The organism is Marinobacterium sp. YM272 (assembly GCF_050908845.1).
In the GTDB taxonomy this organism is placed as follows: Bacteria; Pseudomonadota; Gammaproteobacteria; order Pseudomonadales; family Balneatricaceae; genus Marinobacterium_D.
In genome coordinates this window covers 3,632,359-3,747,701 of sequence record NZ_CP194171.1, presented here as the reverse complement: position 1 = coordinate 3,747,701, position 115,343 = coordinate 3,632,359, and the positions used below count along the sequence as shown (strand labels likewise).

The following is a 115,343-nucleotide window of genomic DNA, read 5'->3' as shown; positions in this document are numbered from 1 at the left end:
ATGCCTGCGACGCTTTCCCCAATGACCCGGCTAACGATGCTGATGGCGACGGGGTTGGCGGTGATGTCGACAACTGCCCGCTGGATGCCAACGCAGATCAAATCGACACCGACGGCGATGGCCTCGGCGACGCCTGCGACCCCTATCCCAATGACCCGGCCAACGGCGACCAGGACCAGGACGGCGTGCTTGACGGGGCCGATAACTGCCCGGCCATTGCGAACCCGACCCAGGTCGACAACGACGGCGATGGCTTGGGTGATGCCTGCGATCCCTTCCCGAACGACCCGACCAATAACGATAGTGATGGCGATGGTATCGAGAATGGTATTGATAACTGCCCGTTGGTTCCTAACCCAGACCAGGCCGACTCAGATGGAAATGGCATTGGTGATCTGTGCGACATCAAGGGTAAGACCGATGTGGACGGCGACGGAGTTTCGGACAGCAAGGACAATTGCCCGATAGTTGTAAATCCAGACCAGGTCGATACAGATGTCGATGGGATAGGCGATGCCTGTGATGACACGCCAAATCAAGCGGATGCCGATGGTGATGGGGTGCCTGATTCAATCGATAACTGTCCTAATGTACCTAACGCCGATCAGTCGGATAGCGATGGTAATGGTTTAGGCGATGCCTGTGAAAAGTTAACCGGCAACGGTGATATGGATGGTGATGGTGTTGTCGATAATAAAGACAACTGCCCATTTGATCTAAACGCTGACCAGAGTGATCTGGATGGAGATGGTGTCGGTGATGTCTGCGACGAGCCACCATCACCCGATAGTGATGTGGACAGTGATGGCGTCGTCGACGTCGATGACAATTGTCCGTTAATTGCAAATTCCGATCAAAATGACTTTGATGGTGATGGTATTGGTAACGTTTGCGATGATGACATCGACGGTGATGGCGTGCCGAACAACCGTGATAAATGCCCGCTGGAGGGTGAACCTGACTTCGTTGATCGCAAAGGCTGCCCGATCAACTAATCAGATAAAAGAAAATGAGTCCCGGGGCTGCAGCCCCGGGACTCATAGATTTGAACATCGTTACGTTTCGTCCAATACATGCCCGAAGTTAAGAGTTAATTCGTTACTACCAATAATGGTAGTAACGAAGGTCTTGGTTCGTACCTATTCTTTTAAACAGTAACGATTTCCCACAATCAACAAATAGCTGAAAAGGAAAAATGACAATGAACCAGTCATCTTTGTTTTCAGCTCGTACCCGTCAATCGGTAGTCGAACTGAAAAGGTACGTTACAGCGAAGTGTGTTTGCGTGCTTGCTGCTGTGACGCTCACGTTTGGGTTAACAGCAACGCTCCAGGCCGACGAGTGGAGTGATGTGTTCAAGGGATTCGCGAAGGATATGCTCGAACAGGGCGTCGAGAATATGAAGCAGGGTAACGACGATTCTGCGCAGGAGGCGCAAGCTACGCCGCCACCCCCACCACCGGAACCCGCCTACCAACAACCGAAAGCCCAAAAAGTCGCACCGCGCTATAGCACTGACTACTCGCGAGAGGAGGTGACCGATATTCAGCTGAGGCTCGAAATACTCGGTTACAACCCCGGCCCTCCCGATGGTGTTTTTGGTGGAAAAACCTCCCGGGCGATTGCGCGTTTCGAAATCGATAACGGCATGAGAGTCACTGGTCAGCCCAGTCCGGCGTTGTTGGTCGCGTTAGAGACAATGACTGCCACAGCGGCCGGAATGAGTACGATTGAAAAGGCACCTCAACCGCCTGCACCGCATTACCCACGAAACCAACTGGAGACTCATAGTGCCCAGCAGGAGCACTCTTCGGTACAGGGCGCGTACGCGCTGGCGAAAACGGAAGATGACTGCTGGAGCATCTACTCGAACGATCAGAACACCGAGCAGTACATGGCGTGTATGAAGCGGGTCAAGCAGCCGGCCTCCGTTAGCGATACGGATATCGTGGCTGAGGCGCGCGATTATGAAGCGTCATGCCGACAGTCGTCGGTGCAGAGTCAGCTGTATGACTGCCAGTGCATGGTGCAACGTTATATCGGTGAGCGCTTTGATGATCGCTCCTCCGCTAAGGAGGAGGTACAGGCCCGGGTTGCGGAGCAGTGCGTGAATCCGGATGGGGCATTTGGTTATGTCTACGATCAGTGCGCCGCGTTAATCAGCACGGATATGTCCCTCTGGACACCGGAGCAGGACACGCCGGATAAGCGGCGTGCGTTGTGCGAGTGTTTTGCGAGTAGCTTTGCCGACCGCTATTCCGCGGAGCCCGGCATGGACTCGGGTTACATTCAGCGCGTCAGACTCGAATCCCAGGTGTCCTGTTATTAACCGGGGGCAAGGGGGCTCAAGTGCCTAATTTGAATGAACTGGAGAGCTGCATAGAACTGATCCACTCTGCCAGGGATCCTGGGGAGGCGTTCCGTTATTTTTGCCAGATTGTGGAATCCAGCGGATATGACCGTGTCGTTTATAGCCTGCTGACTGACCATCCTTCACTGGGGCTTCCGAAGCTGCATGGACTTGCCTCCAGCTACCCTGAAGACTGGATGACGTATTACGCGGAAAAGAGCTACCTGGAGATTGATCCGGTGGTGCATACCGTATACCGCTTGGGACGGCCCTGTTTCTGGGACGATGTGGTGGCGAATTCTGATCTGTCTGACGACGCTCAGCGCCTGATGCATGAGGGGGGGGAAGCAGGGCTCTGCTCCGGTATCTCATTTCCAATGCTGGGCCTTGCGGGGGAGGTTGCCGGTTTTGCCATCGCGCGTGACAAGAAGACAACAGAGCGAAACGATTACGAGCTGATGGCGCGGCTTTACCTGCTGGGAACCTTCTTCCACGAAACCTACCGGACGATGTATCTACAACAGTCGCGGCTACAACGGCCCGATCTAACGGAGCGAGAGCATGATGTACTGCTTTGGGCTGCCGAAGGTAAAACGGATCAGGAGATCGGCCTCATTCTTTCTATTTCCTTCCACACCGTCCGTTTTCATTGGCGACAAATCTTTCGCAAGCTTGATGTGACGGGGCGCAACCATGCTGTCACCAAAGCGATCCGCCTGGACCTGATGACACCCGAAATTATCAGAACACCCCGCCTGCTGAGAGGTTAGCGACGAGGGGGAGGTTGATATGGTTTGGCTATCTAATGAACTCCGCTCGATAAAAAGCCGGTTGTTTGGATGCGCTTTTGCTTTGGCTGCGGTGCTCGCAGTTTTGACTTATCCGGCGTACGCGGGGAACTACCTGGTAGAAAAACAGAGTGCCGTGGGCTCGAGTACCCTGTTGCTGGCGTATGCCGGAAAATCTCAGCCGCCCAGTATCGTGCGAGAAGCTCAGAGCTATCTTCAGCAACTGGGCTACTACAAGGGTAAGCGAGATGGCGTTATGGACCGTGATACCAGCCTGGCGTTAATGAAATTCAAACGCGCGGCAAAGATTCGTCCTGGAGGAGGGCTAACGGATGAGGTGATGGCAGCGCTTCGTGCGCAGGCGAAAGAACCGTCAAGGTCAGTCGCACAAAAGCCTTCTTTGCCGCCAAAATCGAAGCCAGTCAGAGAGCCTGCACGGACAGTACTCGCTTCAGCGCCTTGTGTCGGTACCGATCCGACTGATTTCGATCAGGTGTTCGCCTGTATGTCGTCGGCCCGCTGGAGCCGGGGTATGAGCGCGGGGCGCAACCGTTTCGAGGGTAATATCGCCACATCCAGCTGTAGTACCATCGCCCGCACCTATGCAGCAGTGCTGAATGAAAAAGCTGGTATCACACGGGCTCAGGCGAAGCAGCAGATGCCGGGCTGCGATATTTTTGCGCGGGCGACGCGGGAGATCAGTGGTAAGGAGGCGTACTGGGAGGCGTGTATTGGATATGGTCGTCAATCAGCAGAAGCGCATCTGAGCCGATGTCTTCAGGGATATGTGAAAGGGTATTTTGGATCTGAAAACGCGCTGACGGAAAAGGTCACCGGCTGTGCCAGCGCCCTGTCATATTACGAGCGCGGGGTGCGTGCGGCGTCCGCCGACGGTCAGCTTCCGCCGGGATACCAGCGCCCCGACTGTCAGTTGGTATTTGCCAGCCTTGGTGGCAAAAATGAGGTTGCGCGGGTGGTGCAGGGCTGTGCCGGTTACTCTCCGGAGACAATGGCTGAGCATGTAAACCGGTGTATCGGGCCCGAGATACCGCTGGCAAGGCTACACACCTGTGCAGAGGTGCGCCGTGTTTATGAAGGGCTGCTCGTGGAAGCCCACGGTGGTTTACCCGCAAACTACATCATGATGCCCTGTTCGGCAGCGGCGCCGGTTCTGGCACGGGCCGATGCAGAGCGCGAGCAGATAGCAGAGCGTCAACGCAAAGCCGCTATAGCGGAACAGAAGCGACGGGCTGAGATTGAAGCGGCGCGCAACAGATCCCTGAAGGAGTTTGCCGAGCGCGCCGAAGCGCGTAATCGACAGGCGTTCGGTGCGGGAACAGGGACGTTGGTTTCGCCGGAGGTTAAGACCAAGGTGCCGGCCCCCGCGCAGGCTAGCAGCGGACGAACTGAAGAAACCTCACAGACGTCGTCCATAGACTTTACACGCTTTGAGCAACCCAAACTGCTGGCAGCTCTTTACTCTGGTCAGTTTGACGCACTTCAGGGTAATCGCTTTGGTGTCGTCGTGTATATCAGCCACATGCACCATACGCTGTCGGACGACCTGATGGAGGTTGATCACAATTGTACGCTGCTCACTGATACCGAGATGGATCGAGGGCTGACGAATGTGGCCATGGAGGTTGGTGGTCTTGGTACGCTGGACCGGCCTGCGAGTCGGGACGAGATTGTCGAAGCGGGTGCGGAGCAGCTGATGGGCATGTTGATGATGTTTCGTAACGGACCGCAACAGATGATGCGTCAGGGCGCGGAGGTGGAACGACTTAAAGAACAGGGCAGAAAGGATGCGATCCGGATGGCGTCCAAGTGGGGCTGCGAAAGTGCGGTGACCGAAAAGATATACGAAAACGCCAAGCGTTATGTGCTGCGACGTCCGCCTGCCTGAGATGCTCCGAAGGGCAGAGCTCAAAAAACAGAAAGGATTGAGGTTCAACAGGGGTGACCTTTCTTCATCTAGTGCGCTTATTGCTGTGATGGCAGTCTCATCGAGCCTGTTTTTCGAATTGCAATGATTTCATTCTATTAAATCCAAGGCCCTCTAATTTTCGGATATATAAACAATATGATTAGGGGTTATAAGTAATTAACCCAAGGCTCTAGAGCATGATTCCTGTTCGCTTTTATCCTGTGTGATCAGTCGTCAGCACAAGCGTTCCAAATTTTCATCTATTAAAAAACTAAGAAAAATTCTTATAGATACAGGGGGCTTAACTGCCTAGGGTTATAACGTGTTTGAAAAAGGCACGATCAGTTCACAGCCGGTCACGCAAAGCCACGGGCTCCTGCACGGGGTCGCCGGGCTACCAGGCACATCAGGCGGTATTAACTCCGTTTGAGGCCGACCGTGACGAGAACTATTTCCCACCACTCTCGTGCTCTCTTCCCCGTTAATATCGTCGGCATTTCATACACAGGAGCAGTGTTCAAAGGAGTACGTTTACGATGGCTTGCAGTCAACCCTGTGGGGATCTGTGAGTGAACGGGAGGCTGTCGTGCACGATATAAACGAACTGGAGTTGTGTATTGAGTTGATCCAATCTGCGGTAACGCCAGAAGAGGCCTTTAAGTATTTTTGCGCCGTCCTGTCACAGAGCGGTTATGACCGTATCACCTACAGCCTGGTCACGGACCATCCATCACTAGGGCTTCCCAAACAGCATGGTTTGGCAACCAGTTATCCGCAGGACTGGATGCGTTTCTATGAAGAGCACCACTACATGGCGTTGGATCCGGTCGTTCGTCAGGTGTTGTCGGGGCCCGGCCCATTTTTCTGGTGCGACTTACTGAATGACCCCAAACTTCCGAAAGCAGCTCGTGAAATGATGCAGCAAGCGGCGGATGCGGGCCTGAATTCGGGGATTGGCATTTCACTGCCCGGTGAGGCAGGGGAGGTCGCGGGTGTCGGGCTGGCGCGCACGGATCCTTATCAAGACCGAAAGGACTACGACTTCCTGGCCAAAGCCTACCTTCTAAGCACGGTCTTTCACGTCTGCTATCGGGATATGATTCAGAACGGCGCGCATTCGCTGCCGGCTCTTACGGAACGTGAGCGTGATGTGCTGTATTGGGCGGCGGAAGGCAAAACCGACCAGGAGATCGCCTTGATACTGGGAATCACCTTTCACACCATCCGTTTTCACTGGCGGCAGATTTTCAACAAACTGGATGTGCATGGGCGCAGTTTTGCGATTGCCAAGTCGATCCGGTTCGGTCTGGTGTTGCCGGAGATCGTTCGCACACCGCGTATTGAAAAGTATTCGCCGGGGTGATCGGACTCCCTTGATTCGTCAGCAGCCGGCACCGGCGTTGCAGAGGCGGAGCGCAGAGCGCAGAGCCAAATAACCCCAAAATCTCTCATGAGGATTTCTCCGACTATTTTGGTAGACTTCGCGCTCTCAACGAAACGCCCGTAAGATTGTACGAGGAAATTGAATGCGTCTGGTGATCCGACTCTTTTTCCGGCTGCTGCGCCGGTTGCTGATGCCTTTCATGCTGATCTACGCAGCGCTCTCCAAGCCCAAGCCGATTTCTCGTGATGAGAAGGCGCAGGCGCAGGTGAATGATGACTGCCGCAACCTGACGCTGTACCAGTTTGCGACCTGTCCGTTCTGCATCAAGGTGAAGAAAGAGGTTCATCGTCTGGCGCTGCCGATAGGCATGGCCAATGTGCAGAAGGATGCCGATGCGCGTCAGGCGCTGGAGCAGGGCGGTGGCCGTGTGAAGGTTCCCTGTCTGAAGATCGAGCATGAAGACGGTCGTACCGAATGGATGTACGAGTCCAAAGAGATCAACAGCTACCTGCAGCAGCGCTTCGCGCCCTGAGTACTGGCTGCCTATGAGCTTTCTACGCATCTTCAGCTGGCTGCTGCTCACCTTTGGTGTGGTGGGCTTTGCTGCTGTTGTGCTGGGGCTGGTGCCGGATATCGGCGCCAAAGGCCCGGCGCTGGCGCTGCTGGCTACCCAGATCGTCTTTGCCGGTGTTGTCGTTTATGGCTTTCGCCTGGTGGCACAGGAGCGCCTGAGCCCGCGGATTCTGTTCTGGGGTGGCTGGGTGCTGATTATCACTTTCGTGATCACCGGCCAGATCTGGATTAACCGCTTCCAGATTAATCTTTAACACCACCCAGATAGCTCTGTGGCTCCCCAAACAAAAAGCCCCCTCCTGACAGATCCGGGAGGGGGCTTTTGTTTTAACCTCTAGCTATTAGCTAGCTGGTTTAAGTACGCCGGCAAAGAAGTTGCTCAGGCCTTCGTAGTCATTCAGCGGCAGTACCTCGGCGACATACTGGTCCGGACGAACGATAACGATGCAGCCCTGTTCGCGGTTGATACCGCGCATGGCGTAGATATCCTTGCCGCCGCCGGATGATTCCGGACGGTTGTCGGCGCAGAATACCTTCTCGTAGTCACGTAGGCCCAGCGTGCCCTTGAGCGGTGCCAATACCGGGTGGATGGTTGAGGTTTCCACCGACTGGTGATGCTGCTGGAACACCGCGCGCAGATCGATCACGGAATCAGCCTCGGCGCCGGCCGGGGTGTAGAGCTTCAGCGGTGACTTGGCGTCTTCGGCCAGGAAGTCACACAGGGCTTTCACGCCGCAGCTATCGGACATCGGCTCATCGCTGCCACCGAAGGCGTATACACGATACGCGCCGTTGGCGGTGTGGCAATGACCGAGCTGCATCGGCTTGGCATCGCCCTGGCGAACCACCGGTGCAGAGTGGAAACGCTTGCCGACGGTAAGGCCGGTAGCCAGTTCCTGGTGCACGCCTTCGCTGACCATAATGGACGGACGGTACTGGATGGAGACGCCGGCGGTGTACTCGCCGAACAGCTGGAAGTAGCGCTGGAACTCGGCGGGGTCGACACCGTCCGGGTTCTCGGCGGACTTCGGCTTGGCGCTGAACATGGCGGAGAACTTACGGTCGAAGTCGATTAGTGCCTGACCATATTCGCGACGCTCGTCGGAGTAGGTCTTGAGCAGGCTTTCGTCGGCCAGGCCGTTCAGCACGTGAGCCATTTTCCAGCCCAGGTTCCAGGTATCCATCACCGAGGTGTTCAGACCCTGACCCGCTTTCGGGCTGTGGGTGTGGCAGGCATCACCGGCCAGGAATACACGAGCCGCGCGGTCTTCGGTGGAGTCGTCGAAGGCCGTGGTAATACGCTGGCCGATTTCGTACACGCTCCACCAGGCAACCTGCTTCACGTCGACCGTGTACGGCGCCAGGATACGGTTGGCCGCAGCGATCAGCACGTCGGCGGTCATCTGGTCACGGGCAACACGCTCGTTCTCTTTCAGCTTGTCCAGTTCGACGTACATACGCACCATGAAACCACCCTCGCGCGGGATGATCAGCATGTTGCCTTCGTTGTTGGAGTGAATCAGTGACTTCAGGCGGATATCCGGGAAGTCGGTGTTCAGCAGCACATCCATCACGCCCCAGGCCTGGTTCAGCGGGTCGCCGACCAGCTCCTTGCCGATGGCAGTACGCACCGCAGAGCGTGCACCGTCACAGCCAACGACATACTTGGCCTTAACCGTTTCCACTTCCTGGGTGTACTGGGAGAAGTTGACCATGCGCTCCAGCTGAACGGTCACGGGATAGTCGCCACCGTTCGGATCCACTTCCAGACCCAGCAGCTTGCGCTGGTAGTGCGGTTCCAGCTTGAGTGCAGACTGTTGCATCACTTTCAGGAACTCGTCGTGTACACGGGCCTGGTTGATGATCAGGTGAGGCATTTCGGATAGATCGTCGGCCACGTCCGGGACCTTGCCTGAACGGGAAATTTCCTGCGGCTTGTCAGCATCCGGCTTCCAGAAGGCGGCTTCGTTGACCTGGTAGCCTTCCTGAATGATCTGGTCGGCAAAGCCGTAGGCCTGGAACATTTCGATGGTACGGCAGGCGATACCGTCAGCCTGTCCCACCAGCAGGCGGTCATCTTTCTGGTCGACGATAGCGACGGAGATATTGCCGAACTGAGACAGTTGCGCGGCCAGGTTGAGGCCGGCAGGGCCGCAGCCTACGATCAATACGTCTACCTGCTCGGGTAGAGGGCGCTTGATGGGCGGGGCTACAACAGCGTCCTGCGGATCGGAAAAGCGCGGATCGCCGGGGTGAAAACCATTCTGATGAAACTGCATGGGGTGCGTCCTCTTACTTATTATGTATTTCGGGAGCCACTTTAAATCTATTCAGATATCAGGAAAAATAGGTTTTTATCTCTAGACTAAAAGAAAATGAATAAATGAATCCTAACCTGCTGAAACAGTTGGCTATTGTCGTGAAGCAGGGCTCGTTAAGCCGTGCCTGTGAACAGCTGTACATCACGCAGCCAACGCTGACTCGAAGTATAAAACAGCTGGAGATGAAGGTTGGGGCGCCGGTACTTAAACGTTCCCGTCATGGCGTGATCCCCACCGAGATCGGCGCCCGGCTGGCACAGATCGGCGAACGGATCCTGGCGGATACCGATCACGGCGAAGAGGTGATCCGCCAGTGGCACAGCGGCTACCACAATGAATTTACCCTCGGTATCGATCCACTCTGGGAGTTTGCCACCTTCCGTGAGATGAGCGATCACTTCCTGCGGGAAAAGCGCTATGTCTTCCACCTGAGGACCGGTTCCGCCGCAGTGCAGATCGGCCTGATGCAGGCGGGCGAACTGGACTTTCTGCTGGCGCCGGCGCACCTGACTGTGGCTCAGGAAAGTCTGCAGCGTGATCTGCTGTTTCGCGACCGCTCCGGCGTTTTTGCCGGTAAAAAGTCGCCGCTTATACGAAGAAAGGGGGCTGTCTCTCTGGAGGAGCTGGCGCGCCAAAGCTGGATGATCGCCGGTGCCAGTGCCGGCTTTCTGGATGGTCAGGGGGAATTGGCGGGCCCCAACGCGGCGCGAATGGCCTTTACCGGCAGTATCCGCTCGGTGCTGCATCTGCTGAACACCACCGACATGCTGGTGCGCCTGCCGGCGCGGCTGGCGCTGATGACCGGGGAGATCGTGCCGGAGCAGCTGATTGAGGTCGAGGGCAAGCCGGGGCCGCGCCGCGATATTGCGCTTTGGTCCCGTACCGAGGAGGGCGAACGCCCGGAGATTCTGAAAGTCCGTGAACTGGTTACTGAGCTGGTCACGACACTGGATCGCGAGACGCCAACCTTTGGTCTGGATCTTTAATTACGCCTCGTCACCATACACCCGCTGGGCCAGCTCGCGGGTGGAGCGGCGCGCGTGATCAAGAAACGCCTGCATCACCGGCGTCGGGTATTTGCTCGACGGATAGACCACGCACCAGGAGCGGCGCAGCGGAAACCCCTCCAGTTCCGGGATGGTAACCTGGCCCAGCTGGATCTCCGCCGTGACGCTGAGCCGCGGCAGGACGCCGACACCCAAACCCGCCAGAATCCCGTGTTTTATCGCCACGTTCGATCCCAGTTCCAGGCGCGGTACCAGTTTCAGCCGGTTTTGTGCACACCAGACCTCCAGCGCGTGGCGGGTGCCGGAGCCGGACTCACGCATCAGCAGGCGGGCATTGAAAAAGTCCTGGGTGCTGAGGTTTTTCTTCTGCAGCAGGGGGTCGTCTGAGCGCACCACCGGCACCATGATGTTATCCAGGAACGGCAGGGTGTTCAGGCTGCGCGATTCCGGCACCATCCCCATAATCACCAGGTGGTCCTGGTTGGTGTTCAGCCGCTCCACCGCCTGGGCGCGGTTGACGATGGTCAGGCTCACATCCACCTGCGGGTAGGCCTCGAGGAAGGATTCCAGCAGGTAGGGCACGGAATACTGCGCCGTACTCACGGCCGCAAGGCGCAGCTCGCCGCGCACCTGGCCATCCAGTTCGGCCAGCTGCATCTGCAGCCGTTCCAGGTCGGTAAACATGGTGTCCACGGTTCTCGACAGCTGCTCGCCGGCGGCGGTTACGTACAGCTTTTTACCCACATATTCGAACACCGGCTGGCCCAGCGCCTGCTCCAGTTGGCGTACCTGAGCGCTGACCGCGGGTTGGGTCAGGCCGAGCTCTTCGGCGGCGCGGCTGTAATTAAGGTGATGAGCCACGGCTTTGAACACCTGTAACTGGCGAAAAGAGAGCCGGTTCAAGAGCTGGTTCAGCGAGTAGGGCATGGGCGAAGTCCAGTGATAATGGGCTGTCGGCTTAGGTTTGAAAGTAAGCTATAAGGTATTTCTTATGATACTCAGAAGAAATATCAATTTATACATTTAAACCGACTCGTTTAGGGTGTTTCGCATTGATCGACACACTCTCTTGGAGACGGTCCATGCTGAAAAAGATCCTGATCGCCAACCGCGGCGAAATCGCCGTCCGCATCGTGCGGGCCTGTGCGGAGATGAATATCCGCTCGGTGGCGATCTATACCGAAGCCGACCGCTATGCGCTGCACGTCAAGCGTGCGGACGAAGCACACAGCCTCGGTGAAGATCCGCTGGCGGGCTATCTCGATGCGCGACGTATCGTGAACCTGGCGGTGGAAACCGGCTGCGATGCGATCCATCCCGGCTACGGCTTCCTGTCCGAGAACAGCGAGTTCGCCCGGATCTGTGCCGAGCGTGGTATCACCTTTATCGGCCCGAAATCCGATGTGATCGCCAAAATGGGCGACAAGACCGCTGCCCGTGCCAGCATGATCGCCGCCGGCGTACCAGTGACCCCCGGTTCTGAAGGCAATCTGGCGGACCTGGATGAGGCGATCAAAGTCGCCGGTGAGATCGGTTACCCGGTGATGCTCAAGGCGACCTCCGGTGGCGGTGGCCGCGGTATCCGTCGCTGTGACAGCGAAGCGGAACTGAAATCCCAGTATCCCCGCGTTATCTCAGAGGCGACCAAGGCGTTCGGTTCTGCCGAGGTGTTTCTCGAGAAGTGCATCGTCGATCCCAAGCATATCGAAGTGCAGATCCTGGCGGACAGCCTGGGCGATGCGATCCATCTGTATGAGCGCGACTGCTCCATCCAGCGGCGTAACCAGAAACTGATCGAGATTGCGCCGAGCCCCCAGCTGACGCCGGAACAGCGCAACTACGTGGGCGAACTCGCCGTGCGTGCCGCCAAGGCGGTGGGTTACGAGAACGCCGGTACGGTGGAGTTCCTGGTCACCGGCAACGAGATCTACTTCATGGAGATGAACACCCGTGTGCAGGTTGAGCACACCATCTCCGAGCAGATTACCGGCGTGGATATCGTCCGTGAGCAGATCCGCATCGCATCCGGTTTGCCCCTGGCCTACCGTCAGGAGGATATCTCCTATCGCGGTTATGCCCTGCAGTTCCGCATCAACGCCGAGGATCCGAAGAACAACTTCCTGCCGAGCTTCGGTCGCATCACCCGTTACTACGCCCCGGGCGGCCCCGGTGTGCGTACCGATACGGCGATCTATACCGGCTACACCATTCCGCCGTACTTCGACTCCATGTGCCTGAAGCTGATCGTCTGGGCGCTGAACTGGGAAGAGGCGCTGGATCGTGGTGCAAGGGCCCTGTCGGATATGCGTCTCCAGGGTGTGAAGACTACCGCGCGCTACTACCAGGAGATCCTGCAGAACCCGGATTTCCGCAGTGGCGAATTCAACACCAGCTTCGTGCCGAACCATCCGGAGCTACAGAACTACTCGGACAAGCGCGATCCCAGCGAACTTGCGCTGGCCATCGCAACAGCTATCGCGGCATACGCCGGCGTTTAACGGGCTGCGAAAAGGAGAGAATTGATGAGCAAAGTTAACGTTACCGACGTAATCCTGCGTGACGCGCACCAGTCCCTGATCGCTACCCGTATGCGTACCGAGGACATGCTGCCGATCTGTGACAAGCTCGACAAGGTCGGCTTCTGGTCATTGGAAGTCTGGGGCGGCGCTACCTTCGACGCCTGTGTCCGTTTTCTGAAAGAGGATCCTTGGGAGCGTCTGCGCGACCTGCGCAAGGCACTGCCGAACACCCGCCTGCAGATGCTGCTGCGCGGCCAGAACCTGCTCGGTTACCGCCACTATGCCGACGATGTGGTCGAGGCGTTTGTTGCGAAAGCGGCCGAGAACGGCATCGACGTGTTCCGTGTGTTTGACGCACTGAATGACCTGCGCAACCTGGAAACCGCCATTAAGGCGGTTAAAAAGGCCGGCAAGCATGCCCAGGGCACCATCTGCTACACCACGAGCCCTGTGCATACCGAAGCGCTGTTCGTTAAGCAGGCCAAAGAGCTCAAGGCGATGGGTGCCGACTCTATCGCGATCAAGGATATGGCCGGTCTGCTGACCCCTTATGCGACCTACGATCTGGTGAAGGCGATCAAGGGCGGGGTTGATCTGCCGGTGTTTATCCACAGCCATGCTACCGCAGGCCTTGCGGCCCAGTGTCAGTTGAAGGCGGTGGAAGCCGGTGCCGAGCATATCGATACCGCGATCTCCTCGTTTGCCTCCGGCACCAGCCACCCGGCCACCGAATCCCAGGTTGCCGCGCTGCGCGGTACCCAGTGGGACACCGGCCTGGATCTGGAACTGCTGGGCGAGATCGCCGACTACTTCCGCGACGTGCGCAAGAAGTACCACCAGTTTGAATCCGAATTCACCCGCGAGGACGTATCGGTACAGATCAACCAGGTGCCGGGCGGCATGATGTCCAACCTGGCCAACCAGCTGAAAGAGCAGAACGCCCTGGGCCGTATTCGCGAAGTGTTCGCCGAGATTCCGGCAGTGCGCAAGGATCTGGGTTACCCGCCGCTGGTCACGCCGACCTCGCAGATTGTCGGTACCCAGGCGGTGCTGAACGTACTGTCCGGCGAGCGCTACAAGACCATCACCAACGAAGTGAAGCGTTACCTCCAGGGTGGTTACGGCCATCCGCCGGCGCAGATCGACGCCCTGCTGCTGACTAAGGCGATCGGTAACGAAGAGTTGATCGATGGCCGCCCGGCGGATCTTCTGAGCCCGGAAATGGCGCGCCTGACCAAAGAGATCGGCGACCTGGCCAAGTCCGAAGAGGATGTACTGACCTTCGCCATGTTCCAGGATATCGGTCGCCAGTTCCTCGAACAGCGTGAAGCCGGCACCCTGGAACCGGAGCCGCTGCTGCCGGCCAGCGAAGGTGGCCGCGCCATGGATGAAGGTGTGGCGACCGAGTTCAAGATCGACGTGCATGGTGAAACCTACCAGGTGGCGATCACCGGTGTGGGCGGCAAGGACAGTGGCAAGCGCCATGTCTACCTGAGCATCGATGGATTGCCGGAAGAGGTGATGTTTGAACCGCTCAACAGCTACGTGGGTGGCACTACCGCCAGCGGCCGTCAACAAGCCAGCGCACCGGGTCATGTCACTACCGGTATGCCGGGCAACATTGTTGACGTGCTTGTTGCCGTCGGCGATGAGGTTACAGCCGGCCAGGCGGTGCTGATCACCGAAGCGATGAAGATGGAAACCGAAATTCAGGCACCGATCGCCGGCAAGGTGGCGGGCGTGCATGTCGCCAAGGGCGACCGCGTCACCCCGGGCGAGGTGCTGATCGAAATCGAGGGGTAAGAAAGCCCGGGGCTTTCTTTACCTGAGATACGACTCGTTACGAGTTGCAATGGAGCTTGGCCCTCATCAGGAAACTGGTGAGGGCCTTTTTTATGTGCAAACAGTGACCGGATTGACCGCGGTGGAGCGGTGGCTCCTGGCAAAAACCAATCCGGTGCCAACTGCCGTTTATGACCGTCCCAGTGTCGAAACCAGACAACGCCAGCCTGGGTAATGGTCCCATAATGCGTCTTCTTTACTTCGACGCTTATGGAGCTGACATGTCCGATTTTATTACTGTTATGCGTGAAACCTGCCCGACGCCTGTTGTTGATGCGACCAAATGGACCCGTATCGGCGGTGAGCCGCACACAGTGAACCTGAATGCCTACACCTCTGCCGATGGCAGCAAGATCATGGGCACCTGGATCTGCACTCCGGGCAAGTTCGAAGTGAACTACGACAAGTGGGAGTTCTGCCACTTCCTCGACGGCTACTGCATCATCACCCCGGAAGGGGAAGAGCCGAAGCACCTGAAAGCCGGCGATGTGTTTGTGATCGAGCCGGGCATGAAAGGCACCTGGGAAGTGGTCGAAACCGTACGCAAGTACTTCGTCTTCGCTTAATCGAAGCGGTGCATGTAGAAACCGGCCTTGGAGCCGGTTTTTTTGTGGCTGCAGTGACGAGGCTGTAGGAGGGGACTGCGTGTAGGAGGTGAGCCCCCGCGCCGGTTGGGCATGGCACGGCGGTGATTCAAGGCAAAGGCGGATGCTCGGGCAGGTGGCGCCCTGGGTCAGCTACCGAAATCCAGAGCCAGCTGGCGCAGGCTGCTTTCTTCCGCCAGGGCCACGCTGATACCGACCAGGCGCACCCGGCGTCCGGCGGCGCGTTCAAACGCGGTGTGCAGGATCGAGCGCAGCACATCCTCGCTGAGCCGGTCGGACTGGCCGGCGGCGGTGGTCTGCTGGAAGTCGTGGAATTTAAGCTTGATGGTGATTCCCTTGAAGCTGCGCCCCCTGAGCCGTTGTTTCAGCTCCGGCAGCAGACTGAGCAGGATCTTCTCGCACTGGGCTTCGGTGCGCAGGTCGTGAGACAGGGTGGTTTCCACCCCCACCGATTTGCGGATACGTGAGGGCTGCACCGGGCGCTCGTCGATACCGCGGGCGCGCTGGTAGAGGCTGTGGCCGAATTTGCCGAAGCGCTCCGTTAGCGCCTCCAGCGACCAGTCGAGCAGGTCGCGGCCGTGGGTCAGGCCGAGCTGCTCCAGCTTTTCCGCCGTGCGCGGCCCGACACCGGGAATCTTGCGCAGCGGCAGGGCGGCGACAAACTCGGCCACCCGGTCCGGTGTGACCACGCACTGGCCGTTGGGTTTGTTCTCATCCGAAGCGATCTTGGCGATGAACTTGTTGGGCGCCACACCGGCGGAGGCGGTCAGTCCGGTTTCCTTGAGAATCTCGGCACGGATCTGCTGGGCGATCAGCGTGGCGCTGCCCTGGCAGGCGGAACATTCGCTCACATCCAGGTAAGCCTCATCCAGCGAGAGCGGCTCGATCAGCTCGGTATAGCGGGCGAAGATTTTGCGGATCTGGGCGGAAACACTCTTGTAGACCGACATGCGCCCGGGGATCAGGATCAGCTCCGGACAGAGGCGTTTTGCTTCGGCACTGGGCATCGCCGAGTGGATGCCGTACTTGCGTGCCTCGTAGCTGCAGGTCGAGATGACGCCGCGGGATTCCGCCTTGCCGCCGACGGCGATCGGCTTGCCTCTGAGGCTCGGGTTGTCGCGGATCTCTACCGAGGCGTAGAAGGCATCCATGTCGATATGGATGATTTTACGTTGCATCCGGCGGCGTCAGCTGTCGACCCAGACCTCACGCAGCGGCTCGCCGAAATCATCGTAGATGATCTTCTTGCGCGGCTTCTGACGGGGGGCTGGTTTGGTTTTCTGTTTCGATTGCTTGCGCCGTGCATCGATCGTTGCCAGTACGTCCAGTGCTGGCGTGCGTGTCTGCACCGGTCGGCCATCACTGAAAGGGGGCTGGAACGCGGCGCCGTCCTCGACTCCGCTTTCGCCTTGGCGTACATGTTGGATCTCGCCGCCATCGCGCACATAGTCCTGAATCTGACGTTCCAGTTCTTTACGGATGTCGGCTTTGCTGCGGCGTTTACTCATCCCCTGATTATGCATTATCTGGCTTTTTCAGCCAGTACTCTGGCGTAGATCCGGGCGATAAAGCCCGGCTCTGTTCCCCGGGAAATTAGCGTGTCGCGAATGCCTGGGCCATGGACTCGAGCGATGTCGATAGCTGCTGCAGCTTGGCACAGGCATCGGAGGTCTGCTTCGAGGTTTCGCGGATATTGCCGGCCTGAGCGTTCAGACTCTCGATATTCTGCTGTACCTCGCCGACCACGGCGGAATGCTCCTCGGTGGCGGCGGTGGCACCGGCTAAGCCAGTTTGTCCAGCGTGGCCAGGTGGCCGGCTTTCTCCTCTTCAGACAGAAAGCTCGCTGTGAAGCTGTTGCGTGCCAGCTGAATCGCCTGGGCTTTGGTCATGCCCAGCGCATCGCGCACGGCCAGATAGTTATCCAGCAGGTAGCCACCGAAGTAGGCCGGATCATCCGAGTTGATGGTGACGCACAGCCCCTGCTCCAGCAGTTGCATGATGTTGTGCTCGGACATATCGGTAAACACTTTCAGCCGGGTATTGGACAGCGGGCAGACCGTCAGTGGCATCTGGGTATCGTTCAACCGTTGCACCAGTGCCGGGTCTTCGGTGCAGCGGACACCGTGATCGACCCGTTGAACCTTGAGCAGGTTAAGGGCCTGCCAGATGTAGTCTGCCGGACCCTCCTCCCCGGCATGGGCAACGATCTTCAGGCCCAGTTTGTGCACCTCATCAAACACCCGCTGAAACTTTGCCGGCGGGTTACCCTTTTCGCCGCTATCCAGGCCGACGGCGAAAAAATGCTCTCGCCAGGGCAGTGCCTGTTGCAGCGTGGTAAAGGCATCCTCTTCGCTGAGGTGGCGCAGGAAACAGAGGATCAGCCTGCTGCTGATACCCAGTTTCTCCTGACCATCATTCAGCGCGCGGGTGATGCCGCGAAACTGCACCGACATGGGGATTGACCGGGCGGTGTGGGTCTGGGGGTCAAAGAAGGGCTCCACGTGGACCACGCCATCGGCCGCGCAGCGCTCCAGGTAGGCCCAGGTCAGATCATAGAAGTCCTGTTCGGTTTGAAGGACCCCGGCGCCCTGGTAATACAGATCGAGAAAATCCTGCAGATTGCCGAACTCGTAGGCGTCGCGAAGTGCCTCAACATCGCTGTAGGGCAGGGTTATATCGTTGCGTTCGGCGAGCTGGAACATAAGCTCCGGTTCCAGTGTGCCTTCCAGGTGGAGGTGGAGTTCAGCCTTGGGCAGGCTGCGCAAAAAACCGGTATCGACATCGCTCATACGGGGTACTCCGAAAAGTGCGGTTAAATATCAGTTTAGATCAGCTGCCTGAAACAGATGCAGAGGTGTGACGGATCAGGCTTTTAACCGTTGGGCAATTTATATACAGTGCCTAAACAATAAGTTACATGGATCAGTGTGACTTTACGACAGGGCTTGGGACGCTAGGAACAAGTTCGTATACGCAGGTGTGCTTTTGGCCAATACCCAAGAGCGCTATTTCCTGTAAAGCTCGCTGTGTCTATGAATACTTCAGGCCGTGCTGAGACGCTATCGACTTGCCGGTAGCTGCCTGAGCCTAAGGAGCTGTGTGCAGATCGCTTTCTACAGAGTTACCGGACAGATACTGGGACTGGCGCTGGTTTATCTGGCAACCGCGTTTCTCGCATCCGGGGTGGGGCTGCATCAACAAATCATGCCATTCTGGGTGCCCGCAGGCGTTGCCTTGGGGGCAGTGTTGCATTTTGGTCAGCGCATCCTGCCCGGCGTTCTGCTCGGTAACCTGAGCTTCAATCTTCTTATCTCCCTGAGCTGGAAAGCGAGTATCGACCTGCCCAACCTGGCCACCGCGCTGTTGGCGGGGTCCGGGGCGATGCTGCAGGCAGCCGTAGCGGCGCACTTTATCAAACGTTTTGAGGCGCACCCGCTGGCACCCAAAAGTGCCCGTAGTCTGGTCTGGTATGTGCTGATCGCGGGGCCGCTCAGTTGCCTGATCAATGCAACCATCGGCAGCAGTGCGGTGTTTTATGTCAGCGATGCCGCGGGTAGCGCTGGCTATTGGCAGGACTGGCTGACCTGGTGGATTGCCGACAGCTTCGGCGCCATCGTTGTCACGCCGCTGGTGCTCGTCCTGCTGGCCGCCGGGCAGTTGAAGCAGCGCAGTCGCTGGAGTCTGGCACTGAGGTTCTGCGGTGTGCTTGCCGCGGCACTGGTCGTCAACAGTGTGTTTCTGGACCGGCTGAGTAACCAGCTGCAACGGGATTTCGTGCGTGACACCCAGTTGATACAGGCTCGGCTGTTTTCGGCGGTACAGAAGAACCTGGCGGATCTGGCCTATCTCGGACGTCGTTTTGCAGACCCCGGCGGGTATTCAGCGGATCAGTTTGCCGAGAAGGTGGCGCAGCTCCAGGTTGAAAACCCCGAGGTCCGCGCTTACTCCTGGGACCCTATCGTGCCGCGCAGTGAGCGTGAGGCGTTCGAACAGAACACCGCACGGCTTATTGGCGAGCCGGACTATGCGATCTATGGCGAGTCGCTCCTTCCCGGAGATCCACTTATCCCGGTGCAACTGGTCGAGCCGAGAGCGTTGAACCGCGCTGCGCTCGGGTTCAATCTGCTGTCCCTGGAGGACCGGCGTACCTGGGTGCTGGAAGCACAGAAGACCGGTCAGCCAGTGGTAACCGAAATTCTCAATCTCACCCAGGCTCCGGATCAGGCCGGATTCCTTATTCTGCAACCGGTTTACCGGCTCAGTGATGACAGCATGATTTTGGCCGGGCAGCGCAGGCTGATCGGCTTTATGGTCGGTGTTTTCACGGTGCAGCAACTGCTGGAAGGTACGCTGAATGAAAAGAACCTCGCCAATATCCGTTTCAGGCTGACCGAAGCGGGCAGCAGCGAACCCTTCTATTCCAGTTTTCCCAACTTTGGGGGGCAGGGGCTGGCCAGTTCGTTTGAGCTGAAAGTGGCGCAGGGCAGCTGGCAGGTGGAAACAGCGCCGAGCGCTGACTACATGGCGGCGCATCCTTCCAGCAATGCACTGGACCTGCAGGCGTTGCTGGCACTGGCCGCTATTTTCGGCACGATGCTGATCCTCTCTACCCATGACCGCGAACGTATCCTGCTGGCGGAAGTGCGGCGTCAAACCCACAGCCTGGCGTACCAGGCAAAACACGATGACCTGACCGGACTGCCAAACCGCAGTCACCTGCTGGAAATGGTCCGCCAGCGCCTGCAGCAGAAAGAGCGTGTGCCGTTCGCTCTGCTGTTTATCGATCTGGATCGCTTCAAACTGATCAATGACAGCCTCGGGCACCAGGTCGGCGACAGGATGCTGGTGCAGCTTGCCCGGGTATTGGAGAGCCGCCTGCCGCCAGATGCGCGGCTTTTCCGTATGGGCGGGGACGAGTTCATCCTGATGGTCGATGGCGGCCGTCAGCGAGCCTGCGTTGAAGCCGACCGGATGCTGATCAGCGCAGGGCTGCCGCTGGATGTGGATGATATCCGCCTGCAGGTGACTGCGAGCATCGGTATCAGCCTTTTCCCGGATCACGGCGAAGACCTGGTCACACTGATCAAGTATGCGGATACGGCGATGTACAGGGCCAAGGCCCAGGGCAAAAACCGCCATGTGGTGTACAGCGAGGAGTTCAGCGATCAGGCGTTCCAGTCATTCTCGCTGGAGCAGGATCTGCGTGTGGCACTGGAGCAGCGCCAGCTGGTGCTGCATTACCAGCCCCAGTTCGATCTGGAAAACGGTACTCTCGTGGGTACCGAGGCGCTGGTGCGCTGGCAGCATCCCGAACGCGGTCTGCTGGCGCCGGGGCACTTTATCGAGTTGGCGGAAGAGACGCAGCTTATTATCCCGCTGGGCTGGCAGGTGATCGAGCTTGCCTGTGAACAGATGGTGAGCTGGAGTAAGCAGGGGCGGGAGATGCCCTGTGTGGCGATCAATATTTCGCCCCAGCAGCTGCTGCAGGTGGATTTTGTCGACAAACTTAATGAACTGATCGACAGCCAGGGGTTGGAACGCCACCGCTTTGAACTGGAGATAACCGAGCTGATGATCATGCAGGATCCTGACCTCGCGATGATGCAGCTGCACCGGTTGAGGGAGTCCGGCTACCGCATCGCCCTGGACGATTTCGGTACCGGCTATTCCTCCATGGATCGTCTCAAGCATCTGCCGCTGGATCGCCTCAAGATCGACCAGGCGTTTACCCGGGATATCGGTAAGAATCCCAAGGACGAGGCGGTGATCCTGGCGATTATCGCGCTTGGCAGCGCACTGGGCATCGAGGTGCTGGCCGAAGGGGTCGAAACCGACGAGCAGATGTCATTCCTGGCCGAGAACGCCTGCGACAGTGTTCAGGGTTATCTGCTGGGACGTCCGGTGGCGGCAGAATTTTTGTTGCTGGTGATCTCTTCCTGAGTGTTCATCCGGCGGTACTCCCGCGGTGAACAGCCGGTTTGGCGGCGAAAAAAGCGGGTGAAGTACGCCGGATCGGAAAAGCCCAGCTGGTAGGCGATTTCACTGACCCTCAGTGCCGTGTAGATCAGGTTGCGCCGGGCCTCGATAATCAACCGCTCGTGTATGATCTGCAGCGCATGTCGCCCCGTCAGTTCGCGGCAGAGTTGGTTCAGATAGGGTGCGGTAATACTGAGCTCCTCGGCATAGCTTTCCACGCTGCGCTGCTGCACGTAGTCCCGGTTAACCTCGTCGAGAAAGCGTTTCAGATGCTGCTGTCCGCGGTGCTGGCGCTCGCTGTCGTGCAGTCGTTCATGCTCCAGTCGTTCCACTCTTAAGCTGAGCAGGTTGACGTATGCCTGCAGCGCGCCATCCCGGGCCGCATCCGGTGCGCGGCGATACTCCTTGAGTAACATCTCAAACAGCTGATCAAGCTCCCTGTCCTGGCCCGCCAGCCGTACCAGTGAGGTCGATGACAGGGGTAAGGGGGCGTCCTCGGAGCGGCGTGCGCGCTCCAGGCGGGCGGTGGCGATTGATAGTACTGTACCGGAGACATCGTCGGACCAGGCAAAGTCATGCACGCTCATCGGTGATATCAGGATCAAAGAGGGCGCTTTCACTTCCAGCTTCTGACCGTCGATCTTGGCCTGGCCGTGGCCGCGGCGCAGATGAAACACCTGGGTGATACCCGGATGGCGATGGGGACGGATCTTGAACTGGTGCTCCCGGGAGCGGGTGATCAGCGGTTCACAGTGCAGGTAATCGGACGTCTGTTGCCAGACCTCGTCGCCGTAAAGCTGCACCGTAAGGATGTTCTGCGGCATATCGCCCCCCTGTTTTTAGCCTCTGTAAGCCAATCGCTTATCTTCGAAATGTACAAGTTTTTCCGCTAAATGTCCCTTCTGATTACGAGGATAAAACGCGAATATAGATCTCGTTCGATAGCGTGTATCCACTTACCGAGATACCCGATAACCGTTTCCAATAACAAGAGAGGAGATTCATCATGGCGTGGCGTCAACACGATTACGATGAGATTCCCGGTACCTATGTCTTTGATGGCAAGCGTTCCCACTCAGGTTATGCCCTGAACCGCATGGCGTTTTCGTTTAACTCCGAAGCGAACCGCCAGGAATTCGCCGCCGACATGGATGCTTACTGTCGCAAATATGGACTGAGCGATGAACAGCGGGAAGCTGTACTCAATGGTGAATTTCTGAAGCTGCTGCAGATGGGTGGCAATATTTATTACCTGGCCAAGATCGCTGTCTTCCACGGTCTGACCGTGCAGGATGCGGGTGCCGCTTTCCACGGTATCAGCACCGACGAGTTCAAGCAGATTCTGCTGAACAATGCATCCGGGTTTGAAGAACGACTGAAGCAGGAAGGAGGATTCTGGCATGGCTAAAATTATCGGTGGCATGACCACATCCCATATCCCGGCTATCGGCAACGCTATGCACGACAAGCTGGAGCAGGAGCCTTACTGGAAGCGTTTCTTCGACGGCTATGAGCCGGTCAAAGAGTGGCTCGACGAGGTACAGCCGGATCTGGCGATCGTGGTTTACAACGACCACGGCCTGAACTTCTTCCTGAACCAGGTACCGACCTTTGCCCTGGGTTGCGCCGACAGCTACCAGAACGACGATGAAGGCTGGGGTATTCCGGCTAGCGCCGACGTCAAAGGCGATGCCGAGCTGTCCTGGCACATCGCTGAAACGATGATCCGTGATGAATTCGATATCACCACCTGTCAGGAGATGAAGGTGGACCACGGTTTCATGGTGCCGATGAACCTGTTCTGGCGCGACAAGCCGATGGCGCAGTGGCCCAAGGCGATACCGCTGGCGGTTAACACCGTGCAGCATCCGCTGACCAGCGCCAAGCGCTGCTACGATCTGGGTAAGTCGCTGCGTAAGGCGGTCGATTCCTACCCGGAAGACATGAAGGTCGTAGTGATCGGTACCGGTGGTCTGTCGCACCAGCTGCAGGGCGAACGGGCCGGCATCATCGATGTGGACTTTGACCTGGAGTGCATGGACAAGATCATCAACGATCCGAGCTGGATGACTGGCCTCAGCAATGACTACATCATGGAGAAAGCCGGCACCGAAGGGATCGAAGTGATCATGTGGATGGTGATGCGCGGTGCCCTGAACGACAAGGTCGAGGTGCTGCACAAGCACTACCACGCACCGATCTCCAACACCGGCGCAGGCGTGCTGCTGCTGACCGACGCCGAATAATCAAATTCGCCGACAACAACAAAAGCCCGGAGTCTAAGCTCCGGGCTTTTTGCGTTCTATGTTGTTTTGTTATTTGGCAGGGGTGTTATATCAGGGCTCGATTTCGCCTGAACTCTCTCAGTGCGAAAATCTTTCCCCTTTGACGCAGCCGAGCATCGCAGCCTGAAAGAGAAATAAGGGACGGGCTGTTTGAGCCGCGAAGCGGTGACTTAGTTTTAAAGAAAGCCCGTCCCGCTCTTTCAGGCGAGAAGCGCAGGGAAGTCCGCGAAGCGGACCAAACTGTCGGGGCGGTTTGGGGTTATCAGGGGTCTTGGCCGTCCAAGACCCCTGATTCGCCAGCAGGAGAAAGCTGCTATTAGAAAGAGCGGCGAGTTTAAATTAGCTGCGAGGTTAAATAGGCCCCGAGTCGGCCTAAGCCTCAGCCATCGCCGCCACATCAACCGATACTTCCAGCTTCTGCGGGCCGCCGCCATCGAAAATCACGCCACGCAGCGGCGTAACATCGCCGTAATCGCGGCCGAGGGCCGTGGTGATGTGCTGTTCGGACGGGATATTATCGTTGGTTGGGTCGAACTCGAACCAGCCTTCGCCCGGAGAGTAGACCGCGAACCAGGCGTGGGAGGCATCGGAGCCGATCAGCTTTTCCTGCCCCGGTGGTGGCAGGGTTTCCAGGTAGCCGCTGACATAGCGGGCGGCGTAGCCGAGGGATCTCAGGCAGGCGATCGCCAGGTGAGCGAAATCCTGACAGACACCGCGCTTGTGCTTGAGCACTTCATGGAGAGGCGTGGCCACGGTGCTGAAGCCCGGGTCGTATTTGAAGTCCTGGAAGATACGGCTGGTCAGTTCGCGCACCGCCGACAGCAGTGGCCGCTCCGGTGTGAACAGTGGCGCGGCGTATTCCCGCACCTGCTCGCTGGCCCGGATCATCGGCGAGTCGAGGCAGAACTCCCGTGCCAGCAGTGTCTCTTCATCGACCGCCATCCGGGTGAGCTCCAGCGCCCGGGCACAGCTGTTCCCCAGGTCCAGGTCGAAGCTCAGCGTGGGCTGCAGCGTCTTTATCTGGCTGGTGACATCGATCTCCAGGGATTTGTGCGCTTCCTGTATCGAAAAGTAGTAATACAGGTTCGAGTAAAAGTCGTGGCGACGGACGCTGTAAACCGGTGTCGGTGAAATTCTGATCTGGGTGCTCAGGCACTGCTGTCGCTGGGTATCGCGCGGCAGCAGGTGAGCCCGGTTGAAACAGAGCGAAACCGGCTGGGCATATTCGTAGTGGGTGACGTGGCGGATCCGGTAGATCATGGTTCTTCGCTCCAGCCGGTCTGAACAAGTTGCTGCGGGCCGCTGCGATGATCGAAGTAGCGGTCGGAGATCGCGGTAGCCACGCTGCTCAGCAGTGTCTGCACACGGGCAAGGCGCTTGTTCAGTGCGTCCCTGACGCCGCTGTCTTCGCTATCGACCGCCAGCTCGGCGGGTCGGCTCAGCTGTACCAGGGTCAGCGCTTCCAGAATGCAGCGGTGCTCTTCGGTCAAGACCGGTGAGCTTTCACGGCTCTGTAACTGCTCGATATGCTGGCGCAGCAGATCCACCTGGTAGTGCAGGGAGCGCGGGTTGGTCTTGTCGAGCATGATCAGCGTCAGGCCGTGGTCCAGCTGCGGACGGGTACGGTAGCGGCGGCGGTAGGTGATCAGGACTTCGGTGGTCAGCAGCACGGTTTCGATCACCTGCTCCTGTTCTGAATCTTCCAGCACCGGCACCAGCATGGCGCGCAGCAGGGCGGTGCTCTGCAGCGTACGTTCCAGGCGTCGGCCCAGTTCGAGGAAACGCCAGCCGAAGCCGCGGATCATGCTCTCCTGGGTCAGGCCCGACAGTGCCAGCAGTGAGGTGACCAGCGGATCCAGTGCTTCCTCGGGGGCAACCGACAGTCCGTTGCCCAGTAGCTGCGGCAGCTGTGCCAGCTCGTCGCGCAGATCGTTGATCACCCGGTGGGTATCCGCTGACAGCATCTCCTTGGTTTCCTCGCTGCAGTTAAGCATGGCGTGGAGGTTGGCGGTGATGCTGCCGGGGCGTCTGCGATCGAGAATCACCGACATCAGCTCTTTCTCAGGCTGAGCCAGCATCTCGGGAAGGTTCTGGGTGAAACCGGGGTAGGTGGTGGTGACCTGGGTGATCGCCTTGAGCATCAGGTCGTGCACCGAGAGGGGCAGATGACTCAGGCTGTTCAGCTGGATCAGCACCGTGCGCAACAGGCGCATACCGGCTTCGGCACGTTCGCTGTAGCGTCCGAGCCAGAACAGATTCTCCACCACGCGGCTGGGCAGATCGCTGGTCTGGTCTTCGGTGTAGCCGGCGGCGCGCTCCTCTATGTAGCTGACCTGGCGCTGCGGCTCGGAGGCGAGCACCCAGGTATCCTTACTGGTGGCGCCCAGCTGGTTGGATACGATCCACTGTTCGTCACTGCTGGCGACACGGGTCAGGCCGCCCGGCATGACGCAGTAGGCGCTCTGGTCTGCCACAGCAAAGCTGCGCAGTACCGTTGCCCTGGGCTTGAGTTCACCCCGTTGCCAGGAGGGCGACGAGCCGGGAAGGTTCGCCTGCTGGGCGATGTAGTTCAGCGGATCGTCACTGATCCGGCGTTTCAGCTGATTGAAATCCTCTTCGGACAGGTTGGCGCAGTAGATACTGTGTTCGCCGCTGCGTCTGGCCGTGGGCTTGATAATCAGCTGTCTGAGGTTGGCAAGTATGTAGTCGCGGTCTTCCTGATCGCCCATCCACCAGGTGCGGGTCGAGGGCAGCTGAAGTTCGTGACCGAGGAAGAACTCGGCGATCTTCGGCATGAACTTGTGCAGTGCCGGATTTTCCAGCACGCCGCTGCCAAGCGGGTTGGTGATCACCACGTTACCGGCGCGGGCCACTTCCAGCAGGCCTGGTACACCCAGGTGAGAGTCGGCACGCAGTTCCACCGGGTCACACCAGGTGTCGTCGACGCGACGCATGATGATATCGACGCGGTGCAGACCATCCAGAGATTTCATCCAGACGTAGCCGTTGCGTACCGTCAGGTCGCCACCCTGAACCAGGGCGTAGCCCAGGTAGTTGGCCAGGTACGTGTGTTCGAAATAGGTTTCGCTATAGGCACCGGGCGTCAGGATGACAACCCTTGGCGAGTCGCCATTGGGCGAGAGCGACGCCATCTTGCGGCGCAGTGCCTGGAAATAGAGTGAAAGCCGGTGAACCTGGCTGTCGCGGAACAGGCTGGGCAGAACGCGGGACATGACCGTGCGGTTTTCAAGCGCATAGCCAACGCCGCTGGGCGCCTGGGTGCGATCGCCAATGACCACCATGTTGCCATCTTCACCGCGAACCATGTCGACGGCATGATAGATCAGCTGTTTGTCGCCAGGTTGCTTGATGCCCTGACAGGCGCGTAGAAAACCATGATGCGAGTAGATCAGTTCGGGCGGGATAACGCGGTGCCGGATCAGGTCACGCGGACCATAAAGGTCCTTCAGGACCAGATCGAGCAGCTCTGCGCGCTCGATCAGTCCCATTTCGATACGGCTCCACTCCTCGCTGCCGATCAGCAGTGGAACCGGGTCCAGGCCCCAGCTCCGGTCGCTCTCGGTGTCGGAGGAGATGTTATAGGTAGCGCCATCGTCCCTGAGGATGCGCTCAGCCTTGCGCTGCCGTTCCTGAAGACCGGCCTCACCTATGCTGCCCAGACCTTCGAGCAGGTAGCGCCAATGCTCCTGGGGCTGACCATCCGGCCCGAACACCTCATCGTAGAAGGTGTTGGGCCGGTCATAGTTCAGTGCGCTTGAAGCCTGAGACATTGTCTGTTGCATCGCCACGTGATCTGTTCAGCTCTTATAGTGTCCACAAGGTCCGACATCATAGGCGATTTGCCGACATCAGGCTAATCCACGGCGCAGGTCCAGGGTGTACGGATACTCGCCGGTGGGCTCTTCCGGAGGCGGTGCCATGGGGCGTGGCCCCTCGCCGTGCGGGAAGAACTCGCGCAGTGCCTCGTGGAAAGGCGGCGGGGTTACCGCGCCCGGTGTGTGACCGTGATCCCAGTAACGGTTGACCCGGCGAGACTCCGCCTCGAAGGCGTTGATTGGCTGGGTATCGTAGCTGCGGCCACCCGGATGGGTGACGTGATAGGTGCAGCCGCCGATGGAGTGGCCGTTCCAGGTATCGATCAGATCGAATACCAGTGGCGCGTGAACACCGATGGTCGGGTGCAGGGCTGACGGCGGATTCCAGGCGCGGTAGCGCACACCACCGACATATTCGCCATGGCGACCGGTGTTGTTCAGCGGTACGCGGCGGCCGTTACAGGCCAGCACGTAGCGGCTGTCGGTCAGACCGTTGACCTTCACCTGCAGGCGTTCCACGGAGGAATCCACGTAACGGGCGGTGCCGAAGCTGGAGATCTCTTCGCCCAGCACGTTCCAGGGCTCGATCGCCCAGCGCAGTTCGATCTGGATATCGTCGATCTGCACACGGCCGTAGTGCGGGAAGCGGAACTCCTCGAACGGCGCCAGCCAATCCAGCTGGAACGGCAGACCGTGGGCCTGAAGATCGTTGACCACATCGCGCAGGTCGGACCAGACGTAGTGCGGCAGCATGAAGCGGTCGTGGAGCTCGGTGCCCCAGCGTACCAGCGGCTGCTTGTACGGCTCTTTCCAGAAGCGCGCCACCAGCGCACGCAGCAGCAGTACCTGTACCAGCGACATCTGCGGGTGCGGCGGCATTTCGAAGCCGCGGAACTCCAGAATACCCTGGCGGCCGGAGGCGGTACCCGGCGCATAGAGCTTGTCGATACAGAACTCGGAGCGATGGGTGTTACCGGTGATATCCACCAGCAGGTTGCGCATCAGGCGGTCCACCAGCCAGGGCTTGTCGATCAGCCCTTCCGGCATCTGCTGGAAGGCGATCTCCAGCTCGTAAAGAGACTCATGGCGACCCTCGTCCACGCGCGGTGCCTGGCTGGTCGGGCCGATAAACATGCCCGAGAACAGGTAGGACAGTGACGGGTGGTGCTGCCAGTAGGTTACCAGTGAGCGCAGCAGGTCAGGGCGACGCAGCAGCGGGCTGTCGGCCGGTGTGACGCCGCCGAGGGTGACATGGTTACCACCACCGGTGCCGCCGTGGCGGCCGTCGATCATGAATTTCTCGGTACCCAGACGTGACAGGCGCGCTTCGTCATAAAGGACGTTGGTGTTATCCACCAGCTCTTTCCAGCTGCCTGCCGGGTGAATGTTGACCTCGATAACGCCGGGGTCTGGCGTCACCAGCAGTTTCTGCAGACGCGAGTCCTTGGGCGGCTCGTAGCCTTCGATCACCACCGGCAACTTCAGCTCGGCAGCGGTGTGTTCGATGGCGTTGATCAGGTGAACATAGTGCTCCAGGTAGTGCAGCGGCGGCAGGAACAGGTAGAGACGGCCGTTGCGCGGCTCGATGGCGAGAGCGGTTTTGCAGACGTTGACCCAGCGACCTTCGCCGGCGGGCTGTTCATCGTCTGCGGAGTCCATCATCTGACGCAGATCGGCGGTGTTGGCTGGCTCCGCCGGCGGCACCATGTCGGCAAACGGACGGTAGTTCGGCAGCGGCTCCTGCTCGGCGAACGGGTCGCGCTCGGGATCGATATCCTGCTTCTCGCGGGCGACCCAGGGCAGGGTGTTCAGCGGCAGGCGGAAGCCTAGCGGAGAGTCACCGGGGATCAGCGTCAGCTCGTCGCGACGCAGCTCCCAGGGAGATGAGCGCCAACCCTGTTTGCCGTAATCCCAGGCCAGCGGCAGGACATAACCCGTAGGTGTGTCCAGGCCGCGGTCCAGCAGTTTTGCCAGACGCTTGCGTTCCAGATCGTCCTTCAGGTTGACCTTTTTCGGGTCCACGTTGACCGGTAGCTGCTGCTCCTGCCAAAGGTAATACAGCGCGTCTTCATGGGCGTCGATCAGGTATTTGTGATCCAGCTCCAGGCGCTGACACAGGGTTTTCATGAACCACTGTGCTTCGGCCAGACCGTGGCCGTAATCCTTGTCGACCCGGGCCAGCAGGTTCGGGTCGTGCCACATTGGCTCGCCGTCTGTGCGCCAGTAGCAGCCCAGCGCCCAGCGCGGTACTTCCTCGCCGGGATACCATTTGCCCTGGCCGTAGTGCAGCAGGCCCTTGGGTGCGAAACGCTGGCGCAGGCGCAGCAGCAGATCCTTGGCCAGTTTCAGCTTGTCATCGCCCAGCGCTTCGATATTCCACTGCGCCGATTCCATATCGTCGATGGAGACAAAGGTCGGCTCGCCGCCCATGGTCAGGCGCACATCGCCTTCGGTGAGTTCCTCGTCGATCGCCTTACCGAGCGCATCGATGCAGGCCCACTGCTCCTCGGTATAGGGCTTGGTGACACGCGGATCCTCGTGGATGCGGTACACCTCGTTGACGTAGGCGAACTCCACCTCGCACTTGTCGGTGAAACCACTGACCGGCGCGGCTGACGCGGGGGAGGGGGTGCACGCCAGCGGGATATGACCCTCGCCGGCAAAAAGACCGGAGGTGGGGTCGAGGCCGACCCAGCCGGCGCCCGGAATGTAGACCTCGCACCAGGCGTGCAGATCGGTAAAGTCCTCAGCGGCACCGGAAGGACCGTCCAGGGCTTCCTGGTCCTGTTTCAGCTGTACCAGGTAACCGGAAACAAAGCGGGCAGCCAGGCCAAGTTTGCGCAGAGCCTGTACCAGCAGCCAGCCGGTGTCGCGGCAGGAACCCTTGGCCAGCGTCAGTGTTTCTTCGCAGGTCTGAACCCCGGGCTCCATGCGGATGCCATAGTCGATCTCCTGTTCCAGTCGCTGGTTGATCTCGACCAGGAAATCGATGATGCGCTTCTCGTCACGCGGCACGCTGGCAACCCAGGCGTCGAGCTTTTCGCTCTCTTCCATCACTTCCAGGTAGGGTTCCAGCTCTTTGTTTAGTGACTCGTCGTAGGTGAACGGGTAGTTCTCGGCGTACTCCTCAACGAAGAAGTCGAACGGGTTGATCACCGTCATATCGGCGATCACTTCCACATCGAACTTGAACTTGCGGGTCTTCTCCGGGAAAACCAGGCGTGCCTGGTAGTTGCCGAACGGGTCCTGCTGCCAGTTGATGAAGTGTTCTTCCGGTTCGATTTTCAGGCTGTAGCCATGAATGTGGGTACGTGAATGCGCAGCTGGTCGCAGGCGCAGCACATGAGGAGACAGGGACACGGCCCGGTCGAAACTGTATTCGGTCGAGTGGCGAATCGCGATACGGATAGTCACGGCTCAAATCCTTCAGGATACGGGAAACCAGGTTTCGGCGACCGCTTCATGCAGCTCGCCAAGTTGAACCTGGAGATCGTTAAGGTGGTCGTGGAACGATTGTCCCAGATCGGTATCTTGTTCGATTTTCAGGGCGTCGGGCTTGATCGCTTTGATCACCTTACGCACCGCATCATTCTTGGGCAGCTTGGCCGCGGCTACATCGATCTGCAGCAGGCAGAAATTGAACGCCCGCGGGAAATGCGGATCCTCCAGCATGAAGTTGGCGACATCCGGGCCGTAGACCGCGGCTTTCACGGTGCGGCGATAGCTCATGTAGGCACTGGCGGAGCGCAGTACGTTACCCCAGACGATCTGGCGCAGGTTGACGCTGGCATCACCATTGGCCTGTAGCAGGCCGAAGGCGCCGGCATCAAGGAGTCGGGTGGTCATGTCCGCCCGCTCCAGGTCGCGGCCGATCTTCATGAACTGCCAGCCGGCATCATGGTTCATGGTGCCGTAGAGCAGGCCGGAGAGCATCTGGCAGCCTTTGATCACCTCGGAGAGATAATCGTGGCGACGGCTGCGGTTGATGCCCAGCTGGATATTGTTCTTGGCGTAGAGGTAAACCTCGTTGATCAGCTCCCAGGTTTCAACGGGCACCACATCGCGGGAGGTACGGATATTCTCGCGTACCATCTTCAGGGCGGAGAGCATGGAGCTCGGGTTGGTATCGTCAGAGAGCATGAACTTGACGACGTTCCGCTCGTCCTGGTTTTTGTAGCGGTCCTCGAACAGGTCGGTGGCGCTGTTCAGGATCACCAGGTTGTACCAGCCGATGTTGATATCCTTCGGCAGGTCGAACAGCAGCTTGTCATAAACGCTGACAAGGCGGGCGGTGTTTTCTACACGTTCGATGTAACGCGCCGTCCAGTAGAGGCGCTCAGCAACTTTAGACAGCATGATCAGGCCTCCCCTGTTTCGACAATCCAGGTGTCTTTACTGCCACCTCCCTGTGAGGAGTTGACCACCAGTGATCCTTTGCGCATCGCCACCCGGGTTAACCCGCCGGTGGTGACATAGATATCCTTGCCCTGCAGGATGAACGGGCGCAGGTCCAGGTGGCGCGGTTCCAGGCCATCCTTTTCGATGATGGTCGGGGCCGTCGATAGCTTGAGGGTGGGCTGTGCAATGTAGTTGCGCGGGTTTTCCTTGATCAGCTTGGCGAAGGTGGCCTGATCCTTCTTGGTGGAGTGCGGGCCTACCAGCATGCCGTAGCCACCGGACTCGTTGGCCGGTTTGACCACCAGTTTGTCCAGGTTATCAAGTACATACTGGCGTTGATCCGGATCTTCGCAGAGGAAAGTTTCCACGTTTTTGATGATCGGTTCCTCGTTGAGGTAGTAGCGGATGATGTCCGGTACATAGGCGTAAACGACCTTGTCGTCGGCAACCCCGGCACCCGGCGCATTGGCCAGGCCCACGTTGCCTTTCTGCCAGGCGCGCATCAGGCCGGGAACACCCAGCACCGAGTCCTTGCGGAACACTTCCGGGTCGAGGAACAGGTCGTCAATGCGGCGATAGATAACGTCAACCCGCTCCAGACCGCTGATGGTGCGCATGTAGACGCAGTCATCATCGTTGACCACCAGGTCTGAACCTTCGACCAGTTCCACACCCATCTGTTGCGCCAGGAAGGCATGCTCGAAGTAGGCGGAGTTAAAGATCCCCGGCGTCAGTACCGCGATCACCGGTTTCTTGATCTTACGTGGGGATAATGACACCAGCGTGTCGAACAGGTTGGCGCAGTAATCATCCACTGGCAGGATGCGGTCGTTTTCAAACAGCTCCGGCAGCACGCGTTTGGTGATGGCGCGGTTTTCCAGCATGTAGGAAACGCCGGAAGGAACCCTCAGGTTATCTTCGAGGACATAGAACTCGCCGTCGCCGTCACGCACCAAATCGGTGCCGCAGATGTGAGCCCACACCCCAAAAGGGGGCGAAACCCCGACGCACTCGGGACGGAAGTTCTTGGAATTCTTGATCAGATGTTCCGGCACTATGCCGTCTTTGATGATCTTCTGGTCGTGGTAGAGGTCGTCGATAAACAGGTTCAGCGCCTTGAGCCGTTGCTTCAGGCCAGCGGCCGTTTTGGCCCACTGCTTGGCTGAAATGGTGCGCGGTATGATATCGAAGGGCCAGGCGCGGTCGATATTGCCCTCTTCGGTGTAGACCGTGAAACTAACGCCCATCTCCTGAATAGTGGCTTCTGCCATCTGCCGACGGCTTTCTACTTCGTCTTCGCTGAGTGAACCCAGATAAGAAATCAATCGCTTGGCTGGAAGCCGGGGATTGCCCGCGGGGGTAACAAGTTCATCGAAAAAGTCCTGAGGTTCGTATCTCTTCCAATCCATACTCATGCCTGAGCCTTTAATCTGCTGGTGGCCGTTGTGTGGTCCGACAGGGGGCCGAACCCTTTTATCTATGTGTGTTGGCCGACCGGGGATGCTGCTGCCCGGTACGGGGGACGCTCAAAACACTTCTGTACTCGCCGTTAACACAGAGTCCATACGTGCAATATACAAGCCAGACATGCTGTGGCTACGGGTATCGCTGGTCTGCACCTAAGGGGCGAGCTGACAACTAAGTGTCCCCTGCTAGCACCCTAAAATGGCAGGTATAACACTTTTATGTATAGCAGTGTGTCGGGCGTGGCGGAAGCATTTATACGCGCATGAATTGGATTCATAAGGGATAGGGGCCGGGGATCTATACTCAGATATATGTTTTTTGAGGCCCAGGCTATGAATACTCGCTGGCTGCAGTCGATGCTGCTTGTCATCGGTTGTCTGTTCATCACCTCACCCGGCCTTGCCGAGACCGGGCAGGCTCCGCAGGGCGCCGTGTGGCAACTGACGCTGGATGGTGTGGTCGGACCGGCTACCGCGGACTACCTGGTGCGCGGTATGGACGATGCCGTGCAGGGCGGCGCCCGGGCCATAGTGCTGAGAATCGATACGCCAGGGGGGCTCGACGGCTCCATGCGGGAAATGATCTCGGCGGTGCTCGCCTCGCCGATCCCTGTGATCTGCTACGTATCGCCCGGCGGCGCCCGGGCGGCCAGCGCTGGTACCTTTCTGCTTTATGCCTGTCATGTGGCGGCGATGGCGCCCGCCACGAATCTGGGGGCGGCAACACCGGTATCGATCGGTACACCGATGACGCCCAGCCCGGATCCCGGTGGCGGCACGCCACAGGGCGACGAGGGCGGATCCTCTGCTCCCCAGCCGACGAGCGCCATGGAGCGCAAGGTGACCAACGATGCGGTGGCCTATATTCGTGGCCTTGCTGAGCTGCGCGGGCGTAATGCGGACTGGGCCGAAAAGGCGGTACGGGAAGGCGCCAGCCTGACCGCCAGCCGTGCCCTGGAACTGGGGGTGATTGATCTGATCGCCGCTGATCGCGATGCGCTTTTTGCGGCGCTCGCCGGGCGTTCTGCGCTGATCAACGGCCAGCAGATCGAGCTGGATTTCATCGCTGCTGCGCCCCTGTATCAGCTCGATCCCGACTGGCGCAGTGAATTTCTTGCCGTGATCACCAACCCCAACGTGGCCTATATGCTGATGCTGATCGGCCTCTACGGGCTGATCTTCGAGTTCACCAACCCCGGCTTTGGGTTGCCCGGCGTGCTCGGTGCCATCTGTCTGCTGATAGCGCTGTACGCCTTCCAGGTACTGCCGGTCAGTTATGCCGGGCTGGGGCTGATTCTGCTCGGTATCGGTCTGATCGCCGCCGAGGTGATGATGCCGAGCTTCGGTGTGCTTGGCGTCGGTGGCCTGATCGCGTTCGTGATCGGCTCGATCATTCTGATGGATACCGATATTCCCGCATTCCAGATAGCGGTGCCGGTGGTGGCTGCGCTGGCGGTTACCACCGGCGTACTGCTGTTTGCGGTGCTGGGGATGGCGCTCAGAGCGCACCAGCGGCCTGCGGTGCTGGGGCCGACGGCATTGAAAGAACGGGAAGCGGTTGTCGAGCAGGTGTACGAGGGACAGACACTGGTGCGCTTCGAGGGTGAGCTATGGGAGGTTCGATCGGCCGAGCCGCTGGCGGTGGGTGACCGGGTGCGAATCCATGAAATTGACGGACTAACGCTTGTAGTCGACAAGCTGGAGGCTTGAAATGATCGGTTTTCCCTATTTTGTGACCACCATTGTGGTGTTGGTAATACTGCTGTTGCTGTCGATGTTCCGCATTCTGCGGGAGTACGAGCGCGGTGTTATCTTCCTGCTGGGGCGTTTTTACAAGGTGAAAGGGCCGGGCCTGATCATCGTTGTGCCGGTGATACAGCAGATGGTACGCGTGGACCTGCGTACCCTGGTGATGGATGTGCCGACTCAGGATGTGATCTCCATGGATAACGTCTCGGTGAAGGTGAATGCGGTGATCTACTTCCGGGTGATCGATCCCGAAAAGGCGATTATCCATGTGGAAAACTACCTGGAGGCCACCAGCCAGCTGTCGCAGACCACCCTGCGTTCGGTGCTGGGCCAGCATGAACTGGACGATATGCTCTCCGGGCGTGACCAGCTAAACGCCGATATCCAGAAGATCCTCGACAAGCAGACCGACGCCTGGGGGATCAAGGTCGCCAATGTGGAGATCAAGCACGTGGACCTGGATGAGAGCATGGTACGCGCCATCGCCAAGCAGGCGGAGGCGGAGCGTGCCCGTCGTGCCAAGGTGATCCACGCCAGCGGTGAGTTGGAGGCGTCGGAAAAGCTGCTGGGGGCCGCACAACGGCTGGCGGAAGAGCCGCAGGCAATACAGCTGCGTTACATGCAGACGCTCACCGAGATCGCCAGCGGGCAGAACAGCCACACCATCGTATTCCCGCTACCGATCGACATGATCAGTAACTGGAGTGACGCGGTCCGGGTGAAGTCAAAGAGCGAGAAGCCTGAGTAACTCAGGCCTGCTCAAGTGCCTCCAGGGCGGCGCGGGCGCAAAGGCCGTCCTCTTCCTCCGAACCACCGGACACACCGATGGCGCCGACCCGCTGACCCTCGATCGTGATCGGTTCTCCGCCACCGAAGAGGGCTACGTCGGGGTGCTGCGCAAGGCCTGTCATCGTTACCGGCTTGGGTTCCAGGCGCTGTTTCCAGCTGTGGGTCGGAATGCCAAACGCGAGCGCGGTGTAAGCTTTTTTGCGGGCATACTCCTGCGATGGCAGTGGCGCACCCGGCATGCGCAGGGTGACCAGCGGATGACCCGAGGTATCAACCACCGCAACACACATGTTTCGGCCCAGTTCCTGTGCGCGCTCGATGGCGCGGCCGGCGGCCAGCTGCGCCGCGGCCAGTGTCAGATTGAGCATAGGTTCGGTCTTGTTCATGAACTCCTCGCGGGACTAATGTAGGTTTTTTATTGGGTGTTTCAGTGCCTGATCCGGTAGCCGGTACGGAAGATCCACCAGACAATAGTCAGGCAGATCAGCAGGAACAGGAAGGTCATGCCCAGGCTCACCGCCACGTTGACATCCGAGATGCCGTAAAACGCCCAGCGGAAGCCGCTGATCAGGTATACCACCGGGTTGAACAGTGTCAGTGACTGCCAGGGTTCCGGCAGCATGTTGATGGAGTAGAACGCGCCGCCGAGGAAGGTCAGCGGGGTGATCACCATCAGCGGTATCACCTGCAGTTTCTGGAAGTCATCCGCCCAGATACCGATGATAAAACCGAACATGCTGAAGGTCAGCGCCGTCAGCAGCAGGAAGCCGAGCATCCAGACCGGATGTTCAATCTGGTAATCGACGAACAGCCGCGCCGTAAGCAGTATCAGGATCCCTATAATCAGCGATTTGGTGGCGGCGGCGCCCACGTAGCCGGCAACAATCTCAAACGGCGATACCGGTGCCGACAGGACTTCATAGATGGTGCCGGAAAACTTGGGGAAGAAGATTCCGAACGAGGCGTTGGAGATGCTTTCGCTGAGCAGCGACAGCATCAACAGGCCCGGAATGATAAAGGCGCCGTAACTGACGCCGTCGATGGCGCCCATGCGGGAGCCGATGGCGGTGCCGAACACGATAAAGTACAGCGACGTGGAGAGTACCGGTGAGGCGATGCTCTGCATCAGCGTGCGCCGGGTGCGCGACATTTCGAACTTGTAGATGGCCAGTACACCATTGAGGTTCATCTTTACTCCTTACCAGGGTGTTGAAAAACTATCTGCGTTGCCGAATGCTGCGTTAAAAACAGGCTCACAGGCTTTGCCTGAACGCACTTTAGTGCGACCCCAGAGGGGCGAGCGGAGCGAGTAATATGCTCATTTAGTTTACTAAACTGCGCTTTTTCGCCTGTTTTTGCCCGGGCGGCGCTCCGCTTGCCTCGGCTGCCTCGAAAACGATTTTCAACATCCTGTTATGCGTCTTTGCCGTGAACCAGGCTGACGAAAATCTCTTCCAGGGAACTCTGCTTTGACTGCAGGTCCTTAAGGTCCATACCCAGCTGACTCAGGCTGCGCATCAAACGGGCGATGCCGGTGGTGTCCTGATGAGCGTCGAAGGTGTAGGTCAGCAGGCTGCCGTCCTCGGCGAGGTCCAGGTTAAACTCGGCGAGCTCTTCAGGCAGTGAGCTGATTGGAGACTGCAGATGCAGGTGCAGCTGCTTCTGCCCGAGCTTCTGCATCAGCTCGGTCTTCTCCTCGACCAGTACCAGATCGCCCTTGTTGATCACGCCGATCCGGTCCGCCATCTCCTCGGCTTCCTCGATATAGTGGGTGGTCAGGATGATGGTGACGCCGTTTTCGCGCAGTCCACGGACGATCTCCCACATATCGCGACGCAGCTCCACATCGACACCCGCTGTCGGTTCGTCGAGAAACAGGATGCTGGGCTCGTGGGAGAGCGCCTTGGCGATCATCACGCGGCGTTTCATGCCGCCGGAGAGCTCCAGCATCTTGGCGTTACGCTTCTCCCAGAGCGAGAGCTGGCGCAGGATCTTTTCAAGGTATTCGGGGTTGGCCGGTTTGCCGAACAGGCCGCGACTAAAGGCCACCGTATGCAACACGGTCTCGAAGGAGTCGGTGGTCAGCTCCTGGGGTACCAGGCCTATCTGGCTGCGCGCCTGGCGGTAGTCGCGGGCGATGTCGTAACCATCGGCGATCACCTGGCCGGAGGTGGCGTTAACGATGCCGCAGATGATACTGATCAGCGTGGTTTTGCCGGCCCCGTTGGGACCAAGCAGCGCAAAAATCTCGCCGCGCTGAATATCCAGGTCGATCGACTTCAGTGCGGTAAAACCGGATGCATAGCTTTTGCCGACGCCCTTGATGGAAATAATCGGTTGCACGGGCTCTCCTTGTCACAGGTGGTGCAGTCAGGCTTAGGGAAGCTATGATTGTAGCGCGACTGAAGTGACAAGGGCGATCTGCTGTCAGGGAGGGTCTGTTTGCGGCTAGCGGATCTCTATATCAGGAAGCCAGCGGCTCTCCAGCTTGAAGTCGCTGATGTCGTACTGGCCAATGGGCGGTAGCCTAAGATCGTCCGGTGGTGAGGCGATCAGGTTCAGGTCGAGCGCACGAGCTTCGCCACGTATCGCACCATCCTCACTCACGTCGAGGGAGTAGTAGATACCATTCCACAATCGGGCGCCGAAGGTATCAGCCTCCTTGAACAGAAACAGCAGGTCGTGTTCGAGCCACTGCAGATCATCAGCGGCAATACGTCTGGGGTTGTCATAGGGGTAGGGGACATAACACCAGAGTTCCGGTCCCTCCAGGCACTTCATCTCTTTCATTGAGAGAAAGTGGTCTTTAAACCGGCTGAGGTCCAGGTCGATACGGTAGTGATAACTGGCGCCATCCGCTTCGATGCTTATCGATCCTATTGCCTGCTCCATGCCCTGGCGATCGATCAGGTAGATCTGGCGCTCTCCTGCCAGTTCAGCAGCGGCGTGAGTATGCAGGACTAACGCCAGAGGTAACATCAAGCCAGCAAGGCGCGAAGACATAAGCCAACCCCATCAACTGAATGTAGCTTCAGTCTAGAAGCGCCTTGCCGCTTAACAATGCTACTTGTGTACTGTTTTCAAGCAGGCGATGGTGCCTGAAGAGTCTCAGCCGGCGAAAGCGTAACTGCTGTGTTTGCTGGTTTTTAGCCCAGCCTTCACCAGGGCTTCCAGCATTAACAGGCCAACCCGGACGCCATCGACTACAGGGACGCCCAGCGCTTTTTGCAGCTCTTGCTGAAGAAAGGTGAGCCCGGCACAGCCCAGCACCAGTACCTCTGACTCGTCTGCTGCCAGAACACTCTCGGCCCGCTGGACCAGCGTTGAGAAGAGGGCTGGTTCACCGCATTGCTCCAGGTCCAGTACCGGCATTTTCATCGCATGTACTCCCAGGCAGTGATCGCCGAAGCCGTACTCGCGGGCGTTGCGCTCGAGTATGCGTACCGACTTCTGCTGCGCCGTGAGGATCGAAAAGCCGCAACCGAGCATACTGGCGGCGTGAACGCCCGCCTCGCCGATGCCAAGTACCGGTCCGTTGGCCAGTTCGCGGGCGGCGTGCAGTGCCGTGTCATCGGCGCAGGCGATGAGGTAGGCATCGCAACCGGCCTGTTCGCCGAGGCGAATCTGCTCCAGCACCCCGGGGGCTGCGAGCGCACCGTCGTAGAAACCTTCGATACTATCGATCCCGGCACCGGCACAGACCACTTCAACGCTGGTACCTGGAGCGGCGACCTCGTTGCAGCTTGTTGCGATCGTCTGCCGCATCGCTTCACTGTCATTAGGGTTGATAACACGCAGTTTCATTATCTCAGACTCCGGTTGGTGCCTTGCGCGCCCGGCTTTTGCGGACTGCCCAGATGGCAATCAGAGCGGCGGAGATCAGGGTGAAGGAGAACAGGGTTGTCAGGGTACCCAGTGCATAAAGGACCGGCGTGGTCACGTTGGTGGTCATGCCGTAGATCTCCAGCGGCAGGGTATTAAAGGTGCCGGCTGTCATCAGAGTGCGGGCAAACTCATCGTAGGAGAGTGTAAAACCGAACAGGCAGACACCGATCAGGCTCGGCAGAATCAGCGGGAATACCACCAGGCGAAAAGTCTGCCAGGCGGTTGCGCCCATATCGATGGCGGCGGCCTCATAGCTTTTGTTGAAGCGGTTGAAAACCGCAAACATGATCAGCAGGCCGAACGGCAGGGTCCAGGTCAGGTGCGCGCCAAAAGCTGAGCTGTACCAGGCGGGGGAAAAACCAATACGGTCGAACATGATGCCGATACCCAGGCTGATCAGGATCGACGGCAGGATCAGGCTTACCAGTGTCAGGTAGAACAGCACGTTGCCGCCCTTGAAGCTGCGCCGGTAAGCAAGGCCTGCCAGTAGCGAAAACACCGCGGTGCAGAGCATCACAGCGATACCCAGCAGGATCGAGCGGGTCAGCGAACCGCCAAAGTCGCCTACCTGTTGCTCTTCAAACAGCTGGCGGAACCAGTGCAGCGAAACGCCGTTCATCGGGAAAGTCAGGCCGCCCTCCGGCCCCTGAAATGAGAGGATGGCGATGGTTGCCGTGGGGCCGTAAAGAAAGATGATAAACAGCACGAAAATGATGGTCAGGGGAATGAACCCCGCCTTGCGCTTTGTTTTGCCAAGGGCTGCCATGGTTACAGCTCCTTCTTGATATTGATGAAACGGAACATGATGCTAAGCATGATCAGTACGGTGATCAGCAGTACCACGGCGCCTGCCGCCGCTGCCGGGTATTGCAGCAGTGAGATCTCGTTACGGATCAGTACGCCGACTGAAGCGCTTAAGCCCCCACTCATCAGGCTGACGGTAATGAAGTCGCCCATCACCAGGGTGACGACGAAGATTGAACCGATGGCGATACCTGATTTACACAGCGGCACTACCACCTGAAAGATGGTCTGGAAGGCGTTGGCACCGGCATCGATGGAGGCTTCGATCAGGTTACGGTCGATACGCATCATCGAGTTGAAGATCGGCACCACCATGAACAGGGTGTAGAGGTGCACGAAGGCAAGCACCACGGCGAAATCGCTGTAGAGCAGCCATTCGATCGGTGCATCAATCAGGTTGATCTCCTGCAACGTTGAGTTGACCAGGCCGTTGCGTCCCAGCAGCGGGATCCAGGAGATCATGCGGATGATGTTTGAAGTCAGGAAAGGCACCGTGCAGAGCACAAACAGCACGCCCTGTAGCAGCGGACTGCGGATATAGAACGCCAGATAATAGGCGACGGTAAAACCCAGCGTCAGGGTGATCACCCAGGTGCTGATGGCGAAGAAGAATGTCTTCAGGTAGGCGCTCAGCGTGACGCTCGATGTGAGCAGAAACTCGTAGTTTTCAAAGATGAAATCGGGCAGTAGCTGATAGGCGTTATAGTCCCAGAAGCTGACAATCACGATGGTCGCGACGGGGAACAGCAGAAACAGCAGGATGACCAGCGCCAGGGGCGTGACCTGCAGATAGCTGGGGTTGGCGGTCAGAAAACGCATCTAACTTTTTCTCCGAACTACGGGCTCTCTGAAAAAACGGCTCTGAGAAAACGGCCTCAGGCAAAAGGCGGGGGCGAGTGCTCGCCCCCTGAATCACGGCGAGATCAGGAAGCGATGAACTCGTTCCACTTGCGAACCATGTACTTGTTCTCGTCCATGACCGAGTTCCAGCAGGCGACGGCGCCCATGCGATCCCAGTAGGAGCCGCCGTCACGCACGGCACCGGCGGTTTCCATCACCTTGCCGTCCGGACTCAGGATGTCGCCCTGGGCCGGTTTACCCTCGATCCAGTAGCCCCATTCGTCGGCGCTCATGTGCTCCTTGGAGGTTGACGGTGCGGCGGAGTAGTAACCCTGACGGTTCAGGTAAGCGCCAACCCAGCCGGACAGGTACCAGTCGATATATTCATAGGCCGCATCCAGCTCCAGGCCGGACAGGTGCTTGGCCAGGCCGATACCGCCGCCCCAGGCGCGGTAACCCTCTTCCAGCGGCTGGTATTTGCATTCGATACCCTTGGCGCGCACAGCGGCTACTGCCGGTGACCACATGGACTGGATCACCACCTCACCGGAGGACATCAGGTTCACCGACTCGTCGAAGCTCTTCCAGAAGGCGCGGAACTGACCTTCGGACTTGGCAGCCTTGAGAATTTCGATGGTGGCATCGATCTCTTCGCGGGTCATGTTGCCCTTGTTGGCGTACTGAATTTCGCCCATGGACTCGCAGATCATCGCCGCATCCATGATGCCGATGGAAGGGATGTTCAGGATGGAGGTCTTGCCTTTGAACGCCGGGTCCATGATGTCGCGCCAGTTGGTGATCGGGCGACCCACCAGGTCCGGGCGGATACCCAGGGTGTCAGCGTTGTAGATGGTCGGGATCAGTGTCATCCAGTCGGTCGGTTCTGCTGCGAACTGAACAGAATCCTTACCTTCGACAAAGCCTACTGTATGCGGTGCTGTACCCTGAGCGATCTCCGAGTCCTCGTTCAGCTTGCCAGTGATAAACAGCTGGGAGATCTTGTCGAAGTTCTTCAGGCGCGAGGTGTTCATCGGCTGCATGGTGCCGGCCGGGAAGGTCTTCTTGCAGATCCAGTACTCGATATCGGCAATATCGAAAGAACGCGGCTGGGTAACCACTCGCTGAGCGACTGCATCGGAGTCCAGCGCGGTGAGCTCCAGGTTGATACCCAGATCCTCTTTCGCCTTCTGCGAGATGGCATTGAGGTTGGATACGCCGGTACCGAACTGGCGCAGGGTGATGTCCTTGATGTTCTGTGCCCAGATCATCGGGAAACCGGTGATCGCACCGGAGCCCAGAGCGGCGCCGCCCGCGACGCCGGCGGCCTTGATGAATCCGCGACGGCTCAGGCCGCTGCGTTCTTCCTTCGGTTCAGTACTGGCGCTCAGAGTATCCTTCAGGTCTTTCTTGTCATCGAAGCTCATTATCGATCTCCAGTTTTACTATCGGATTAAAGGTCGGATTCAAGGTTGGATTCAAAGGCCGGAAAAGGCGTCGCCGCCGGGCCGCAGGGGATTAAGATCGGTATGGCGCCAGCCAACAAAGGCACGGTCGCCGGCATGCAGAGGCGAGGCGAGGTAGTCCGCATCACTCTGGAATACGGAGAGCCCAAATCCGTCACTGAACTGGCCTCTCAGGTGAACGTAGCTGCCCTGGTATTCCACCGACTCCACCTGCAGTGGGTCGGGCTGGGCTGTATCGAAAGGCTCAGGGCTGATCTGGATGCGGTCGCAGCGCAGGGACACGCTGGCGCGGTTATCGGCATCGCTTTCCAGTGCCGAGGGCAGCTGGATGACGCGCTGTTCCCCGATACTCAGGCCAGACTCGGCCAGCGTGCCCTCGATAATGTTGTGCCCGCCGATAAAGCTGGCGACAAAGCCGGTACTCGGGCGGCTGAATATGCTGATCGGCTCGTCAACCTGTTCGATGTAGCCGTTGTTCATCACCACCACCTGATCCGCCAATGCAAAGGCTTCTTCCTGGGAATGGGTGACGTGGATAAAGGTGATGCCCAACTGCTGCTGAATGTTTTTCAGCTCCGCACGCATGCGCGTGCGCAGGAAGGGGTCCAGTGCTGAAAGAGGCTCATCAAGCAGAATAACTTCCGGCTGGTTAATCAGCGCACGGGCGAGGGCTACTCGCTGTTGCTGCCCACCAGAGAGTTGTTCGGGGAAGGCTTCGAAAAAGCTCTCCATGTTCACCAGCCTGAGCATATCCATGGCGCGGGCGTGGCGTTCCTGCCTGCTCATGCCCGCGATCTTAAGGCTGAAGGCCACGTTGTCCAGACTATTGAGGTGCGGAAACAGGGCGTAGTTCTGGAACATCAGAGCGGTGCCGCGTTTTCGGGGCGGAAGTGTGGTGACATTTCGGTTATTCATAAGAATGTCGCCTTCGGTGACACTCTCATGTCCCGCGATCATTCGCAGCGTTGTGGATTTTCCACAGCCGCTCGGACCGAGCAGGCAGCAGTAGGAACCGCCCTCAATGCGGAGGTCGATATTCCTGACAGCGGTGCTTTCGCCGTAACGTTTCACGACGCCTACCAGTTCAACAGAGCCTTTCTTCATAACTGTTAGCAATCCAGAATTGTTAGCAATTTACTGGTAATGGTTTGCGAGGGCTGTGCCATGTTGGGCTGAGATCGGATAAGCCGTTATTTTTGATAGATAAAAAAAACAGATTTTGACTTTTCTGTCTTTTTGGTCAGGAAATATTAATAGAAATTAATAAGTTAGATGCTTTATCTGTGCACTCGAAAAGCGCTTCTTGCAACAATCTGGTGCATGGTTGGTCGACTTTTAACCGGTCTAACGGACTGTTATCTACCGGCGGTGCACGGTAAAATTGCTAACAATTTATTTTATCGGGAGAGCTTATGGGGACTCGTGCCCAGCTTGAAATAAAGCGGATTGTGGACCGGCTGGCCAGCGCGATAGTGGAGCACCGTTTGCCGCCGGGCGCTCGGCTTACCGAGGCTAAACTGGTCGAGGTGCTCGGTGCCAACCGCAACCATGTACGCTCTGCACTGCAGAAGCTGGCCTCGGAATACAAGGTGGTCACGATTGTCCCCAACCGAGGTGCCTGTGTTGCCCAGCCAACGATCAAGGAAGCGAAGGATGTATTCGCGGCTCGTATAGTTATCGAACGCTCAATTGTTGAACTGGCAATTGAGAACCTGACAGCTAAAAACCGTAATCGGCTGCTGAAACAGTTGGAAAAAGAAGACGGGGCGATAAAGCGGGGCGAGCGCCAGGAGATGATCCGGGAGTCGGGCAATTTTCACCGGGTGCTGGCGCAGATTGCCGGCAATGAGGTGCTGGATGAGCTACTGGCGGGGTTGATTACACGGACATCGCTGATCATCGCACTCTACCAGGAAACACCAAACGTACAGTGTTCTATCGAAGAGCATCAGGCTCTGGTCGATGCAATTCTGGCCAGGGATTGTGCTCAGGCGCGGTACCTGATGGACGAGCATATGAAGACCATTCAGCGATACCTGCTGCTCGATGACCGGCCGGGCGAAGTGGATCTCCAGTCGGCTCTCGAGGAGTCTTAGGTCATCCTTTCCGCCCGCTGTTGCGGGTTCAGGCAAGGCTGCTCTTCATGGGGGACACCCTGTGCCAGGATACCTTCCAGGTAGTCGGTCAGGGCTTTGAGTGGGGCGCGTTCAGCAGTGGTGACCAGGTCTGTGCCGCGTTCTGCCAGGCGGCCAATAACGCCGTCTCCCGCTGAACCTGCAATGGCAGTATCGACAGCATGAAGCGGGTGTCGCTCCGGCGAGTTGCTCACATGCCACTCGTGCAGGCAGCCGGTGTCGGTCAGGCGTATCTCCCAGGCCAGTTCAGGATGAGAGTCGCCCGGCGAGACCCTGTAAACATGCCATAGCTGGGCGCGACCGGCGTGAGGGGCGACCTGTCCGCTGTCGTCCGTTGCGATAGCCACGAGTTGTGCTTCCATATGATCCCTCCAGGTCAGGAAAACCGATAAGGGTTCAGTCTAGCGAATCCTGGCACAAGTGTGTTGATGCTGCGCAAGCTGACGACGTTAGTAAAGTCGGCAGCTAGTGTTATGCTTTCTGTGCGGCAGTTAGGAAATGGACGCCCGAAGGAATGATTGCATGCGCCTGACTTTAAAGCCCCTCTCCGTGATAATTGCATTGTCGCTGGCTTGGCTGGCCGGGAGCCCGGTTGCCTTTGCTCAGCAGCAGGTGCGTGTTGGTGTCTATGAAAACCCACCGAAACTGCGTTTGGCCGACGGCAAGCCCAGCGGCATTTTTGGCGATATTCTAAGCAGTATCGCCGAGCGCGAAGACTGGCAGCTGACCGCCGTGCCCTGTGCGTGGGAGCAGTGCCTGAATATGCTGCGCAAAGGGCAGATCGAGCTGATGCCCGACGTGGCGGCCACCCCGGAGCGGCGCCATCTTTTCTCTTTTCATCAAACCCCCGCGCTACTGGCCTGGTCGCAAATCTTCACGCGTGCCGGTATCAACGTGCAGTCGCCGATGGATCTGGAAGGGCTGGCCATTGCGGTTCTGGCCAATTCGGTACAGCAGGCCTACCTGCGTAACCTGACCTCCGGTTTCGCTGTCGATGTCCGCTTCGTTGAGGTGAACAGTCTTGAAGAGGCGTTTAATGCGGTACAGGAAGGCCGGGCGGATGTGGCCGTGGCCAACCAGCTCTATGGCGATTTTAATGGTCCCAGGTTTGGTCTTGCGCCGGCGGCCCTGGTGTTCCAGCCGGTGGAGCTGTTTTACGCCACGCCATTAAACCAGCAACAGCAGCTGCGTGATCGCATCGACCACTGGCTGAATAAATGGAAGGGGCAACCGGACTCGCCCTACTTTGAGGCCCTGAGCCGCTGGGGTGGGGGAGAGCAGGACAGCAAGGTGGACAATGTGCTGGTCTGGTCGCTGGTCGGGATGGCCCTGGCATTGCTGGTTGCGATCTCTATCGTGGCACTGCTGCGGCGTCAGGTCGCCGAGAAAGCGGGTAGCCTGAAAGAGAGCGAAACCTACCTGAGTGTGCTGCTGAGTAATGTGGATTCCCTTATCTACGTCAAAGGCACCGACTTCCGTTACCGCTATATCAATCAGCGGGTCATCGAGTTTCTCGGTCGCGATAAGGACGAGATTATCGGCCGGCGGGATGAAGATCTGCTGAGCGAAGAGTCCCTGTTGGGCGTGCGCGATACCGATCGTCGTGTGATCGAAAATGGCGAACGTATCATGGAAGAGGAGGTTGGCATCGGTACGCTGAACGATGGTTCCGAACCGCGAACCTTCCTCACCGTAAAACAGCCGTTAAAAGATGATGACGGTGCGGTTATCGGCCTTGTTGGCGTATCCACCGATATCACCGAGAAGTTGAAAAGTGAGCAGCGAATCCATCGCCTGGCCTTTTATGACTCGCTGACGGGTCTGCCCAACCAGCGTCTGCTGCTTGAACGTTTGCAAGAAGCCGCCGACCGGGTGGTGCGCAATGAGTCCCAGGGCGCGGTGCTGTTTATCGACCTGGACAACTTCCGCGACCTCAACGATATCCTCGGCCATAAAGCCGGAGACCGGCTGTTAGAACAGGTGGCCGAGCGAATGCAGCTCAGGGTGCGGGAGGAGGATACCCTGGCACGCTTCGGCGGTGACGAGTTTGTGTTGGTGGTGGAGGGGCTGGAGTGGGATCAAGAAAGCGCTCGCGAGCAGGTCGAGCAGCTCGCCAGCGATCTGCGTAACCTGATCAAGGTGCCGTTCCATTACGACGACCATGTGTTTGAACCCACCGCCAGTATCGGCGCGGCACTGTTTTCCGATGCCAGTGAGTATCCGGGGGATCTGATCAAATGGGCGGAGCTGGCGATGTACCAGGCCAAGGTCAGTGGACGCAACAGCAGCTGCTTCTACGAGCCGTCGATGCAGGCCGAGGTCCACTCACGGGCACGACTGGAAACCGGCATCCGGCAAGGGTTGGAATATGAGGAGTTCGAGCTGTACTACCAGCCCCAGTTTGACGCCGACGTCGGCCTGATGGGGCTGGAAGCGCTGGTGCGCTGGTGCCCACCCTCGGGCGAGATGATCTCTCCCGCCGACTTTATTCCTGTGGCGGAGAGTACCGGCCTGATTCGTCCCCTCGGGCGCTGGATCCTGCAGGAGGCGTGCGAGCAGCTGGTGCGCTGGTCGGATCATCCGCTGCTGTCAGGTGTACGGGTGTCGGTTAATATCAGTGCTCAACAGCTGCACGAATCCGGCTTTGTGACCGAAGTGCTTTCGGTGCTGGAGCAGACCGGTGCAGACCCCAAGCTACTCAAACTTGAATTGACCGAGACGCTTCTGGTACGCAATGTCGAGGAAACCATCGACAAAATGACCCGACTGCGCGAGCGAGGCGTCAGCTTCTCACTGGACGATTTCGGTACCGGTTACTCCTCTCTGACTTACCTGAAGCGTCTGCCGCTGCACCAGCTGAAGATCGACCAGAGCTTTGTCCGCGACCTGCTTAGTGATGAAAACGATGCGGCGATCATCAGGACGGTGGTGGCTCTGGGTGAAAGCCTGGAACTGTCGGTCATTGCCGAAGGGGTGGAAACCCAGGAGCAGCGTGAAGTGCTGCTCAGTTTTGGCTGTCACCAGTTCCAGGGCTACCTGTTTGGCCGACCCATGCCGGCCGATGCGCTGGAAGCAAGCCTGGCGGAAACGTCCAGATCTACGGACTTATCCTGACCGAACGGTTAAGCTATCCAGCTGTCCGGCTGCCATCGCCAGGGTGGCAGCCTTAGATCAACTCTCAGTGACAACATTTACATGGATAGAAGTGTGCACGGCCTGCCCGAGGCCATCTGTAAAATGCTGTTCCGCCAGATCAGTGACTCGGTTTACCTTATCGATCCGGAGACCTCCAATATCCTCGAGGCCAACCCGGCAGGGTACCGCTCACTGGGCATGACGCGGGAAGAGGTTGTCGATCACAGCGTACTCAGTCTTAACAAGGATGTGATCGGGCTGGATCAGTGGCGGGAGATCTCCGGCGAGATTCAGGCAAACGGCGCCTATACCTTTATCGGCAGACACCGGCGCAAAGACGGCAGCGACTTTCCGGTCGAGGTGGTCACTGACTGCATTGAACACGCGGGGCGCAAGCTGCTGGTCTCAGTGGCACGGGACCTGACCGGTTACCAGCGCCACCGCGACTACCTGCTGGAGAACGAGCATCTCCACACCCTGTTCCTGAATGAATCCAGCGATGGTCTGTGGGACTGGAACCTGGAAGACGACTCACTGTTTCTCAGTCCGCAGTGGTTCAGAATTATGGGTTATGGGCCCCACGAGATTGAACATCCCACGCTTAACACCTGGAGCGATGCGCTCCATCCCGACGATAGGGAAGGGGTGATGGCATCGCTGCAGAGCCACCTGCGGGGCGAGACCGCCCGCTACGAGGCGAAGTACCGGCTGCGCAACCGGAACGGCCAATATATCTGGCTGCATGACCGTGGTCTGATCGCCAAGCGGGGGGAGCAGGGCGAACCGCTGCGAATGGTCGGGCTGGTGATAGATATCACCGAATCCCGGCAGCATGAGGAGGAGCTTCTGCAACGCTCCCGCATGGATGAACTCACCGGGCTGTACAATCGGCGGGCCGGTTATGAGATGTTCGAGCGCTACCTCATTAAGAGCCAGCACAGCAGCCAACCATTACAGGTGGCGATGCTCGACCTGGACAGGTTCAAGCAGCTCAACGACACCTATGGCCATCTTGATGGCGACCGGGCGATTCAGCATTTCGCCAGTACCCTCAAGAGCCATCTGCGCGCCGGGGATAACCTGTTTCGCTGGGGAGGAGAGGAGTTTCTGCTGCTCTGTCCGGGTGTTTCATCTGCAGAGGCTGCAGCGTTAATGACTCGGTTGATCGCCCAGGTCGCGGCCGCGCCCTTTATGACCAGTAGCGGTGAAAGGCTGACTATCACCTGCAGTGCGGGGCTGGCCGGCTATCCGCAGGATGGACAATCGATACGCGAGCTGGTCAGCAAAGCGGACCAGTCGATGTATGCGGCCAAGCAGGCGGGGCGTAACCGGGTCGTCTGATACTCAGGCACCGGCACGCCCGTTTCCGTTTACTTCTCAAACAGGAAGTTGGCGATCAGCTCCTTGCCGCCTTCCGTCGCGAACGACTCGGGGTGGAACTGAATCCCCTGGATCGGATGTTCGCGATGGCGCACGCCCATGATCTCGAATGCACCGCCCTGATGGATCCGCTCCAGATCGGAGAACTCTGATTCGGTCAGGTCGCCTACCACTGCGGTCACTTCCAGGCATTCCGGCAGGGATTCCGATTCGGCGATCAGCGAGTGATAACGCATGATCTCCAGCTGATCCGGAGTGTTGGCGAACACGCCGCGGCCGTTATGGCTGATCGGGCTGATCTTGCCATGCATCGGCAGCGGCGCCTTGATCACCTTGCCGCCAAATACATGCACGATCCCCTGCATTCCCAGGCAGACCCCCAGCAGTGGGATCTGCGGGCCCAGTTCGCGGATCACATCGGCGCAGACGCCGAAGTACTCCGGGTCATCGGGAGAGCCCGGTCCCGGTGAGATGATCAGCCGGTCCGGTTTGGCAGCCTTGATCTGTTCCAGGCTCACCTGGTCGTTCCGCTTGACGACGATATCGAAGTCGTCGATCTGGCCGGTCAGCTTGGCGCTGGAGAGTATCTCGCCGATAAACTGGTACAGGTTGTAGGTGAAGGAGTCGTAGTTGTCGATGATATAGACCTTCATTCGGCGGCCTCCTTCATAAAGGTATCCAGAACTTTCTTGGTGCCGGCGAACTTGCGGTTGATCTCTTCGTATTCATCGGCCGGGTTGGAGTCGTAGACGTTGCCGCCGCAGGTCTGCACGTAGGCTTCCTCGCCGTTGGCGAAGACCGTACGGATCGGAATCGCGAAGGTGCAGTCGCCGTTGAAGGAGAAGTGGCCCACCGCACCGCCATAGGGGCCGCGACCGTCGGATTCCAGGTCGTCGATGATCTTCATCGCCTCAATTTTCGGTGCGCCGGTGAGCGTGCCGGCCGGGAAGTTGCTCGCCAGTGCCGAGAACATATCCTCGGTTTCGGCGATGATGCCGACAATCTCGCTGGAGATATGCTGCACATGGCTGAAGCGCTTGATATCCATCAGGCTGCGCACCTTCACGGTGCCGAAGCGCGCCACGCGGCCGATATCGTTGCGGTGCAGATCGACGATCATGTTGTGCTCGGCGATCTCCTTCGGATCGTTCAGCAGGGCGCGGGCGTACTGGGTGTCTTCCACCTCATCCTTGCCGCGCTTGGTGGTGCCGGCCAGCGGGAAGGTTTCCATTTCGCCCTGGCGCAGGCGGAACAGCAGCTCGGGGCTGGCGCCGATCAGCTTCTGCTCGCCGAACTTCACGTAGTACATCTGCGGTGAAGGGTTCACCTCACGCAGCTGCTCGTAGATGGCGATGGTGTCGCCCTCCAGCTTGAAGCGCTTCTTGAAGCCCACCTCGCACTGGAAAACCTTGCCGTCGATGATGTCCTGCTTCACCTTCATCACCGCGTCGGCGTGCTCCTCCCGACTCATGGTCTCGCCCATGGGCGTGATCGCCAGTTCGCCGTTTTCCACGGCGGGCTCCGCCAGGATCGACTCGATCAGTTCCATGCGGCTGTCGGTGTAGTAAAAGTAGATAACCTCGCCGGTCATCTTGTCGAGAATCAGGCCATCCTTGAACACTCCGAAGCGGAACACATCGAACATCTCGCTGTGCTGCAGTTTCAGCGTCGGCTCGAAGTAGTTCATGCAGTCGTAGCCGATATAGCCGGTCAGACCGCCGGCGTACTTACGCGAAATGATGTTCTGCGGCACGATCTCGCGCAGCAGGTAGTAAGGGTTCTCGCTGGGCCAGGTCTCGGTACTGCCATCACGCTGCTGAATATGCAGCGCGCCTTCGGTGGCATAGAGCACCTGTTCCGGATCGAAACCGATAATGGAGTAGCGGGAGATAAAGCTCTCCTCGCCCAGCGATTCGAGCATAAAGCAGTTATCGAAGCGCTTTTCGATCTTCTTGAACAGGCCGAAGAAGTCAGTGTCCGCGGTCAGCGTGACATAGTGAGGCTTGCGCGGCAGTTCGATTCTGGCGGGCTTATTCATAAAACTGGACAGTTCCGTTCAGGAGGTTTCCGATTTTCGGGCGCGTGACCCGCGAGTCACAGTAGCAATACCAACCCCGAGCCGACGAGCAATCTCGCGCTGGGGCACACCCTCATCAAGCAGGCGAAGAATCTGCAGCCGCTTGCACACCTCGGTCAACTCCGAAGGTGTCAGCAGCTCCTCAAGTGCCTGCTCCAGGCTGGCCCGATCCCGCTGTTCCAGCAGATGATCGAGCAGTTCTTCTATGTAGGGTGTATTCACGTACTAGTATGCTGTTACATGGTTTGAGGCGAGTGTAACCGGGCAGAGAGGGGGCGTCCAGTACGATTGTGTTGTGATGTTCAGTTTCAAATGGAACTGGTTTCACGAAACTGAACATTTGGGTTCTGGGGTGGCGGGTGTTTGTCCGCAGTCGACCCGAAGCGGGCGTCAGCGCGTAGTGCTCCGGGCTAGCTATCGGCATAGAGCAGCTATTAAGCGACCCACCCAACGGGGCCGATCAGCGCACTAAGCACTCTTTGAGCATGGGTTGGCGGTCTGCGCTTGAGTTATAGATGTGTCTAGCCGAGTAGGGGCGATTCACACTCAACTCCAACTTCTTCTAATACAACTCAGGACCACTCAAAATGGCCTGCGAGAGGATCGCAGGCCATAGACCTTAATTATCATCACCTAAGTAGTCGTCGTTATTGGGATTATGAGCATCGGCCCAATCATCCATATCGGCGTCATTATTGGGGTTGTTTATGTCAGACCACAGATCAAGTTCGGCGTCTGACATAGTAGATGTATCAGGCATGATCTGCTCCTTATTTGACATTAGCCGCATTTTTATCTGCGGCAGATTGTGTTCTTGCTGCGAAAGAGTCTTTAGGTGTACGCCCGCCATTCTTTTTTGAAGTTGATTTCTGAATGCGCGATGCATCCGCTTTGGAGATAGGTGATTTAGCTTTACTCATGACGTGTCCTCTGCTCTATTTGATGGAATTGAGAGGCTAGGATCTCACTGGAACCAAAGTACAAATAGGGACATTTGACTGAAATGCGTCATCTACATCGAAGACTATCTCAAGCGTCTGTAGGGGTCATCTTTCCGAACATCGCCCATGCTCTCCAAGATGGGAAAATCTTTGACTCGCTCGCTGAGATGACACTGAGGATCGAACGATCATCACTTCCAGAAGGCGATAGGCATAAGATAACCTCGGATGCGGCACGATTTAGGCGGTTAAGGGGCTACGAGAATCATCTTGCCGATACTTCAACGGATCCTGGCGTTCTTAGAGATCAGATACTTACTCTTTTCAATGACTGGCGAGGGAGGATTGGCCCAGATATTAAGTTACGAATTAGCGATATAAAGTATTTGGGTTGCTGGACCCCGTTTTACACAGTGGCGAAGTCTCACCTGGCTCGTGAATCAGATAGTGATCGAGCTTTCGGTTCCTACGTTTCCGAGCTATGTGAGATTGATAAGGATTTTATTCGTAATCGTAGAGTTAATAAAAAGGTAGTGATTGATGATGTTTGTGAGGTGTGGCGAGATGTTCTTATGGTTCCAGATGACGTCTTGAATAAAGCAATTCCATATCTAAAGTCGGATGAACCTGTAAGTTTAAAAGACAGTAAGGAGTTAATGGACTTATCTGTATCAATATTGGTGAGGCAATATTTACACGTTGCAGTTTTATTAGAACAAAATTTAAAGTTAGTCTATAAGGGTGATGTAGAAAATAACGAATTTATTAGCCAGTTCCTACCATCACTTGATGAAAAAGGTCGTTATTTATCGGCTGTTCAGTCAATGTTCATAGGTATTAAGAAAAACGCTAATACCTCAAGCTGGAATAAGCTTTATGAACTTCTTGCCGAAAAGAACAAAGTGGATGTTACGACAATAAGACAAAGAATAAGACGTTGGCGATCCCCTAATTCAAATTTAGATGCAGAACGGTTAGATACGCTTCTGACCAAGGCCGGTTTTCTGATGCCAACAGAGTTGATTTATACAGCAAAGATAGCAGATGTTATCGCTACTGAGTGCTTCAAATATAACTTCACAGAATCGTGGCTGATTGAACAATGCTCCGAGATAAAAAAATTCAGGGAACGTCTCGATCTGCGACTAGGTGGTTTCTAGTCAACATCCAGGTATTCACGGGCTAGCGAGGTCTAGGCCCATCGTCTTAGACTTGGGCTCTACAGAGAATCTTAGAATGGCACTTGGAGAATTTAGTCCAGAAGGCATGCCAAGCAGCTCTCAACGTGCTAATGCCTCAAAGCAGAGCATTGCCGCTAGCGCCCCTAATTCACGCCTAGTATGGGTTACTCGGTAACGAGTTTATGATTAAGATAACTTTTAAGTCAAAGCCTAACAAATCAAAGCATGCTGACGCAGCAGAGCTGCGCCGGTGTTCGACGCGTTAGCGAAAAAAGGAATAACAATGGGCTACAAGATTTCGTCACTAAAAAGCTTGCCTGTAATTCCTAGTATTGACCTATATGTTTTCATCCTAGGGCAGCACAAATGGGCTGGTGGCTATTCAGAGGTAATAGAGGATAATTTCTCAAGGCTGGCTCAGCACCTAGGGGAAAGGGGGGCCATAGTGGCAGGCCATGATGGAATCAGTCTTACCAGAGAGCTTTCGCGTGAGCTATCAAATGCTGCCCTCTCCAATAGGACAATCCACGATTTCGTAGCAAAAGGCGAATCCCTAGGGCTTTCTGTTTTGCTTGTTGGCACACATCCTAGCCATCTTACAGATGATGACTTGTTCCTATTAGCTCCTATTGAACAAATCGAGAGCCGCTTCGGCTCACTCGATCTATTCTTTTCCGAATTGTGTGAGTTCTCGGAAAATCGAGATACGTCTTTCTTGGAAAAATTTGAAGAAAGGGAGAAGACAGGTTGTGACGTAAGTGATTTCTTTGAACTCAAGCCCAATATGTTTGGAATAGGAATAAATATAAATGCAATTATCAATCGCTGGCGTCAGCGCTAACAAGTGCATCACTCGCGGCCTGCGGCCGCTGGGACGTCAACTCGCTGCGCGTCTTGCCGCCCGTTTGCTTAGCGTTAGCTTTTACGAGAGATAATAGCCGTGTGGAAATTTTCTGGGATAATTGAATATACGTGTGACAGTTGCGGTGATCGTGGTGATATACCGGTTGAAGATTTTGTCATCGACTGTGTTGGTGGAAGTGAGCGCGGTATGGGGCCAGAAAGTTTGTACGATATAACGTATGAATTTGAATGCATTAACTGCGATTCTGATATATCACTTGCTTTTCAAGTAAGTGAGTATCCTGTAGAAGTGTTTAATTTATTTATAAATAACTCTGCTGGGGCGCAAACTGAAGGTGAGCCTAAGTTCGAATATTTGATAGAGATATATAGCGCAAGAGATTTATTCGAGTTACATGAGTCAGTAAGTGAGCTTATAATTGCCCTGAAGGCCGATATGTCTCTTCTCGGAGAACTAACTCCAAGACAGTTTGAAGAGATCGTTGCGGAGGTTTTCAAGAAAAAAGGCTTCTCCGTTGACCTCACGAAACGTACGCGAGATGGAGGCAAAGACATTATTGCAGTCCATAAAGACTCTATGGGCATAGAGAATAAATATTTTATCGAGTGTAAGTATTATTCAGAGAGTAATAAGATTAGCGTCGATATCGTTCGCGCTCTCTATGGGGTAAAAAACACGAAAGACGGCCCGAATAAAGCAATTCTCGTAACAACCTCAACTTTCACGCAGGATGCAAGGAAGTTTGTTGAAAATGAGGCGCAAAGTAGTTGGGATTTGGCATTGGTAGATCGCGATAAACTACTTGAGTGGCTAAATGAATATGAAAGCTAACAAAGTGCTGCTAGGGACAAACCTACGCTGCGCTCCAGTTTGCCCCACGGCACGGCGTTAAGGTCCGGTATGGGACAATTGCTGGCTTTGGCCGTTATGAGAGCTACAGCGAATAAGCAGACATAATTTTCATTCATTTCCCATTGAATCAATTCTATTTTCAATAGATATTAATTTATATATTTCTGATATTAGATCGATTATATCTTTTTGAATTTCTAAAAAAATATCTTCAAATAAATATTCTTTATTATATGTTATATTTTCTGGCATAGATTGAGGGTTATCTGGAAGATATATTTTATGTTCAGAAGGTAAGTGAAAGTCACTAATTGAACCTGGAATTTCTAGTTTAAATGTTGATTTTCTGACAATAGGGATACTATATCTGTGTTGCAGGCAATTACGGAGCCTACAAAGATACTTATAGCTAAATTTATTTTTAAAACAACAGCATAATTCATGGATACCATCAGCTATGCCAATAGTCCATTTATTACTTATCAGGTTGTTAAATGATATATCTCTAGGATTAACTTTAAACCCTGAAAGCATAACCATTTCATGAGAAAAAACGTCGAGAATTGATATTAGAGAATTTGATATTATAAAAGCTGACTCTTCAGCTATTATCTTTCCGGTAGGGTGAATATCATTTTCACTAGTATAAATTTCCCAACCTGAAAAACCGTTATCATCTATTTCTTTTATTACTCTTCGTACAATATTAATTCTGGTGTTTATTCCGCCATGCACTTGTGAGAAATAATATTTTCTTTCGTCGCTTATTTTTGCTAATGCATATTTTAAATACTTTTTTTCATAATCAAAGTTTCCAGATGGTACTGGATTACACCTTTGTTGTGCTGAATTGATTTCTAAATCTCTAACAAAGAAATTACTTTTAAGGGAGGAACCACACTCTTCACATAAAAATTCTTTTCCCTTTCTGTATGCATCCCATTTATAATGGTTTAATGTGTACTGCTCTTCACATTCTGAACAAATAACTAGAATATAAAAATCACCACAATAAGTGCATTGATGACCTGCCCCATTATTTTTACTAATAAGTCTCTGCCGTTCAGAATTAAATTCAATGCCGTTATCACACCTTTCGCATTTTAAATAAAGCTTAACATCGTCTTCGACTTTAGCAGAAATTTCAGGAATAATTAGTCTAGCCATTAATAATACACTTAAATATAAATTGAGATTTGGTTTAAGAATAGCACTTTAGAACTGATGTGCATGTCGACTTTAGGGCGATGAGTAAAGTTAGCTCCATATCTTTCTAATGACCGCAATGTGCCCGTTGTTGACTTCCCTGGCCCTCTGGCGAGAGAGGTCGCCCCTTTCAGACATTACTTAACTGTGTTCATATCTGAGGCATTAATCCCTTTGATTTGATAAGAACATGACTCGACCGGCGAAATACAAGTACCTTTTGCTACCCGTATTGCTGGCTTACTCCGCTGACCGAGCTGCGGCTCAGGATATCTCGGTCAGCATGGCGGAGTGTTCAGCGATATACGATGTTCTGGCCGAGTCAGCGGGTTACCGAGGTAAGCCGGAGAATCAGATCCAGCAGATGCTAGCAGCATCGTCTGAGTTTAAGGCCCATGCCGTTCTTCGTGCCGAATCGGAGGGCAGAGCGAACCCTGAACAGTTCATAGCGCATACCTATGCGGATAAGCGGCTGTATTGGGCTGAGCGTTGGTTCGATTCGTCCGATTTCAGTTTTCTGGCTAATTTCAGTGAGAATATGGAATGGACCAAGTACTGTGCCAGCATGGGGAAGCACTTCGGTGTTTTGCCACTAAAGTGAACAAGTGCGATCCCAAAGGAGCGTTGTGCGTGGATTCATTTAGCGTCGATCGATTGAGCCCGCAGCCGTTAGCACTCAGAGACAGCGAAGCTGGTGCCTCGGCGAAGTCATAATACCGGCGTTGGGCAGGTTACCCTGAGTTCAAGAAGACGGCAGCTACACGTCAGTCCGTATCGACATAGCGGAAAGTCATACCGCCCGCGTGTTTAGCACTGTACATCGCCTTGTCCGCCAGGCTAATCAGCTTTTCGCTGCTGTCTGCATCGTCAGGGAAAAAGGCGATACCCACAGAGGCGCCGACCTCGATCTTGTGCTCCTCAATCTGGAAGGGCAGAGAGAGCTGTTCGATCAGCTTCTGGGCGACGATGCCTGCGTCCTCGCGTACATGCGGACCTTTCAGCAGCACCAGAAATTCGTCGCCGCCGAGTCGGCCAATCAGATCATTTTTACGCACTGAGTTGGCAATACGCCCTGCGACGGCTTTGAGAACTTCATCGCCGATGTGGTGGCCCAGGGTGTCATTGACAGGTTTGAACTTATCCAGATCCAGAAACAGTGCGGCCAGAGGCGCGTTTTTCGCTTTAGCTTCGAGCAGTGCGGCGCTGGTGCTCTGGAGTAACGTGCTTCGGTTGGCGAGGCCGGTCAGTGAGTCGTATTCGGCCAGTCGCTTAATACGCCGTTCGCTGGCCTTATGTTCGGAGATGTCGTTAAAAATATGGATCAGGCTCACGATGAGCGCCGATTCATCGCGTACAGCGCTGATGGTCTGTAATGCGGGAACCTTGATATTGTCGGGGCGTTGGTACCAGACCTCGCCCTGCCAGGCATTGTCTCGTGCCAGGTGTTCGGATAACGCCTCTAACGTATGTTGGTCGCGATATTCAGGCTCAAACAACGCACTCAGGCTCTTACCCGTTACTTCGTCCGGGCCGTAACCGAGAATGTCAGAGAATGCCTTGTTGATGCGCAGGATATTCAAGTCGCGATCGGTCAGTACGATCGCTTCCTGAGTATTCTCGAAGACGCTGGCGGCCATCCGCAGTTCGGCGTTGGATTCCTCCAGTGCCTTCGACTGGGTAATGATTCGGCCCATAAGAGGCTTCAGTGCATGGCGGGTCAGCAGTGCCGCTATCAGCATCATCAGCAGGGTGAGCAGGCCGATGGCAAACAGGTCTTTCAGTGCAGGGGCGTAGAGTACTCTTTCCGGCAGCGCCAGTATCAGCGCACCATCGAACGTTGTCAGAGGGCGATAAAACACGACTTGGGAACCCTGCTCGCCCTGGTAGTACAGCCGTTTGGCTTTGCCTCCGGCATTGTCGGCAAGCTTCTGAGCCAGCGCGTCCGGCAATCCCCTGGCGTGTAAAAAATCGCCATCGGATGCGAGCAGTTGATCGCTTCTGCGGTCCAGCAGGTAGAGCTGGGCTTCTGTGCCAAACTGGTGAGACAGGCTGAGCTGATGGTTTAGCCCTGAAGCAGCGAAATACAGTACATCTGATCCTATCGTCTGCTGGCCGTCGGGGGTAGAGATGCTTGTGCGAGCCTGCAGCAGCCAGTGGCTTGTCTCGGCGAGGCCGTCGGGGGAGGGCAAAAGCTGCAACGGGTTTCCCTGCCGGGGCTGGATAGGTGTATCCGGGCGGGTCGAAAAAATCACTTCCTGTGCGGGGCCAAGGCGGAGAGCGGCGACCAGGTCTGGTAGCTTGCGAAAGGCTTCGCCCAGGCGAGGACTGCTGTAATCGGTTACCGCCGCGTAATCCAGCGCGCCGTTTGCATACAGTTCCAGACGTTTGCGAATTTCACTGCGGCTGGCCGTCTGCCGGGCGATGTCGAGGTAACGCGACATCTGGCTGTCCACAGTACCGGCGATAGACTCCACATGCATCGCATTGAACTGTGCCAGCTTCCGCTTGGAAGAGAAATAGTTCGGTAGGGCGCTGGCCAGGCCGATCAGCGTACCGGTGACAAAGATGCCGATGACGGAGACGGTGATGACTCGCGTCCGGCTCTGCTCAATGTGACCCACTCTCAACCGAAGCCACTCCTTGAATGACGTTTAATCATCTCGGGTCCGACCGGGTCGAACGATTAGTACATTATAGGATGCGAATATAACACAGGGGCGTTGGTGAACCAGTTACCGCACTCTTTATTTCGGTATTCGACATAATGCGACTGCGCCCCTGTTGATTGGATGGGTCGGTCGGCTGGAGAGGCTAAACCGAAACAACCACCGCTATGGCGCCCAGGTGCAGCGGATACCAGGAGAGGCGCAGCCAGCGCGGCAGGCCTGGTTGCGGCAGGTTGTCCAGGCTGAGCCTGGATACGGAAAAAATTGCGCAGCCGGTGGCAAAGCTGATCGCAATGGACAGCTCAAGCCTGTTAATCAGTGCGCAGAAGACCAGGGCGGGTAGCAGGCTGACAAAGTGCTCTGGATAACGAAAGCCCAGTACAAAGGCAGGAACGAGCAGCAGACCCCAAAGCCCGTATTCAAGGTAGGGTTCAACCAGCATGGCCAGCGCCAGCAGAGCCGCCGCGCCGATTCCCTTGATGCTCTGTTTCTCCAGCCTGTCGAAGGCAACCACCGCGAGCAGCCCCAGCGCCAGGGTAAAACAGACATTGAGCTTCCCGGTTGTAACGATCAGGCCGTAAGGGACCTGACTGACCGCCCCGATCAGCAATACCCGCAGTCCATAGGTGAAGGGCTGGCGGCTGTTATGCACAAGGTGCCAGGCCATGATGGCCGCAAAGAGCGGGAAGGCGGTACGCCCCGCCGACTGCGCCCAGGGCGTGAAGGCGGAATCGGGCCAGACGAAGCGAAAACTATGCTCAAGCGTCATGGTGAGGATCGCCAGCCACTGGCCATAGCTAACCCAGGTGTTGAGCAAGTGTGTCGTTACCAGTCGATCAGTGTGCATGGATAGTTCGAACGTCGCCGCGCTGGTGGATTTAAAGAGGCGGTTGCTCTGTTAGCCGTTGGCCTGGCCAGCAAAGGTTAGCTCCCGAAAAGTATCCACAATATCGAGATATGTCGTTGGGCCAAAGGGTTTTAATGACGCGAAGAGGGAGTTTTCGGTCAGGGAGTTCGGAGGCAGTGTAAGAATTCAGAAAATTGGAGCGGCCGGTACCTTTGGCAGGTAGCTGGCCGCTGCTACTTACTAGCGCGCGGTAAAGCCGCCATCCACGGTGACTTCCGAGCCGGTCATAAAGCGCGATGCATCAGAGGCCAGGAAGGCGATCACATCACCCAGCTCATCCGGCTGACCAAACCGGCCCATGGGCGTCTGCCCGACGGTTCTTGCTACATAGGGATCGATCACTTCCGCGGGTGTGGCCGCCGCGGCATTCATCACCATCGGGGTTTCAATAAAGCCGGGATGGATGGAGTTGACCCGTACGCCGTTGCCGCGATCGGCGCAGTCCAGCGCCAGCGACTTGGTCAGCGTCCGCACCGCACCCTTGGAGGCGGAGTAGGCCAGCGTGAGCTGGTCCGATACGATGCCGAAGATGGAGCTTACGTTGATGACCGACCCGCCACCGGAACGCTCCATCAGCGGAATCCCGTACTTGCACCCCAGGAATACGCCATTCACGTTGACCGCCATCACCCGGTTGAAGGCCTTCAGTGTCGTCGACGCCAGCGTACCGCCTTCACCCAGGCCGGCATTGTTGACCAGCACATCCAGGCGTCCGAGGTCTTTCTCGACGCTGTCGATGGCGGCGCGCCAGGCGTCCTCATTGCTGACATCCAGGGTAACCGCCGATGCCGACAGCTGTTCCGAGCGTAACTGTCCCACCGCTGCTTCCGCGGCAGCGGTTTGAATATCGGCGATGACCACATGAAATCCGGCGTGGGCCAGTGCTTTCGCGGCGGCCAGTCCGATCCCGGACGCGCCGCCAGTGATCAGTGCGACTTGTTGGCTCATCTTCTTTACCTCCCTGTCAGCCCAGTGCCATACCGCCGTCGACGCTCATGCCGACACCGGTAATAAATTCAGCCTCGTCACTGCACAGGTAGGCCGCCGCTTTGGCCACATCTTCAGGCGTACCGGTGCGTTTCAACGGGGTACGGCCGATGATGTATTCCTGCAGTGCCTGGGCGTCCGGGAACAGGCCCAGGTTGAGCAGGTCCTGGCCGAGCTTGTCCTGCATGCCGGTGTCGATGATACCCGGATAGAGGCAGTTGACGCGGATCTTGGCATCGAGCAAACCGGCCTCGACGGCAGCGACCTTGGTCAGCTTGTCGACGGCGGACTTGGTGGCGCCATAGGGGCCAAAGCAGGCTCCGGCGATCACATGTGACATGGAAGACAGGTTGAGGATGGCGCCGCCCTTGCCACCGTTGGCTGCACTCATCCGCTGCATGCCGTGCTTGATGCCAAGGAAAACGCCGCCCACATTCACATCCAGCAGTTTGCGGAACTCATCCAGTTTGCACTCGGTGATAAACGAGGTGACTTCGATCCCCGCGTTGTTGATCAGGATATCGGCTTTGCCGAAATGGGCTTCACACTGATCAAACACCCCGGGCCAGCCCGCTTCATCGCTGACGTCCTGCTGGGCGAAGGCAGCGTTGTCGCCCAGGGCGGCGGCCGTTGCCTTGCCGGCTTCCTCGGCGATATCGGTCAGCAGTACCTTGGCGCCACGCTGAACAAAGTCTCTGGCCAGCTCCGCACCTATACCCCTGGCGGCGCCGGTGATAACAGCGACCTTGCCGTCCAGGTTAATCGACATCGCTGAACCCCGCCTTGGCCTTCGGCTTGATGTAGCGCGGCAGTGGGCGACCCTGCGCCTTGCAGCACTCGATAATGACCTCTTCGATCCAGCCCGCGTCCATGACGTTGACGAACTCGCCGTCCGGAGTGAAGTTGACGTTGGAGCCCTGTACCACCATGAAGCCATCCGCTGCTTCGGTGGCATCATCAGGCACGCAGAAGGTGTGGATGGAACCGCCCGGCTCGTACAGGTAGCTGTTCGCTTTCAGCATGTCCCGGGGGTGTTCTGCATAGTGCCAGGTGCCGCTGAGCTGGTAGAAGTGCACGGTTCCGGTATGGAAGTGCATCGGCAGGCGGGTGCCGGGCTGGAACTGTACGCGCAGAATCCAGTAACCCTGCTCCGAGTCCAGGTACAGCGGCCATACCTTAAGGCCCGGGAGAACGGCACCCACATCAACCGGCTCGATGTCATCGGTATGGACGCAGAGCAGGCGGTCCTGCTTGTTAATGGCAGTAGGCAGAGTCATGGTTAAAGCCTCGTTATTGTTATTAGGGTGACCCGTTTAATCTATGTTGGCTCGCGGTGGCGCACTTGACCTTTTACGCAGCAGGCTTGCCAGTTTGTGAAGGGCCAACAACTAACTTTCGATCAGGTCCGGGGTAAGCTCCTCGATACGGTTAACACCCAACAGCGCCATGGCGGTGCGGATCTCATTCTGGAAGGTGTTGAGCAGGTCGCTGACGCCCTGTTCACCGGCGCCGGCCATGGCATAGATCCAGGGGCGGCCGATCAAAACGCCACGTGCACCCAGGGCGATCGCCTTGACCACATCGATGCCGTTGCGAATCCCGCTGTCGATATAGACCTCGGTTTGGTCGCCGACGGCCTGAGCGATGGCGGGGAGTTTGGCGATGCTGGATGAGACAGAGTCCAGCTGGCGGCCACCGTGGTTGGAGACGATCACGCCATCGGCACCGGCCGCCACCGCCGCCTGCGCGTCCTCAACCTCCATCACGCCCTTGATCAGCAGCTTACCGGGCCAGATAGATCTGAGCCAGGCGATATCTTTCCAGGTGACGCTGGCGTCGAACTGACTGTCGATGAATGCCTTGTATTCGTTCAGGTCATCCGGATTGGGCACCACTTCGCTCAGGTTGCCGATAACGTGTGGCTTACCCTTGATCCCCACATCCATAATCCAGCGCGGGCTGTAGAGCAACTGCGCAGCCTTGGATATCTTGCTGCAGATATTTGTCCCCAACATACCGTTGCGGAAGTCGCGCAGGCGTTTGCCGGGCACCGGCAGATCCACGGTAAACACCAGGGTGTTTACACCGGCAGCCTCGGCGCGTTTCAGCAGTGACTGCACCACCTCACGATCACGCAGCATGTAGAGCTGAAACCAGATCGGCTTGCCGGTGGCCTGCACAATCTCCTCCACCGGGCAGATGCCGAGGGTGGAGCAGGTGAAGGGGATGCTGCTCGCGTTAGCCGCTCGCGCGCCCTGGGTTTCGCCACGGCGGGCGAACATGCCGGCCATACCCACCGGCGCCAGTGTCAGCGGCATTGCCGCCTCGAAACCGGCGAGGGTGGTTGAGGTATCCACATTATCGACGTTACGCATCACCCGCTGCTTGAGGCGGTAGCGATCGAAGTCGTTGACGTTGTCCGCCAGGGTCTGTTCGGCGTTGGCGCCACCGTCGATATAGTCGAACAGAAAGCGTGGCAGCCTGCGCCGGGCCAGGCGTCGGTAGTCATCCACTGTGACCGGGTTTACATTAAAAATACTCATGGGGCCGACCTTTCTTATTTTAGTTTTGCTGACAGCTCGAACTGGGCGCTATCAGTTGCAGCAATCCTGGGGAGTGCCTTGCTGGATAAACGTGGCGATATTCATGCAGACCCGGCGCGCCATGTCCGCGCGGCACTCCTGGGTGGCACTGCCGATATGGGGCAGCAGGGTAACGTTATCGAAGCCGGTCAACGCCGGGCTGACCTGGGGCTCAAACTCGTATACATCGAGACCTGCGCCGCCAAGATGACCGCTCTCCAGCGCCTGGATCAGGGCCGCTTCATCGACCAGTGGGCCGCGACCGGCGTTGATCAGGACTGCGCCAGGCTTCATCTTGCCCAGGGCCTCGGCATCGATGATGTGGCGGGTATTCGGGTTGAGATCACAGTTGAGGGAAACGATGTCGGCTTCGGCCAGTAACTGCTCCTTGGTTTCACAGAAACGGGCATTCAGCGTCTCTTCCGCCTCGGGCTTGCGGCCGCGGCTGGAGTAGATAATCTCCATGCCGAACCCCTGGGCACGGCGTGCCAGCGCCTGACCGATGGCACCCATGCCGATGATGCCGAGGGTCTTGCCGTGAACACGGATACCCAGCTGACCCATGCCGGAAGCCCAGTCGCCGGCGCGCAGGTAACGTTCGCTGGCGCTCAGCTTGCGGCAGGTTGCCAGCATCAGTGCCATCGCCAGGTCTGCGGTATCTTCGGTAACTACTGGTGTATTACTCACAGCAATGCCCAGTTCGCGGGCTGCGGCCAGGTCCACATGATCCACGCCTATGCCGATATTGGCGATCAGGCGCACCGACTTCGGCAGTTTTGCCAGCACCTCGATCTTAATCGGATCCAGTGGAGTGGCAACGATAATATCGCCTTCAGGGATCGACGCGGCCGTCAGGTCCACGATCTTAACCTCGCCAAACTGACCGAGTGCGTCGAGCATCGCCTGGGGAAGAGGGCGGGTAACGAGAAGGGTTGGCTTACTCATATTTCTGTCCTTTTTATTTGGCCTGTTTTTATTCGAAGAGTGAGAAGGGCAAGCCCCTGCTCAGGCCGATGTGAGTAACAGCAGTGCAATCAACGCCAGGGTCACCAGCACAGGAATCACCACGGTGATAATGCCGATATCCTTGTAGGCCTCTTTGTGCGTGAGCCCGGTGATGGTCAGGGTTGCGATCACGGTGCCGCAGTGCGGCAGGGAGTCGAACCCTCCGCTGGCCATGGTGGCGATACGGTGCAGTACCTCCGGGTTGAGTCCCATTTCTGTATAGGCGGGCGCCATGGTCTGCATGAAGATCTGCAGACCGCCGGATGCTGAGCCGGTGATGGCCGCCACCAGGCTGACCGACACAAATGCCGACAGCAGCGGCGGCAGGTCGGATGCCAGCATCAGCGAGGTGAATTCGAGAAAGCCACTGGTGTGGGTGACGATGCCGCCAAAACCGATTACTGCCGCGGTGTTGATCAGCGGCATGATCGAGTCCTGGGCGCCGTTGCCCATCACATGTAGCGAGTCGCGACGAATATGGCTGAACATCAGCGCTGCCAGAACCGATCCGGCGATCAGCGCGATACTGGGCCAGACAATCGGCTGAGCGTTGGCAAACTCGATCAGCGTGCGTAGCAGAGATCCTTCGTTCAGCGCACCGATATCCATCGACATGCTGATAACGCGGGGCAGAAGGATCAACCCGATCACCACCACCATCGGCATCAGGGCCAGCTGCCAGGGCGGATACTCGCTGTCATCCAGCGAGGAGATGCGATCGGAGGCTCCCGGGACAAAGGCTTCACCGTTGGCGACAGCCAGCTTGCGCTGACGCTCCAGGTACCAGATCCCAAGCCCAAACATCGCCACGCCACCGACGGTGCCGATCCAGAAACCGGCGAACAGATCGCTGCCCAGCGCCACCGACGAGATCACGTTATGAATAGAGGGCGTGCCCGGCAGCGTGGTCAGCGTAAACGTACCGGCACCCAGTGCCAGGGCGCCACAGAACAGGCGCTTGGGAATATTCGCTTCCTGCAGCAGCTTCAGACCGAGCGGATAGAGCGCAAAGATCACCACAAAGGCGACGACACCGCCGTAGGTCAGCAGGGCGCAGGCCAGAGTGGTGATCCAGAGCGCCCGGTGGGCGCCCAGACGGTTAATCAACGCCGTGGCGATACTGGCGGCGGCATGGCTGTCGCCCATGACGCGGCCGAAGATAGAGCCGGCGGCAAACAGCAGAAAGAACTTGCCGGCAAAGGTAAAGGCGCCGAGCGGGCCAAACGCATAGTATTCGGACAGGCTCGGGGCCAGCGGAAGATCGTTGGTCATAACGACCAGCAGGGAACAGATCAGCGATGACAGGATGATATTCACCCCGCGCAACGCCAACAGGATCAGCAGCACAACGCCGCCTATCAGTCCGGCATATTCCATTTCTTATTATTCTCCGCAAAGGGGCACCCGGCACCTGAAGAGGAGGTCGTTCAGGGCGGGTGAGGAATTGCTTTGCTTTACGCGGGCGTCAATGGCGCTTTCATGCGGGCCAAAGACGCCCCGTCTTGGTGTGGCGGGCGACCGGCTTCAGGCCAGTTGGGCGCGGATACGCTTCTTGTCGATCTTGCCGACGCTGGTCTTCGGGATGTCGTCGACCAGCTGAATCGCCTTGGGGATCGCCCATTTGTTGATGGTGCCGTCATCGACGAAGGTCTGCAGATGCGCCTGAATGCTCTCAACATTCAGCTCTTCACGGCGCGGCACGATCATCGCGAAGGGGCGCTCACCCCAGCGCTCGTCCGGCACGCCCACCACGGTGACCGCAGAAACATCCGCGTGCTGACTGATCAGGCGCTCGATCTCCAGGGAGGAGATCCACTCACCGCCGGTCTTGATCACATCCTTGATGCGGTCCTTGATCTCGATGCAGCCATCGGGGTGCAGGCAGGCGATATCGCCGGTATGCAGCCAGCCACCGTTCCAGAGTTCGGCGCCTTTTTCCGGCTCGTTCAGGTAGCTCTGGGTCAGCCAGGGGGCGCGCACCACCAGCTCACCGGTGCTGCGGCCGTCGCTCGGAAGCACCTTGCCTTCCGGTGTCCAGATCTGGATATCGACCAGGTCTGACGGCAGGCCTGCGCGCGTGCGCAGGGCGATCTGCTCGTCCGCCGGCAGGGCATAGCTGTTTTTATCCATCCGGGTGATAGACATCAGGGGGCAGGTTTCCGACATGCCATAGGCGCTGAACGGCTGGATGCCGCTTTCCAGCGCCTGCTTCGCCAGGCCCGGGGTCAGCGCGCTGCCACCGATGATCACCTGCCAGCCGTTGAAGTCGGTGTCCGCCGCTTCGCCGGACTGCATCACCATCTGCAGGATGGTCGGTACACAGTGGGAGAAGGTGACGCCTTCCTCGCGGATCAGGCGGGTCAGGTTGTTAGGCTCGTAACGACCCGGATAAACCTGCTGTACACCCATCATCGTCGCCGCATAGGGGATGCCCCAGGCGTGCACATGGAACATCGGCGTAATCGGCATATAGACGCCTTCATGGTTGAGCAGGGCGCTTTCACTGTTGCGCGACTGCAGGGTGTTCACCATGTTCAGCGTGTGCAGCACCAGCTGGCGGTGGGAGAAGAACACGCCCTTGGGGTTGCCGGTTGTACCCGTCGTATAGAAGGTGGTCGCAATGGAGTTTTCGTCGAAGTCCGGGAACTCATACTCGGTGCCGGCCTGGGCCAGCAACGCTTCGTATTCCCCGAGTCCGTCGAATTTGCACGCGTTTTCAGTCTGATCGGTGAGCTGGATATAACCTTTAACGGTTTCCAGCTGATCCTTGATGCCATCGATGATCGGCAGGAAGTCATCATGCACCAGTACCAGGTCATCCTCGGCGTGGTTCATGGTGTAGAGAATCTGCCCCGGAGAGAGGCGGATATTCACCGTGTGCAGCACGGCGCCGACCATCGGCACCGCGAAGAAGCACTCGAGATAGCGATGGCTGTCCCAGTCCATGACGGCAACCGTATCGCCCGGGCCGATGCCTGCCGCTTTAAGCGCGTTGGCCAGTCGGCAGATACGTTCGTTGAACTCGGCATAGCTGAACCGGTAGTCGCCGGATACGATCTGGTGCTCGGTTTCAAACCGCTGGTTGGATTGCAGCAGCTGTTTGATCAGCAGGGGATAGTCGTAAGCGGAGTCGGCCGATTGCAGGATTCTAGTCGCCATGTGAATGTCTCTTTTTAGTTATTTTTACCGGACCTGAAGCATCCCCCGAGGCCATCACCGATGGCGGTACACTGAACGCGCCTTGTGTGGACGCGGCCGGGGTATGCTCCTTTCAGTTGTAGGAATAGTGCGAGAGGGGGAGGCCGGTTGCTTGACATAAGCTGCACCGGTTTTGACAGTTTGCGACCGCACAGGCTGGCCTGGCCGGGCCGGGTTATCGGCGAATATATAAGGGGTGAGTCGGCCCTTGGTGGCAATGCTTGCGGGCTTGGGCCCAGACGTCTTTTGTCAAATCGCAATCGCTTAGTGTCAAGCTGGAGGCTGGGTGCTCTTTTAGTCTGTCAGTGTTTACTTGAAGCCGCTGTTTGGCTGTAGCGCTCAGGCAGGCGCACGCCGCTACTGCTTGAACCCCGACAGAAATAATAAGATAGAGGTCACCATGACGAGTGCCGCACCGACCATCCCACAGGGAAACATTACCCAGGCCCAGATTACCGAGGCGAAGAGCCGCATTGATCAGGTGTTTGATAAACAACGCCGCGCCTCACGTGACAAGCCCTATCCGAGCTATCAGCAGCGTATCGATGCCCTCAACAAGATCGACAAGATCCTGATGGAAAATATGGATGCGATCTGCGAGGCGGTGAATGCCGATTTCGGCAATCGCTGCCCCCAGGAAACCAAGCTGCTCGATATTTCGCAGATGACCAGTGCGGTGGCTTACCACAAGAAGCATCTCAAGAAGTGGATGAAGCCGGAGAAACGTCATGTGGGCCTGAACTTCCTCGGTGCGAAAAACCGCGTCATTCCGCAGCCCAAGGGCGTGGTCGGCGTTGTCAGCCCCTGGAACTACCCGTTGGCGCTGGCGATCGGCCCGTCTATCGCGGCACTGGCTGCCGGTAACCGCGTTATCGTCAAGATGGCCGCCAACTCGCAGCACCTCTGCCGCCTGCTGGACAAGCTGGTATCCGCTGAATTCAACGACGAGCAGTTCGCCGTTATTCCGGGTGTTCGTGCCAGCGAATTTACCGATCGCCCCTGGGATCACTTTGTCTTCACCGGCTCTCCGGCCACCGGTAAAACCGTGATGGAGACCGCGTCCAAGTACCTGACGCCGGTTACACTGGAGCTGGGCGGCAAGTCACCGACCATCATTGCACCGGACTATGACCTGCGTACCGCCGCCGAGCGTATTCTCTGGGGCAAGTGCATCAACAGCGGCCAGACCTGTACCGCGCCGGATTACCTGTTCCTGCCCCGCGGCAAGGCACAGGAATTTATCGGCCATGCCCAGGCGGTGGTAAGCGAGCGTTATGGCAGCGCGGACTCCCGTGACTTCACGTCGATCATCGATGATCGCTCCTTTGAGCGTATTGTGCAGACCGTCGAAGATGCAACGCAGAAGGGTGCCAAGACCGTGCGTCTGGTATCCAAGGGTGAGCCCAATGCGAAAGACCGCAAGTATCCGCCCACAGCGGTGCTGGATGTCACCGAAGATATGCTGATCATGCGTGACGAGATCTTCGGCCCGCTGCTGCCGATCAAGCTGTACGACAGCCTGGACGAGGTGATCAAGTACATCAACGCCGGTGAGCGCCCGCTGGGCCTCTACCTGTTCAGCAATAACAAGCAGACCCAGGATAAGGTGCTCTATAACACCCTGTCCGGCGGCGCCTGCATCAACGACACCCTGCTGCACGCAGCCCAGCACGATATGCCGTTTGGCGGCGTGGGTAACAGCGGCATGGGTCACTACCACGGCAAGGAAGGCTTCCTGGAGTTCTCGAAGATTCGCCCGGTTTTCCAGCAGGCGAAAAAGTCCGGCATCCTCATGCTGGCGCCGCCCTACGGTGCGCGCTACGAGAAGCTGATGAAGCTGGTATTCAAGTTCCGCCTCTGATCCTTGGCTATTTTAAAAATAGCTGTCGCAATCGGGCCCTGGCACACGCCGGGGCTCTATTCCTTTTATTGACCGCTCCCGAGCCTGCTCAGCGCCATACCGGCGTATCCTTTGACCTGCAGCCCGGTCGAGCAGGCGAGTTTACATAGGAACGTTGCCATGTCTGAACAGCAGACCGCTTATGTATCTAACCCCGTTACCGCCCATGTATTCCGCACCACCCCGCGCTATGTTCAGGCTCCGGGCCTGATCGATCGCAGCGCCGACTATCTTGCTCCGCTCAAGGTGAAGCGCTGTGCCGTGCTCTGCACGCCGCGCAGTCAGAAAGGCGAAGGCGCACGCCTGTTAGCCGCCCTCGACAAAGCAGGTATCGACGCAAGGGTTACCACCTTTGGTGGTGAGTGCTCCTTTCGGGAGATCGAGGCACGCACCGCTGAGCTGCGCGAGCAGGGGCCGCTGGATGCACTGATCGCTCTCGGTGGCGGTAAAACGCTGGATGCGGGTAAATGCATCGCCGAACGTCTGGAGGTGCCGGTGGTTATTATGCCCACGCTGGCCTCCAACGATGCCCCTTGCTCAGCACTGTCCGTGATCTACACCGCGGAAGGGGCCACCGAAACCTACGAAGTGTTCGCCCAGAACCCGGCACTGGTGATGGTGGATACCGAGATCGTTGCCCAGGCGCCGGTACGTTTTCTGGTGGCCGGAATGGGCGATGCCATGTCGACCTGGTACGAAGCGCGTGCCTGTCAGACCAACCCGGCGGGGATCTCTCCCTACGGTGATCGCCCGACACTGGCCGGTGTAGCGCTATCGGAAACCTGCGCGAACATCCTGTACGCTCATGGCGTCGATGCGCTGGAAGCGGTTAAAGCGGGGCAGCTCAACGCGGCGGTAGAGCATGTGGTCGAGGCCAACACGCTGCTTAGCGGCGCAGGCTTTGAGTGCACCGGCGTCGCTGGCGCCCACGCTTTGGCGCAGGCGCTGACGCTGCTTCCGGAGGTGGATCACAACTACCTGCACGGTGAGATGGTGGCGATCGGCACCCTGACCCAGTTGATGTTGGAGAAGGATCAGGTGGAAGCCCGGCGCTGTGGCCGTCTGTTTGCCCAGGTCGGCCTGCCGGTTAGCTTCGCCCAGCTGGATATGTCGCTGGCCGATGAGACTGCCGTAAACACCCTGATCGAAGCCACTCTGGCATTTCCGTTTATCGGCAATATGGCGGTGGAGGTGACGCCTGATAGCCTGCGCCAGGCGTTCGCCGAGGTGGAGCGTCAGGGGGAGCAACTGCTCGGCGAACTGGGGGACGCTGCTTACCGGAGCCTGCACGGCAAGTAGTGTTTTAGCTGCCGGCAGTTTTTGTCGCTCCAGGGATAACCCTCTCCCTGGAGCGAATCTTTACACTGCGTACGGATTCGAAATATCGGCACAACGCAGCCGGTTTAACCCAAGAACCTGTGCGTCTGTTGGATTTGCGCGACTGACAGCCCCGGAACAGGCACTAAACCGCGACGTTTGATTCTCCTCCCAATCGGGCACCACCGTACCCAGCGTCTGACCTTTTTTTCCGCGCTTTTGCCTTGTCGTTTCCACCTTGTAACTTTCTCTTTAAAGCAGGGGCTTTCATCGCCCTTACATCCCTCGGTCGCTGAAAAGCTGTTAAGTTTGGCGAACAGCAGTCGATTAATATTTATTGAGTCATCGTTCCAGAACCAATACACGCCGCCCGGTTTTGTCAGTTGTTGCTCCGGGTGCGGCCTAGGCTCCTTTAGGAATATAACAATAGTGGTGCGGTGCCGGGTCGGCAGCGCGCAAGGAGACTTCAGAATGCATAACAAACGCAGAGGTATCCTCGCCGGGGCCGTGGTAGCCCTGATGATTGCCGGCAGCGGCCAGGTACTCGCCGAGCCAAACGGCAATCGCTTCGATGGTAACCCCGATAACCTGCCGCCGGGTCGCCTCAAGAGCCAGATCGACAAGTTGCCCTATGCAGCGCAGCAGCGCGCGATAGAGTGGCTGAAAAGGCTCGATATTCCCGCTGCGGATTTCGAGTTCCTCGGCGTCGATCCGGAGGGGGGTATCTACTACGAGGACACCGTTCTGCCCGATGAGGTCGACGAAACCTCCGGCGGCGCATCGTTTGAACCCCAGGCAGTGGCACCCGAGGACACGTTCCTGCTGCACAGCCGTCCGGGCGCCGCAAAGGTGGTGTTTCTCGATTTCGACGGTCATGTCATCAGTGGCACGGCCTGGAACAGCGGTACGACGTTGTACGCACGTGCTTTCGACACCGACGGCGATCCGTCCAGTTTCAATGACAGCGAAAGAGCGCAGATCGCCGAGATCTGGCACCGGGTCTCGGAAGACATGGCGCCGTTCGATATCGACGTCACCACCGAGGACCCGGGTAGCTTCGGTCCGACCACCGGCCATGTACTGATTACCGAGGATACCGACGAATACAGCAATGATATGCCGGCCAAAGGCGCCGGCGGCGTTGCTTATGTTGGAGTCTGGGGCAGATCCTACTATCCCGATTACTCGCCTGCTTTGGTGTATGCCAATAATCTTGGTCCCAACTTCGCGCCCTTTATCGCTGAGGCCGCCAGCCACGAATTCGGCCACAACCTGGGACTGGGCCACGACGGCACTTTTGACGGCATCACCGAGGTTGGCTACTACACCGGTCATGGCTCCGGCTTTGTTTCCTGGGCCCCGATCATGGGCGTGGGTTACTACACCAACGTGACGCAATGGAGCCAGGGTGAATACCTGCATGCCAACAATACCCAGGATGACGTGGCGATCATTACCGGTCTGCTCGACCTGCGCCCGGACGACCATGGCGACAGCCTGGCCGAGGCGACCGCGTTGGCGATCGATGCCAACGGCACGGCCACTTTCACCTTCCCGGAAATCGATCCGCATAACCTGTTTCCGGCCAACAAGGGCGTGATCGAAACTCGCGATGATGTCGATTACTTCTGGTTTGATACCGCCGAAGGTTATGTCACCTTTAACGCGCTTCCAGCCTGGGAGTCCTACTACCGTGACGACCGGCGTGGGGCCAATCTCGATATCGAGTTGAGCCTCTATGATGCGCTGGGCAACTGGGTCACGAGTGCCGATCCGCTGAGAGACACGATGGCGCAGATCGACGAGCTTGTGCCGGCCGGGCGTTACTATCTCGCAGTGACCGGCGTGGGTAACGTTGACAGCCCCTACAGCGACTATGGCAGCCTCGGCATGTACTTTATCTCCGGCACCGTGCAGCCTGCGGATTCCGACACCACGCCGCCGACACCCAACCCGGCCGGCTGGTGGGCAAGTGCGCCGGCGGCTCAGAGCATGAGCAGTATCGCGATGACGGCCAACCCCGCCAGTGATGACTCCGGCGTTGTGCAGTATTACTTTGTCTGCGCTGCTTCTTCCGGGACCGGGTGCAGCGACAGTGGCTGGCAGAGCGGTACGTCTTACGTCGACATCGGCCTGGAACCGAGCGCCAACTACAGTTACCAGGTCAAGGCCCGCGACGGCGCAGGTAACGAAACCAGCCTGTCCGCGATCCAGTCAGCGAGCACTCTGGCCAACCAGCTGCCGCTGGCACAGAATGACAGCGCAGACACCGACGAGAACCTGGCCGTCACTGTTGCCGTACTGGCGAACGACTCGGATCCTGAGGGTGCTACGCTGCAGATCTCAAGTTACGGGCAGGGCAGCAACGGTGCCGTAACGCAAAACGGCAACAGCCTGGTCTATACACCGGCTGCCGGCTTCTTCGGTGTTGATAGCTTCACTTATACAGTCAGCGACGGCTACGACAAATCGGCTCCGGCAACGGTCACGGTTAGCGTTAACGAAGTTAACCAGCCGCCGGTAGCCGTAGATGACAGCGCCAACGTTGCGCTCAACGCGACCTTGACCATCTACGTGCTGGCTAATGATAGCGACCCGGATGTAGACGCTCTGAGCATCTTGGAGGTGACTCAAGGCAGCAAGGGCCTGGTGGAGATAGTGGACGGGCTAGCAGTCAGCTATACCAGCGGTAACAAGCGTGGCGGTGACAGCTTTACGTATACCGTTATCGACACTAGCGGGAACTCGGCAACCGCTACGGTCAACATCAGCATCAGTCCGAACGGCGACAGTGACGGTGGCAGTGATGGTGGTGGTGGCGACACCGGAGGCGGCGGCAAATGCCATCCGAAGAAGGGCTGCTGATCCCTGGTGATAACCCTCGGGCTGCCCGTTCGCGGCAGCCTCTGACCCGGGGCCAGTTTGGCCCCGGGTCATCGCCATCTGAACTCGATTTCTAAAACTCAAAACCCTATTTTTAAATCGAAGCGGCGGTCCGAGGTCGCGATCTGCTGGTAGATGTTTTATGGAAGAGGCTGTTTCTTAAATCGCTATTCAGCATCAACAAATGTGTATTTTAACTGCCACCCGTTTCCTTGCTTTTTATCATCGGAGACAAACCAGACTAACGCTTCATTACCCCAGCTTTTAAATGATGGGGGGATTTTATTACCGCTAAAGACCGCCATAAGATCACTTGTTCGGGTTGAATTACCATTAAAGAAATAAATCTTGTCTACACCGGCCTGTGTATCCAGCCATTCCGCGGTAAATTCTATGCGTTGACCTGCTGGCGCCTTAATCTGCCACCTGCAGTCGCTATTAGGTGCGTAGGTTTTTTCAGCACTGTTGTCATTAATAATGCCTTCATTCTGAAGGTAAATAGTGTCTCGACAGAACTGAGTGGCGACATCTATAGGCTCTGTGCGATACCCCAGTAACAAGCCATCTTTAGCCGGCGTGCCGGGGGCAGCCTGGAAGACCAAACGGGCAAAGCCACCCGGGATGTAAAATTCATCGGGTATATCCTCCACGGAGAACACACGCCAGGGCTTGGCATCACGAACGTTTTCGTTGAAAACGCTTAGCTTACCGCTGGTTGGGTGAGACCTTGTATTTACCCTGGTAAACCTTAGACCTTTATACAAACCCGGTGGACGAACCACCCATGTCATCTCATCGAATTCTGTTGTCGACAGGTTTAAATAGCCCTGGTAGGCCTTAAGCTGGCGATGCCGTATTGCCTGATGGGTGTAAATATCACAACCTAATGCACGGCTTATATCCAGTTTGCCTGCACCTAACTGTGCTACCCACTTATCATCCAGCCCTGAAAGTGGGGTTGTACCTGTGATAAGGCATGCCTCAATCTGATTGGTTGTCAGTTGCGGGTATTGCAGCCTGAGAAGGGCGATGGTGGCCGCAACCATCGCGGAAGCCTGGGAGGTACCCGATTTCGTCAACACATGGTCGACACCGGTGACTCCCGCACTCTGGATCTCCGTTCCGGGAGCGACCAGGTTTACGTGCTTGCCAAAATTTGCATGTTCAGTGGGTTGTGAGGCGTTTGCCATGGCAGAAACGGCGATAACGCCGGGGTGAGCGGCAGGGAATTGCGGCTGGTTTCTTGAATAGTTTCCAGCAGCGGCAACAACGGTTTTTGCCTGCTGTATGGCTCGGTCAAGCAGGCGATCTTCATCTATTGATAAGGTGGGTACCGCCCAGGCAGCCAGTATGATATCGGCATCAGCTTTCAGCGCATATTCGACGCCTTTATACGCATCTTTCAGATAAGTATTCGTTGCCCTGTCTGACAGTACCTTTACGGGGAGTATGCGTAGGTAATCTGCGGCGTCTTCACCCAAGACTGTATGGGCAATATCGGCAATTATTCCAGCCAGATGAGTACCGTGATAATAGGCTTCGATGCGATCTCTGGGCGGTGATACATCATTATCATCATCGGAAATATCCCAGCCTGCGCTGTCGTCGATGAAGCCGTTGCCGTCGTCATCCACTCCATTGGAGGGTATCTCCTCTGAATTATGAAAAATCAGTTCGCTGATAGACTGGTGCTCAACAAGCACTGCATCGTCGATTACAGCAATGACAATCGGTTTATCCGGCGGATGAAGGTCAACAGAGGGAGGATTAAGCTCCTGAATCCAGCCGGCGCTTGCGAACGAGACCGAAGGGATAAGCAAACAAGAAACAAGGTAAGCAACTCGAAAAAAGTCGAAATGCTTACCTTGCTGGGAGTTTGATGGTGCAGTCATACAATCTGGTCAGTGTGTTTCTGTACCGAATTTTGCTCCAAGTGTTCGGGGTGTTAAGCCGGGACCGCTACCTTCTCCTACCGGCACTCGGCCTCTTAAGTCAGGCAGTGCAAAGGTGGTTCGGCCATCCCCACCGTAGGTGGTGCCGATAATAGAAAACAGAGCCGTATTTTGCGCTATCGGCAATAACTGGCCATCACAAAACGCCCATCCCCTGGGGGCAAAATTTCCGCCAAACATAATGATTTCCCCGATGAATGGCTCAGCCGAAGAGCGGGATGGGAAAATACCCTGAAGTGCGATGATGTAATTTATCGCCAGCGAAGGCTGCATATTGTTTTCGGGCAAAGGAGTCGCGCCGATCCAACTACTGCCGTTCCAGGTAAGAATTTCACCGGTAGCCGTACCATCGGCCAAACCGCTTTCACCCTGGGGGCCAATGGGGCCCTCTGGTCCTTCGGGGCCCTGAGGTCCTGCCGGGCCTTGTGGTCCCTGAGCTCCCACAGGTCCTTGCGGCCCTGTGGGTCCCATTGGACCTTGGGGACCTTCTGGTCCTTGCGGCCCTTGTGCACCCATGGGTCCTTCCGGTCCAGCCGGTCCTATCGGGCCGGTTTCACCCTGGGGGCCAGGCAAACCCTGTGGCCCCTGTGGTCCAGGCTCGCCCTGATCTCCCTTGGGACCAACGGCGCCTATAGTGAGGGCAAAATCTGTCGCCGGCGCTTTGGCATCAATGGAGCTGAGCCGTAGCAGATAATCGCCGTCACTAAGTGAACCTAGCGGTAATTCACAAACAACCTGTTCGGGCACAGCGCCTAGATAGGAAGTGCAGGAGCTTGAAATATCTCCCAGGATTAGGTTTGTTGGACTTCCCAACTCAACCACCAAGGAGCCCGTATCAGGGAAGAGGCTTCCCTCTATGTAGAGCGAATCGCCCGCAAAATCAACGAACACCTCTGTTATGACTGAGGGGAGTTTGTCCTCAGTTTTGGCGGAAGCCGCATTAGCGGCCATGACGGATGCGGCCAGCAGTGTGAGCGATGCACACCGGGGTAACGAAGAGAACATGCTTACCTCCATCAATTGATGAGACGAAGGCTTAGCTCTTATAGCACTGCTACTCCTTCGGGTATTCATACCAAGGCGCAGAGGTGACAGCTTCGCTCGAGGCGAACACCTTTATGTCTCGACTCAGCGTAGACGCTGGTCAGGTTTTGATCAAACAGCGCTGGCCTGCGTTGATATACGTTGTGAAACAGTAGTCAGATAAATATTTTCTTTAATTATCAGTTGCTTGATAGAGAAGCACACTTGCTGGACATCAGCTTTTTAAGCTAACCAATAATTCCAAGCCCATCGACCCGATCTCAACGAGTTCGCGCTCCTAAAACCCCTGATGCAGCCTCGCTGCAGGACGCGCTCATTACCCGCACGCCGCTCAAACGTGTGGGCACGCCGGAAGATGTGGCCAAGGCAGCGGCCTACCTGTGTTCAGACGACGCTGCGTTTATTACCGGTGTTGGCCTGAGCGTGGATGGCGGCATGGCCCTGGCCTAACAGATCCGCCGACTGCGAGGATATTCAGATGAATGAGAAAGTAGCTTTGATCACCGGTGGCGCTTCGGGTATCGGGTTGGCTGCTGCAGAAGCGCTGGCAAAGGCAGGCCATCATGTAGTGATCGCCTTCCTGGCTTCGGATGCTTCGCGCTTTATGACCGGTTCTGAAGTGACCGTGGATGGAGGCTTTACGGCTCGTTAACCCTCTTCAGGCCCTGCTGATCAACCGAGGCGGGGCCGCTTTTATTATCAATAAGTCACCTCACGGGAAGCTGGTATTCCCCGAAAAAATTTCTCAAGCTCAGTCAGCTATTATTATTCTCTAAGCGCTACTTGGCTGGCCCCGGATGCCTTGGTGCATAACGACGGACGCCACATCCCGATCATGGCTTCCCCGGTTAAGCCTTATGATAATGCAGAAGGGAAGCTTGTATGCATACGTCACAAAAGCCTATTGGACTCTGGTCAGCCGTTGCCATGGGCATAGGTGCCATGGTTGGTGCCGGGATTTTCGCATTACTCGGGGAGGCCAGTGATATCTCAGGCAGCGCCGTTTATGTCTCATTTATTATCGGTGGCTTGATTGCGCTGTTTAGCGGCTACTCATTAGGCAAGCTTGGGGCCCGTTATCCCTCTTCCGGCGGAATTATTGAGTATTTGATACAGGCCTTTGGCCCGGGAGTCTTTACCGGAAGCATGGGCATAATGATGTATTTCTCCGCCGTTGTATCTCTGAGCTTAATCGCCAAGGCATTCGGGAATTATGCAATTACCTTTCTGCCGAAATCTGCGGGGGACGACCTATGGCGTCATCTGTTTTCGGTGGGCATTATCATCATGTTTGTTCTTATCAATCTCAGAGGCGCGAAGGATGTCGCCATCTGGGAAAGGATCACCGTTGGCATAAAATTTATAGTCCTGGTGATACTATCTGTGGCAGGTATTGCCGTCCTCAAGCCTGATTTATTAGCCCCTTCACACTATCCGCCGGTGAATAATATATTTTTCAGCCTGGCAATTACATTTTTTGCTTACGAGGGCTTCAGGGTGATTACCAACGTGGCAGAGGATATGCCAAACCCAAGCCGAACGCTGCCACGTGCCATGATACTTGCCATAGCCCTGGTTATGATGCTTTACGTGGCGATCGCCTTTGCCGTCTTCGGTAACCTGCCGGTTGCGAAGGTGATAGCGGCAAAAGACTTTGCGTTGGCTCAGGCGGCCCTGCCGATATTTGGACCCATAGGTTTTACAGTAGTCGCGATCACTGCATTGGTCGCAACGGCCTCTGCTATAAACGCCAATTTATATGCGGTGACTAATGTGACCTATCAAATGGCTAAGGATGGTGAGCTTCCAGCTGAATTCGGAAAACCGATTGGCCATAGCCGGGAAGGGCTAATCATTAGCGGATTTTTAATAATTATATCGCTGTTATTGTTTGACCTGTCTGAAATAGCCGCAATCGGCTCAATATCCATACTGTTTATTCATACCGTGACTCATATAGGGCACCTGAAACTAATCGCAGAAACAGGTGCATCACGAGCCCTGGTGATTGTTGCGATAGTATTTAGCGTTTCGGCGATGATCCTTGCACTTGATTACGTCCTTAAAACGGCGGATCACGTTGTAAGCATTCTTATCGGCTTTGTTGTCGTTGCCGTAGTCACTGAGATAGCGTTGCGGATAATCACGCGAAGAGAGTTGAAGCCGAGAGTATAAAGGAAGCCATGAACAAGTTCATAGCTTCCTAAACACGCTGATCCTGCCCTGAGCGACCCGGTTTCATAGTTTTTTCAGTGAAACCGGACCGCCCGGTTTTTTAATAGCGAAGGTTAGGCTTAGGTTACTTAGTATCCACCCCGCGCACTGGGCGCATCTTCCTGGTCTTTGCCCTGGGCGGTATGAAGGGCCAGGGTGGCACCGGCGCGGATAAAGCTGATATCGGTGCCGATTGACGCGAAATCAAAGCCGTTCTTGATCGAATTGGCGGCCATCTCGGCGTTGTAGCCGAACATGCCGCTGGCCAGGTTGTTGGTTTCGCACGCTTTGAGGATATCGGCAATGGCGGAAACAAACGCCGGATCGGTGAAGCTGCCCGGCGCCAGACCCAGCCCGTAGCACAGGTCCATCGGGCCAACGAACAGACCATCTACGCCTTCAACGGCGGCGATCTCTTCGAGGTTGCGCAGACCCTCTTCGGTTTCGATCATCACCAGGCATGCGATCTGTCCGTTGGCGCTGGCCAGGTAGCTCATGCCTTCCAGCATGGCGTCGCGCATCGGGCCGCAGGAGCGGGTACCCATGGGCGGATAGCGGCAGGCTGATACAGCGCGTCGCGCGTCTTCCGCGCTGTTCACCATCGGGACGATCACGCCCTGGGCGCCGGCATCCAGTGCTTTGCCGATCTGGTCCGGCTGATTCGCGGCAACACGTACCAGCGGGGTGGTATCCACGCCGGTGATAGCCGGCAGCAGGCGGGTCAGATCGCTGTAGTCCATCAGGCCGTGCTGCAGGTCGAAGCAGATCCAGTCCACATCCATGCGGCTCAGCATCTCGGCCATATGGATATCGGGCAGGTTCGACCAGATGCCGAGGCTCGGTTCCTTGGCGCGCCATTTCTGTAGTGCAAGATTAAGCATGGGATTTACTCTCGCTGAATTTGTAGAGGAAAGCTTGTTTGTATCGGCAGGGAAGCACCGGCTCGCGGCTGCGAACCGGTGCTTTCTGGAAGTGCTTAACCGAAATGCTTTTCGATCAGTTCGCGGTTACGCACTCCGCCCTTGTCGGCGCTGGTGGCCAACATGCCGAACGCCTTTAGCGCAAGGCTGACGTTGCGCTTGCGTGGACCTTCCGGCTTCCAGGCTTTGAGGCCTCTGGTTTCCATCTGCTCACGGCGTTGGTTCAGTTCCTCGTCTGAAATGGCGATATTGATACTGCGCGCAGGGATATCCAACTTGATGATATCGCCATCGTTAACCAGACCGATGGCGCCGCCGTTGGCCGCTTCCGGTGAAGTGTGACCGATAGAGAGACCGGAGGTGGCGCCGGAGAAGCGCCCGTCGGTCAGCAGGGCGCAGGAGGTAGCAAGTCCCTTGGCCTTTAACAGGCTGGTCGGTATCAGCATCTCCTGCATGCCGGGGCCGCCCTTGGGGCCTTCGTAACGGATAATGACGCAGGTACCGGGTTCTATTTCATCTGCGTTGAGCGCCGCGATTGCCGCGTCCTGGTCGTCAAATACACGGGCGACACCTTCAAACTGCAGCAGATGCTCGGGCACGCTGGCGGTTTTGACGATGCAGCCATCTTCCGCCAGGTTACCGAACAGCACGGCAAGGCCGCCTTCCTGGCTGTAAGCGTTGTCCAGACGGCGAATGCAGCCGTTTTCACGATCCCGGTCCAGGCTGTCCCAGCGACACTCCTGGCTGAATGCCTCGGTGGTGCGGATACCCGCAGGGCCGGCGCGATAGAAGGTTTCCACCTCGGCATTGTCGGTACGGCAGATATCCCACTTATCCAGGGCTTCGGCCAGGGTGGCGCTGTGTACGGTGCTGACCTGGGTGCTCAGCAGCTTGGCCCGGTCCAGCTCACCGAGAATACCGAATACACCACCGGCACGGTGCACATCCTCCATGTAGTAGTCGGCTGTTGCCGGGGAAACCTTGCACAGGTGCGGCACTTCGCGGGACAGGCGGTCGATATCGGCCAGGGTGAAATTGATCTCGCCCTCCTGAGCCGCTGCCAGCAGGTGCAGAATGGTGTTGGTGGAACCGCCCATGGCGATATCCATGGTCATGGCGTTATGAAAGGCGGCCCGGTTGGCGATGTTACGCGGCAGCACGCTGTCGTCGTTCTGCTCGTAATGACGCTTGGTGATCTCGACAATGCGGCGGCTGGCCTGCAGGAACAGTTCACGACGATCGGCATGGGTGGCCAGCATGCTGCCGTTGCCGGGCAGGGCAAGGCCGAGCGCTTCATTCAGGCAGTTCATTGAGTTGGCGGTAAACATGCCGGAGCAGGAACCGCAGGTCGGGCACGCGCTCTGTTCGATCTTCAGGGCCTCATCGGCATCCACGGCAGGGTTTACCCCGGCCACATAGGCGTCGACCGGATCGATGCGCAGTACCTGTTCCGCCAGTTGCACACGGCCGGCTTCCATCGGGCCGCCGGATACAAAGATCGTGGGGATGTTAAGGCGCATGGCAGCCATCAGCATCCCGGGGGTGATCTTGTCGCAGTTGGAGATGCAGATCAGGGCGTCGGCGCAGTGACCGTTGACCATGTACTCGACGGAATCGGCGATAATGTCACGACTCGGCAGCGAGTAGAGCATGCCATCGTGGCCCTGGGCGATACCGTCATCGATGGCGATAGTGTTGAACTCCTTGGCGATACCGCCGGCGTTTTCGATTTCTCGCGCCACCAGCTGGCCGATATCCTTCAAGTGCACATGGCCCGGTACGAACTGGGTGAAGGAGTTGGCCACGGCGATGATCGGTTTGCCGAAATCGCCATCGCATACGCCGGTTGCGCGCCAGAGTGCACGGGCGCCCGCTGCCTGACGGCCTTCGGTAGTGGTCTTGGAACGATAGTTAGACATGTTGGCCTCTCACTCAAAACTCAGATTGACGTCACCCAGACCCTTGTCGAAACGGGCGGTAACCTTGTCGCCGGGATGAACCGGCAGGGCGCGGGTGCAGGAACCGGAAAAGATCACGTCGCCCGGTTCAAAGGCGACGCCAAACTCGGAGAGTTTGTTCACCAGCCAGGCCACGGCGGTTACGGGGTTGCCGAGCACGGCGGCAGAGTTGCCGGACTCGCGCACTTCGTCGTTGATGATCAGTTCGGCGTTGATGTTGCGCACGTCGATATCTTCGAGCCGTACCGGGTTACCGCCCAGGGCAACCTTGCCGATAGCGGCCAGGTCGGCGATGGTGTCGACCACGTTGATGCCGGGCTCCGGAGCCACACGGAAGTCGACCACCTCGATGGAAGGCAGGATGAAATCCGTAGCCTGAATCACTTCGGCGGCGTTAACGTAGGGGCCTTCAAGACGCTTTTTGATGACGAAGGCGATCTCGATCTCCACCATCGGCATGGCGAAGTCGTCACGCAGCAGCGCAGCGCCTTCATTAACGAACATGTCATCGAGGATCGCGCTGTAATCGGGCTCACTGGCGCCGATCATCTCCTGCATCGCCTTGGAGGTGAGGCCGATCTTGTAACCCTTGATCTTGCGGCCCTCAGCGACAAATTTCTGTACCACCTTCTCCTGAATGCGGTAGGAGTCTTCCATCTCCATCTCGGGATAGGCTTTGGTCAGCAGGCCGATCTGCTCAGTGCTTTTGAAGCAGGTGTGGATCTGCTCCGCGATCGCCTGGCGGGTTGTATCGTTCAACATAAGAGGTTCCTTTTTATTCTATTTATCGGTGATCGATCAGGCGCCCTGGGCCAGCTTGTGCATCGCCCGGTCCGCCATCACCATGATCGGAATCATCGTGTGGGTGGAGGCGGTGGTCGGCATTACCGAACCATCGACCACGTAGATGTTGTCCAGGTTGTGCAGCTTCAGGTTCTGGTCCACCACGCCCACATCGGCATTCACGCCGATACGGCAGCTGCCCTGCACATGGGCGGAGGTCAGCGCCACCAGGCCCGGTTCCAGCGGGAAGTCATCGATGCGGGACAGCTGATCGGGGCTGGTGAGCGAGCCGAACACCGGGCTGTTGCAGTTGACCTCTTTGGCGCCTGCCTCAAACAGGAACTCCGCCGCGGTTTTAAAACCGCGCTTGAAACGCTGTTTCCATTCGGCGGTCAGGGCGTACTGGATCTTCGGCTTGACGCTGCCATCGGCTGCCCATTCCCAGTCGAGAGTGCCGCTGGGCTGATCGGGAACCAGCAGGGCGGAGTAATGGGTACTGGGGAACTGCTCCATCATCCGCTTGTGGTCCAGGCCGATCTTGTTGGAGAACTGGGCGAAGACGCCAGCCATGCCACCGACGCCTTCCATACGGAAGCCGCCCAGGCCATGCTCGGCGCGGTTGTCATCGAACTCGCTCATGTAGATCGACTGGGGCGCGCCACGCCAGGAGGTCATCTTGTCTTCATCCGGGAAGGTGGCGGCGAGTCCGATCTGCGGCTGCAGAGAGATATTCTTGCCGAGCTGCGGCAGCGCCTTGTCGAAGCCGGAGCGTTTCAGAATCGCCGGGGTATGCACGGTGCCCGCCGCCATGATAATGCGCTCGCAGTCGATCTCCACCGGGTGGCGGAAGCGACGCGTACCGCGCTCAACCACGCTGGCGAGGATGCGGTAGCGGTTACCCGAGATCGGCTCAATACGGTCTACGCGTACATCGGTGTAGATCCGCGCACCGAGGTCAGATGCCATCGGCAGGTAGGTCAGATTGGTGCCCTGTTTGGCGTCGTAGGCGCAACCCTGGAAGCAGTAGCCGCTACCGATACAGCCCTTGCGGTTAGAGTTGAATACGCCGGCCTTGTAGCCCAGGCGGTTGGCGGTTTCCAGCAGCACCTTGTTGTTGCGGTTGAGGATCTTCTCCTCAAGGCGGTGAACGTTCAGCGTTTTGTAAACACGCTCGTAGGACGCCGCCAGGTTATCTTCGGTGAGTTCGTTCAGGCCGAACTTCTGCTGCCAGTGGTGCAGCACCTCCGCCTCGATTGGCGTGGCGTCGGCGGTGTTGATCACGGTGGAGCCACCAAAGGTGGACCCCTGCCAGACGTAGATCAGACCATCGGTGGTCATCTGGCGGCCGGCACTGCGGTAGAGCGCCGGCATCATATCCTCTTCGCGCTGGTTGAAGTCCTTCGCCTGGAAGTAACCCCCTTCCTCCAGCACAACGGTATCCAGACCGGCGGCCGCCATATGGTAGGCCGCCACGCCGCCGCCGGCGCCGGAGCCGACCACAACGGAGTGAGTCTTCAGCGTGAGCGGGGAAAAAATCTCGTGACCTTGGATAATCATCTCAATCCCTCACCTGCGGATAGACCGGCTTACCGCGCTTGACCAGCGGGCCGTCATAGTTGAACTGCGGCCAGGCCTGCTCATCGGTATAGAAATAAAACATGCTGATTCCACGCAGCGCGGCGAACACCGCGGTGGCATCGCCACCGGCGTCACGCAGCGTCAACAACAGGGATTCGCGCTGGTCCTGGGGCAGGGCGCTAAACGGGTTGTCGATACCGATCAGACCGGGCGCCTTATGCTCAAGGAACATCAGTGCGCCGCGCAGTCCCTGCAGCAGTTCGGTATCTTCAGGCTCCAGGTAGGCATCGATCCGGCCGGCCAGATCCACATCCAGTGCGCCCAGGGGGAAGGCACCGTCACGCGGAATAACGGTATCGGTCACTACGGAAAGGATGCGGTAGTCTTCGGCGCTGAGTACCTTAAGGCTCGGTGCGTCGATAGCTGAGGTGTCGGCAAACGCTGCGGTGCTGATCGCCGGTGCGGCGACGACCGCTCCCAGCGCCAACAGCGAACGCTGCAGGAACAGCCGGCGGGTTGCCGACGGAAGTGTAGAGTTGTTACCCATCGTTCTTAGCCTTGTTTTAGTTATGGTCTAAGTATCTGGATCGTTGAGACAGTCGAGGCCTGTCGCGACGAGGTCGTTGCTCAAGTGGAACCGCATTGCTGGCGTTCTCCGCACTCCTGTGGCCTTTGAGCAATGTGCTGAGTCACATGCTAGGTGGCAGCGGGTTGGCGATCTTGACAAAAACTGCCTCGCTGTTGACACAAAACGACAGGGCAGAGAGATAGGGGTGGAGGGTTACAGCACGTCAGAGCAGCACAAAGCTGAAGAGCCGCGATTGCTGCTCTTCAGCGGGAGAAATGTGCAGGAGCATTGGAGGCTCAGTCGAAAACCTTGCCCCGGTTGAGCAGCTTTTTCGGGTCCATCGCCTGCTTGAGGGTTCGCATCAGGGCGATCTCGGCGTCAGAGCGGCTGCAGCACAGGTAGGGTTTCTTTTCATAGCCGATACCGTGCTCGGCCGAGATCGATCCCCCCAGAGGCGCAAGGCCGCCATAGACCAGCCTCTCCACCGCTTTCTTATCTTCAGACGGGATCTTGCCGATGATGATATGCAGGTTGCCATCGCCCAGGTGGCCGAAAACGATACAGGCGCTGTCCGGCCAGCGCTCAAGCAGCTGTTTGCGAAGCTTGCGCAGGTAGTCATCCATGGCTGCAATCGGCAGGCTGACATCGAACCCGTGGAGTGGCGCCAGGCTGAACAGGGCCTCGATGTCATCCCGTATCGCCCACACCTTGTCGCGCTCGCTGACCGACTGGGTCAGGATCGCATCGCTGATCAGCTCCTGTTCCAGGGCTTCGCCCAGCAGCTCCTCGAGACGAGCCTGTTCCAGCTCATTGCTCTTGCCCTGGGTTTCCAGAATCACGTAGAAGGGCGAGCTCGCCTCCAGCGGAGCCTTGTGACGCTCGAAACTGGTAACCAGGCTGTAGAAATCGTTCCACATCACCTCGAATGAGCTGAGACCGCCGCTCAAGCCGGCTTCGGCGAGGCTTAGCAGCTTGCTGAGGTCTGCGAAGCGCTCCACCGCCACCAGTGCCGTGGCTTCTCCCTGCGGTTTGGCGCGTAACCGCAGTACCGCACGGGTGACGATGCCCAGCGTTCCCTCGCTGCCGACAAACAGCTGGCGCAGGTCATAACCGGTGTTGTTCTTGATCACCTTCGACATTGAGGAGATAACGGTGCCATCGGCCAATACCGCCTCGAGGCCGAGCACGGAGTCCCGGGTCATGCCGTAACGCAGCACCCGGTTACCGCCGGCGTTGGTGGCGATATTACCGCCGATGGTGGCGCTGCCGCGGGCACCCAGGTCGACCGGGTAGAACAGCTCCGCTGCCTCGGCCGCTTCCTGAATCGCCTGCAGGGTGACACCGGCTTCTGCGGTCAGGGTACGGTTTTGCTCATCGACCTCGATAATATTGCGCATGCGCTCCAGGGAGACGACGATATCGCTGGGCTGGCTCAGCGTCCCGCCGACCAGTCCGGTGACGCCGCCATGAGTGGTAACCGTCTGGTCGTTCTGGTGGCAGAGTTTCATAACGGCGGAAAGCTCTTCGGTGCTGGCCGGTCGCACGATCGCCTTGGCCTGACAGGTGGCAGCTCCCATCCAGGCATCCGGACGTTGGCTTACATCGCTGCCGGTCAGCATGCCCTTTTCGCCGACTATGTCGGTCAGTGCTTGAATCAAATCTACGCTCATGAATGCAGTCCGCTTTTTATTATTGCCTGATGGCTTTAGGGCCAGGAGGGCAGGGCCTCCGGCAAGGGTTCAGGCTTTATAAGGTAGTGATCGGGGCGGGGGCTGGCTTGACCAAAGATGACGCCAATTGGTGATTTTATGACAGCGTTAACACTCTTTCGTGGTGTGGCGGGAGACGGGGTTCAGCGCAGCCAAAAAAGCGAAAAGGGGCTTGTCCGAAGCCCCTTTTCGATGCACAACAGCGCTCGCTTAAGCGTCTGTCAGTGTAGTGCCTGGTAATGGCTCTGGCGCCACTGCTGGGGAGGGACACCGGACCAGCGCTTGAAGGCGCGGGAGAAAGCACTCAGCTCCGAGTAGCCCAGGTTCAGCGCCACGTCGGTGATCGGGGAGTTCTGCTCTAGCGATGTCCGGGCGATCTCGAAACGTACCTCATCAAGCAGGGTGCGAAACTCGGTGCCTGCCAGGCTTAATTCGCGCTGCAGGGTCCGCACATTCAATCCCAGCATCGGCGCGATGGTGGTCAGTGTTGCTTCTCCGGACGGGATAAGTTCGTAGATCAGCTTGGATACCTTGTACTGCAGCGGCTGCTGCTGTCCCTTGGACTCGCGCTCCAGGAAGGTCTCCAGGTAGTTTTTCACCTCTTCCGAGGCGGGTTTGGGTTTGCAGTCCAGCAACCGGGAGGGGAAGACGAGCGCATCTTTCTCCTGCTCAAAGCAGAGCTTGGCAGGCGTCAACGCCTGGTACTGCTCAAGCGGCGCCAGCGGAGCGTGGCGGAAATGAATCTGGGTTTGGTCGGCGAATTCCGGCGACAGCTCCGTCAGGATCCGGTAGCCGAAAACAAGGCTCAATTCGAGTACCTGCTCCTGGCTGATCGAGGGGTCGGTCATGATTTCCAGGCCCAGATGGGTATCCTTGCCGTGGGGCTGCAGATTTATGTTGACGCCCTCGGCGTGAAAGTGGAAATACTTCTGAATGATATCCAGGCTGCCCGCTACTGATTGGCTTTGGGAGGCCAGCAGGCCGAGTGGGCCGAAGGTCTTCAGGCCCTGATAACCCGCCAGTGAGGCGCCGAACAGTGGGTGCTCTGCGGCATCGGTGGCGTGATTGAGTACATGGGCGAGGCTGTTGTAGGAGATCATCAGATCCATTGATCTCAATACCGCGCTGGAGAGGCCTTCAGCGGCGAGAATCTCGATCGGATTGATATTCAGGCTCCGGCATAGCGGCAGGAAGCCCATAAGGGCACTACTTTTCACCTTCGGTGAAGTTTTGGGGTAAGTCATACTTGGCCTTTTTATTATTATGCGGCTGTGTCACTGATGATCAATTCGCCGCCACTTATTGTCAAATCGCCGCGAAACTCTCCTTAAATCCAGAAACTCCACTGATCACGGGCTATACAGGCGGTTTTCCGGCGCCAGGACCGGTATCGCTGTCATAAAAAGACAAGCCGATTGCGCAAAAGGTCAAATCGATAGCGGTTAAGTCGAGCGTCGGTCGCTTGCTCAACGGGATTATCGTTGCGGTGATCGGCCTCGGGGGCGTGGGCGTGCCGCTCTTGCGGTGTCGCGAAATGTGCAAGCACAAGGCCTGGCGTACTGCCTTTTTGCCAGCCTCTCGCAAACTATCAAGTCGCGTTCGTCTTGGGTCAAATTCTCACTGGCAAACTTTCTTACTCTAGGACCTCTCAGGCCGCGGAAGATGCTTTTCGTTATTTGGTGAACCTGGACGAGAAGCGTCTCGGCGCGGCGAGATGAAAAACGTCTGCGTAATTGGGAGGAAAACCAGATGAGTGCCTATGCGATTTTTGATGTCGATATCTACGACCCCAAGCGGTACCAGGATTTTATGTCCCAGGTAAAGCCGGTCATCGAGTCCTGTGGTGGCAAGTATCTGTCTCGTGGAGGAGCGCATAAAGTCTTCGAAGGGGACTGGGAACCACGCCGGATAGTGCTGTTCGAGTTTCCGTCACAAGAGGCGCTGGAAGGGTTTTACTACAGCGATGTCTACCAGGGCCTGAAAACGATTCGAGACGAGTGTAGCTCGGCGCGTGTGGTTTCGGTGGAAGGCACCTGAAGGCTCGGAAAGCTTATCGGGCGCATTGGAGGTGCGCCTGGATCTCAACCCTTCCGGGGGTGCTCCCCTAACACCAGCAACGGATAAATCACTGTATGAATCTTAATCTCAAAGGCCGCAAGGCGATTGTCTGCGGTGCGTCCAAGGGCCTGGGGCGAGCCTGCGCTCTGGCGCTAGCCGAAGAGGGCGTGGACCTGGTTATCAATGCCCGTAATGCCGAGGTACTGGCGCAGACCGCTGCCGAGCTGCGTCAGCAGACCGGTGTCAGTGTTCAGGCGGTCGCCGCCGATATCACCACCGAAGCGGGGCGCAAAGCGGTACTGGCCGCCTGTCCGGGCCCCGATATCCTGGTCACCAATGCCGGCGGTCCACCACCGGGAGACTTTCACGCTTGGGATGAGCAGACATGGCATGCGGCACTGGACGCCAACATGCTGACGCCGATCTTCCTGATCAAGGCGGTGGTGGACGGCATGCGCGAGCGCGGCTTTGGCCGCATCGTCAATATCACCTCGTCGGCAGTCAAGGCGCCGATCTCGATTCTCGGCCTGTCCAATGGTGCCCGCAGCGGGCTGACCGGCTTTGTTGCCGGGCTGGCCCGAGAGACCGTGGTGGATAATGTCACCATCAACAATCTGCTGCCCGGTTCGTTCGAGACCGACCGCCTGACCTCGACCCTGGAGTCGTACGCACAGAAGCTGGGTACCACGGCCGCTCAGGTTCGCCAGCAGCAGATGCAGGCCAATCCTGCAGGCCGGTTTGGTGATCCGTCTGAATTCGGCGCCATGTGCGCTTTTCTCTGCGGCACGCAGGCCGGCTTTATCACGGGCCAGAATCTGTTGCTGGATGGCGGTGATTATCCGGGCACTTTCTAACCCTGAGGGGTGCTCTCTGAGTTTGATAACAGGTCTCGAGTAAAAGGGCTGGAGGCAGCGGCTGGGGGAGTGTCGAAAGCCTTGACAGGACCCCCGCCGCGGACTACCGTGCATGAAATGGTGCACTGCACAATAAGCCGAGCTGCTTAACTGATATCCAGATGAGAGGGTAGCGATGTACGACGGTATGCTAAACGATATGAAAGAAAAGATGGGCCCTGCAGCTGAATTGGCTGAAATCAACAAGAAGGCCGCCGAGACCCTGATTTCCCTGCAGTCCGATTACCTTGTAGATTTCTTCAACGCTAGCCTCGAGCAGGTCAAAGCCCTGTTTGACGTCAAGGATCCGCAGGAAGCGCTGGATCTGCAGATCAAGTTCGTTAAAGCCCAGGAAGGCAAGATCAGCAGTGTTGCGGAAAAAGAGGTGGACGCGCTGACCGAAGCGAGAGAGCAGGTTACAGCCCTGTTCGAAAAGAGCTTTGCCGAAATGGCCGACAAGCTGCCGCTCGCCTTCAAATACATGCCGGAGCAGAAAGCGGCGGCAGAAACGCAAGCCCCGGTAGAGAAGGCTCCTGCAGCGAAAGCGGCACCGAAACCCCGCTCCGCGGCTCCAAAAGCCAAAGCTGCCTCGAAGGCTAAAACCGCCGCGCCGAAAGCGACAGCGACCGCAAAAGCCAAGCCTGCAGCCCCGAAAGCCAGTGCGGCTCCGAAAACTGCAGCGGCACCTAAGGCAACTGCAGCGCCTAAGCCTAAAGCGGCGCCGAAGCCCCGAGCTGCAGCGCCCAAGGCCAAGGCCGCTCCGGCAGCCAAGCCCGCAGCGGCTGCCAAGGCTGAACCTACAGTCAAGGCTGAGCCGAAAGCGCAGCCGGCTCCGGAAGTGAAACCCGCTGCAGAAGTTAAACCCGCCGTGGCCGTTCAGCCCGCACCGGAGGCCAAGCCTGCAGCGGAAGTTAAACCCGCAGCGGAAGTGAAACCAGCGGTCGAGCCGACCGTAGCGACTGATACCGCGCCGGATACCAAGACTCCGGCAGATTCCTGATCCGTTTGTAACAACAGATCGCGAATGACCATGCCCGTCAGGTGAGTTACCTGACGGGCATTTTTATTTTCACTTGGTTCAATGGCCTGATCCTAGCCGGGTCCTGGTACAGAGTCCGAATACAGCCAGTGTCGGCACCGATATCCCGGCTACCGGCCTAAATGGCGATTTCACTATGCTGTTGACGCCATTGTTGAGGTGAGAGGCCACTCCAGCTCTTAAAAGCCCGGGAAAAGGCGCTCAGTTCTGAATAGCCCAGCTGCAGTGCCAGGTCGGTCACCGGCGTATCGGTGTTGGCCAGAATCTCTTTGGCGCGTTCATAGCGCACCTCCTCCAGCAGTGTTCTGAAATCGGTGTCGATCAACTTCAGTTGCCGTTGCAGGCTGCGGGTATGCAGGCCGAGCAGGCCCGCCACCGAGGCGGCGGAGGCTTCGCCGGTGGGGATCAGGTCATGGATCAGCCGCACTACCTGATGTTTAAGCGGGCGGGCATGACTCTGGCCGATCCGGGTCAGAAACGACTCAAAATAGAGCCTGACACGATCGGATGCCGGTGCCGGTGGCTTGCTGAGGAAAGCGGCGGGAAAACTGACGCTGTTTTCCTGGCTGCTGAAGCTGGGAGTGAGCCCCAATAGCGCGGCATATTCGCACACTGGAGCCAGGGGCTCATGCCGGAACCGGACACCGCTGATTTTCATGCCGGCGGGAGCCAGCGAGCGCAGCACATTATGGATACGACCGATACCGAGCTCCATCAGCTGAGTTAAGTCGATATTCCGGTTCATCCGCACATCGTAGATCAGGCGAGCCTCACTCCCTTGCTGCACAAGCTCCAGTTGCACACCCTGGGCATGAAAGTGCAGGTATTTTTGCACCACGCCCAGGGCCTCGCCGAGGCTGGCGGACTGACTGGCCATCAGTCCCAGTGGACCCAGGGCTTCAATGCCGTGGCGCAGGGACAGAGTCAGCGAGAACAGCGGGTAACCGGATTCCCGGGCGGCGTGATACAGCACGCGAACGCAGCTCTCGTAGGGGATATGCAGATCCTGTGAGCGCAGCACAGCGGGTCCGAGGTTTTCTCGGGCCAGCATCTGCATCGGGTTGATATGGTGTCGCCTGCAGAGTTCCGTAAAGCCGGTCAGAACGCTGCTGCGGGCCTGGAGTATCGCTGTGTGTTGTGCCGTTTCGTGCCGGTTTTGCACTGTCGCGTTTGTCACCTGCCTGACCTCGTTTATTCCTTTAATCCGGGCCGGCTTAAAAACCGGCGATGCGTTCAATGGTCCAGAACGCCGCGAGTGAACCGGTACTGTAGATCAGCAGTTGCTGAAATCCAGCCAGCGGGAAAGCTTGCCAGCGTCGTACCAGGAAGAAGAGCATCATAACAGCGCCGACAAACGCCACCTGGCCGATCTCCACACCAATATTGAAAAACAGCAGGGCGGTGGTCAGTTCGGTCTGTGGCAGACCGATATCTTGCAGCACCGACGCAAAGCCGAATCCATGAATCAGACCAAACAGCATTGAGACCGCGACCGGATAGCGCCAGGCCAGAGTGTGCCTGCGGTCACGCACGATCTCTGAGGCCAGAAACAGAATACTCAGTGCGATCACCGCTTCCACCGGTGCGATCGGCAGCTCGACAACCCCAAGCGTGGTCATCACCAGCGTCAGTGAGTGTGAAAGTGTAAAGCCCGAGATGGTTATCAGTGTTCGCTTGAAACTGCCGGAAATGATCAGCAGGCAGAACAGGAACAGCAGGTGATCCCAGCCGATCAGGATATGTTCGACCCCCAGTACCGTGTATTCGCTGATTACCGCCGAGGTACTCTGCTCGGTGGGAATCTGCCAGCGGCTTTCACTGGGCGACAGCAGTGTCTGATAGGTGGCACCGGAGTTGAAGCTGGCACGGATCAGCGTGGTGATCGACGGGTTGAACTGCGGGTAGTTGATCTCCAGCTCCTGCCCGGCCAGTGAGCTGGCGCAGCTCAGCTGGATAATCAGGCCAAAACGCTCATGGCTGCAGTTGTCCGGCAGGGTCAGAAACGGGCGGTTGCCCGCTTCCACCGAGGGCGGTACCTGCATTTTCAGACTGTACTGATGATCGACTGGCACCCTGTTTTCAAAGTCTGGTTTATCCAGCTCGGTGATCTGAATGTAAAGCGGCCGGGCATCATGAGCCTGAGCTGTTGCTGATACGAGTAGCGCGCCCGGCATTAAAAGCACACAGGCGAACAGCAGCTTAAAGACGGTATTCAACATCGTACTGCTCCACTATCTGTTGAATCGCCAGTTCCTGTTTCTGCTGCTCCTGGGCGCGACGGAAATCCTGCTCGACCCGCGAGCGTACCTCTGCAAGCTTTGGCACCCGGCCCGAGCGGTATTCACTGAGCATCACCAGATGCTGGCCATGGCTGGAGGCGATGGGGCCCTGCCAGTGCTCGTTGTCCGGCGATAGCTGCGCCAGTTGGGCGCGGAACTCCTCGCCGAAGTGACTGGCGATAAAGTCCGGCGTGCGCTCTACATAGTTGCGGTTATACAGAAAGCGATCACCGAAGCCGGTTGCAGAGGAGAAACCGACCGCCTGATCGTTGAGCTGTTTCAGCAACGACGAAGCGCGTCCGGCATTGTCGGCAGGATCCCCTTTGATAAACACATGGGTGAAGGTGTAGGAGGGCTCCTCGTAATAGTCCTGGCGATGGCTGTCGAAATAGCTTTCTACCGCGCCGGGCTCGACACTGACCACCTGCTCGGCCACGCCCTGGGCGATAAACTCCAGTTTTTGCACCGAGCGACGCCGGATGATGTAGTCATTTTCGGTCATACCCAGCGCCTGAGCCTTACGATAGAGCGCCTCTTCACGCACATAGTCATGGATCAACTTGTCACGCTCGATTGCCGGCATGGTGTCGAGCCGCTGGTTGGCCTGCTCGGGCTGGAACTTGGTGGAGCGGTACTGCATGAAGGTCAGCAGGGCATTACGGTCAACCACAATGGTGTGTTGATCCAGGGCTGCGTCCGGTGATTTAAACTGGTCGTAGGCAGCGAACAGCGCGGCCCCGATCAGGCTGAAGTGAACCAGAGGGTCTCTGATCAGTTTGCTTATCATCGCTTAGTTCTCCGCGTTCGGCGTGTACCAGATGGGGGAGGTGTAGGCGCGCTCCTGGATGGCGTCCGGCATATCGCTGTCGAGCTGGGTATCGAAATGCTTCTCGTCGTAAGTGGTCCAGCGCGGTGTCGGGATCTGCAACACGCGCGCGTAGTAGAAGGCGCGCTCGGACGGATCAAACTCCGGATCGGTCCAGACGCTGCTCAGCTCCGCCGCGCCGATGCTGTTGGTCCAGGTCGCCGCATCACTATCCACGGTATTGCCGACACCAGGCAGCTTGCCGTTGGCCTGCGCGACGCGGTTATCGCTCCAGGCGATGTCATAGACCTTCTCCTGCAGGCTGCCGTCGCGGTCATGCCAGCCCTTGATGATCTGAACCCGGTCCAGGTTGGCGCCGTCAGGATCGCGGGCTGCCGCCACCATGAAGGAGGGCGCGCGCCCTGCAGGTGCGCGAGTCAGGTCGCCCCCCATAGGCACGCCCCTGGTATAACCGCGGTCCACGTAATCGGGGTAGCTGACCTCATCCTTGGCAAAGTCCCAGCCACCGAAAAACCTGACGCTTATGCGCGGGCCGGTGGACGCGTAGGTTTCCCGGCGCTTGATCGCATCGAACAGCGCCTCGCGGGTGTTTTCGGTAGCCCAGACGGCGGCATAGCCCGAGGCCACCGATTCGTCGATAGTCAGGCCATACACCTTGCCCTGCTTGCCGACGGTATAGCCGGCAATCTCGCCGCGTTTGGCGCTGGGTTCAAACAGGCTGAACTTGCCCCAGAAGTTGTTTTCTTCCACTGCGGAAAGACTGGTATGGGCGTCGGTGCTGCCGATCATGCCGAACTTGAACGGGTTAACGCCCAGTTTGGCTTCCTGCTCCAGGCCGAGCTTGAGCGCGGAGCGGGCATACTCGAACGCCAGCATATCGTCTGTTTTAACGGCATTGGCGGTGAGATTGCCCTTGTCCCATCTTTCGAAGTCGGCAAATTCGTCGTTGGGTGACAGCTTGGGGTGGGTTTCGCCATCGCCCTTTATCTGAGTGACCTCGGCCACCGGCTCCCAGCGGCTGCGGGTTTCCGCATAGGCGCGGCTGAGCGGTTCGCCATTGCGGTCGGTGAGCGCGAACATCTGGCCGTTGCTGACGTTGCCGTTATGGGGAATCGCCAGCACCCGGCCGCCGGTGTTGTCTTCGTAGTCCTGGAGAAATTTCCAGAGATCTTCCGGGTCCTCGCTGTCAAAAGCGGAGAACGGAATGATTTGCCCCGCCTTGCTTGCATCATCGGCAAACATCACCACCCGATGCAGGTTGTCGCCGCCGGGCATGGTGGTCCATTCGTAGCCGATAAGCGCGGTGAATTTGCCCGGATCGTTGTATTGGTCTGCGGCCGCCGTGATCGCGTCCCAGGCGGTGCGCTCCACGGACGCGTTGACCATGCTTTTGTGGTTTTTGGCGATATCGACATTCATTTCGAGCAGCGCCTTGAGCTGTTCATCCGGGCCACCATTCAGGAGTTCGGCCCAGCGCGCACCCACAGGGTCGCCGAGTACCTCCGGATTTCCGGCGGATACCATCGGTACCAGCCCCAGGTATTCGGCATGATCGGACACCATCAGGAAGTCCAGCGGCCGGTTGAGCCTGGCAATCATGCCGTTGTGAGCCCGGATCTCCTCGCCGCGGGCAAAGCGGTAGGCATCTTCCGGAGCCAGTCCCTTGTTGCCCATCATCGCGGCGTCAAAGGAGTAGGAGGTGTGCAGGTGGGTATCGCCCCAGTACACCTGCTGCGGGTAATCCTTGCCCGCCATCGGCGAGTAGGATCTCTCCCCCGCCTGGATGGCGGAGGAGAGCAGGGTGGCTGAGATGATGACCGAGAGTGTTGTTTTTATCATTGGCATACTCTCTAAAAGATGGTCGGTAATAGATGGCTGCTAGTAGGTGGCTAGCTGGGAGCTGCCCTCAGTCGAGAATCAGGGCGTGTACCAGATCGGTGAGGAGTAGGCGCGCTCCTGGATCGTGGCCGGAAAGTGAACCTCATCCTGGGAGCGACCCAGCGCTACGGCGTCGAGCATGGTGTGGCGCGGCGTCGGGATCTGCAGCACACGCAGGTAGTAGAAGGCGCGCTGGCTGGCATCAAACTCCGGATCCTGCCAGACGGTAACCAGCTCTTCATCGCCAATGCTGTTGCTGTAGTGACCGGTCTCCAGGTTGACGGTGTTGCCGACCGGTTGGGTGTCGGCTCCCAGGTCCTCACGACCATCCGAGAGTGCCACGTTGAACACCTGCTCATGACTCTTGCCCTCGGCATCCAGCCAGCCCTTGACCAGCTGCACACGGTCCAGGTTGGCGCCTTCCGGATCCTTGACCGCCTGGATCAGGAAAGAGGGTGCCTTGCCCTCCGGTGCCTGGCTCAGGTCGCCGCCCATGGCAACGCCCTTGCGGTAGCCCAGCTCAGCCAGATCATTGTTGCCGGCATCCTTGGCAGCGAAGTTGAAGCCGCCAAACAGACGCACCTGCATGCGCGGACCGGTGGTGGCGTAAACCTCCTTGCGTTTGAACGCGGCGAAGATCTCCTCGCGGGTGTTCTCCTCGGCCCAGACCGCCACCATGCCGGCCGCGGACATGCTCCAGCCATCGGCGTGGGGAGTGGTTTCCTTGTCCAGGTTCTCGGGGATGGAATCGATACCGAACTTGCCCCAGAAGTTGGGCTCGCTGGCGGTGGTCAGGCCGGTGTGGGAATCGGTGGAACCGGCCATGCCAAACTTGTACGGGTTGGCGCCGACTTTGGCATCAATTTCCAGGCCGCGCTTCAGTGCACTGCGGGCATAGTTACTGACCTGATCGACCTGGGCCTGGTCGTCGCCGGCACCGAAGTTCATCACATGTTCGAAGGTTTCGAAATCCGCAAACGTATCCTCGGGTGACAGGCTCGGATGGGTTTCGGAGTCGCCCTTGATCTGAGTAACTTCCGCCACCGGCTCCCAGCGCATGCGGGTGCGGGCATAACTGGCGCTGATCGGGTGGCCATCGCTGTCCACGTCGTTGAACATCAGGCCGTTACTGATATTGGAGTTGTGCGGAATCGCGACAAAATCGGCACCGGTATCAGTGGAAGTCGTATCGAGCCAGTTCCAGAAGTCTTCGGGGCGATCGCTGTCGGCCGAAGAGTAGGGCAGAAACTTTTCGGCAACCTCACCGCCCTTGTCGGTAAACACAATACGGTGCAGGTTGGCGCCACCTGGCATGGAGGACCATTCCCAGCCGATAAAGGTGGTGAACTCGCCGGGCTGGTTGTTATCTTCCGCCGCCTTGATGATCTTGTCCCAGATCGGCTGGCGGATCGCGTTGGTCAGCAGGTCCTGGTAGGGCGCACCTTTGACCAGCGCGCCGGCAGCATCATAGTAAACCGATTTGGAACCCTGGGTATCCCACAGCTTGATCAGGTTCTGGCCGTTCTCGGCGCCGTCCAGCAGCGGGCTTTTATCGCGCACCAGCTGCATCAGCCCCATGTATTCCGCGTGGTCTGCCACCACCAGGAAGTCCAGCGGCCGGTTCAGCTGCACCCGGGTACGGTTATAGGGGTGGATCACCGGCAAGCCCCGGGCAAAGCGGTAGGCGGTGTCGGGATCCACCGACTCGTTGCCCATGGCAAAGGCGTCACCGGAGTAGGAAGTATGCAGGTGGGTATCGCCCCAGAACACCTGGGTCGGCGCGGCGATAGCAGTGTGTGAGGCGGCGCCGGCGAGTGCGGCAATCATGGATGCCAGGAGGGTTTTCTTCATGAAAAAGGGCTCCCCTTTACGGGTTGATAGGTGCTCAGGGGCACCTGTTTTTATTTTGTTTAAGGGTAAGGAATCCCAGGCAGCGGGATTTGACAGAATATGAAAGCGTTTTGACATTACACGACAGCGTGGCCGTATGGACTGCGTCAGCCCCTGCTGGAGGAGCTGACGCCGATGCCCATCAGGTCGCTTCGTAGAACAGTTCCTTTTTGTCGGAGGCGATTACATTCCGGGCGCTTTTGAAGTCGGCCAGCAGCACCTTGCGCTGCGCTTCCGCCTGCTTGATCGCGGTCTCTTTGACATGACCGTAGCCACGGATGCCGGCGGGCAGCTCGGCGATTTTTACCGCCAGGTCATAGTTTGATTCGGTCATCTGATCGAGCAGCTCGGCGATCGTCTGGCGATACTCGGCGATCATCTGACGCTCCTTGCGACGCTCGCCGGTATAGCCGAACGGATCAAAGGCGGTGCCGCGCAGGCCTTTCAGCTTTGCCATCAGGCCGAACGCCTTGAGCACCCAGGGACCGAACTCCTGCTTGCGCAGGTGGCCGGTTTGCGGATCGCGGCGGTTGAGGATCGGCGGTGCCAGGTTGAAGCGCAGCTTGTAGTTACCCTCGAACTGCTGTTCCAGACGCTCCTTGAAGCGGCCATCGGTGTAGAGGCGGGCGACCTCGTATTCATCCTTGTACGCCATCAGTTTGAAGTAGTTGCGCATCACCGCGTCCGACAGCTCGGTGCGGCCTGGCATCTTCTCCTGCTCGATCTTATGCACCTGGTTAACCAGCTCCCTGTAGGTTTCTGCATAGGCGGTGTTCTGGTAGGCGGTCAGGTGATCGATACGGCGCTGCAGCGCCTGTTCCGGCGACTCGGCTACATCCGGTTTGCTGGCGTTAAGCTGCGCCTCGATCAGCGGTGTGATGCGGTTCATGTCGTGGGCGGCGACGCGGCCCAGGCGGAAGGCGTTCTGGTTGAATTCGATGGAGACCTTGTTGATCTCGATCGCCTTCAGGATCGCTTCTTCGCTGAGCGGCAGCCAGCCCTTCTGGAAGGCAAAACCGACCAGGAACATGTTGGACGCGATGCTGTTGCCGGTGAGCGCATTGGCGATCTTGGTAGCGTCGATGCTGCACAGATCGTCCTGCAGGGCTTGTTTCAGTCCACCGAGCAGCGGCTGTGTCGGCAGTTCGAAGTCACGCATCAGCTGCAGTACCGAGGTGGCCACCGGGTCGCTGTTAACCACACACTTGGTGTGGTTGGTGCGAATGGAGCGCATCGAGCTTTCGCTGGCGGTCACCACCAGGTCGCAGCCGATAATCAGGTCGGCATCCGCCGGGCCGATCGGCAGGCTGGTGATGTCGCTCTGGTTGTGGCCGATACGCAGGTGGCTCTGTACGGCGCCGCCTTTCTGGGCGAAGCCGGTCATGTCGTAGATCGAGATCGACTTGTCTTCCAGGTGGGCCGCCATGCCCAGCACCGCACCGATGGTAACTACACCGGTGCCGCCGATGCCGTTGATCATCACCGTGTAGCAGTCGTCGAATTCCGGCCGCAGCGGATCGGGCAGGCCGTCGAACAGTGACTGGCCGAGGCTCGCGGTTTCCGCCTTGCGCAGCTTGCCACCGAGAACGGTGACGAAGGAGGGGCAGAAGCCGTCAACGCAGCGGTAGTCCTTGTTGCAGGTGGACTGGTCGATAACACGCTTGTTGCCGAACTCGGTCTTGCGAGTCTGCAGGCTGACACAGTTGGCCTGTACCGAACAGTCGCCACAGGCTTCGCACACCTGTTCGTTGATGAACATGCGCTTGTCCGGATCGGGGAACTGGCCGCGCTTGCGCCTACGCCGCTTCTCGGCGGCGCAGGTCTGATCATGGATCAGTACGGTAACGCCCGGTATTTCTCGCAGTTCGCGCTGCAGCCGGTCCAGTTCACGGCGATGGTGAATCTGCGTGCCCTGGGCAAAGCTTGGCTGGTTGCGGTACTTGTCCGGATCGTCGCTGGTGACCACCACGCGTTTCGCGCCGAGGGCGGTCACCTGCTCGCTGATCTGCTGCGGTGTCAGCTGGCCTTCCGCCGGCTGGCCGCCGGTCATCGCCACTGCATCGTTGTAGAGGATCTTGTAGGTGATGTTGGTTTTCTGCACCACCGCCGCATGCACCGCCAGCAGGCCGGAGTGGGTGTAGGTGCCATCGCCCAGGTTCTGGAATCGGTGCTTGGTATCGACAAAGTGGGACAGGCCCACCCAGTTGTGGCCCTCGCCACCCATCTGGGTCGGGAAGCTGGTGTTGCGGTTCATAAACCCGGCCATGGCGTGACAGCCGATACCGGCCATCGCCTGGGAGCCCTCGGGCACCTTGGTGGAACTGTTGTGCGGGCAGCCGGAGCAGAAATAGGGGATACGCACCAGTTGCGGGATGATCGCGCCACAACCGCCGGTAATACTCGCAAGATACTGGTCGCAGCTGGCGCGGATGGCGTCATCGAGCAGGCCGTTGGCGGCGAGGCGGTCACGCAGCAGCGCCAGGATCTCATGGGGTGCCATACCGCCATAGGTTTTCTGGATCGGTTGACCCTGTTCATCACGTTTGCCGATCAGGCGGGGACGCCGCTCATCCGGCCAGTTGAACAGCTGGTCGGCGATCTGCGGTTCCATCACCGGCTGTTTCTCTTCGATCACCAGCAGTTCGTCATGTCCCTCGGCGAACTCCGCCAGCCCCTGATCTTCCAGTGGCCAGACCATCGCCACCTTGTACAGGCTGATGCCCAGGGCGCGGGCCTTGTCTTCATCTATACCCATCAGCTGGAAGGCGCGCAGGATATCCTGATAGACCTTGCCGCTGCTGACGATGCCGAGCTTGCGCTGCGGTGCTTCCAGGGTGATGCGATCCAGCTTGTTGAGCCGCGCAAACGCCTTCACCAGCGGTATACGGGCGCTATAGGCCATACGCTCGGCGGTGGCGGCGGGTCCCAGGCCGCCGGTGGGCGGTACAAAGTGTGCCTCCGGCGGAATATCCAGACCTTCCGGGTCCCGGGTTATCGACTTGTCCGGGTCCAGTTCCACGGTGGCCGTGCCTTCGATGGTTTCATTGACCACTTTCAGCGTGACCCAGGCGCCGGAATAACGTGACAGCGCCCAGCCGATCAGACCGTAGTCGATCACCTCCTGAATGGTGGAGGGGTAAAGCACCGGGCTGCCGTGGGCGATCATCTCCGGCTCGGAGTAATGCGCAATGGTGGACGACTTGGCTACATGGTCGTCACCGGCGATAAGCAGTACGCCGCCCTTATGGGAGGCGCCAAAGAAGCTGCCGTGCTTGATCGCATCGCCGGAGCGGAACACACCGGGGCCCTTGCCGTACCAGATGGCGAAGACACCGTCGTATTTTTTCTCCGCTTCGGCCTCGATCTGCTGGGTGCCCCAGACAGAGGTGGCCGCCAGGTCTTCATTGACGCCGGGCTGAAACACGATGTCGTGAGCATCGAGCAGCTTTTTATTGCGGCTCAGCTCCATGTCGTAGGTGCCGATGGGCGAGCCCCGGTAGCCGGTAATATAGCCAGCGGTATTCAGGCCCTGAGCCTGGTCCCGCTGCTTCTGCAGCAGCGGCAGCCGGACCAGTGCCTGGTTACCGGTCATGTAGACCGTCCCGCGCTCTTTGGTGTACTTGTCGTCCAGAGAAACCTGTTTAAGCGTCATGGTCTGTACTCACTGTTGGTTCTTGTTATTTGGTGCAGCCGATGCCACTCAGGCGGTTTCAGGCAGCGGCGGAACCACCAGCACATCGCTGTTCACCCGTTCCAGGATCTGCTCGCCGGTATTGCCCAGCAGTACCCCGCTCAGTCCCGCCCGCGCCACCGTACCCAGCACCACGAGCCCGGCATTGAGCTTTTGCGCCTGCTCAGGAATCAGTACTTCCGCCGGTCCCTGAGCGATATGCACGTTCGCGATCGGGACGTCGTAGCGGTGTGCCAGCTCAAGGGCTGTTTCCCGGTAATGCGCGGCAGGGCTGTCCGGGTACAGCTCCGGATGCATCGGGTTCTGCATTGGTGCGGGTTCTGCGCTGAACAGGCAGAGTTCCACCGACAGGCGGTGGCTGATATCCCGCGCCAGATGCAGAATGCGGTGACCCAGCGCCAGGTGTTCCGAATCCCCGGGCTGGGCTTCGATGGCGGCAAGCACAGGGGCATCGGCCTGGTGTTGCGCCTGTCTCACCATCAGCACCGGCGTCTGACTGGTGCGCAGTAATTTCCAGTCCAGCGGCGTGAACAGGGAGTCGGTCAGGCTGGTGGACTGTGGCTCTTTCAGCAGCAGATCGGTGCCGTGCTGATGCTGGGCGACCAGCACCGCATGCTGCAGGTTTTTCTCTGACGCCTGTTCAATAGCGCAATCCAGCCCCCGCGCGCGCAGCTTATCCAGCTGCGCGTCGACCGACGCTCGACACCTTTCAGCGGCCGAGCCGGCTGGCAGCAGCGCCGTGATTCGATCTCCGTCAGCGGCGATCCGCGCCGCCTTTTGCAGCGCAATCTGCGTTTCGGTACCGGGGTTGATCACCACCAGCAGGTTGTTGAACTCACGCATGGGATACCTCGCAGACCGGCTGTTCGCGCTTCTCGCAGGCCGGTGTTACCGGCTGCTCTTCGCGGACCGGCTGACGCTTGATCAGGAAACTTGCCAGGGCCGGCAGGAACACCAGTGCGCCGATCATGTTCCAGACAAACATGAAGGTCAGCAGAATCCCCATATCGGCCTGGAACTTGATCGGTGACCAGTACCAGGTGCCGACACCTATACCCAGGGTCAGGCCGGTGAAGGCCACGGCCTTGCCGGTGGTTTTCAGGGTGTTGAAGTAGGCCTGGCGCAGGCTCTGACCCGCCTTCAGGTAGGTTTCCAGCTTGCTGTAGATGTAGATGCCGTAGTCCACGCCGATGCCGACGCCGAGGGCGATAACCGGCAGGGTAGCGACCTTGACGCCGATCCCGAGGCGCGCCATCAGTGCCTGACACAGCAGGGAGGTCAGTGCCAGCGGCAGCAGGATGCAGGCCACGGTGCGGATGGAGCGGAAGGTGATCAGGCAGAGGAAGCCCACCACCGAATACACCCAGATCAGCATTTCGTACTGGGCTTTCTCGATAACGATATTGGTGGCCGCTTCGATACCGGCGTTACCGGCCGCCAGCTTGATGGTCAGCGCATCGCTGTTGTACTTGGCGGCGAAGGCCTCGGTCTCCTGTACCACTGAGGCAAGAGTCTCGGCCTTGTGGTCATTCAGGTAGACAAACACCGGCATCAGGCTGCAGTCGGCATTGAAGCTGCCCCGCGGCGCGGTGATCGATGCCTGGTTCAGCAGTGCCTGGTTACGGTTTAGCGCCATCCACTTGATGTTGCCCTCGTTGTAGCCGGTCATCGCCCGCTTGGCCACGTTCACCATGGAGTTGGCGGACTGCACACCCGGCAGCTGTTGCAGACGCCACTGCAGCTGATCCACCACATCCAGGGTGTGGTAATCGGAGCATTTGTCCTTGGCGGTCTGCACCATGATCACGAAGATATCGGTGCTGGTGGAATAGTTCTCGTTGATGAAGGCGTTATCCAGGTTGTAACGCGAGTCCGGGCGCAGCTCCGGCGCACCGGCATCGAGATCGCCCACCTTCAGGCCCTGGCTCTGATACACACCGAGGCCCACAAGGCCGAGGGCCACCAGGATCATCAGAGCGGCCTTGGGGCGCTGGGTAAAGCTGGACAGCAGGTTCCAGATCGGATGCTTGCCGTGCTCCTCGATCTGCTGCTGTTTTTTCACCGATGTCTGGCTGACGCCGACGTAGGACATCAGGATCGGCAGCAGAATCAGGTTGGTGAGGATGATCACCGCCACACCGATACTAGCCGCCACGGCCAGATCCTGAATCACCGCTATATCGATCACCATCAGCGTGGCGAAGCCGACACCATCACTGATCAGGGCGATGATGCCGGGCACGTACAGAGAGCGGAACGCCAGGCGGGCCGCCAGCTCCTTGCCGGCGCCGCGGGCACTTTCATGACCGATGGCGTTGATGATCTGTACACCGTGGCTGACGCCGATGGCAAACACCAGGAAGGGCACCAGCATGGAGTAGGGGTCGAGCCCGTAGCCCAGGGTTTTCAGCAGGCCCAGCTGCCAGATCACGGCGATCACTGAACACATCAGCGGTACGATGGAGCTGCGCAGGCAGCGCGAATAGAGGTACAGCAGCACCAGGGTGATCGCCAGCGCCATGGCAAAGAAGATCGCCACCTGGCTGGCGCCATCGATCAGGTCGCCCACCACCTTGGCAAAGCCGGTGATATGGATCTTTACGCTGTTGCTCTCGTACTTGTCACGAATCAGCTCTTCGAGCTGGCTGGAGAACTGCTGGTAATCGATCGGCTCGCCGGTATCGGGGTTAAAGTCCAGCAGCGGGGCGTAGATGATCGCCGATTTGAAGTCGTTGGCGACCAGAGAGCCGATGCGGCCGGATTTGAGGATGTTGGTCTTGAGCTTTTCCAGCTCCTCGGGGGAACCGTCATAGGTATCGGCGATCACCGGACCGCCGGTGAGGCCATCTTCGGTGACCTCGGACCAGCGCACGCCGGAAGCCCAGATCGACAGCAGATTGGCGCGGGCAACCCCGGGAATGTAGAACACCTCGTCGTGGATCTTCCGCAGGGTTTCCTGAAACTCCTTGTCGAAGATATCGCCGTTGGGGTTTTCCACCGAGATACGGATGGCATTACCCAGGCCCGCCAGGTCATCCTTGTGCTGGATGTAGTTGGCGATATAGGGGTGCGACGCCGGAATCATCTTCTCGAAGCTGGCTTCGGGCTTGATGGTGCTGGCCTGATAGCCGAAGAACAGCGTGGCCGCCAGCATCAGCAGGATGAGCAGTGGACGGTGATGGAAGAAGATACGTTCGACGATCGATTCGGTGCCGGACAGCCCGGTCGTCGAGATCTGTTGTGGCTTGTTCACTGTTGTTTACCTCCGCTGACAGTCGCCGCATGAACGCCATGAGCGCCTGCGATCAGCAGCTGTTTCTGTTCACTGACCAGTACCTTGCTTTGCGGCAGACGGGCCGGATCCCGGTCGGTGCCTAACACCTGGCCGCTGGCGTCGATATGCAGGGACACCCCGGCGGCGCCCACCAGCACCACCGAGCCATCGTCGAGCAGGGTGCCGCTGAAGAGGGTGGCGTCGACGCCGGTATCGATGGTCTCCCAGGAGTCGCCCCAGTCGTCGGACTGAAAGGCGTTGCCGCGCAGGCCGAAGGCGATGATGCGGCCCTGGTCACTGCCGGTAATGCCGAAAAACGAGCCGTCGTAGGGGCTGTCCAGCATCTGCCAGCTTTGGCCCCAGTCCGATGAGCGGTAGAGATTGCCGGCTTCGGCGGCGATATAGAGCTGATCGCCGATCCGGGCGATGGCGTTGAGGTGGAACAGGGAGGGGTTATCGATACGGTCGAACCAGGCCGACCAGGTTTCGCCACCATCGGTGGTGTGCAGAATCAGGCCGAAACCACCGATGACGATGCCCTCGTTACGATCCTTGAACCAGACATCAAGGAAGGGGCGGCTCGGTCCCTCGTCAGCGAAAGCTTCGGCATCTTCGGCCATGTAGGTACGATCTTCCAGATCGAGCTCCAGCGTTTCCCGCTGCTCCTCGGGGGCTTTTTCGATCGCCTCTTCCAGCTCGGCCAGACGTGCCTGCGCGCGTCCCAGCATCAGTTCGTTGGCGCGGTTGCCATCCATGACGGCACGCCAGTTGCGACCGCCATCCTCGGTTTTGAGCACAACACCGTCATGGCCCACGGCCCAGCCAAACTGATCGTCCACAAAGAAGGTGTTGGTCAGCGTCACGCGAACCGGGGCCAGCGCCTGTTGCCAGGTGTTAGCTTCATCGGCGGAGATCAGGATATGGCCGCGCTCACCGACAGCAACTAGGTTGCTGCCGACACGTTCAACATCCAGCACCATTCTGCTGGCTGCCAGGTCAGACTTCAGTGCCGGCTCTTTCAGCGCATCACCGGCCACCGCGCTGCCGGAGATAGCCAGGCCGATCAGCATGCCCAGGCTGGATTTTGTAAGCCGGGGTTTTATCCCGGTCAGGGACTGAGTGTGCGTTTTCATAGGCTTATTCTTTTTATCGGAATTATGAAGCTGGCTGTCGCCACTGAGATTCAGACAATCGGCCGCCATTCCGGCAATACGCTCTGCTGGAACGTATTCCCGAAATAACGTGCGAAAGAGACCGGCGCAGTAACGCCGGTCTGTTGTTTTTGCTTAGCGGCGTGCCATCTGGCGCACCGTCTGCGGGGTGTAGAAACTGTCGTCCTTGGTGGCGACGGTGGAGTAAGGGATCACGTCATACTCCTGCATCGCGTAGTCACCGGACTGCAGATCGTAGTTGGTGAGTGCACGCGCAATGATGTTGCCATCGGCGTACAGCGCGACCGGGTGTGAGTGGCCGTAGCGCCAGAGCTCACCGCGGCCGTCGTACATGTCGGCCATCAGTGCGAACCAGGAGTCCTCGTCCAGGTAGAAGCGGCGCTTGCCGTAGATATGGCGGCTGTCTTCACGCAGTGTGGCTTCAACCACCCAGACGCGGTGTTTCTCCCAGCGCTCCAGATCGGTGTTGGTATGCTCGGCCTGGGCGATCTCCTCCATCGGCGTGCCCTTGCTGTGAGCCGTCAGGAACTTGTAGGAGTTGTAGGGCACCAGCATCTCTTTCTTGCCGATCAGCTCCCAGTTGAAGCGCTCCGGAGAACCGTTGAACATGAACGCCTGGTCATAGGTGGTCAGGCCGTTGGAGCCCGGATCCGGCGTATCGAACGCGATGGTAGGAGCACGACGCACGCGACGCTGACCGGGGATGTACTGCCAGGCCTGGCGCGGCTCTTCATTGGCGTTGACCGGGTCGCGTACCAGGGTGACTTCACCCTTGCGTCGGGTCGGCAGTGAATATTCCAGCATCAGCTGAATCACGTTGCCGTTAAAGGTGTTGAGATCACCTTCCTTGTAGTAATACGGGTAGGTTTCGATCAGCTGGCCGGCGGTGATGGTGCGCGAGCCGTTGGCGTAGACCGTGGCGCTCTCATAGGTTGCGTCCTTACCCTCACCGTACCAGCGCAGGGTGTGGTTCCAGATCGCCTCTTTACCGTTCTGCGGAATCGGGAAGGGGATGCCGCCGTAGGCGTTGGTCACGCCGTTGCCGTCAGTTGTCAGCTGCGCATTCAGCGCATTGCTGTAGGTGTTTTTGGCGATCCAGTCCGGTATCGGTGCGGTACGATGCGTCGGATAGACGTTCATCTTGAAGGTCGGTTTCTTCTCGAACAGCGCTTTCTGGCCGTCGGACAGAAGATCGGCGTATTCCTTGTAGTTATCGGCGGTCACCGTGTAGAGCGGCTTTTCATCGGCGAAAGGATCCACCAGGTTGCCGCCGGCGGTGTAACCGGCAGGGGGCGTGGTCAGGCCACCGGTCCACTCAGGGATATCGCTGCCGTTACCGGCACGCTCGGCGCCAAAGGGGGTCAGTTGCTCACCCAGCTTGGCTGCTTCTTCGGCACTGACAGCCGCCAGGGCAGAGCCTGCGTTGAGGGCGATAGCGGCGATGCTGGCGGTCAGGAGAGTACGTTTCAAGTTCATCATCTGTCTCCTCGGGCTTGAGCCCGATTTTTTTTATAGGTTTATGATTTAGAACGTGTATTTGTAGTAGGCGGCGAAGTAGTCGCGGTCGGCATTGAGGTGGCCGAAGGAGAGGCCGCCAAACTTGTCGATCACGTCATCGGTATCGGTGAGATACCAGACATAACTGGCGCCGAACTTATGCTGGCCCAGGTAGGTAAAGTCGGTCTTGAGTGCGAACTGCTCAGTACCTTCGGTGAAGGTGAATTCCACCGGAGAGCGACCGTCAAAGTCGTTACGGTAGGTACCTGTTATATCCATATCCAAACCACCTACCAGATTCAGGTAGCTGGCTTTCAGGCTGAGTACGGCACTGGCACCACTGTTATCCTTCGACGAGTGCAGGCTATCCTTGCCACCCGCGTAGTCGATATCCATCAGGCGGTTGTAGGCCACCTCGCCGGTGAAAGTCAGCGTGTCCGCCAGCGGGTTCTGCGGGAAAATATAGATACCGGATACCTGTGCCTGCATTGCTTCGCCGGGCACGAAGAGGAATCCGGGTGCTTCCACACGCACCGGAATACCGTCGCGGTAGGAGATCTCGCCGCTGACGTTCATGTCACCGAATACGGTGCCAAAGCTCATGCCGTAAAGGTCGATGTCCTCGAAGTATTCATGATTGAGGTTGGACGATGAGCCTGTAGGGCTGGGCGTGGCGGCGGAGAACACCTGCAGACCCGGTGTAAAATCGTTGTAGTTGAGGTAGTAAAAGCCAAACTCGGTGCTGTTAAGGTCTTCTGCGAGATAACGCAGGGCTACGCCGTACTGACCCTTATCCGGGGTGTTTTCAGTGACCGGCATGCCGGCGAAGGTATCACCAACCGATTCCTGACCCAGACCGTTCAGGATGTTGAAGTAAGTGCCAGGCGCATCGATACGGGTCTCTTCCCAGTCATACTGGTAGTAGGCGCCAACAGAAAGAACGTCGTTAATTGCCAGTTCACCGTAGACCTGGCCGATCGGCATGAAGATATCCTTCAGCGCAGTACCCGGGGAACTCGCCTTGGTCGCATCCAGCGGACCCATGGCGGTGGAGATACCGCCCTGGATAAACAGACTTTCACCCCAGTTGACCACCTGTTCACCGACACGCAGGCTCAGGTACTGATCACCCATATCGAAGCCGTGGTACCAGAACAGATCCTGCAGTTCGATCTTGGATTTGTGCTCGTCTATACCATCCTGCTGGTAATCAGCCACGGCCAGGCTGTCGTCATCGTAGACCTCGTCGTACCAGCCGCGTGCGCGGGCAAAGACACCGCCAGCGCCGTAGTTGATATCCAGGTCGGAACTGAAATTGACCTGGTTCTGGGTCATATCACCCTTGTCGAAGTTGTTGTTGCCATCGTTGACCAGGAAACCCAGGCCGCCGAAGTCCTGAACATTCGGGTCCTGGCTTTCCCGGCGCCACTGGACGTTGTAACCAAGGGTGGTATCCAGGTCGATGGACAGGCCGCTGTCGGTAGTAAAGTTGAGCGCGTAGGCCTGAGGTGCAGCGGCAAGAGCCAGAGAGCCGGCAAAGGCTGCCTGGGCGATGCGCAGGCTCAGTGGCTTGCGTTTGAACTTTGCTCGCCCTGGCCTGGAGCTAAGGTGATTCATCATCTTTTCCTCACTTGTTTTTTTTATGACGGAAAGTGTTCGGCTGTGGTCGGCGTGCGAACGCCTGTGGGTTCACTACTAGGGTCGAGGCGGTTGGGCTCCTCGGGGAAAGGAACGCTGCCCCCTCGGTTGGGGATTTGAATGACACCGACTGGTCGGGTGTTGAGGCTTATATCGGTTCGCATCTGGTCACGTCTTTTTATTATGTTCTGGAGCCTTGAGAGGAAAGCCGTCCACATTCGGGGAGAGCACTTCCAATCCTCTTTCTGGTCCGGGTCAGCCTGTATTGAAGCGGGGGGCTGACCTGTTGCGACTTGCCTATGACTTTAGGGACGAAGGCCAGGCGCTGCTTGATAAAATGCGCAGCCTGCTTGACATATTATGCTTGGAACACAGATTAACTGTGTGGATTTAGGGTGGTGGTTTTTGTCGATTTTGCTGCGGATTTCGACGCTTTTGGCGACAGGTTATTGGTTTGCTGGCGTTTTGGATGAGGTGGGTCGGAAAGGGGCGGTCCTTCGGTGAGTACGCCGAAGGCAGAGTGTTAAATAAACCGTGAAACGTCCCTGTTTCACTCAGTTGTTGGCCTATCCCTGGCCACTGGTATCAGGGCTGGGTCAGAGCTTTCCGGCTAATTCCAGGGCCTCGGCAAAGGCCAGTTTGGCATCCATACCACGGCTGTCTCTGGCAGCGCCGATGCGGTGCAGGTTGATGTCGGTTCCTTCCAGCTGGCTGCCCAGATCGTCACGGGAACGTTGACCAGCGCAGACAATCACCGTATCCACATCGAGTACTTTGTCTTCGCCGCGGTGCTCAAGGCTGATGCGGTGGGTATCCACCTGTTTGAACGTTACGCCGCCCCACATCGCTACGTTGCGCTTTTTCAGTACCTCGCGGTGGATCCAGCCGGTGGTTTTGCTCAGCTCCGAGCCGACCTTCACATCCCGGACTTCCAGCATGTGGATCTGGCGGTCAACGCTCGGAGTCGGTTGCGGCTCGATAAGGCCGCCGCGGCTCTCGAAGCTTGCATCCACGCCCCATTCGGCCATGAATCCTTCCTTGCCCTGGTGTACATGGTCGTCCGGTTCGGTCAGGTACTCGGCTACATCAAAGCCGATCGGACCGGCGCCGATAATCGCCACCCGTTTGCCCACCGGCTTGCCGTGCTCCAGTACGTCCAGGTAATCGAGGATTTGTGCGTCCTGGATACCCGGAATAGGGGGAGTCCAGGGGCGTACACCGGTGGCGATAACCACATCGTCGAAGCCGCCCTGCAGCAGTTGATCCCTGTCGGCGGTCTGGCCAAGTCGTACTTCGACACCGGCGTTTTCGAAGCGCTTTTCGTAATAACGCAGGGTCTCGTAGAACTCCTCCTTGCCGGGGATGCGGGCGGCTATCTCGAACTCGCCACCAAGGCTGGTACGGGATTCAAACAGGGTCACGCGGTGGCCACGCTCGGCCGCCACCGCTGCCACCATCATTCCGGCCGGGCCTGCGCCAACGACAGCGATACGTCGCGCTGTCTCGGCCGGGAGGGGTTCCGGCTCATACTCCCGACAGGCCAGGGGGTTGACCAGGCAGGTGGTCATCTTGCCCTCGAAAACATGGTCGAGGCAGCCCTGGTTACAGCCGATACAGGTGTTTATTTCATCACTCCGGCCATCGGCTGCCTTGGCAACGAAGTCGGGATCGGCCAGAAACGGTCGTGCCATGGAGATCATATCCGCATGGCCGGCGGCGATGGCCTGCTCGCCCACCTCCGGTGTGTTGATGCGGTTGCAGGTGATCAGCGGCACTTTGACCTCGGCGCGCAGCTTGGCGGTCACGCCGGTAAAGGCGGCGCGGGGCACACTGGAGGCGATGGTGGGTACCCGCGCCTCATGCCAGCCGATGCCGGTGTTAATGATGCTGACGCCGGCCTGCTCGACGGCCTTGGCCAGGGTCAGGACCTCGTCCCAGGTGCTGCCATTTTCGACCAGGTCGAGCATCGACAGGCGATAGATCAGGATGAACTGGTCGCCGACACGCTCACGCACACGACGGATCACTTCAAGCGGGAAACGCATGCGGTTCGGGTAGCTCCCGCCCCAGCGGTCGTCGCGTTTATTGGTTCGCGCGGCCAGGAACTGGTTGATCAGATAGCCTTCCGAACCCATGAGTTCGACGCCGTCATAACCGGCCTGCTGGGCGAGCTTGGCGGCGCGGGCATAGTCGTCGATCTGTTTTTCGACCTCCGCATCGCTGAGTTCATGGGGGCAAAAGCGGCTGATCGGGGCCTGCAGTGCCGACGGAGCCACGGCTGCGGGTGTGGCGGCATAGCGGCCGGCGTGCAGCAGCTGCATGCAGATCTTGCCGCCGGCTTCATGCACTGCGTCTGTGATCAGGCGGTGGTTATCCAGCTCGGCTTCATCGTCCATTTTCGCCGCACCCTGGAACACCACCCCCTCTTCATTGGGGGAGATACCGCCGGTGACAATCAGACCGACTCCGCCACGGGCGCGGGCAGCGTAGAAGCTGGCCAGTTTATCGAAGCCTTCGGAAACCTCTTCCAGGTTGGTGTGCATCGAGCCCATCAACACCCGGTTTTTCAGGGTGGTAAAGCCCAGATCCAGGGGAGCCATCAGGTGCGGGTAGCGGTGTGTGGTCATATCGGGAGCCTCTCGGGGCGGTAATCGCCTTATCGATCGTTTCTTGTTGTCGTTATCTTTACAGCGTCAAGTTAGCGCCCAAACTTGACGCCGTCAAGTTCGCTGTTTAAAGTTTCGTCAAGTTTTCTATTTAAAGTTTCGTCAAAAGCTATCCAGCGGCCAGAACCATGACTAAACCCTCGACCAAGCCCTATCACCACGGCGATCTGCGCCAGGCGCTGCTGAGCGCCGCTGACGCGATCATTAACGATGTGGGGGTGGATGGCCTGTCGATGCGGCGTCTCGCCGACCAGGTGGGGGTATCGCGAATGGCGCCTTATCACCACTTCAAGGACAAGAATGCGCTGCTCTGTGCGATTGCGGAAAAGGGGTTTGAAACCCAGGACCGCATGGTCAACGAGATTCTCGTTGAGGCGGCTCCGCAACAGGGAAAAGTCCTGTTTCGCAACTGGGTACGTACCTATATCCGCTTTGCCCATGAAAACGCCGAGACCTACGATCTGATGTACGGAAAAGAGATCTGGAAACGGGGCGAGCCTACGCCTTCGCTACGGCAGATCTCCAGGGGCAGTTTCCGTCTGTGGGTGGATCTGGTGGAGCGGATGCAGCAGCAGGGCGTGCTTTCCAGCCAGCACTCGGCGTTAAAGACGGCGCAGGCGGGCTGGGCGGCCATGCATGGCCTGGCCCGTTTGCTGATCGATGGAGTTTACGCCGAACCCCAGGAGCTGGAAGAGGTTGCCGATACGGTGGTCGACCTGATAACGCCCTGACCGCAAAGGCTTTTCCTGCCAGGTCCACCATGTCTTTGTCTGGGGCCTGTTTTCCTTTTTGAGTTTTACTGCCCCGGTGCATCTTTTTCAGCACTTCTCTGCATCACTGCGCAAGCGGGCGTGAGTCGGCGTTAATTGTCGCTTTTGGTCAACCGAATGACAGCTAATGTCAAGAGAGCCTGCCGCATAGGCGCCTAGACTGGTTGCCTGTCACGCCCCCTGGCGCTGATCGATATCTGCCCTTTAAAAAAATAATAACGAAGGTGCTGAAATGAATAGATTGATCCCGGGCGCAGCTGCGTCAACGCGTTATAGCTCTTCAGATACACTGCGTAAGACGCATAAACCGCACCGGCGTAACGCCGGCAGCCGGCTCTTCTCCGCTCTGCGGCTGTTCGCCGTAATCCTCGCATTTACCGCCCTGGCGCGGGCTGGCTTTATCCCCAACAACGAGCATCAACCGCATACCAGTGCTGTCGTGGTGATGGGACAGGGGGGGTCCTGGTTTAACCTCGGTTACTGAGGTGCCGGGTAAACGGTCGCAGCGCACACTGCTAAGCCTGATTATGCGTGCGTCGGGCTCTGGGCGTTAACCCGTTCAGTGACGCCTGTAGAGGCTGGGGGAAACACCGGTCCACTGTTTGAACGCGCGGGTGAAGGCGGTGGGCTCGGAAAAGCCCAGTTTGCGGGCTATTTCGGCCACCCCCAGGTTGGGCTGGCTCAGATAATGGATGGCGGCATCCCGTCGCACTTTGTCCTTGAGCTCCTGAAAGCTGACCCCCTCGGCCGTTAATTTTCGCCGCAGATTTCGAGAGGTCATATGAAGTCCGTCCGCAATCTCATCCATGCTGGCGGTGGCTATCTCCGTACTGTCCTCCAGGTAGTCGATGACACGCCGGGTGTAGACCGGGTAATAGGCCTGACGCTTGAACCAGTCCAGAGGCAGGGAGCGCAGGTATGGGCTCAGGGTGCGCGAGGTTTGCACCACCGGCGCATCAAGCAGGGCATTATCGAACACCAGACAGTTGGCGGGCTGTTCATACTCGGTACGGCAGGGAAACATGAGCCGGTGCTCCGCTGCATGTGCGGGCAGCGGAAAATCGAATGTAACCCGTTCCAGGGGAATGATCTGCCCGATCAGCCAGCTCGGAAAACGGTGCAGCAGCAGGAGTAGAAACTCGCGCAGGGTGTAGTCCGGGTCTTTGTCCGGTTCTGTCAGTCTGAGCGAGAGCGTCGAGTATTGATCACCCACCTTGAACTCCAGCTCCAGGGCGTCGGCAATCAGGTTGTAGTACTGCGAGAAGCGCTTATAGACAGAGCGCAGGTTGGGGCAGTGCACCAGATGCATGGCCACCAGTGCGAAGACGCCAACCCGCGAAGGCCTGCTGCCCATGCAGAGAAACTCATCATCCGCTTTTTTCCATAAACCCTGCGTCAATCGGCTCAATTGAAGCGGTGTGATGCGCAGATTGGGTTGTGTCAGCAGTTGCTCGTTAAGTCCCGCATCATGCAGCAATTGATGGTGATCGAGTCCCTGCCGTTTGGCGGCGGCGACTAGCGTGGTGGCAAAGTGTATCGATACGGAGTGGCGTTCGCTTTTCATGTCCGGGGTCCGGTTGTGGCGTTTGGCGGTGCGCAGGCCTGATCGGCTAATTATAAAACAGTTGTCCGAATATGTTAGGTATCTGGCTTCTTTCGTTATTGTTGAAACAGCCCCTCCCGCCGAAACTAGACCCTAAATCGGAGAGCAGTCCGCTCCCGCAGCAACAATAAATCAAGCCTGACAGCACTGCGTTCCACACCGCAGAGCAGGAAAAAATAAGAAGGAAGGGTCCCATGCAGAAACGTGAAGTCGTCGTCGTCAGTGGTGTTCGTACAGCTATCGGTGCCTACGGTGGCAGCCTGAAAGGCCATGCGCCCCATGTGCTGGCAAGCCTGGTAGCAGAGGAAGCGATCAAGCGTGCCGGTATCGATCCGGCGTCCGTCGGTCAGAGCGTTTTCGGTAATGTATTGCCAAGCGAGCCGCGCGACGCTTACCTGGCCCGTGTAGCTGCCGTTAATGCCGGTGTACCGGAAACGACGCCGGCCATGGGGGTTAACCGTCTGTGTGGCAGCGGCCTGCAGGCGGTACTGAGCGCTGCCCAGCAGATCGAGCTGGGTGTCTCCAAAGCGGTTATCGCCGGTGGCGCCGAATCGATGAGCCGGGCGCCGTACCAGCTGCCTAATGCCCGTTTCGGTCAGCGCATGGGCGATGGCGTCATGCTTGATCCGGTGGTCGGTGCACTGCATTGCCCGTTCAACAATATCCACATGGGTGTGACCGCTGAAAACGTGGCCGAGAAGTATGGCATCACCCGCGAGCAGCAGGATGAACTGGCGACACTGAGTCACAACCGTGCCCAGAACGCCATCGAGCAGGGCTATTTCAAGGAGCAGATCCTTCCGATCGAGATCAAGGGACGCAAGGGCCCGACCCAGTTCGATACCGATGAACATGTACGTTTCAACTGCACCCGGGACGATCTGGCAGGCCTGAAACCGGTGTTCAAGAAGGATGGCACGGTGACCGCGGGTAACGCCTCCGGCATGAACGACGCCGCCGCCGCTCTGGTGATGATGGATCGTGAAGAGGCAGAAGCCCAGGGCGTGAAAGCGATGGCGCGCCTGGTGGATTACTCCGTGGTCGGTGTGGATCCGAAGATCATGGGAATAGGCCCGGTGCCGGCGATCAGCGAAGTGCTGGAGCGCAACAACCTGGGTGTTACCGATATCGATGTCTACGAGGTTAACGAGGCGTTTGCGGCTCAGGCCCTGGCCGTGTGCCAGCAGCTGGATCTGCCCCGCGAGCGGGTGAACCCGAACGGCAGCGGCATCTCTCTGGGTCATCCCATTGGCGCCACCGGTGCCGCCATCACTGTGAAAGCGCTGTATGAGCTGAACCGAATCAATGGTCGCTACGCCGTTGTCAGCCTCTGTATCGGTGGCGGTCAGGGGATCGCGGCGCTGTTCGAACGCGTCTGAACCCCTTGATGGCGGGAGGTCGGGCAGGTTGATAGCCCGC

At 57.8% G+C, this 115,343-nt stretch carries 94 protein-coding genes (1 of these 94 running past the window's edge); 35 read left to right on the top strand and 59 right to left on the bottom strand.

Annotated features, from left to right (window positions below):
- The 7 genes from ACQUQP_RS16695 to ACQUQP_RS16665 form a co-directional block, all read left to right on the top strand.
- Window positions 1-995 carry the 3' portion of an ELWxxDGT repeat protein gene (locus ACQUQP_RS16695; protein ID WP_432696165.1) on the top strand. It extends 1,609 nt beyond the left edge of the window, so 995 of the gene's 2,604 nt are visible here — the last part of the coding sequence; the start codon falls outside the window, past its left edge; its stop codon occupies window positions 993-995.
- A 356-nt stretch (window positions 996-1,351) separates the two neighbouring features.
- Window positions 1,352-2,329, top strand: a complete 978-nt coding sequence (locus ACQUQP_RS16690) for a peptidoglycan-binding domain-containing protein (protein ID WP_432696164.1) — start codon at window positions 1,352-1,354, stop codon at window positions 2,327-2,329.
- 29 nt (window positions 2,330-2,358) lie between these two features.
- Entirely contained in the window at window positions 2,359-3,120 is a 762-nt protein-coding gene (locus ACQUQP_RS16685; protein WP_432696163.1) for a LuxR family transcriptional regulator, read from the top strand.
- 19 nt (window positions 3,121-3,139) lie between these two features.
- Complete coding sequence (locus tag ACQUQP_RS16680) at window positions 3,140-5,044, top strand: peptidoglycan-binding protein (protein WP_432696162.1); 1,905 nt, start codon at window positions 3,140-3,142, stop codon at window positions 5,042-5,044.
- A 607-nt stretch (window positions 5,045-5,651) separates the two neighbouring features.
- Window positions 5,652-6,428 carry a helix-turn-helix transcriptional regulator gene (locus ACQUQP_RS16675; RefSeq protein WP_432696161.1) on the top strand — a complete coding sequence of 259 codons (777 nt, stop codon included), beginning with the start codon at window positions 5,652-5,654 and terminating at the stop codon, window positions 6,426-6,428.
- Window positions 6,429-6,591: 163 nt separating this feature from the next.
- On the top strand, window positions 6,592-6,981 hold the full coding sequence (locus ACQUQP_RS16670) for a glutaredoxin family protein (protein ID WP_432696160.1): 390 nt from the start codon (window positions 6,592-6,594) through the stop codon (window positions 6,979-6,981).
- 13 nt (window positions 6,982-6,994) lie between these two features.
- The gene (locus tag ACQUQP_RS16665) at window positions 6,995-7,276 is read left to right on the top strand and encodes a hypothetical protein (protein ID WP_432696159.1); all 282 of its coding nucleotides are present in this window, start codon (window positions 6,995-6,997) and stop codon (window positions 7,274-7,276) included.
- Window positions 7,277-7,363: 87 nt separating this feature from the next.
- Here ACQUQP_RS16665 and ACQUQP_RS16660 read toward each other — a convergent pair whose 3' ends face one another.
- Window positions 7,364-9,301 (bottom strand): FAD-dependent monooxygenase, encoded by a 1,938-nt coding sequence (locus tag ACQUQP_RS16660; RefSeq protein WP_432696158.1) that lies wholly within the window; start codon window positions 9,299-9,301, stop codon window positions 7,364-7,366.
- Between the two features lie 104 nt (window positions 9,302-9,405).
- Here ACQUQP_RS16660 and ACQUQP_RS16655 point away from each other — a divergent pair, with 104 nt between their 5' ends.
- The gene (locus ACQUQP_RS16655; RefSeq protein WP_432696157.1) at window positions 9,406-10,329 is read left to right on the top strand and encodes a LysR family transcriptional regulator; all 924 of its coding nucleotides are present in this window, start codon (window positions 9,406-9,408) and stop codon (window positions 10,327-10,329) included.
- Here ACQUQP_RS16655 and ACQUQP_RS16650 read toward each other — a convergent pair whose 3' ends face one another.
- Window positions 10,330-11,277 carry a LysR family transcriptional regulator gene (locus ACQUQP_RS16650; protein ID WP_432696156.1) on the bottom strand — a complete coding sequence of 316 codons (948 nt, stop codon included), beginning with the start codon at window positions 11,275-11,277 and terminating at the stop codon, window positions 10,330-10,332.
- A gap of 155 nt (window positions 11,278-11,432) precedes the next feature.
- Here ACQUQP_RS16650 and ACQUQP_RS16645 point away from each other — a divergent pair, with 155 nt between their 5' ends.
- The 3 genes from ACQUQP_RS16645 (at window position 11,433) to ACQUQP_RS16635 (ending at window position 15,277) form a co-directional block, all read left to right on the top strand.
- The gene (locus ACQUQP_RS16645) at window positions 11,433-12,848 is read left to right on the top strand and encodes an acetyl-CoA carboxylase biotin carboxylase subunit (protein ID WP_432696155.1); all 1,416 of its coding nucleotides are present in this window, start codon (window positions 11,433-11,435) and stop codon (window positions 12,846-12,848) included.
- A gap of 24 nt (window positions 12,849-12,872) precedes the next feature.
- Window positions 12,873-14,672: a sodium-extruding oxaloacetate decarboxylase subunit alpha gene (gene oadA, locus ACQUQP_RS16640; RefSeq protein WP_432696154.1), complete on the top strand. Its 1,800-nt coding sequence runs from the start codon at window positions 12,873-12,875 to the stop codon at window positions 14,670-14,672.
- Between the two features lie 260 nt (window positions 14,673-14,932).
- Entirely contained in the window at window positions 14,933-15,277 is a 345-nt protein-coding gene (locus tag ACQUQP_RS16635; protein WP_132295587.1) for a cupin domain-containing protein, read from the top strand.
- 167 nt (window positions 15,278-15,444) lie between these two features.
- Here the strand turns inward: ACQUQP_RS16635 and dinB are convergent, their stop codons facing one another.
- The 4 genes from dinB to ACQUQP_RS16615 all read right to left on the bottom strand — a co-directional run bounded on the left by dinB (window position 15,445) and on the right by ACQUQP_RS16615 (window position 18,105).
- Window positions 15,445-16,494 (bottom strand): DNA polymerase IV, encoded by a 1,050-nt coding sequence (gene dinB, locus ACQUQP_RS16630; RefSeq protein ID WP_432696153.1) that lies wholly within the window; start codon window positions 16,492-16,494, stop codon window positions 15,445-15,447.
- Window positions 16,495-16,503: 9 nt separating this feature from the next.
- Window positions 16,504-16,824, bottom strand: coding sequence for a hypothetical protein (locus ACQUQP_RS16625; protein WP_432696152.1), 321 nt, complete (start codon window positions 16,822-16,824; stop codon window positions 16,504-16,506).
- 85 nt (window positions 16,825-16,909) lie between these two features.
- Window positions 16,910-17,062: a hypothetical protein gene (locus ACQUQP_RS16620; protein WP_432696151.1), complete on the bottom strand. Its 153-nt coding sequence runs from the start codon at window positions 17,060-17,062 to the stop codon at window positions 16,910-16,912.
- A gap of 35 nt (window positions 17,063-17,097) precedes the next feature.
- Window positions 17,098-18,105, bottom strand: coding sequence for an adenosine deaminase (locus tag ACQUQP_RS16615; RefSeq protein WP_432696150.1), 1,008 nt, complete (start codon window positions 18,103-18,105; stop codon window positions 17,098-17,100).
- A gap of 310 nt (window positions 18,106-18,415) precedes the next feature.
- On the opposite strand from ACQUQP_RS16615, the gene ACQUQP_RS16610 reads away from it, so the two are divergent.
- Window positions 18,416-21,256: an EAL domain-containing protein gene (locus tag ACQUQP_RS16610; protein WP_432696149.1), complete on the top strand. Its 2,841-nt coding sequence runs from the start codon at window positions 18,416-18,418 to the stop codon at window positions 21,254-21,256.
- Here ACQUQP_RS16610 and ACQUQP_RS16605 read toward each other — a convergent pair.
- The gene (locus tag ACQUQP_RS16605; RefSeq protein WP_432696148.1) at window positions 21,199-22,116 is read right to left on the bottom strand and encodes a helix-turn-helix domain-containing protein; all 918 of its coding nucleotides are present in this window, start codon (window positions 22,114-22,116) and stop codon (window positions 21,199-21,201) included. The genes ACQUQP_RS16610 and ACQUQP_RS16605 overlap by 58 nt on opposite strands.
- 182 nt (window positions 22,117-22,298) lie before the next feature.
- Here ACQUQP_RS16605 and ACQUQP_RS16600 point away from each other — a divergent pair, with 182 nt between their 5' ends.
- Together ACQUQP_RS16600 and ACQUQP_RS16595 are read left to right on the top strand one after the other, a co-directional pair.
- Complete coding sequence (locus ACQUQP_RS16600) at window positions 22,299-22,700, top strand: protocatechuate 3,4-dioxygenase (protein ID WP_432696147.1); 402 nt, start codon at window positions 22,299-22,301, stop codon at window positions 22,698-22,700.
- Complete coding sequence (locus ACQUQP_RS16595; protein ID WP_432696146.1) at window positions 22,693-23,538, top strand: class III extradiol dioxygenase family protein; 846 nt, start codon at window positions 22,693-22,695, stop codon at window positions 23,536-23,538. The genes ACQUQP_RS16600 and ACQUQP_RS16595 overlap by 8 nt, the downstream gene beginning before the upstream one ends.
- A gap of 411 nt (window positions 23,539-23,949) precedes the next feature.
- Here the strand turns inward: ACQUQP_RS16595 and ACQUQP_RS16590 are convergent, their stop codons facing one another.
- From ACQUQP_RS16590 to ACQUQP_RS16570, 5 genes are all read right to left on the bottom strand, one after another.
- Window positions 23,950-24,837: a transglutaminase family protein gene (locus ACQUQP_RS16590; protein WP_432696145.1), complete on the bottom strand. Its 888-nt coding sequence runs from the start codon at window positions 24,835-24,837 to the stop codon at window positions 23,950-23,952.
- Complete coding sequence (locus ACQUQP_RS16585) at window positions 24,834-27,368, bottom strand: circularly permuted type 2 ATP-grasp protein (RefSeq protein ID WP_432696144.1); 2,535 nt, start codon at window positions 27,366-27,368, stop codon at window positions 24,834-24,836. Before ACQUQP_RS16585 ends, ACQUQP_RS16590 begins: the two co-directional genes overlap by 4 nt.
- Before the next feature lie 78 nt (window positions 27,369-27,446).
- Window positions 27,447-30,827: a DUF2126 domain-containing protein gene (locus tag ACQUQP_RS16580; protein ID WP_432696143.1), complete on the bottom strand. Its 3,381-nt coding sequence runs from the start codon at window positions 30,825-30,827 to the stop codon at window positions 27,447-27,449.
- 12 nt (window positions 30,828-30,839) lie between these two features.
- Window positions 30,840-31,769: an alpha-E domain-containing protein gene (locus tag ACQUQP_RS16575; RefSeq protein ID WP_432696142.1), complete on the bottom strand. Its 930-nt coding sequence runs from the start codon at window positions 31,767-31,769 to the stop codon at window positions 30,840-30,842.
- 2 nt (window positions 31,770-31,771) lie between these two features.
- On the bottom strand, window positions 31,772-33,226 hold the full coding sequence (locus tag ACQUQP_RS16570) for a circularly permuted type 2 ATP-grasp protein (RefSeq protein WP_432696141.1): 1,455 nt from the start codon (window positions 33,224-33,226) through the stop codon (window positions 31,772-31,774).
- Between the two features lie 384 nt (window positions 33,227-33,610).
- On the opposite strand from ACQUQP_RS16570, the gene ACQUQP_RS16565 reads away from it, so the two are divergent.
- Together ACQUQP_RS16565 and ACQUQP_RS16560 are read left to right on the top strand one after the other, a co-directional pair.
- A complete protein-coding gene (locus ACQUQP_RS16565) occupies window positions 33,611-34,987 on the top strand; it encodes an NfeD family protein (protein WP_432696140.1) in 1,377 nt (458 codons plus the stop codon).
- Between the two features lies 1 nt (window position 34,988).
- Entirely contained in the window at window positions 34,989-35,774 is a 786-nt protein-coding gene (locus ACQUQP_RS16560) for a slipin family protein (protein ID WP_432696139.1), read from the top strand.
- 1 nt (window position 35,775) lies between these two features.
- Here the strand turns inward: ACQUQP_RS16560 and ACQUQP_RS16555 are convergent, their stop codons facing one another.
- The 9 genes from ACQUQP_RS16555 to ACQUQP_RS16515 all read right to left on the bottom strand — a co-directional run bounded on the left by ACQUQP_RS16555 (window position 35,776) and on the right by ACQUQP_RS16515 (window position 43,911).
- A complete protein-coding gene (locus ACQUQP_RS16555) occupies window positions 35,776-36,201 on the bottom strand; it encodes a GlcG/HbpS family heme-binding protein (RefSeq protein ID WP_432696138.1) in 426 nt (141 codons plus the stop codon).
- Between the two features lie 41 nt (window positions 36,202-36,242).
- On the bottom strand, window positions 36,243-37,004 hold the full coding sequence (locus ACQUQP_RS16550; RefSeq protein WP_432696137.1) for an ABC transporter permease: 762 nt from the start codon (window positions 37,002-37,004) through the stop codon (window positions 36,243-36,245).
- A 224-nt stretch (window positions 37,005-37,228) separates the two neighbouring features.
- Window positions 37,229-38,158, bottom strand: a complete 930-nt coding sequence (locus ACQUQP_RS16545) for an ABC transporter ATP-binding protein (RefSeq protein WP_432696136.1) — start codon at window positions 38,156-38,158, stop codon at window positions 37,229-37,231.
- Between the two features lie 105 nt (window positions 38,159-38,263).
- Complete coding sequence (locus tag ACQUQP_RS16540; protein ID WP_432696135.1) at window positions 38,264-38,818, bottom strand: hypothetical protein; 555 nt, start codon at window positions 38,816-38,818, stop codon at window positions 38,264-38,266.
- A gap of 105 nt (window positions 38,819-38,923) precedes the next feature.
- A complete protein-coding gene (locus ACQUQP_RS16535) occupies window positions 38,924-39,619 on the bottom strand; it encodes an aspartate/glutamate racemase family protein (protein ID WP_432696134.1) in 696 nt (231 codons plus the stop codon).
- 4 nt (window positions 39,620-39,623) lie between these two features.
- The gene (locus ACQUQP_RS16530) at window positions 39,624-40,466 is read right to left on the bottom strand and encodes an ABC transporter permease (protein WP_432696133.1); all 843 of its coding nucleotides are present in this window, start codon (window positions 40,464-40,466) and stop codon (window positions 39,624-39,626) included.
- 2 nt (window positions 40,467-40,468) lie between these two features.
- Window positions 40,469-41,323, bottom strand: a complete 855-nt coding sequence (locus ACQUQP_RS16525; RefSeq protein ID WP_432696132.1) for an ABC transporter permease — start codon at window positions 41,321-41,323, stop codon at window positions 40,469-40,471.
- A 104-nt stretch (window positions 41,324-41,427) separates the two neighbouring features.
- Window positions 41,428-42,768 carry an ABC transporter substrate-binding protein gene (locus ACQUQP_RS16520; protein ID WP_432696131.1) on the bottom strand — a complete coding sequence of 447 codons (1,341 nt, stop codon included), beginning with the start codon at window positions 42,766-42,768 and terminating at the stop codon, window positions 41,428-41,430.
- Between the two features lie 51 nt (window positions 42,769-42,819).
- A complete protein-coding gene (locus tag ACQUQP_RS16515) occupies window positions 42,820-43,911 on the bottom strand; it encodes an ABC transporter ATP-binding protein (RefSeq protein WP_432696130.1) in 1,092 nt (363 codons plus the stop codon).
- A gap of 308 nt (window positions 43,912-44,219) precedes the next feature.
- On the opposite strand from ACQUQP_RS16515, the gene ACQUQP_RS16510 reads away from it, so the two are divergent.
- Window positions 44,220-44,903, top strand: coding sequence for a GntR family transcriptional regulator (locus ACQUQP_RS16510; RefSeq protein ID WP_432696129.1), 684 nt, complete (start codon window positions 44,220-44,222; stop codon window positions 44,901-44,903).
- Here the strand turns inward: ACQUQP_RS16510 and ACQUQP_RS16505 are convergent.
- Window positions 44,900-45,304 carry a NifB/NifX family molybdenum-iron cluster-binding protein gene (locus ACQUQP_RS16505; RefSeq protein ID WP_432696128.1) on the bottom strand — a complete coding sequence of 135 codons (405 nt, stop codon included), beginning with the start codon at window positions 45,302-45,304 and terminating at the stop codon, window positions 44,900-44,902. The two genes, ACQUQP_RS16510 and ACQUQP_RS16505, sit on opposite strands and share 4 nt — an antisense overlap.
- A gap of 160 nt (window positions 45,305-45,464) precedes the next feature.
- On the opposite strand from ACQUQP_RS16505, the gene ACQUQP_RS16500 reads away from it, so the two are divergent.
- Together ACQUQP_RS16500 and ACQUQP_RS16495 are read left to right on the top strand one after the other, a co-directional pair.
- Window positions 45,465-48,056 (top strand): EAL domain-containing protein, encoded by a 2,592-nt coding sequence (locus ACQUQP_RS16500; protein WP_432696127.1) that lies wholly within the window; start codon window positions 45,465-45,467, stop codon window positions 48,054-48,056.
- Between the two features lie 81 nt (window positions 48,057-48,137).
- The gene (locus tag ACQUQP_RS16495; RefSeq protein ID WP_432696126.1) at window positions 48,138-49,418 is read left to right on the top strand and encodes a sensor domain-containing diguanylate cyclase; all 1,281 of its coding nucleotides are present in this window, start codon (window positions 48,138-48,140) and stop codon (window positions 49,416-49,418) included.
- Between the two features lie 29 nt (window positions 49,419-49,447).
- Here the strand turns inward: ACQUQP_RS16495 and ACQUQP_RS16490 are convergent, their stop codons facing one another.
- The 5 genes from ACQUQP_RS16490 to ACQUQP_RS16470 form a co-directional block, all read right to left on the bottom strand.
- The gene (locus ACQUQP_RS16490) at window positions 49,448-50,110 is read right to left on the bottom strand and encodes an anthranilate synthase component II (protein ID WP_432696125.1); all 663 of its coding nucleotides are present in this window, start codon (window positions 50,108-50,110) and stop codon (window positions 49,448-49,450) included.
- A complete protein-coding gene (locus tag ACQUQP_RS16485; protein ID WP_432696124.1) occupies window positions 50,107-51,495 on the bottom strand; it encodes an anthranilate synthase component I family protein in 1,389 nt (462 codons plus the stop codon). The genes ACQUQP_RS16490 and ACQUQP_RS16485 overlap by 4 nt, the downstream gene beginning before the upstream one ends.
- 18 nt (window positions 51,496-51,513) lie before the next feature.
- Window positions 51,514-51,741, bottom strand: a complete 228-nt coding sequence (locus ACQUQP_RS16480) for a Trp family transcriptional regulator (protein ID WP_432698712.1) — start codon at window positions 51,739-51,741, stop codon at window positions 51,514-51,516.
- 412 nt (window positions 51,742-52,153) lie between these two features.
- Window positions 52,154-52,294, bottom strand: coding sequence for a hypothetical protein (locus tag ACQUQP_RS16475; RefSeq protein ID WP_432696123.1), 141 nt, complete (start codon window positions 52,292-52,294; stop codon window positions 52,154-52,156).
- Between the two features lie 10 nt (window positions 52,295-52,304).
- Window positions 52,305-52,454, bottom strand: coding sequence for a hypothetical protein (locus ACQUQP_RS16470; protein WP_432696122.1), 150 nt, complete (start codon window positions 52,452-52,454; stop codon window positions 52,305-52,307).
- Window positions 52,455-52,537: 83 nt separating this feature from the next.
- Here ACQUQP_RS16470 and ACQUQP_RS16465 point away from each other — a divergent pair, with 83 nt between their 5' ends.
- The 3 genes from ACQUQP_RS16465 to ACQUQP_RS16455 all read left to right on the top strand — a co-directional run bounded on the left by ACQUQP_RS16465 (window position 52,538) and on the right by ACQUQP_RS16455 (window position 55,352).
- Complete coding sequence (locus ACQUQP_RS16465) at window positions 52,538-53,635, top strand: hypothetical protein (RefSeq protein ID WP_432696121.1); 1,098 nt, start codon at window positions 52,538-52,540, stop codon at window positions 53,633-53,635.
- A 304-nt stretch (window positions 53,636-53,939) separates the two neighbouring features.
- Window positions 53,940-54,497: a hypothetical protein gene (locus ACQUQP_RS16460; protein ID WP_432696120.1), complete on the top strand. Its 558-nt coding sequence runs from the start codon at window positions 53,940-53,942 to the stop codon at window positions 54,495-54,497.
- Between the two features lie 99 nt (window positions 54,498-54,596).
- A complete protein-coding gene (locus ACQUQP_RS16455; RefSeq protein ID WP_432696119.1) occupies window positions 54,597-55,352 on the top strand; it encodes a restriction endonuclease in 756 nt (251 codons plus the stop codon).
- A gap of 129 nt (window positions 55,353-55,481) precedes the next feature.
- Here the strand turns inward: ACQUQP_RS16455 and ACQUQP_RS16450 are convergent, their stop codons facing one another.
- The gene (locus tag ACQUQP_RS16450; protein ID WP_432696118.1) at window positions 55,482-56,540 is read right to left on the bottom strand and encodes a hypothetical protein; all 1,059 of its coding nucleotides are present in this window, start codon (window positions 56,538-56,540) and stop codon (window positions 55,482-55,484) included.
- Between the two features lie 229 nt (window positions 56,541-56,769).
- Between ACQUQP_RS16450 and ACQUQP_RS16445 the strand changes: the two genes are divergently transcribed.
- Complete coding sequence (locus ACQUQP_RS16445) at window positions 56,770-57,180, top strand: hypothetical protein (protein ID WP_432696117.1); 411 nt, start codon at window positions 56,770-56,772, stop codon at window positions 57,178-57,180.
- 163 nt (window positions 57,181-57,343) lie between these two features.
- On the opposite strand, the gene ACQUQP_RS16440 is transcribed toward ACQUQP_RS16445, so the two are convergent.
- From ACQUQP_RS16440 to ACQUQP_RS16400, 9 genes are all read right to left on the bottom strand, one after another.
- Entirely contained in the window at window positions 57,344-59,200 is a 1,857-nt protein-coding gene (locus tag ACQUQP_RS16440; protein ID WP_432698711.1) for a diguanylate cyclase domain-containing protein, read from the bottom strand.
- 190 nt (window positions 59,201-59,390) lie between these two features.
- Window positions 59,391-60,092, bottom strand: coding sequence for a TraX family protein (locus ACQUQP_RS16435; protein WP_432696116.1), 702 nt, complete (start codon window positions 60,090-60,092; stop codon window positions 59,391-59,393).
- A 240-nt stretch (window positions 60,093-60,332) separates the two neighbouring features.
- Window positions 60,333-61,100 (bottom strand): SDR family NAD(P)-dependent oxidoreductase, encoded by a 768-nt coding sequence (locus tag ACQUQP_RS16430; RefSeq protein ID WP_432696115.1) that lies wholly within the window; start codon window positions 61,098-61,100, stop codon window positions 60,333-60,335.
- 16 nt (window positions 61,101-61,116) lie between these two features.
- On the bottom strand, window positions 61,117-61,908 hold the full coding sequence (locus ACQUQP_RS16425) for an SDR family NAD(P)-dependent oxidoreductase (RefSeq protein WP_432696114.1): 792 nt from the start codon (window positions 61,906-61,908) through the stop codon (window positions 61,117-61,119).
- Window positions 61,898-62,416 carry a 2,4'-dihydroxyacetophenone dioxygenase family protein gene (locus tag ACQUQP_RS16420; protein WP_432696113.1) on the bottom strand — a complete coding sequence of 173 codons (519 nt, stop codon included), beginning with the start codon at window positions 62,414-62,416 and terminating at the stop codon, window positions 61,898-61,900. Before ACQUQP_RS16420 ends, ACQUQP_RS16425 begins: the two co-directional genes overlap by 11 nt.
- Before the next feature lie 111 nt (window positions 62,417-62,527).
- Entirely contained in the window at window positions 62,528-63,682 is a 1,155-nt protein-coding gene (locus ACQUQP_RS16415) for an L-lactate dehydrogenase (protein WP_432696112.1), read from the bottom strand.
- 51 nt (window positions 63,683-63,733) lie between these two features.
- Window positions 63,734-64,666 (bottom strand): 2-hydroxyacid dehydrogenase, encoded by a 933-nt coding sequence (locus ACQUQP_RS16410; RefSeq protein ID WP_432696111.1) that lies wholly within the window; start codon window positions 64,664-64,666, stop codon window positions 63,734-63,736.
- A 60-nt stretch (window positions 64,667-64,726) separates the two neighbouring features.
- Window positions 64,727-66,103 (bottom strand): GntP family permease, encoded by a 1,377-nt coding sequence (locus ACQUQP_RS16405; protein WP_432696110.1) that lies wholly within the window; start codon window positions 66,101-66,103, stop codon window positions 64,727-64,729.
- Between the two features lie 147 nt (window positions 66,104-66,250).
- Window positions 66,251-67,885, bottom strand: a complete 1,635-nt coding sequence (locus tag ACQUQP_RS16400; protein WP_432696109.1) for a fatty acid--CoA ligase — start codon at window positions 67,883-67,885, stop codon at window positions 66,251-66,253.
- A gap of 439 nt (window positions 67,886-68,324) precedes the next feature.
- Here ACQUQP_RS16400 and ACQUQP_RS16395 point away from each other — a divergent pair, with 439 nt between their 5' ends.
- The 3 genes from ACQUQP_RS16395 (at window position 68,325) to ACQUQP_RS16385 (ending at window position 74,006) form a co-directional block, all read left to right on the top strand.
- Window positions 68,325-69,785, top strand: coding sequence for a coniferyl aldehyde dehydrogenase (locus ACQUQP_RS16395; protein WP_432696108.1), 1,461 nt, complete (start codon window positions 68,325-68,327; stop codon window positions 69,783-69,785).
- Between the two features lie 159 nt (window positions 69,786-69,944).
- A complete protein-coding gene (locus ACQUQP_RS16390; RefSeq protein ID WP_432696107.1) occupies window positions 69,945-71,123 on the top strand; it encodes a glycerol dehydrogenase in 1,179 nt (392 codons plus the stop codon).
- Between the two features lie 489 nt (window positions 71,124-71,612).
- Complete coding sequence (locus ACQUQP_RS16385; RefSeq protein WP_432696106.1) at window positions 71,613-74,006, top strand: Ig-like domain-containing protein; 2,394 nt, start codon at window positions 71,613-71,615, stop codon at window positions 74,004-74,006.
- A gap of 185 nt (window positions 74,007-74,191) precedes the next feature.
- Here the strand turns inward: ACQUQP_RS16385 and ACQUQP_RS16380 are convergent, their stop codons facing one another.
- Both ACQUQP_RS16380 and ACQUQP_RS16375 read right to left on the bottom strand, forming a co-directional pair.
- Entirely contained in the window at window positions 74,192-75,916 is a 1,725-nt protein-coding gene (locus ACQUQP_RS16380) for a S8 family serine peptidase (protein ID WP_432696105.1), read from the bottom strand.
- A gap of 9 nt (window positions 75,917-75,925) precedes the next feature.
- Window positions 75,926-76,333: a tail fiber protein gene (locus ACQUQP_RS16375; protein WP_432696104.1), complete on the bottom strand. Its 408-nt coding sequence runs from the start codon at window positions 76,331-76,333 to the stop codon at window positions 75,926-75,928.
- A 1,026-nt stretch (window positions 76,334-77,359) separates the two neighbouring features.
- Here ACQUQP_RS16375 and ACQUQP_RS16370 point away from each other — a divergent pair.
- The 3 genes from ACQUQP_RS16370 (at window position 77,360) to ACQUQP_RS16360 (ending at window position 79,195) form a co-directional block, all read left to right on the top strand.
- Window positions 77,360-77,470 (top strand): SDR family oxidoreductase, encoded by a 111-nt coding sequence (locus ACQUQP_RS16370; protein WP_432696103.1) that lies wholly within the window; start codon window positions 77,360-77,362, stop codon window positions 77,468-77,470.
- Window positions 77,471-77,498: 28 nt separating this feature from the next.
- The gene (locus ACQUQP_RS16365; protein WP_432696102.1) at window positions 77,499-77,672 is read left to right on the top strand and encodes an SDR family oxidoreductase; all 174 of its coding nucleotides are present in this window, start codon (window positions 77,499-77,501) and stop codon (window positions 77,670-77,672) included.
- A gap of 230 nt (window positions 77,673-77,902) precedes the next feature.
- Window positions 77,903-79,195: an APC family permease gene (locus ACQUQP_RS16360; RefSeq protein ID WP_432696101.1), complete on the top strand. Its 1,293-nt coding sequence runs from the start codon at window positions 77,903-77,905 to the stop codon at window positions 79,193-79,195.
- 128 nt (window positions 79,196-79,323) lie between these two features.
- On the opposite strand, the gene ACQUQP_RS16355 is transcribed toward ACQUQP_RS16360, so the two are convergent.
- From ACQUQP_RS16355 to ACQUQP_RS16325, 7 genes are all read right to left on the bottom strand, one after another.
- Window positions 79,324-80,115 carry an HpcH/HpaI aldolase family protein gene (locus tag ACQUQP_RS16355; protein WP_432696100.1) on the bottom strand — a complete coding sequence of 264 codons (792 nt, stop codon included), beginning with the start codon at window positions 80,113-80,115 and terminating at the stop codon, window positions 79,324-79,326.
- A 95-nt stretch (window positions 80,116-80,210) separates the two neighbouring features.
- Window positions 80,211-82,073, bottom strand: coding sequence for a dihydroxy-acid dehydratase (gene ilvD, locus ACQUQP_RS16350; RefSeq protein WP_432696099.1), 1,863 nt, complete (start codon window positions 82,071-82,073; stop codon window positions 80,211-80,213).
- A gap of 9 nt (window positions 82,074-82,082) precedes the next feature.
- Entirely contained in the window at window positions 82,083-82,874 is a 792-nt protein-coding gene (locus ACQUQP_RS16345) for a 2-keto-4-pentenoate hydratase (RefSeq protein WP_432696098.1), read from the bottom strand.
- Window positions 82,875-82,910: 36 nt separating this feature from the next.
- On the bottom strand, window positions 82,911-84,452 hold the full coding sequence (locus ACQUQP_RS16340) for a GMC family oxidoreductase N-terminal domain-containing protein (protein ID WP_432696097.1): 1,542 nt from the start codon (window positions 84,450-84,452) through the stop codon (window positions 82,911-82,913).
- Window position 84,453: 1 nt separating this feature from the next.
- On the bottom strand, window positions 84,454-85,020 hold the full coding sequence (locus tag ACQUQP_RS16335) for a gluconate 2-dehydrogenase subunit 3 family protein (protein WP_432696096.1): 567 nt from the start codon (window positions 85,018-85,020) through the stop codon (window positions 84,454-84,456).
- A gap of 317 nt (window positions 85,021-85,337) precedes the next feature.
- The gene (locus ACQUQP_RS16330) at window positions 85,338-86,711 is read right to left on the bottom strand and encodes an FAD-binding oxidoreductase (protein WP_432696095.1); all 1,374 of its coding nucleotides are present in this window, start codon (window positions 86,709-86,711) and stop codon (window positions 85,338-85,340) included.
- Between the two features lie 260 nt (window positions 86,712-86,971).
- Window positions 86,972-87,994 (bottom strand): AraC family transcriptional regulator ligand-binding domain-containing protein, encoded by a 1,023-nt coding sequence (locus tag ACQUQP_RS16325; protein ID WP_432696094.1) that lies wholly within the window; start codon window positions 87,992-87,994, stop codon window positions 86,972-86,974.
- 505 nt (window positions 87,995-88,499) lie between these two features.
- On the opposite strand from ACQUQP_RS16325, the gene ACQUQP_RS16320 reads away from it, so the two are divergent.
- From ACQUQP_RS16320 to phaP, 3 genes are all read left to right on the top strand, one after another.
- Window positions 88,500-88,787 (top strand): DUF1330 domain-containing protein, encoded by a 288-nt coding sequence (locus tag ACQUQP_RS16320; protein ID WP_432696093.1) that lies wholly within the window; start codon window positions 88,500-88,502, stop codon window positions 88,785-88,787.
- 95 nt (window positions 88,788-88,882) lie between these two features.
- Window positions 88,883-89,662, top strand: coding sequence for an SDR family oxidoreductase (locus ACQUQP_RS16315; RefSeq protein ID WP_432696092.1), 780 nt, complete (start codon window positions 88,883-88,885; stop codon window positions 89,660-89,662).
- Between the two features lie 175 nt (window positions 89,663-89,837).
- Window positions 89,838-90,701: a TIGR01841 family phasin gene (phaP, locus tag ACQUQP_RS16310; protein WP_432696091.1), complete on the top strand. Its 864-nt coding sequence runs from the start codon at window positions 89,838-89,840 to the stop codon at window positions 90,699-90,701.
- A 157-nt stretch (window positions 90,702-90,858) separates the two neighbouring features.
- On the opposite strand, the gene ACQUQP_RS16305 is transcribed toward phaP, so the two are convergent.
- The 12 genes from ACQUQP_RS16305 to ACQUQP_RS16250 form a co-directional block, all read right to left on the bottom strand.
- A complete protein-coding gene (locus ACQUQP_RS16305; protein WP_432696090.1) occupies window positions 90,859-91,917 on the bottom strand; it encodes an AraC family transcriptional regulator in 1,059 nt (352 codons plus the stop codon).
- Between the two features lie 37 nt (window positions 91,918-91,954).
- Entirely contained in the window at window positions 91,955-92,959 is a 1,005-nt protein-coding gene (locus ACQUQP_RS16300; protein WP_432696089.1) for a HupE/UreJ family protein, read from the bottom strand.
- The gene (locus tag ACQUQP_RS16295) at window positions 92,940-93,806 is read right to left on the bottom strand and encodes a peptidyl-prolyl cis-trans isomerase (RefSeq protein WP_432696088.1); all 867 of its coding nucleotides are present in this window, start codon (window positions 93,804-93,806) and stop codon (window positions 92,940-92,942) included. The genes ACQUQP_RS16300 and ACQUQP_RS16295 overlap by 20 nt, the downstream gene beginning before the upstream one ends.
- 3 nt (window positions 93,807-93,809) lie before the next feature.
- Window positions 93,810-95,684: a DUF3604 domain-containing protein gene (locus tag ACQUQP_RS16290; protein ID WP_432696087.1), complete on the bottom strand. Its 1,875-nt coding sequence runs from the start codon at window positions 95,682-95,684 to the stop codon at window positions 93,810-93,812.
- A gap of 78 nt (window positions 95,685-95,762) precedes the next feature.
- A complete protein-coding gene (locus tag ACQUQP_RS16285) occupies window positions 95,763-97,574 on the bottom strand; it encodes a DUF3604 domain-containing protein (protein WP_432696086.1) in 1,812 nt (603 codons plus the stop codon).
- Between the two features lie 181 nt (window positions 97,575-97,755).
- Window positions 97,756-101,265, bottom strand: coding sequence for an indolepyruvate ferredoxin oxidoreductase family protein (locus ACQUQP_RS16280; RefSeq protein ID WP_432696085.1), 3,510 nt, complete (start codon window positions 101,263-101,265; stop codon window positions 97,756-97,758).
- 48 nt (window positions 101,266-101,313) lie between these two features.
- Window positions 101,314-102,147, bottom strand: coding sequence for a universal stress protein (locus ACQUQP_RS16275; RefSeq protein WP_432696084.1), 834 nt, complete (start codon window positions 102,145-102,147; stop codon window positions 101,314-101,316).
- On the bottom strand, window positions 102,140-104,557 hold the full coding sequence (locus ACQUQP_RS16270; RefSeq protein WP_432696083.1) for an efflux RND transporter permease subunit: 2,418 nt from the start codon (window positions 104,555-104,557) through the stop codon (window positions 102,140-102,142). Before ACQUQP_RS16270 ends, ACQUQP_RS16275 begins: the two co-directional genes overlap by 8 nt.
- Window positions 104,554-105,711, bottom strand: a complete 1,158-nt coding sequence (locus ACQUQP_RS16265; RefSeq protein ID WP_432696082.1) for a WD40/YVTN/BNR-like repeat-containing protein — start codon at window positions 105,709-105,711, stop codon at window positions 104,554-104,556. The genes ACQUQP_RS16270 and ACQUQP_RS16265 overlap by 4 nt, the downstream gene beginning before the upstream one ends.
- 153 nt (window positions 105,712-105,864) lie before the next feature.
- Window positions 105,865-107,229 (bottom strand): DUF1329 domain-containing protein, encoded by a 1,365-nt coding sequence (locus ACQUQP_RS16260; protein ID WP_432696081.1) that lies wholly within the window; start codon window positions 107,227-107,229, stop codon window positions 105,865-105,867.
- Window positions 107,230-107,274: 45 nt separating this feature from the next.
- Window positions 107,275-108,864, bottom strand: coding sequence for a DUF1302 domain-containing protein (locus ACQUQP_RS16255; RefSeq protein ID WP_432696080.1), 1,590 nt, complete (start codon window positions 108,862-108,864; stop codon window positions 107,275-107,277).
- Between the two features lie 617 nt (window positions 108,865-109,481).
- Window positions 109,482-111,512, bottom strand: coding sequence for an FAD-dependent oxidoreductase (locus tag ACQUQP_RS16250; RefSeq protein ID WP_432696079.1), 2,031 nt, complete (start codon window positions 111,510-111,512; stop codon window positions 109,482-109,484).
- A gap of 167 nt (window positions 111,513-111,679) precedes the next feature.
- Between ACQUQP_RS16250 and ACQUQP_RS16245 the strand changes: the two genes are divergently transcribed.
- Window positions 111,680-112,282 carry a TetR/AcrR family transcriptional regulator gene (locus ACQUQP_RS16245; RefSeq protein ID WP_432696078.1) on the top strand — a complete coding sequence of 201 codons (603 nt, stop codon included), beginning with the start codon at window positions 111,680-111,682 and terminating at the stop codon, window positions 112,280-112,282.
- Window positions 112,283-112,553: 271 nt separating this feature from the next.
- Entirely contained in the window at window positions 112,554-112,805 is a 252-nt protein-coding gene (locus tag ACQUQP_RS16240; protein WP_432696077.1) for a hypothetical protein, read from the top strand.
- Window positions 112,806-112,880: 75 nt separating this feature from the next.
- Here ACQUQP_RS16240 and ACQUQP_RS16235 read toward each other — a convergent pair whose 3' ends face one another.
- Window positions 112,881-113,885 (bottom strand): AraC family transcriptional regulator, encoded by a 1,005-nt coding sequence (locus tag ACQUQP_RS16235; RefSeq protein ID WP_432696076.1) that lies wholly within the window; start codon window positions 113,883-113,885, stop codon window positions 112,881-112,883.
- 233 nt (window positions 113,886-114,118) lie between these two features.
- On the opposite strand from ACQUQP_RS16235, the gene ACQUQP_RS16230 reads away from it, so the two are divergent.
- Window positions 114,119-115,303, top strand: coding sequence for an acetyl-CoA C-acyltransferase family protein (locus ACQUQP_RS16230; RefSeq protein WP_432696075.1), 1,185 nt, complete (start codon window positions 114,119-114,121; stop codon window positions 115,301-115,303).
- Window positions 115,304-115,343 lie beyond the last annotated feature (40 nt).

Bases quoted from the DNA above. Each gene is read 5' to 3' on its own strand.
- ACQUQP_RS16400 (WP_432696109.1), bottom strand. From the start codon at position 67,885: ATGGCGACTAGAATCCTGCAATCGGCCGACTCCGCTTACGACTATCCC.
- ACQUQP_RS16245 (WP_432696078.1), top strand. From the start codon at position 111,680: ATGACTAAACCCTCGACCAAGCCCTATCACCACGGCGATCTGCGCCAG.
- ACQUQP_RS16410 (WP_432696111.1), bottom strand. From the start codon at position 64,666: ATGAGTAAGCCAACCCTTCTCGTTACCCGCCCTCTTCCCCAGGCGATG.
- ACQUQP_RS16470 (WP_432696122.1), bottom strand. From the start codon at position 52,454: ATGAGTAAAGCTAAATCACCTATCTCCAAAGCGGATGCATCGCGCATT.
- ACQUQP_RS16405 (WP_432696110.1), bottom strand. From the start codon at position 66,103: ATGGAATATGCCGGACTGATAGGCGGCGTTGTGCTGCTGATCCTGTTG.
- ACQUQP_RS16570 (WP_432696141.1), bottom strand. From the start codon at position 33,226: ATGAGTATGGATTGGAAGAGATACGAACCTCAGGACTTTTTCGATGAA.
- ACQUQP_RS16530 (WP_432696133.1), bottom strand. From the start codon at position 40,466: ATGGCAGCCCTTGGCAAAACAAAGCGCAAGGCGGGGTTCATTCCCCTG.
- ACQUQP_RS16485 (WP_432696124.1), bottom strand. From the start codon at position 51,495: ATGAATAAGCCCGCCAGAATCGAACTGCCGCGCAAGCCTCACTATGTC.
- phaP (WP_432696091.1), top strand. From the start codon at position 89,838: ATGTACGACGGTATGCTAAACGATATGAAAGAAAAGATGGGCCCTGCA.
- ACQUQP_RS16635 (WP_132295587.1), top strand. From the start codon at position 14,933: ATGTCCGATTTTATTACTGTTATGCGTGAAACCTGCCCGACGCCTGTT.
- ACQUQP_RS16645 (WP_432696155.1), top strand. From the start codon at position 11,433: ATGCTGAAAAAGATCCTGATCGCCAACCGCGGCGAAATCGCCGTCCGC.
- ACQUQP_RS16340 (WP_432696097.1), bottom strand. From the start codon at position 84,452: ATGATTATCCAAGGTCACGAGATTTTTTCCCCGCTCACGCTGAAGACT.
- ACQUQP_RS16430 (WP_432696115.1), bottom strand. From the start codon at position 61,100: ATGAGCCAACAAGTCGCACTGATCACTGGCGGCGCGTCCGGGATCGGA.
- ACQUQP_RS16590 (WP_432696145.1), bottom strand. From the start codon at position 24,837: ATGATCTACCGGATCCGCCACGTCACCCACTACGAATATGCCCAGCCG.
- ACQUQP_RS16255 (WP_432696080.1), bottom strand. From the start codon at position 108,864: ATGAATCACCTTAGCTCCAGGCCAGGGCGAGCAAAGTTCAAACGCAAG.
- ACQUQP_RS16285 (WP_432696086.1), bottom strand. From the start codon at position 97,574: ATGAAGAAAACCCTCCTGGCATCCATGATTGCCGCACTCGCCGGCGCC.
- ACQUQP_RS16490 (WP_432696125.1), bottom strand. From the start codon at position 50,110: ATGAAGGTCTATATCATCGACAACTACGACTCCTTCACCTACAACCTG.
- ACQUQP_RS16450 (WP_432696118.1), bottom strand. From the start codon at position 56,540: ATGGCTAGACTAATTATTCCTGAAATTTCTGCTAAAGTCGAAGACGAT.
- ACQUQP_RS16330 (WP_432696095.1), bottom strand. From the start codon at position 86,711: ATGAGCGTAGATTTGATTCAAGCACTGACCGACATAGTCGGCGAAAAG.
- ACQUQP_RS16290 (WP_432696087.1), bottom strand. From the start codon at position 95,684: ATGATAAAAACAACACTCTCGGTCATCATCTCAGCCACCCTGCTCTCC.
- ACQUQP_RS16390 (WP_432696107.1), top strand. From the start codon at position 69,945: ATGTCTGAACAGCAGACCGCTTATGTATCTAACCCCGTTACCGCCCAT.
- ACQUQP_RS16565 (WP_432696140.1), top strand. From the start codon at position 33,611: ATGAATACTCGCTGGCTGCAGTCGATGCTGCTTGTCATCGGTTGTCTG.
- ACQUQP_RS16420 (WP_432696113.1), bottom strand. From the start codon at position 62,416: ATGACTCTGCCTACTGCCATTAACAAGCAGGACCGCCTGCTCTGCGTC.
- ACQUQP_RS16500 (WP_432696127.1), top strand. From the start codon at position 45,465: ATGCGCCTGACTTTAAAGCCCCTCTCCGTGATAATTGCATTGTCGCTG.
- ACQUQP_RS16650 (WP_432696156.1), bottom strand. From the start codon at position 11,277: ATGCCCTACTCGCTGAACCAGCTCTTGAACCGGCTCTCTTTTCGCCAG.
- ACQUQP_RS16575 (WP_432696142.1), bottom strand. From the start codon at position 31,769: ATGCTGTCTAAAGTTGCTGAGCGCCTCTACTGGACGGCGCGTTACATC.
- ACQUQP_RS16395 (WP_432696108.1), top strand. From the start codon at position 68,325: ATGACGAGTGCCGCACCGACCATCCCACAGGGAAACATTACCCAGGCC.
- ACQUQP_RS16465 (WP_432696121.1), top strand. From the start codon at position 52,538: ATGCGTCATCTACATCGAAGACTATCTCAAGCGTCTGTAGGGGTCATC.
- ACQUQP_RS16535 (WP_432696134.1), bottom strand. From the start codon at position 39,619: ATGAAACTGCGTGTTATCAACCCTAATGACAGTGAAGCGATGCGGCAG.
- ACQUQP_RS16445 (WP_432696117.1), top strand. From the start codon at position 56,770: ATGACTCGACCGGCGAAATACAAGTACCTTTTGCTACCCGTATTGCTG.
- ACQUQP_RS16550 (WP_432696137.1), bottom strand. From the start codon at position 37,004: ATGAACCTCAATGGTGTACTGGCCATCTACAAGTTCGAAATGTCGCGC.
- ACQUQP_RS16555 (WP_432696138.1), bottom strand. From the start codon at position 36,201: ATGAACAAGACCGAACCTATGCTCAATCTGACACTGGCCGCGGCGCAG.
- ACQUQP_RS16515 (WP_432696130.1), bottom strand. From the start codon at position 43,911: ATGAAGAAAGGCTCTGTTGAACTGGTAGGCGTCGTGAAACGTTACGGC.
- ACQUQP_RS16385 (WP_432696106.1), top strand. From the start codon at position 71,613: ATGCATAACAAACGCAGAGGTATCCTCGCCGGGGCCGTGGTAGCCCTG.
- ACQUQP_RS16230 (WP_432696075.1), top strand. From the start codon at position 114,119: ATGCAGAAACGTGAAGTCGTCGTCGTCAGTGGTGTTCGTACAGCTATC.
- ACQUQP_RS16280 (WP_432696085.1), bottom strand. From the start codon at position 101,265: ATGACGCTTAAACAGGTTTCTCTGGACGACAAGTACACCAAAGAGCGC.
- ACQUQP_RS16660 (WP_432696158.1), bottom strand. From the start codon at position 9,301: ATGCAGTTTCATCAGAATGGTTTTCACCCCGGCGATCCGCGCTTTTCC.
- oadA (WP_432696154.1), top strand. From the start codon at position 12,873: ATGAGCAAAGTTAACGTTACCGACGTAATCCTGCGTGACGCGCACCAG.
- ACQUQP_RS16540 (WP_432696135.1), bottom strand. From the start codon at position 38,818: ATGTCTTCGCGCCTTGCTGGCTTGATGTTACCTCTGGCGTTAGTCCTG.
- ACQUQP_RS16600 (WP_432696147.1), top strand. From the start codon at position 22,299: ATGGCGTGGCGTCAACACGATTACGATGAGATTCCCGGTACCTATGTC.
- ACQUQP_RS16510 (WP_432696129.1), top strand. From the start codon at position 44,220: ATGGGGACTCGTGCCCAGCTTGAAATAAAGCGGATTGTGGACCGGCTG.
- ACQUQP_RS16425 (WP_432696114.1), bottom strand. From the start codon at position 61,908: ATGTCGATTAACCTGGACGGCAAGGTCGCTGTTATCACCGGCGCCGCC.
- dinB (WP_432696153.1), bottom strand. From the start codon at position 16,494: ATGCAACGTAAAATCATCCATATCGACATGGATGCCTTCTACGCCTCG.
- ACQUQP_RS16520 (WP_432696131.1), bottom strand. From the start codon at position 42,768: ATGAGCTTCGATGACAAGAAAGACCTGAAGGATACTCTGAGCGCCAGT.
- ACQUQP_RS16435 (WP_432696116.1), bottom strand. From the start codon at position 60,092: ATGCACACTGATCGACTGGTAACGACACACTTGCTCAACACCTGGGTT.
- ACQUQP_RS16240 (WP_432696077.1), top strand. From the start codon at position 112,554: ATGAATAGATTGATCCCGGGCGCAGCTGCGTCAACGCGTTATAGCTCT.
- ACQUQP_RS16295 (WP_432696088.1), bottom strand. From the start codon at position 93,806: ATGATAAGCAAACTGATCAGAGACCCTCTGGTTCACTTCAGCCTGATC.
- ACQUQP_RS16615 (WP_432696150.1), bottom strand. From the start codon at position 18,105: ATGAGCGATGTCGATACCGGTTTTTTGCGCAGCCTGCCCAAGGCTGAA.
- ACQUQP_RS16365 (WP_432696102.1), top strand. From the start codon at position 77,499: ATGAATGAGAAAGTAGCTTTGATCACCGGTGGCGCTTCGGGTATCGGG.
- ACQUQP_RS16560 (WP_432696139.1), top strand. From the start codon at position 34,989: ATGATCGGTTTTCCCTATTTTGTGACCACCATTGTGGTGTTGGTAATA.
- ACQUQP_RS16460 (WP_432696120.1), top strand. From the start codon at position 53,940: ATGGGCTACAAGATTTCGTCACTAAAAAGCTTGCCTGTAATTCCTAGT.
- ACQUQP_RS16415 (WP_432696112.1), bottom strand. From the start codon at position 63,682: ATGAGTATTTTTAATGTAAACCCGGTCACAGTGGATGACTACCGACGC.
- ACQUQP_RS16275 (WP_432696084.1), bottom strand. From the start codon at position 102,147: ATGCGTGAGTTCAACAACCTGCTGGTGGTGATCAACCCCGGTACCGAA.
- ACQUQP_RS16585 (WP_432696144.1), bottom strand. From the start codon at position 27,368: ATGTCTCAGGCTTCAAGCGCACTGAACTATGACCGGCCCAACACCTTC.
- ACQUQP_RS16235 (WP_432696076.1), bottom strand. From the start codon at position 113,885: ATGAAAAGCGAACGCCACTCCGTATCGATACACTTTGCCACCACGCTA.
- ACQUQP_RS16325 (WP_432696094.1), bottom strand. From the start codon at position 87,994: ATGACTTACCCCAAAACTTCACCGAAGGTGAAAAGTAGTGCCCTTATG.
- ACQUQP_RS16320 (WP_432696093.1), top strand. From the start codon at position 88,500: ATGAGTGCCTATGCGATTTTTGATGTCGATATCTACGACCCCAAGCGG.
- ACQUQP_RS16670 (WP_432696160.1), top strand. From the start codon at position 6,592: ATGCGTCTGGTGATCCGACTCTTTTTCCGGCTGCTGCGCCGGTTGCTG.
- ACQUQP_RS16495 (WP_432696126.1), top strand. From the start codon at position 48,138: ATGGATAGAAGTGTGCACGGCCTGCCCGAGGCCATCTGTAAAATGCTG.
- ACQUQP_RS16345 (WP_432696098.1), bottom strand. From the start codon at position 82,874: ATGTTGAACGATACAACCCGCCAGGCGATCGCGGAGCAGATCCACACC.
- ACQUQP_RS16680 (WP_432696162.1), top strand. From the start codon at position 3,140: ATGGTTTGGCTATCTAATGAACTCCGCTCGATAAAAAGCCGGTTGTTT.
- ACQUQP_RS16380 (WP_432696105.1), bottom strand. From the start codon at position 75,916: ATGACTGCACCATCAAACTCCCAGCAAGGTAAGCATTTCGACTTTTTT.
- ACQUQP_RS16595 (WP_432696146.1), top strand. From the start codon at position 22,693: ATGGCTAAAATTATCGGTGGCATGACCACATCCCATATCCCGGCTATC.
- ilvD (WP_432696099.1), bottom strand. From the start codon at position 82,073: ATGTCTAACTATCGTTCCAAGACCACTACCGAAGGCCGTCAGGCAGCG.
- ACQUQP_RS16335 (WP_432696096.1), bottom strand. From the start codon at position 85,020: ATGGGTAACAACTCTACACTTCCGTCGGCAACCCGCCGGCTGTTCCTG.
- ACQUQP_RS16315 (WP_432696092.1), top strand. From the start codon at position 88,883: ATGAATCTTAATCTCAAAGGCCGCAAGGCGATTGTCTGCGGTGCGTCC.
- ACQUQP_RS16250 (WP_432696079.1), bottom strand. From the start codon at position 111,512: ATGACCACACACCGCTACCCGCACCTGATGGCTCCCCTGGATCTGGGC.
- ACQUQP_RS16260 (WP_432696081.1), bottom strand. From the start codon at position 107,229: ATGATGAACTTGAAACGTACTCTCCTGACCGCCAGCATCGCCGCTATC.
- ACQUQP_RS16265 (WP_432696082.1), bottom strand. From the start codon at position 105,711: ATGAAAACGCACACTCAGTCCCTGACCGGGATAAAACCCCGGCTTACA.
- ACQUQP_RS16300 (WP_432696089.1), bottom strand. From the start codon at position 92,959: ATGTTGAATACCGTCTTTAAGCTGCTGTTCGCCTGTGTGCTTTTAATG.
- ACQUQP_RS16355 (WP_432696100.1), bottom strand. From the start codon at position 80,115: ATGCTTAATCTTGCACTACAGAAATGGCGCGCCAAGGAACCGAGCCTC.
- ACQUQP_RS16625 (WP_432696152.1), bottom strand. From the start codon at position 16,824: ATGAGTAAACGCCGCAGCAAAGCCGACATCCGTAAAGAACTGGAACGT.
- ACQUQP_RS16665 (WP_432696159.1), top strand. From the start codon at position 6,995: ATGAGCTTTCTACGCATCTTCAGCTGGCTGCTGCTCACCTTTGGTGTG.
- ACQUQP_RS16360 (WP_432696101.1), top strand. From the start codon at position 77,903: ATGCATACGTCACAAAAGCCTATTGGACTCTGGTCAGCCGTTGCCATG.
- ACQUQP_RS16605 (WP_432696148.1), bottom strand. From the start codon at position 22,116: ATGCCGCAGAACATCCTTACGGTGCAGCTTTACGGCGACGAGGTCTGG.
- ACQUQP_RS16655 (WP_432696157.1), top strand. From the start codon at position 9,406: ATGAATCCTAACCTGCTGAAACAGTTGGCTATTGTCGTGAAGCAGGGC.
- ACQUQP_RS16505 (WP_432696128.1), bottom strand. From the start codon at position 45,304: ATGGAAGCACAACTCGTGGCTATCGCAACGGACGACAGCGGACAGGTC.
- ACQUQP_RS16525 (WP_432696132.1), bottom strand. From the start codon at position 41,323: ATGCGTTTTCTGACCGCCAACCCCAGCTATCTGCAGGTCACGCCCCTG.
- ACQUQP_RS16475 (WP_432696123.1), bottom strand. From the start codon at position 52,294: ATGCCTGATACATCTACTATGTCAGACGCCGAACTTGATCTGTGGTCT.